The sequence below is a fragment of the Massilia aurea genome (genome assembly GCF_024753205.1).
GTDB classification, from domain to species: Bacteria; Pseudomonadota; Gammaproteobacteria; order Burkholderiales; family Burkholderiaceae_D; genus Telluria; species Telluria aurea.
In genome coordinates, this window is record NZ_JANUGZ010000003.1 from 172,289 (window position 1) to 287,631 (window position 115,343).

At 64.1% G+C, this 115,343-nt stretch carries 100 protein-coding genes, 1 tRNA gene, 1 other RNA gene and 2 riboswitches (2 of these 104 running past the window's edge); of the genes, 37 read left to right on the forward strand and 65 right to left on the reverse strand.

Features of this window, described 5'->3' with window-relative positions; genetic code table 11:
* The 10 genes from NX775_RS11430 to NX775_RS11475 form a co-directional block, all read right to left on the reverse strand.
* Positions 1-1,620, reverse strand: partial view of an ExeM/NucH family extracellular endonuclease gene (locus tag NX775_RS11430; protein ID WP_258836131.1) — the 5' portion only. Its footprint begins 1,359 nt before the window's first position; only the first 1,620 of its 2,979 coding nucleotides appear in the window; it begins with the start codon at positions 1,618-1,620; its stop codon lies beyond the left edge, outside the window.
* A gap of 350 nt (positions 1,621-1,970) precedes the next feature.
* Positions 1,971-3,389, reverse strand: coding sequence for a mannose-1-phosphate guanylyltransferase/mannose-6-phosphate isomerase (locus NX775_RS11435; protein ID WP_258836132.1), 1,419 nt, complete (start codon positions 3,387-3,389; stop codon positions 1,971-1,973).
* Positions 3,386-4,552 (reverse strand): nucleotidyltransferase family protein, encoded by a 1,167-nt coding sequence (locus tag NX775_RS11440; RefSeq protein ID WP_258836133.1) that lies wholly within the window; start codon positions 4,550-4,552, stop codon positions 3,386-3,388. The genes NX775_RS11435 and NX775_RS11440 overlap by 4 nt, the downstream gene beginning before the upstream one ends.
* A 16-nt stretch (positions 4,553-4,568) precedes the next feature.
* The gene (gene galE / locus NX775_RS11445; RefSeq protein ID WP_258836134.1) at positions 4,569-5,567 is read right to left on the reverse strand and encodes a UDP-glucose 4-epimerase GalE; all 999 of its coding nucleotides are present in this window, start codon (positions 5,565-5,567) and stop codon (positions 4,569-4,571) included.
* Positions 5,568-6,127: 560 nt separating this feature from the next.
* Positions 6,128-8,122 (reverse strand): heparinase II/III family protein, encoded by a 1,995-nt coding sequence (locus NX775_RS11450; protein ID WP_258836135.1) that lies wholly within the window; start codon positions 8,120-8,122, stop codon positions 6,128-6,130.
* A 483-nt stretch (positions 8,123-8,605) separates the two neighbouring features.
* Positions 8,606-9,088 (reverse strand): MgtC/SapB family protein, encoded by a 483-nt coding sequence (locus NX775_RS11455; RefSeq protein ID WP_258836136.1) that lies wholly within the window; start codon positions 9,086-9,088, stop codon positions 8,606-8,608.
* 120 nt (positions 9,089-9,208) lie between these two features.
* Complete coding sequence (gene epsE / locus NX775_RS11460; protein WP_258836137.1) at positions 9,209-9,997, reverse strand: polysaccharide export protein EpsE; 789 nt, start codon at positions 9,995-9,997, stop codon at positions 9,209-9,211.
* A 183-nt stretch (positions 9,998-10,180) separates the two neighbouring features.
* The gene (epsL, locus tag NX775_RS11465) at positions 10,181-11,395 is read right to left on the reverse strand and encodes an XrtB/PEP-CTERM-associated polysaccharide biosynthesis outer membrane protein EpsL (protein WP_258836138.1); all 1,215 of its coding nucleotides are present in this window, start codon (positions 11,393-11,395) and stop codon (positions 10,181-10,183) included.
* Between the two features lie 36 nt (positions 11,396-11,431).
* The gene (locus NX775_RS11470; RefSeq protein WP_258836139.1) at positions 11,432-12,181 is read right to left on the reverse strand and encodes a CAAX prenyl protease-related protein; all 750 of its coding nucleotides are present in this window, start codon (positions 12,179-12,181) and stop codon (positions 11,432-11,434) included.
* Between the two features lie 40 nt (positions 12,182-12,221).
* The gene (locus NX775_RS11475) at positions 12,222-14,123 is read right to left on the reverse strand and encodes an ATP-binding cassette domain-containing protein (protein WP_183550195.1); all 1,902 of its coding nucleotides are present in this window, start codon (positions 14,121-14,123) and stop codon (positions 12,222-12,224) included.
* Between the two features lie 228 nt (positions 14,124-14,351).
* Here NX775_RS11475 and NX775_RS11480 point away from each other — a divergent pair.
* A tRNA-Arg gene (locus NX775_RS11480) sits at positions 14,352-14,426 on the forward strand.
* Between the two features lies 1 nt (position 14,427).
* Here the strand turns inward: NX775_RS11480 and NX775_RS11485 are convergent.
* The 4 genes from NX775_RS11485 to NX775_RS11500 all read right to left on the reverse strand — a co-directional run bounded on the left by NX775_RS11485 (position 14,428) and on the right by NX775_RS11500 (position 21,711).
* Entirely contained in the window at positions 14,428-14,952 is a 525-nt protein-coding gene (locus tag NX775_RS11485; protein WP_258836140.1) for a MarR family winged helix-turn-helix transcriptional regulator, read from the reverse strand.
* Positions 14,953-14,959: 7 nt separating this feature from the next.
* Positions 14,960-16,597, reverse strand: coding sequence for an AMP-binding protein (locus NX775_RS11490; RefSeq protein ID WP_258836141.1), 1,638 nt, complete (start codon positions 16,595-16,597; stop codon positions 14,960-14,962).
* 126 nt (positions 16,598-16,723) lie between these two features.
* Positions 16,724-17,386 carry a response regulator gene (locus NX775_RS11495; RefSeq protein ID WP_258836142.1) on the reverse strand — a complete coding sequence of 221 codons (663 nt, stop codon included), beginning with the start codon at positions 17,384-17,386 and terminating at the stop codon, positions 16,724-16,726.
* A gap of 44 nt (positions 17,387-17,430) precedes the next feature.
* Positions 17,431-21,711: a hybrid sensor histidine kinase/response regulator gene (locus tag NX775_RS11500; protein WP_258836143.1), complete on the reverse strand. Its 4,281-nt coding sequence runs from the start codon at positions 21,709-21,711 to the stop codon at positions 17,431-17,433.
* A gap of 463 nt (positions 21,712-22,174) precedes the next feature.
* Here NX775_RS11500 and NX775_RS11505 point away from each other — a divergent pair, with 463 nt between their 5' ends.
* From NX775_RS11505 to NX775_RS11515, 3 genes are all read left to right on the forward strand, one after another.
* On the forward strand, positions 22,175-22,558 hold the full coding sequence (locus NX775_RS11505) for a hypothetical protein (RefSeq protein ID WP_258836144.1): 384 nt from the start codon (positions 22,175-22,177) through the stop codon (positions 22,556-22,558).
* Positions 22,539-23,129: a hypothetical protein gene (locus NX775_RS11510; RefSeq protein WP_258836145.1), complete on the forward strand. Its 591-nt coding sequence runs from the start codon at positions 22,539-22,541 to the stop codon at positions 23,127-23,129. Before NX775_RS11505 ends, NX775_RS11510 begins: the two co-directional genes overlap by 20 nt.
* 90 nt (positions 23,130-23,219) lie before the next feature.
* Positions 23,220-23,810: a hypothetical protein gene (locus NX775_RS11515; RefSeq protein WP_258836146.1), complete on the forward strand. Its 591-nt coding sequence runs from the start codon at positions 23,220-23,222 to the stop codon at positions 23,808-23,810.
* 41 nt (positions 23,811-23,851) lie between these two features.
* On the opposite strand, the gene ggt is transcribed toward NX775_RS11515, so the two are convergent.
* The 9 genes from ggt to NX775_RS11560 form a co-directional block, all read right to left on the reverse strand.
* Complete coding sequence (gene ggt / locus NX775_RS11520) at positions 23,852-25,627, reverse strand: gamma-glutamyltransferase (RefSeq protein WP_258836147.1); 1,776 nt, start codon at positions 25,625-25,627, stop codon at positions 23,852-23,854.
* A gap of 107 nt (positions 25,628-25,734) precedes the next feature.
* Entirely contained in the window at positions 25,735-26,493 is a 759-nt protein-coding gene (locus NX775_RS11525) for a 3-hydroxyacyl-CoA dehydrogenase (RefSeq protein ID WP_258836148.1), read from the reverse strand.
* 108 nt (positions 26,494-26,601) lie between these two features.
* Positions 26,602-27,171 carry a hypothetical protein gene (locus NX775_RS11530; RefSeq protein ID WP_258836149.1) on the reverse strand — a complete coding sequence of 190 codons (570 nt, stop codon included), beginning with the start codon at positions 27,169-27,171 and terminating at the stop codon, positions 26,602-26,604.
* Positions 27,172-27,350: 179 nt separating this feature from the next.
* Entirely contained in the window at positions 27,351-28,007 is a 657-nt protein-coding gene (gene adk, locus NX775_RS11535) for an adenylate kinase (RefSeq protein WP_258836150.1), read from the reverse strand.
* A 186-nt stretch (positions 28,008-28,193) separates the two neighbouring features.
* Positions 28,194-28,946, reverse strand: a complete 753-nt coding sequence (gene kdsB, locus NX775_RS11540; protein ID WP_258836151.1) for a 3-deoxy-manno-octulosonate cytidylyltransferase — start codon at positions 28,944-28,946, stop codon at positions 28,194-28,196.
* A gap of 9 nt (positions 28,947-28,955) precedes the next feature.
* Positions 28,956-29,126, reverse strand: coding sequence for a Trm112 family protein (locus NX775_RS11545; RefSeq protein ID WP_183550164.1), 171 nt, complete (start codon positions 29,124-29,126; stop codon positions 28,956-28,958).
* Positions 29,107-30,141, reverse strand: a complete 1,035-nt coding sequence (gene lpxK / locus NX775_RS11550) for a tetraacyldisaccharide 4'-kinase (protein ID WP_258836152.1) — start codon at positions 30,139-30,141, stop codon at positions 29,107-29,109. The genes NX775_RS11545 and lpxK overlap by 20 nt, the downstream gene beginning before the upstream one ends.
* A 39-nt stretch (positions 30,142-30,180) precedes the next feature.
* A complete protein-coding gene (locus NX775_RS11555) occupies positions 30,181-30,618 on the reverse strand; it encodes an ExbD/TolR family protein (protein WP_183553496.1) in 438 nt (145 codons plus the stop codon).
* Positions 30,618-31,226, reverse strand: a complete 609-nt coding sequence (locus NX775_RS11560) for a MotA/TolQ/ExbB proton channel family protein (protein WP_183550160.1) — start codon at positions 31,224-31,226, stop codon at positions 30,618-30,620. Before NX775_RS11560 ends, NX775_RS11555 begins: the two co-directional genes overlap by 1 nt.
* A 1,064-nt stretch (positions 31,227-32,290) precedes the next feature.
* Between NX775_RS11560 and xseA the strand changes: the two genes are divergently transcribed.
* Positions 32,291-33,652 carry an exodeoxyribonuclease VII large subunit gene (xseA, locus tag NX775_RS11565; RefSeq protein ID WP_258836153.1) on the forward strand — a complete coding sequence of 454 codons (1,362 nt, stop codon included), beginning with the start codon at positions 32,291-32,293 and terminating at the stop codon, positions 33,650-33,652.
* Positions 33,653-33,762: 110 nt separating this feature from the next.
* Positions 33,763-34,338, forward strand: coding sequence for a superoxide dismutase (locus NX775_RS11570; RefSeq protein WP_183550156.1), 576 nt, complete (start codon positions 33,763-33,765; stop codon positions 34,336-34,338).
* Between the two features lie 85 nt (positions 34,339-34,423).
* Here NX775_RS11570 and NX775_RS11575 read toward each other — a convergent pair whose 3' ends face one another.
* A complete protein-coding gene (locus tag NX775_RS11575; protein ID WP_258836154.1) occupies positions 34,424-35,212 on the reverse strand; it encodes a UCP032817 domain-containing protein in 789 nt (262 codons plus the stop codon).
* A 250-nt stretch (positions 35,213-35,462) separates the two neighbouring features.
* On the opposite strand from NX775_RS11575, the gene NX775_RS11580 reads away from it, so the two are divergent.
* Positions 35,463-37,031, forward strand: a complete 1,569-nt coding sequence (locus tag NX775_RS11580) for an alpha-amylase (protein ID WP_258836155.1) — start codon at positions 35,463-35,465, stop codon at positions 37,029-37,031.
* 143 nt (positions 37,032-37,174) lie between these two features.
* On the forward strand, positions 37,175-37,861 hold the full coding sequence (locus NX775_RS11585; RefSeq protein ID WP_258836156.1) for a response regulator: 687 nt from the start codon (positions 37,175-37,177) through the stop codon (positions 37,859-37,861).
* A gap of 220 nt (positions 37,862-38,081) precedes the next feature.
* Here the strand turns inward: NX775_RS11585 and NX775_RS11590 are convergent, their stop codons facing one another.
* A complete protein-coding gene (locus tag NX775_RS11590; protein WP_258836157.1) occupies positions 38,082-38,777 on the reverse strand; it encodes a hypothetical protein in 696 nt (231 codons plus the stop codon).
* Complete coding sequence (locus NX775_RS11595) at positions 38,777-39,616, reverse strand: MipA/OmpV family protein (protein ID WP_258836158.1); 840 nt, start codon at positions 39,614-39,616, stop codon at positions 38,777-38,779. Before NX775_RS11595 ends, NX775_RS11590 begins: the two co-directional genes overlap by 1 nt.
* A 351-nt stretch (positions 39,617-39,967) precedes the next feature.
* Here NX775_RS11595 and NX775_RS11600 point away from each other — a divergent pair, with 351 nt between their 5' ends.
* Genes NX775_RS11600 through NX775_RS11610 form a run of 3 tightly spaced genes read left to right on the forward strand, consistent with a single transcriptional unit; the run spans position 39,968 to position 42,842 of the window.
* A complete protein-coding gene (locus NX775_RS11600) occupies positions 39,968-41,287 on the forward strand; it encodes an ATP-binding protein (RefSeq protein WP_258836159.1) in 1,320 nt (439 codons plus the stop codon).
* A complete protein-coding gene (locus tag NX775_RS11605) occupies positions 41,284-42,495 on the forward strand; it encodes an MFS transporter (protein ID WP_258836160.1) in 1,212 nt (403 codons plus the stop codon). Before NX775_RS11600 ends, NX775_RS11605 begins: the two co-directional genes overlap by 4 nt.
* Positions 42,492-42,842, forward strand: coding sequence for a helix-turn-helix transcriptional regulator (locus tag NX775_RS11610; protein WP_370660576.1), 351 nt, complete (start codon positions 42,492-42,494; stop codon positions 42,840-42,842). The genes NX775_RS11605 and NX775_RS11610 overlap by 4 nt, the downstream gene beginning before the upstream one ends.
* 136 nt (positions 42,843-42,978) lie before the next feature.
* Here the strand turns inward: NX775_RS11610 and NX775_RS11615 are convergent, their stop codons facing one another.
* The 7 genes from NX775_RS11615 to NX775_RS11645 all read right to left on the reverse strand — a co-directional run bounded on the left by NX775_RS11615 (position 42,979) and on the right by NX775_RS11645 (position 50,737).
* Positions 42,979-43,308, reverse strand: a complete 330-nt coding sequence (locus NX775_RS11615; protein WP_258836161.1) for a hypothetical protein — start codon at positions 43,306-43,308, stop codon at positions 42,979-42,981.
* Positions 43,305-43,967, reverse strand: coding sequence for a thiol:disulfide interchange protein DsbA/DsbL (locus NX775_RS11620; protein WP_183550131.1), 663 nt, complete (start codon positions 43,965-43,967; stop codon positions 43,305-43,307). The genes NX775_RS11615 and NX775_RS11620 overlap by 4 nt, the downstream gene beginning before the upstream one ends.
* Before the next feature lie 150 nt (positions 43,968-44,117).
* Entirely contained in the window at positions 44,118-46,076 is a 1,959-nt protein-coding gene (locus tag NX775_RS11625) for a TonB-dependent receptor (RefSeq protein ID WP_258836162.1), read from the reverse strand.
* 68 nt (positions 46,077-46,144) lie between these two features.
* Positions 46,145-46,383: riboswitch (cobalamin riboswitch) on the reverse strand.
* Positions 46,384-46,408: 25 nt separating this feature from the next.
* Complete coding sequence (gene ylqF / locus NX775_RS11630) at positions 46,409-47,356, reverse strand: ribosome biogenesis GTPase YlqF (protein ID WP_258836163.1); 948 nt, start codon at positions 47,354-47,356, stop codon at positions 46,409-46,411.
* Between the two features lie 296 nt (positions 47,357-47,652).
* Entirely contained in the window at positions 47,653-48,873 is a 1,221-nt protein-coding gene (locus NX775_RS11635) for a hypothetical protein (protein WP_258836164.1), read from the reverse strand.
* Positions 48,845-49,735 carry a hypothetical protein gene (locus NX775_RS11640; protein ID WP_258836165.1) on the reverse strand — a complete coding sequence of 297 codons (891 nt, stop codon included), beginning with the start codon at positions 49,733-49,735 and terminating at the stop codon, positions 48,845-48,847. Before NX775_RS11640 ends, NX775_RS11635 begins: the two co-directional genes overlap by 29 nt.
* Before the next feature lie 69 nt (positions 49,736-49,804).
* Positions 49,805-50,737: a histone deacetylase family protein gene (locus tag NX775_RS11645; protein WP_258836166.1), complete on the reverse strand. Its 933-nt coding sequence runs from the start codon at positions 50,735-50,737 to the stop codon at positions 49,805-49,807.
* Positions 50,738-50,953: 216 nt separating this feature from the next.
* Between NX775_RS11645 and NX775_RS11650 the strand changes: the two genes are divergently transcribed.
* From NX775_RS11650 to NX775_RS11670, 5 genes are all read left to right on the forward strand, one after another.
* Positions 50,954-51,874, forward strand: a complete 921-nt coding sequence (locus NX775_RS11650) for an AAA family ATPase (RefSeq protein WP_183550117.1) — start codon at positions 50,954-50,956, stop codon at positions 51,872-51,874.
* Positions 51,874-52,866 carry a DUF58 domain-containing protein gene (locus NX775_RS11655; RefSeq protein ID WP_258836167.1) on the forward strand — a complete coding sequence of 331 codons (993 nt, stop codon included), beginning with the start codon at positions 51,874-51,876 and terminating at the stop codon, positions 52,864-52,866. The genes NX775_RS11650 and NX775_RS11655 overlap by 1 nt, the downstream gene beginning before the upstream one ends.
* Positions 52,863-54,878: a transglutaminase TgpA family protein gene (locus NX775_RS11660; protein WP_258836168.1), complete on the forward strand. Its 2,016-nt coding sequence runs from the start codon at positions 52,863-52,865 to the stop codon at positions 54,876-54,878. Before NX775_RS11655 ends, NX775_RS11660 begins: the two co-directional genes overlap by 4 nt.
* Positions 54,875-56,101, forward strand: a complete 1,227-nt coding sequence (gene mltB, locus NX775_RS11665) for a lytic murein transglycosylase B (protein WP_258836169.1) — start codon at positions 54,875-54,877, stop codon at positions 56,099-56,101. Before NX775_RS11660 ends, mltB begins: the two co-directional genes overlap by 4 nt.
* 467 nt (positions 56,102-56,568) lie before the next feature.
* A complete protein-coding gene (locus NX775_RS11670; protein ID WP_183550106.1) occupies positions 56,569-56,907 on the forward strand; it encodes a hypothetical protein in 339 nt (112 codons plus the stop codon).
* Positions 56,908-57,174: 267 nt separating this feature from the next.
* Here the strand turns inward: NX775_RS11670 and cysM are convergent, their stop codons facing one another.
* The 16 genes from cysM to gyrA form a co-directional block, all read right to left on the reverse strand.
* Positions 57,175-58,077, reverse strand: a complete 903-nt coding sequence (gene cysM / locus NX775_RS11675; RefSeq protein WP_258836170.1) for a cysteine synthase CysM — start codon at positions 58,075-58,077, stop codon at positions 57,175-57,177.
* A gap of 139 nt (positions 58,078-58,216) precedes the next feature.
* Positions 58,217-59,593 (reverse strand): M20/M25/M40 family metallo-hydrolase, encoded by a 1,377-nt coding sequence (locus tag NX775_RS11680; protein ID WP_258836171.1) that lies wholly within the window; start codon positions 59,591-59,593, stop codon positions 58,217-58,219.
* A gap of 128 nt (positions 59,594-59,721) precedes the next feature.
* Positions 59,722-60,069 (reverse strand): ComEA family DNA-binding protein, encoded by a 348-nt coding sequence (locus tag NX775_RS11685; protein ID WP_258836172.1) that lies wholly within the window; start codon positions 60,067-60,069, stop codon positions 59,722-59,724.
* Positions 60,070-60,180: 111 nt separating this feature from the next.
* Complete coding sequence (rfaE1, locus tag NX775_RS11690; protein ID WP_258836173.1) at positions 60,181-61,149, reverse strand: D-glycero-beta-D-manno-heptose-7-phosphate kinase; 969 nt, start codon at positions 61,147-61,149, stop codon at positions 60,181-60,183.
* A gap of 38 nt (positions 61,150-61,187) precedes the next feature.
* Complete coding sequence (gene lapB / locus NX775_RS11695; RefSeq protein WP_258836174.1) at positions 61,188-62,363, reverse strand: lipopolysaccharide assembly protein LapB; 1,176 nt, start codon at positions 62,361-62,363, stop codon at positions 61,188-61,190.
* Between the two features lie 13 nt (positions 62,364-62,376).
* On the reverse strand, positions 62,377-62,700 hold the full coding sequence (locus tag NX775_RS11700; protein ID WP_183550089.1) for a LapA family protein: 324 nt from the start codon (positions 62,698-62,700) through the stop codon (positions 62,377-62,379).
* Positions 62,701-62,853: 153 nt separating this feature from the next.
* Positions 62,854-63,159 carry an integration host factor subunit beta gene (locus tag NX775_RS11705; RefSeq protein ID WP_183550085.1) on the reverse strand — a complete coding sequence of 102 codons (306 nt, stop codon included), beginning with the start codon at positions 63,157-63,159 and terminating at the stop codon, positions 62,854-62,856.
* Positions 63,160-63,185: 26 nt separating this feature from the next.
* On the reverse strand, positions 63,186-64,892 hold the full coding sequence (gene rpsA / locus NX775_RS11710) for a 30S ribosomal protein S1 (RefSeq protein WP_183550082.1): 1,707 nt from the start codon (positions 64,890-64,892) through the stop codon (positions 63,186-63,188).
* A 341-nt stretch (positions 64,893-65,233) separates the two neighbouring features.
* A complete protein-coding gene (cmk, locus tag NX775_RS11715) occupies positions 65,234-65,896 on the reverse strand; it encodes a (d)CMP kinase (RefSeq protein ID WP_258836175.1) in 663 nt (220 codons plus the stop codon).
* An 18-nt stretch (positions 65,897-65,914) separates the two neighbouring features.
* The gene (aroA, locus tag NX775_RS11720; protein ID WP_258836176.1) at positions 65,915-67,246 is read right to left on the reverse strand and encodes a 3-phosphoshikimate 1-carboxyvinyltransferase; all 1,332 of its coding nucleotides are present in this window, start codon (positions 67,244-67,246) and stop codon (positions 65,915-65,917) included.
* On the reverse strand, positions 67,243-68,145 hold the full coding sequence (locus NX775_RS11725; protein WP_258836177.1) for a prephenate dehydrogenase: 903 nt from the start codon (positions 68,143-68,145) through the stop codon (positions 67,243-67,245). Before NX775_RS11725 ends, aroA begins: the two co-directional genes overlap by 4 nt.
* Positions 68,146-69,249 (reverse strand): histidinol-phosphate transaminase, encoded by a 1,104-nt coding sequence (gene hisC, locus NX775_RS11730; protein ID WP_258836178.1) that lies wholly within the window; start codon positions 69,247-69,249, stop codon positions 68,146-68,148.
* A gap of 21 nt (positions 69,250-69,270) precedes the next feature.
* Complete coding sequence (gene pheA, locus NX775_RS11735) at positions 69,271-70,341, reverse strand: prephenate dehydratase (protein WP_258836179.1); 1,071 nt, start codon at positions 70,339-70,341, stop codon at positions 69,271-69,273.
* Between the two features lie 218 nt (positions 70,342-70,559).
* Positions 70,560-71,645, reverse strand: a complete 1,086-nt coding sequence (gene serC, locus NX775_RS11740) for a 3-phosphoserine/phosphohydroxythreonine transaminase (protein ID WP_258836180.1) — start codon at positions 71,643-71,645, stop codon at positions 70,560-70,562.
* 19 nt (positions 71,646-71,664) lie between these two features.
* Complete coding sequence (locus NX775_RS11745) at positions 71,665-72,246, reverse strand: DUF2059 domain-containing protein (RefSeq protein ID WP_258836181.1); 582 nt, start codon at positions 72,244-72,246, stop codon at positions 71,665-71,667.
* Positions 72,247-72,361: 115 nt separating this feature from the next.
* A complete protein-coding gene (gene gyrA / locus NX775_RS11750; protein ID WP_258836182.1) occupies positions 72,362-74,977 on the reverse strand; it encodes a DNA gyrase subunit A in 2,616 nt (871 codons plus the stop codon).
* A gap of 374 nt (positions 74,978-75,351) precedes the next feature.
* On the opposite strand from gyrA, the gene ompA reads away from it, so the two are divergent.
* The 7 genes from ompA (at position 75,352) to NX775_RS11785 (ending at position 81,163) form a co-directional block, all read left to right on the forward strand.
* The gene (gene ompA, locus NX775_RS11755) at positions 75,352-76,056 is read left to right on the forward strand and encodes an outer membrane protein OmpA (RefSeq protein WP_307732196.1); all 705 of its coding nucleotides are present in this window, start codon (positions 75,352-75,354) and stop codon (positions 76,054-76,056) included.
* Positions 76,057-76,202: 146 nt separating this feature from the next.
* On the forward strand, positions 76,203-76,907 hold the full coding sequence (gene ubiG / locus NX775_RS11760; RefSeq protein WP_258836183.1) for a bifunctional 2-polyprenyl-6-hydroxyphenol methylase/3-demethylubiquinol 3-O-methyltransferase UbiG: 705 nt from the start codon (positions 76,203-76,205) through the stop codon (positions 76,905-76,907).
* 4 nt (positions 76,908-76,911) lie between these two features.
* Positions 76,912-77,619 (forward strand): HAD family hydrolase, encoded by a 708-nt coding sequence (locus NX775_RS11765; protein WP_258836184.1) that lies wholly within the window; start codon positions 76,912-76,914, stop codon positions 77,617-77,619.
* Positions 77,620-77,814: 195 nt separating this feature from the next.
* Complete coding sequence (locus NX775_RS24060) at positions 77,815-78,423, forward strand: glycine zipper 2TM domain-containing protein (RefSeq protein ID WP_307732197.1); 609 nt, start codon at positions 77,815-77,817, stop codon at positions 78,421-78,423.
* Positions 78,424-78,538: 115 nt separating this feature from the next.
* Positions 78,539-78,897, forward strand: a transfer-messenger RNA (tmRNA) gene (ssrA, locus tag NX775_RS11775).
* Between the two features lie 357 nt (positions 78,898-79,254).
* Positions 79,255-80,370 carry an acyltransferase family protein gene (locus NX775_RS11780; protein WP_258836185.1) on the forward strand — a complete coding sequence of 372 codons (1,116 nt, stop codon included), beginning with the start codon at positions 79,255-79,257 and terminating at the stop codon, positions 80,368-80,370.
* A 61-nt stretch (positions 80,371-80,431) separates the two neighbouring features.
* Positions 80,432-80,605, forward strand: a riboswitch (yybP-ykoY riboswitch).
* Between the two features lie 3 nt (positions 80,606-80,608).
* Positions 80,609-81,163, forward strand: a complete 555-nt coding sequence (locus NX775_RS11785; RefSeq protein ID WP_258836186.1) for a manganese efflux pump MntP — start codon at positions 80,609-80,611, stop codon at positions 81,161-81,163.
* 28 nt (positions 81,164-81,191) lie between these two features.
* Here NX775_RS11785 and NX775_RS11790 read toward each other — a convergent pair whose 3' ends face one another.
* The 3 genes from NX775_RS11790 to tssF all read right to left on the reverse strand — a co-directional run bounded on the left by NX775_RS11790 (position 81,192) and on the right by tssF (position 84,713).
* Positions 81,192-81,821, reverse strand: a complete 630-nt coding sequence (locus NX775_RS11790; protein WP_258836187.1) for a type 1 glutamine amidotransferase domain-containing protein — start codon at positions 81,819-81,821, stop codon at positions 81,192-81,194.
* Between the two features lie 96 nt (positions 81,822-81,917).
* Positions 81,918-82,877, reverse strand: a complete 960-nt coding sequence (gene tssG / locus NX775_RS11795; protein WP_258836188.1) for a type VI secretion system baseplate subunit TssG — start codon at positions 82,875-82,877, stop codon at positions 81,918-81,920.
* Between the two features lie 3 nt (positions 82,878-82,880).
* Positions 82,881-84,713 (reverse strand): type VI secretion system baseplate subunit TssF, encoded by a 1,833-nt coding sequence (tssF, locus tag NX775_RS11800; RefSeq protein WP_258836189.1) that lies wholly within the window; start codon positions 84,711-84,713, stop codon positions 82,881-82,883.
* A gap of 176 nt (positions 84,714-84,889) precedes the next feature.
* On the opposite strand from tssF, the gene NX775_RS11805 reads away from it, so the two are divergent.
* Both NX775_RS11805 and NX775_RS11810 read left to right on the forward strand, forming a co-directional pair.
* Complete coding sequence (locus NX775_RS11805) at positions 84,890-86,290, forward strand: MATE family efflux transporter (protein WP_258836190.1); 1,401 nt, start codon at positions 84,890-84,892, stop codon at positions 86,288-86,290.
* Positions 86,291-86,377: 87 nt separating this feature from the next.
* Complete coding sequence (locus tag NX775_RS11810; RefSeq protein WP_258836191.1) at positions 86,378-88,597, forward strand: S9 family peptidase; 2,220 nt, start codon at positions 86,378-86,380, stop codon at positions 88,595-88,597.
* 99 nt (positions 88,598-88,696) lie between these two features.
* Here the strand turns inward: NX775_RS11810 and NX775_RS11815 are convergent, their stop codons facing one another.
* Complete coding sequence (locus tag NX775_RS11815; protein ID WP_258836192.1) at positions 88,697-88,909, reverse strand: CsbD family protein; 213 nt, start codon at positions 88,907-88,909, stop codon at positions 88,697-88,699.
* 235 nt (positions 88,910-89,144) lie between these two features.
* Here NX775_RS11815 and NX775_RS11820 point away from each other — a divergent pair, with 235 nt between their 5' ends.
* Positions 89,145-90,248: an AI-2E family transporter gene (locus NX775_RS11820; protein ID WP_258836193.1), complete on the forward strand. Its 1,104-nt coding sequence runs from the start codon at positions 89,145-89,147 to the stop codon at positions 90,246-90,248.
* An 80-nt stretch (positions 90,249-90,328) separates the two neighbouring features.
* Here NX775_RS11820 and NX775_RS11825 read toward each other — a convergent pair whose 3' ends face one another.
* Together NX775_RS11825 and NX775_RS11830 are read right to left on the reverse strand one after the other, a co-directional pair.
* Positions 90,329-90,505 (reverse strand): CsbD family protein, encoded by a 177-nt coding sequence (locus NX775_RS11825; protein WP_258836194.1) that lies wholly within the window; start codon positions 90,503-90,505, stop codon positions 90,329-90,331.
* 72 nt (positions 90,506-90,577) lie between these two features.
* Positions 90,578-91,195: a class I SAM-dependent methyltransferase gene (locus NX775_RS11830; RefSeq protein WP_370660577.1), complete on the reverse strand. Its 618-nt coding sequence runs from the start codon at positions 91,193-91,195 to the stop codon at positions 90,578-90,580.
* Positions 91,196-91,354: 159 nt separating this feature from the next.
* Here NX775_RS11830 and NX775_RS11835 point away from each other — a divergent pair, with 159 nt between their 5' ends.
* Complete coding sequence (locus tag NX775_RS11835; protein ID WP_183550013.1) at positions 91,355-91,636, forward strand: flagellar protein FliT; 282 nt, start codon at positions 91,355-91,357, stop codon at positions 91,634-91,636.
* A 352-nt stretch (positions 91,637-91,988) separates the two neighbouring features.
* Here the strand turns inward: NX775_RS11835 and NX775_RS11840 are convergent, their stop codons facing one another.
* Positions 91,989-93,152, reverse strand: coding sequence for a FimV/HubP-related protein (locus tag NX775_RS11840; protein ID WP_258836196.1), 1,164 nt, complete (start codon positions 93,150-93,152; stop codon positions 91,989-91,991).
* A gap of 89 nt (positions 93,153-93,241) precedes the next feature.
* Between NX775_RS11840 and fumC the strand changes: the two genes are divergently transcribed.
* The 3 genes from fumC to NX775_RS11855 all read left to right on the forward strand — a co-directional run bounded on the left by fumC (position 93,242) and on the right by NX775_RS11855 (position 95,303).
* Positions 93,242-94,639: a class II fumarate hydratase gene (gene fumC, locus NX775_RS11845; RefSeq protein WP_258836197.1), complete on the forward strand. Its 1,398-nt coding sequence runs from the start codon at positions 93,242-93,244 to the stop codon at positions 94,637-94,639.
* 61 nt (positions 94,640-94,700) lie between these two features.
* A complete protein-coding gene (locus NX775_RS11850; protein WP_258836198.1) occupies positions 94,701-94,913 on the forward strand; it encodes an RNA-binding S4 domain-containing protein in 213 nt (70 codons plus the stop codon).
* A gap of 105 nt (positions 94,914-95,018) precedes the next feature.
* Positions 95,019-95,303 (forward strand): DUF883 domain-containing protein, encoded by a 285-nt coding sequence (locus NX775_RS11855; protein ID WP_258836199.1) that lies wholly within the window; start codon positions 95,019-95,021, stop codon positions 95,301-95,303.
* Between the two features lie 48 nt (positions 95,304-95,351).
* Here the strand turns inward: NX775_RS11855 and NX775_RS11860 are convergent, their stop codons facing one another.
* From NX775_RS11860 to NX775_RS11885, 6 genes are all read right to left on the reverse strand, one after another.
* On the reverse strand, positions 95,352-95,543 hold the full coding sequence (locus NX775_RS11860; RefSeq protein ID WP_258836200.1) for a YjfB family protein: 192 nt from the start codon (positions 95,541-95,543) through the stop codon (positions 95,352-95,354).
* 23 nt (positions 95,544-95,566) lie between these two features.
* Positions 95,567-96,154, reverse strand: a complete 588-nt coding sequence (gene mobB, locus NX775_RS11865; protein ID WP_258836201.1) for a molybdopterin-guanine dinucleotide biosynthesis protein B — start codon at positions 96,152-96,154, stop codon at positions 95,567-95,569.
* Positions 96,126-96,869 (reverse strand): general secretion pathway protein GspB, encoded by a 744-nt coding sequence (locus NX775_RS11870; RefSeq protein WP_258836202.1) that lies wholly within the window; start codon positions 96,867-96,869, stop codon positions 96,126-96,128. Before NX775_RS11870 ends, mobB begins: the two co-directional genes overlap by 29 nt.
* Position 96,870: 1 nt before the next feature.
* Positions 96,871-98,517, reverse strand: coding sequence for an AAA family ATPase (locus NX775_RS11875; protein ID WP_258836203.1), 1,647 nt, complete (start codon positions 98,515-98,517; stop codon positions 96,871-96,873).
* Between the two features lie 6 nt (positions 98,518-98,523).
* Complete coding sequence (locus NX775_RS11880) at positions 98,524-99,039, reverse strand: hypothetical protein (RefSeq protein ID WP_258836204.1); 516 nt, start codon at positions 99,037-99,039, stop codon at positions 98,524-98,526.
* A gap of 66 nt (positions 99,040-99,105) precedes the next feature.
* The gene (locus NX775_RS11885) at positions 99,106-102,114 is read right to left on the reverse strand and encodes a hybrid sensor histidine kinase/response regulator (protein ID WP_258836205.1); all 3,009 of its coding nucleotides are present in this window, start codon (positions 102,112-102,114) and stop codon (positions 99,106-99,108) included.
* A 277-nt stretch (positions 102,115-102,391) separates the two neighbouring features.
* Between NX775_RS11885 and NX775_RS11890 the strand changes: the two genes are divergently transcribed.
* The 5 genes from NX775_RS11890 to NX775_RS11910 all read left to right on the forward strand — a co-directional run bounded on the left by NX775_RS11890 (position 102,392) and on the right by NX775_RS11910 (position 108,403).
* A complete protein-coding gene (locus NX775_RS11890) occupies positions 102,392-103,270 on the forward strand; it encodes a glucosamine kinase nucleotide-binding domain-containing protein (protein ID WP_258836206.1) in 879 nt (292 codons plus the stop codon).
* Positions 103,267-104,376: an N-acetylglucosamine-6-phosphate deacetylase gene (nagA, locus tag NX775_RS11895; RefSeq protein WP_258836207.1), complete on the forward strand. Its 1,110-nt coding sequence runs from the start codon at positions 103,267-103,269 to the stop codon at positions 104,374-104,376. Before NX775_RS11890 ends, nagA begins: the two co-directional genes overlap by 4 nt.
* 38 nt (positions 104,377-104,414) lie before the next feature.
* Complete coding sequence (locus NX775_RS11900) at positions 104,415-105,437, forward strand: SIS domain-containing protein (RefSeq protein WP_258836745.1); 1,023 nt, start codon at positions 104,415-104,417, stop codon at positions 105,435-105,437.
* Between the two features lie 17 nt (positions 105,438-105,454).
* Complete coding sequence (locus NX775_RS11905; protein ID WP_258836208.1) at positions 105,455-106,942, forward strand: glycoside hydrolase family 3 protein; 1,488 nt, start codon at positions 105,455-105,457, stop codon at positions 106,940-106,942.
* A gap of 177 nt (positions 106,943-107,119) precedes the next feature.
* Entirely contained in the window at positions 107,120-108,403 is a 1,284-nt protein-coding gene (locus NX775_RS11910; RefSeq protein ID WP_258836209.1) for a tetratricopeptide repeat protein, read from the forward strand.
* 268 nt (positions 108,404-108,671) lie between these two features.
* Here NX775_RS11910 and NX775_RS11915 read toward each other — a convergent pair whose 3' ends face one another.
* Positions 108,672-109,457, reverse strand: coding sequence for an NAD(P)H-dependent oxidoreductase (locus NX775_RS11915; RefSeq protein ID WP_258836210.1), 786 nt, complete (start codon positions 109,455-109,457; stop codon positions 108,672-108,674).
* Positions 109,458-109,552: 95 nt separating this feature from the next.
* Here NX775_RS11915 and NX775_RS11920 point away from each other — a divergent pair, with 95 nt between their 5' ends.
* Both NX775_RS11920 and NX775_RS11925 read left to right on the forward strand, forming a co-directional pair.
* A complete protein-coding gene (locus NX775_RS11920) occupies positions 109,553-110,458 on the forward strand; it encodes a LysR family transcriptional regulator (RefSeq protein ID WP_258836211.1) in 906 nt (301 codons plus the stop codon).
* Between the two features lie 118 nt (positions 110,459-110,576).
* Positions 110,577-111,647, forward strand: coding sequence for a flavodoxin family protein (locus NX775_RS11925; RefSeq protein WP_258836212.1), 1,071 nt, complete (start codon positions 110,577-110,579; stop codon positions 111,645-111,647).
* 25 nt (positions 111,648-111,672) lie between these two features.
* On the opposite strand, the gene NX775_RS11930 is transcribed toward NX775_RS11925, so the two are convergent.
* Together NX775_RS11930 and NX775_RS11935 are read right to left on the reverse strand one after the other, a co-directional pair.
* Positions 111,673-112,464: an SDR family oxidoreductase gene (locus NX775_RS11930; RefSeq protein ID WP_221290054.1), complete on the reverse strand. Its 792-nt coding sequence runs from the start codon at positions 112,462-112,464 to the stop codon at positions 111,673-111,675.
* Between the two features lie 101 nt (positions 112,465-112,565).
* A protein-coding gene (locus NX775_RS11935; protein WP_258836213.1) for a M16 family metallopeptidase crosses the window boundary here: on the reverse strand, positions 112,566-115,343 show its 3' portion. The gene runs 15 nt beyond the window's last position; the window shows 2,778 of its 2,793 coding nt (coding positions 16-2,793); the start codon falls outside the window, past its right edge; the stop codon is at positions 112,566-112,568.

Consider the following 115,343-nt stretch of genomic DNA (forward strand, 5'->3'; position numbering starts at 1 on the left):
CGGCTGCAGCTTGAAGCCAGCGCCGCCACCGCCCAGTGCGCCATAGTCGATGACGCCCGTCAGGTTGGTGACGGTGTCACCAACGCGCACGGTGCCATCGTCGGCCAGGTACGGAATCACGGTCGGCGCGATAAAGATGCCATCGTCCAGCACGATCTGGTTGGCCTGGTGTTCCTGGTACAGCGCCAGGGCTTCAGGCGAGCCGAGTGGGAAGCGGTTGGTTGGATTTTCGCGGCGGCCATTGGCCAGGATCAGTTCGCCACGGTCACCAACGTTGCGGTTGCCATTCACGGTCAATGGCGACGCAAAGCGCACCAGCATGCCTTCGACACTGGCCAGATCCGCGTTCGGCAGCACGATATTGGTCGGTGTGACGGCCGGACCGGCGCCCAGGCGCTGCACGCCGGTGACGTTGGAAAATTCGGTATAGGTGCGGTTGGCGCCGGTTGGGCGGTATTCGACGATCGTGCCGGTCACGCGCACCAGTTCGCCGATCGGCGCATCGGTCGACGCACCAAACACATACAGGCCATCCGACGTCGACGGGTCGCCATCGCCTGCGGCATCCTGAATAAAGAAGCCGCTGCCGATCTTGGCCGTGATCACACCTTGCGTGGACTGGACCGTGCCGACATACGGGCTGGCTGCGCCCGAGCCCTGGATTGCAGGGATGCGCAATTCACCGGCGACATTGACGTTGACGGCGCAGGTTTCGGCGTCGCCGGCGGCGTTGCCGAACTGGATCTGGACCGGATAGCTGCCCGCGGCCAGCGTATCGGCGATGACAAGGCGCGCTTGGGCGCGCCCGCCAACGGCGCCGGCTGCTGCGAAGTCGAGCAGGCTGATGCCGGGACGGGCGCCGGCGATGATGCTGGCGCTGTTGACGATGCTGTCGCCGTCGATGGCCGACAGGACGGTCGACGAACCGCTGCCCTGCGCGACCTGGACCGCCGCCGGGCAGGTCAGCACGATCGGCTGCACCACCGGACCGCCGCAGGCCTGGATGGCCGAGGCCATGCTGCGTGGGCCGGCCACGGGCGCGGCGGCAAAGTCGTCACGGTTGTTGTCGGTATCCTGACAGCCCAGTGCGGCGCGCTGGATCGAATTGACGGTCGACGGGGCCGGTGCTGGCGCGCCCTCGGCGCGGTTGGCGGTGCCAAAGCCCACCAGGTCGATCAGGTTCGTGCCATCGCCGGCCGGCATCTGCGTCGCGCTACCCGACAGCGCCACCTTGCCACCGCCTGCCGCCATGTCGAAGCTGGTGCTGGTAACGTCACCCGTGCCCACTGGCATGGCGTTGGACTGGGTGCCGCTGCGGCCGACCATCAGGAAATACTGACCGGGCTTGAGTTCCACGGCCGGCAGACGGGTGACCGACCCCCACGCAGTGCCGCTTGCCGACTGGTATTGCAAGCTCATGCCATCCAGACTGACTGGCGAGGAGCTGCGATTGAACAGCTCGACAAAGTCGTGGCTCCACTGACCGCCGGCATTGTTCGAATGGGCGTACAGCTGGCTGATCACAACGTCGCCCGGGGCAGCCGAAGCTGTCGCAGCAAAGCCCGCGATCAAGGTCGCCAGCAGCGTGCGCCGTGGCATGAAGGATGCAAAGGTGGTCATGGATTCCCTGTTGGTTGTCGTGCAAGACATGCTTGCGGCATTCATTAACAAAATCATAGTAAATGCGCAAATTGACAACATGATGACGCCGCATTAGTCCGAAGGAACTAATCTTCAGCATGCATACAACACAATTGGGAATTACTGTCTTGGGACGACCTCTAACGGACGAGCGAATTGCCGCCAGCGCACGGCAGGCAGCATTCGTCGGTGTGGAAAAAGCGTGTGGCTGACCGGCGTTGGACCGGTGATACAGGCTTCGGTAACCCAGTAGCGCGTGGCGCTACTGCCGCTGATACCCGATCGGTCAAACCGACCGTCCGGGTATCAGCGTAGTACGGCCTGGTGAATCAGGCGCGCTTGTAGATATCTTCGAAGCGGACGATATCGTCTTCACCCAGATAGCTGCCGGATTGCACTTCGATGATGTGCAGTGGCAGTTTGCCCGGGTTTTCCAGACGGTGGTTCATGCCGATCGGGATGTACGTCGATTCGTTCTCGGACAGCAGGCTGACCGTATCGCCGCACGTCACGCGCGCCGTGCCCGACACCACGACCCAGTGTTCGGCGCGGTGGTGGTGCATCTGCAGCGACAGTTTTTCACCCGGCTTGACCGTGATGCGCTTGACCTGGAAACGGTCGCCCGCATCGATGCCTTCGTAATGGCCCCATGGACGATACACTTTGGTGTGGTGCAAGTGCTCGGTACGCTCTTTCGACTTCAGGTGTTCGACCACCTGCTTGACACGCTGCACCTGGCTCTTGCTCGTGACCAGCACGGCATCCTGGGTTTCCACGACGACGATGTCTTCGAGGCCCACCACGGCGACGATGCGGCTTTCGGCACGCACCAGCGAGTTTTTCACGCCATCCAGATAAACGTCGCCGCGCTGGGCATTGCCGTTGCTGTCCTTCGGCTGGGTTTCCCACAGGGCCGACCACGAACCGACGTCATTCCAGCCGATATCGGCCGGCACGACTGCCGCGTCGTGTGTGTGCTCCATGACGGCATAGTCGATCGAATCGGATGGGCAAGCCGAGAAGGCGGTTTCGTCGAGACGGCAAAAATCGAGGTCGCGATAGGCCGCATCCATGGCCTGATTGGCGGCGGTGGCGATTGCCGGCGCGTGCTCTTCCAGCTCTTGCAGGTAGCGCGCGGCGCCGAACATGAACATGCCGCTGTTCCAGTAATACGTGCCTTCTGCAACGAAGCCTTCGGCAGTGGCCGCATCCGGCTTTTCGACAAAGCGCGCCACGTTGTAGCAATCGCCGCACTCGGCCACCGGCTCGCCACGACGGATATAGCCGTAGCCGGTTTCCGGCGTTTTCGGCACGATGCCGAACGTGGCCAGCTTGCCGGCAGCGACCAGGCGCGTCGCGCGCTCGACCGCTTCACGGAATGCGGGAATGTTCTCGATGACGTGGTCAGCCGGCAGCACCAGCATGACGGCTTCGGGGTCGATCTGTTGCAGATGGTGCGCAGCCGCTGCCACGGCCGGCGCCGTGTTGCGACCCACCGGCTCGAGCAGGATGCCCAACGGCGTGATGCCCACTTCGCGCAACTGCTCAGCCACCATGAAACGGTGGTCATTGCCGCACACTACCAATGGTGCCATCAATTCAGGCCAGTTTGTCACGCGCAAGGCAGTGTCCTGCAACATGGTTTTGTCGGCGACCAGTGGCAATAATTGCTTTGGCAGAACGGCACGCGACAGGGGCCACAGGCGGGTCCCGGCGCCGCCGGAAAGGATGACTGGATAAATCTTCATGCGCTGGCTTTCTCTTTCTTTGACTCGTTGGTGTCCGGGGTGTCCTTGCGACGCGAAGTGCGGCGATCACGTGCATTGAGCCACTCTTCGGAAGAATACTCGGAAGTGTGCTTCATCTCGCCATTTCGGTCGACACTGTATTCCTTGAATACAATCATTTCATTTAATGTTACATCATGCAACACCCGGGTGTATTCAAACAAGACGCTGCGAACAACTTCGGCGCCTTCGCAGATGTGGCTGCCATGGCCAATCCAGGTCGGGCCCACGATGCGCGTGCCGGCTTCGATTTTGCAGCCGGAACCGATGTACACCGGTCCTTCGATCGTCGTACCTTCCCAGTCGATGCTGGTGTTCAGGCCAACCCAGAGACCCGGCTTGATCTGGATGCCCGGCACATGCATGTGGTTCACTTCACCGGTCAGTACCGTCTGCAGCACTTCCCAGTAGTCACTCATGGTGCCGATGTCGAGCCAGTTGAACGGCCGGCCCTGGGCATAGAACGGCAGGCCGCGCTCGGCCAGCAGCGGGAACAGGTCCGAGCCGATGTCGAACGAGACGCCCGACGGGATCAGGTCGATGACTTCCGGCTCGAAGATATAGATGCCCGTCGAAATGAAGTTGGACTTGGCATCGGCTTCGGCTGGCTTTTCCTGGAATTCCTGGATGCGGCCTTCTTCATCAGTCACGACCACGCCGTACGACGAGACTTTGTCCCATGGCACTTCCTTGGTGATGACGGTGGCCATCGCGCCCTTGCGGCGGTGTTCCATCAGGGCAGCCTTCAGGTCGAGATCGATCAGTGCGTCGCCGCACAGCACGACCGTGGTGTCGTCGAAGAAGCCGCCGAATTCCTGGATTTTCTTCATGCCGCCGGCCGAGCCGATCGGCATCGGCACGACTTCGCCGTCATCCTTCGTGTAGCCCTCGAACGAGTAGCCGATCTGGACGCCGAACTGCTCGCCTTCGCCGAAGTACTCTTCGATTTTTTCATGCAGCCAGCTGACGTTGACCATGATCTCGGAAATTCCGTTTTTGCGGAGGTGGTCGACCAGGTAGGCCATCACGGGCCGGCCCAGCAGCGGGATCATCGGTTTTGGCAGATCGTAGGTGAGTGGACGCACGCGCGTCCCTTTGCCTGCGGCGAGAATCATGGCTTTCATTCGATGTTCCTTTGAATTATTTGGCAGTGGTTTGGTAGCGCCATACATCGGCGCACATTTGAGCGACATCGCGTTCGGCGGTCCAGCCGAGTTCGTCGCGTGCCTTGGACGGGTCGGCGTAGCATTTCGCCACGTCACCCGGGCGGCGGTCGACGATCTGGTAGGCGACCGTGCGGCCACTGGCCGCTTCGAACGCACGAATCATTTCCAGGACGCTGTTGCCGCGCCCCGTACCGAGGTTGTACGCGACGATGCCCGGGCCCTTGGCCAGGCGGTCCAGCGTCTTGACGTGGCCGATGGCCAGGTCGACGACGTGGATGTAATCGCGCTGGCCGGTGCCGTCGGGGGTGTTGTAATCGCCGCCGAAGACAGACAGTTTCTCGCGCTGGCCATTGGCAACCTGGGCAATGTACGGCACCAGGTTGTTGGGAATTCCGCTTGGCTCTTCGCCGATCAGGCCGCTCTCATGGGCACCCACCGGATTGAAGTAGCGCAGCAGCGCAATGCGCCAGTCGGGCTGGGCCTTGGCCAGGTCTTGCAGGATCTCTTCGATCATCAGCTTGCTGCGGCCGTACGGGTTCGTGGCCGAGAGCGGGAAGTCTTCGCGGATCGGTACCGAGGCCGGGTCGCCATACACGGTGGCCGACGACGAGAACACGAGCGATTTGCAACCGAATTTGGCCATCGTTTCAAACAACACGACGCTGCCCGAGACATTGTTGTCGTAGTAACGCAGCGGCTCAGCGACCGACTCCCCCACCGCCTTCAGGCCGGCGAAGTGGATGACCGCTTCCGGCTTGTGCTCGGCGAACGCCGCTTCCATCGCCGCGCGATCGCGGATGTCGGCTTCGACAAAGGCGAATGGCTTGCCGCTGATGCGCTGCACGCGGTCGCGTACCGACAATTGGGCATTGGACAGGTTATCGAGCACCACCACGTCGTGCCCTGCGCTTTGCAGTTCGACGACCGTGTGCGAACCGATGTAACCGATGCCGCCAGTAACGAGAATCTTCATGTGTTTGCTCTCTGCCTTCACTTTTTGTGATCGATTGTATGCAATAGCCGTGATGCTTCCAGCTAATGCTTGATGCTATTTACTGCTGCTGTTTGTTGCTGCTTGTTGCTGTTCGCTGCTGGTGCGCGCGTTCTCGGAACGTGGCACCGTTGTGCTTCGAACAACGGGACCGGCGCGATAGCCGGTTGCCGCGGTTGCGGCGCACCATGCCTAGAATACATCTGCTCGACCCGCGCACGATATCTTCGTGTGTACCCAACGAGAATTCGTGCCTGCCCGCCCCTTGCACGTGCAGGGCGCCGCAGTACGGATCGACGCCAGTTCGTGAGGCTGAGCCTTGTATACAGGGTGCCGCAACATGGTTCGGGATGTCCTGCAGCCAAAGCTTATCTATTTTACAATGCATTGATCGATTCCGTGCGCACGCACGCGTGTGCACGGGGCAATACTCATTCCCGCGCTCAAGATTGCACTGCAACATGAGGTTCAGAACGCGCCCTGCTCCCGGGTTTCGCAGCGACACGCCGCGTGCGCGGCGTGCCTTTGCTACGGGCAGTGCACTACTTTTCGTCGATGAACGTGATGGAAAACTTGCATTCAACCGGCACGGCGGACGACACGGTCGAGATCCGCAAGACGTCGCACGGCACCTTGGACTGGTACGTGGCCGAGTACCACCCGAGCGGTGGATTCTCGGCGCCACGCACCAGCTCGAGGTGCAGATCCTCGCCGCTGGCCTGCATCTGCAGCACGAAGCGGCGGCCCCGAACTGCCAGGCCGTTGCTGGTCAGGCGCACGTCCAGTCCGGGCGCGAAGTGCCAGAACAGCTCGACCTTGTGCGGCTTCTTGCCGGACACCTCGTCGCGCACGGTCAGCGTGTTGCTGGCGCTCTCGAAGCGGACACTGCGCACATGTCGGACTGGATCGGGCAGACGCGCATAGCCGTCGTGCGAACCGCGGAAATCGAACTCGTGGGGCGAGGCCGGCATGCGCTCGATGCTGGCCGCAGCCTTGCGCAGCCACATGAAACGCCCGCCCGAGACCGACTGGTTCACGCCGTCGATGCGCACCGTGTTGTGGCTGGACGTGCCGCGGAAGTAATCGCGCCATTTGTCGTCCTGCCCGTATGAATAGGTGCCGGGGTCGACCAGGCACGGCTCACCCGCGATTGACAAGGCCAGTGCCAGCGCATCGGCGTGGCCGTGGGCAGCCACGCCCAGGTAGCCCAGCGGGCCACAGTCGAGCAAGCCCTTGATTTCGTCGGCTTCGCCAAAGCGATTGCCGAACAGCAGGTAGCCGCCATCGGGAAAGGCCCAGCCCGTATCGACTTCGTGCGGATCGCAATCGGGCCGCCCGCCCGGCAGCGTGTGCAGCAACCAGCGCACGCCCGGGTGGCTGTCGGCATGGCCGCCGAAGACAGTATCGCCCAGCGCCAGCAACTGCGCAGCGCGGTCCATGCCCGACGCGTCCAGGCGAAATACGCAACCATCGTCGGCGTCGCCCACGGCAGGCACATTGCCACCGACATCGCGTACCGAGCGCAAGAAGCGCAGCGCGCGCTGCAGGCTGCCCCAGTAAGCGCGCGAAAACGGTCGCAGGCTGTGGCCGCCGGTCTGGGCCAGCAAGCCGGCCACGAACAAAAATTCGCAGACAAACAAATGGTAGCCAAAGGCCTGCTCGCGGTTGACGCCATCGCGCGAGAATTGCGCCTGGGCTTCCACTTCCAGCTCGCTCTGTGCCAGCGTCTGCCAATCGCGCGACTCTTTCCAGCACGGCCAGGTGACGGCGCCCATGTAGAGGCCGGCCAGTTCGCCGATCAGGTGGTTGTTGGCCGACGAATGGCGCGACAGATGGCGCGCGATCGTACGGCAATGGGCGTGGATGCTGCCGAGCCAGTCGGCGCGCAGGCGCTGCCCTGCGTCGCCCTCGAACAGCGCGCTGCGGTCACCACCGATCAATTGCCAGATCAGACTCCAGTTGATGAGCCGGATGCCCAGCTCCCGTGAACTGGTCCAGTTGGGACCGGTCAGTGGCGGACACTGCTCGAGCCAGCTGCGCAGGTTTTGCTCGAGCGCATCCATCCAGCGCGTATCACGCGTGAGTGTCCAGGCCTGTGCCAGCCGCACGAGGTGCAGGTGACGGTTCAGTTCCCAGACATGCTTGATGTCGCCTACCAGCTCGCGGTCGTTGATGGCGAGGTCGCCCCGGTACACGGCCGGCGCGGTCACGCCGGTATCAGGATCGCGGTTCCATGCAGTTGGCACGCCCACGTCGAAGCGGCCATCGGCAAACAGCACGACCTGCCCTGCACAGATGCGTTCGGCGTCCAGCAGCAACGCCTCGACTTCGCCCGGATCGAGCTCGGGCGCACCGCGCACGCCCAGGTTCAGGGTCGGCACGGCTGGCGGGGCCGAGCGCGCCAGTGCCAGCTGCGTGCGGCCCGCCATGCTCCGGCCCAGGCGGATTGCAGTGGCCTGTTGGACCCGGTATCCCATCTCGGCCAACGACATGCAGCGCAAACGGTTGACCAGCCACACCATGTTTGTTCCGTTCATTGCGCTTCCTTCATGCAGAATTCTGCCTCGTCAACCGATTGCCATCCGCCGCCTGGCGTCCGTGGATCGCAGCGTACTTCCGGTGTAGGGGCGATGAACGCCGCACCCTCGCGCTCAAGCACTTGGTAAAGGCACAATTTTTCCGATAATACATTCATCCGTGTCGGGAGCTACGCACGATTCGGGGTGCGCATGCAAGGAAGCCCGGCTCGCCGGGATGGTGAGAAGTCAGACAGTTTTTACCGGGCATGAGAATGCCGCGTCGGTCCCGCCAACATCATCTGGAAGCATGTAAACAAGGTCGTAGCTGCCATTGATGCAGCAAGAAGTTGGCTAACAACAACAAGATAGCCGGTGCAATAGCGGGTCAGCGAACGACGTGATCCGGCAGTTGGCATGGGCACTGAGGCCCTGGAAGTGTCATGGAACCTCAGCGCGCTGGTGAATATCGCCCGGCGACTGGCGTACGTCGACGCCCCACCGTCAGTCGGCGTTGCGCTTGCTGGGCGAGCGAACGAATGCGAGGATGACCAAACCAAACAGTGCGCTCAGCACTGCCGTGCCTTCGCGCCCCATGCCTGCGGAAACGCCGATGGCCGCCGTCATCCAGACACTGGCGGCCGTGGTCAGCCCCTTGATATCGTTCTGATCGCGCTGCTTGAGAATGGCGCCGGCGCCAAGGAAACCAATACCGGCCGTAACCCCCTGCAATACGCGCGACAAGTCCTGGATCGTCATCCCTGCCTGCAATGGAATCAAGACGAACAACGCCGAGCCAACTGAAACCAGCATGTGCGTGCGCAGACCGGCCGAAGCGCCCTTCGTTTCGCGCTCATAGCCAAGCAAACCACCCAGCACCGCCGCCACCAGCAAACGCACGACGATGATCGTCACATCTTCGGCATCTCCCAGATCGGAAAATTCGTGTTGAATCGTCTCCCAGCTTTCTGTCCACCACCCTTGCATGCCTCGATCCTTGATCAATGTCGTTCAAGGAAATGATGCCATCCATGCAAGAAGTGTGTCGCCACGCTGGCTCTGTTGGGCTGGTGGCAACGTAAAAGTAGAGGCTAAGGCAATGGACGTTTAGAACCAGCTTTCGCGCACGACGATCACGTCATCGACCTGGACAATGTCGCTGGCCCGGGCATCCAGCGAAACCGGCTGGCCGCCGGCAGCCCTGCGCGTGATGCGGATGCCATTGCTGCTGCCGCGCGGACTCAAGCCGCCGCCAGCCGACAAGGCTTGCTGGACCGTCATGCCGCGCTCGAGCCGGAACGGTCCCGGGCGACTGACTTCGCCGGTGATATACGCCCGCGGCGCCCGTTCGACAAAGATGATGTCGCCGCCGGCCACTTCCACATCCTTTTCGAGTTCACCCGTGCGCACCATGTCGACGACATCGATGGTCTCGCGCAGGGTCTTGCCATCGCGCATGCGCACCAGGCTGATCATGTCGCCGCCATCGCTGTGGATGCCGCCCGCCAGCGCCAGCATGTCGAGCACGCGACGGCGCCCGTCTACCGGATAGCGCCCGGGCCGGTTCACATGGCCAAGCACCGAAATCTGCTGGCTCGCCAGGGTCGTCACGAGCATATTGACCTGGGCCTGCTTGAGGTAGCCGGCCTTTTCGAGCAGGCTTGCGATGGTTTTCTCGGCCACTGCCACCGGCATGCCGCCCACGGCCACCTGCCCCAGCAACGGAAACGTGAGATGGCCGCTTTCACTGACGCGGGTCTCGATCGACAGGTCGGGGCTGCCATAAACCGACAGCTTGACCACATCCCCCGGACCCAGCAGCACTTCGGCCGCGCCGGCCATGCACATGCCCAGCATTAACGCCAGACCCGCTATCCCTATGACGACACGCTTCATGATTCCTCCAGCATCGGTGATCATTGCAACGGGGCGGTAAGTCACACGCCCAACATGCCATTCGATGCGTCAGCAACCCATCGGTTCCGCCAAAACGCCGCTGGCCTGATTGCGTTAGCGCCAGCGCAATCAATGCGCGTTTTCCCGCAAAAAACCATCAACCTCACGTCAACAGAATCGTCATCAGAACAACACATTGGCGCTGACCTGCACCACGTTTGCATCGAACTTGCCAATGCCGAGCCCGGATGCGGTACGCGCCTGATGGACAACTGCGGCAACGACCTTCACCCCGGGCCGGGCCTGCCACACGGCGCGCACGCTGGCCGAACGGATCGCGTCGCGCAGCGCATCGGCGCCGGCAAAGTCGCCCCGCCCCGTGTAGCTGCGCCGCTCGTAGGTCGCGCCGGCCTCGAGCGCCAGCCTGGCGCTGGCCGCCCAATTGACGCCAATGCTGCCCCCCTTGTTGAGCGTGTAACTGACGAACGGGCTTTCAATGGGCGCAAATTCGCGCCACACGCCCGCCTGATAGCTGATCTGGCCGCGCGGCGTGCAGAACGCATTGATGCGGCCGTTGATGCCGCTCGTGACGCCTTCGCCGTACGACGGCTGCTCGCGCCGCACATAGCCGGCCAGGCCCTGCACCGTGGTCGAGCCGGTGGCGAGCCAGTTCACGCGCAGCTTGAGTTCGTCCTGGGTAAAATCGTCGGTCAGGACAGTACTGATGGCAGGTCGCCGGTACGGATAACTGCCCTTGATGCGGCGTGCGACCAGGCCCAGCGCGCTGCCGCCCCTGGGCTGGTACAGCAGCTCGGTCTCGAATGCTTTTTCGGTGCGGTTGTTGAAGCGCTGGATCGCCAGGTCGTAGCTTGCCTTGTCACGCTCGGCGCCTGCGCGCAGTTTCCAGCTCGGGTGCAGCTGCCAACCGGCATCGAATGCCTGACGACGCTGACGGCGCAGGTTGCGCTGGTCACTGTTGAAATCGGTGTACGGCGCGAGTGTCCGGATATCGAGTGCCTCGACACGGCCGTCGAACTGGGTGCCGAGGTGCCAGAACCACGTCGCTTGCAGGTCGTGGCCCGTGTAGTCGAGCTGCCTGAAACGATCGAAGGCGGTCTTCGACACCTTGGCCGTGGCAGCAATGCGCTGATGGCTGATGTGTTGGTCGAGCGCCACACCCGCTTCGAATGTGCGGTAGCTGTCGCTGCGCCCACCGACGAACGCGGGCGCCCCATCGGCCTGGCGCAGGAGATTGTCGTCGTGGGCCCAGCCGATGCCGGCGAGCAGTTGGAGCCCTTCAGTTGCCGGCGTGGGCGCCGCGCCTGCAGGAACGCACCAGAGGGCGCCGGCGCACAGCGCGACCGGGGAAAGGCGATGCAACGCTGAAGGGGCTGGCATGGTCGTCGTCTTCCACGGGTCGTACTACCGGAGGAATCACCAGAATTGCCAGCCCCCTGTGTAGACGACCCAGACGCCCAGCAACCCATTCGTGACAGCGTGGGCCAGGATGGGCGACCACAGGTTGCGGTGCCTCATATACAACACGCCATAGGCCACGCCGGCCACAATACCGGCCAGCCACAGCGTGTGTTCAAAGCCGAACAGCACGCATGGGATCACGAACGCCTTGAAACCGATACGCGCAGGATCAACGAGTCTGAAGTTGGCGTGTTCGACCCAGCGCATCATGAACGAGCGCCAGAACAATTCTTCCATGACGGGCACGACCAGCGCCGCGCCAGCAATACGCAGCGTCACCATCAGCCAGTCGATCTCGCCATGCGTGCGGGGATCGTAGCCGGGCGAGCTGCCGAGCGTCATCCAGGGCAGCGTCAGATTGACCCATAACACCAGCACGATGATGCCGACGACCATGGCAACGAGCGTGTGCGAGAGCCGCAAGCCAAACCGGTGCAGCTCGTCGTACTGGCGCCAGAACACGGCCAGCAGCGCCACCACGGCGCCGGCCTGCACGGGATACAGCCAGCGCAGGTCGGCGCGGCTCATGCCCATGCGCTCGAGCAAATCGCCAATCACCATGAACAGGATATAGGTGCCGAATGGCAGGATCCGCGCCCAGGCGGCGCGGGTGAGGAAGGGTTCGTCGGCCGCCGGGGCCGCAGTTCCGGCGCCGGGGCCGGGACCGGCTGGCCGGGCGGCGTGCGATTCGTTGTTGTCGATCATGAGAAGTCGCTCCGCCCGGCCATTGCCCGCCCCTGTTGGATTACACGCCGCGCGAGCGCGCTTCGATCGTTTCCCAGCGCTCGAGCGCATCGAGCAGCAAGTCTTCGATTTCGGCAAAGCGCGCATTGATGCGCTTGGCGTCGGCCGGGTTCTGCTTGTAGAAGTCCGGGCCATTGAGCTGGGCCGTGATCGCCGACTGTTCATCTTCCAGCGTCGCGATCAGCTTCGGCAACTCTTCCAGCTCACGCTGCTCCTTGTAGCTCAGCTTGACCTTCTTGGCGGCCGGGGCCGCCGTATCGTCCGCCTTCGGTGCGCTGGTCTTGACCGGCGCCTGGACCACCGGCGTTGCCGCCTTGACGCGTTCCCAGTCGGTATAACCACCGACGAATTCGCGCCACTTGCCGGCGCCTTCGGCCACGATCACTTGCGTGACGACGTTGTCGAGGAAGGTGCGGTCGTGGCTGACCAGGAACACGGTGCCCGTGTATTCCTCGAGCAGTTCTTCGAGCAGCTCGAGCGTGTCGATGTCCAGATCGTTGGTCGGCTCATCGAGCACGAGGCAATTGGCCGGCTTGGCGAACAGGCGCGCCAGCAGCAGGCGGTTGCGCTCGCCACCGGAGAGCGACTTGACCGGCGAACGTGCGCGTTCCGGCGAGAACAGGAAGTCGTTTAGGTAGGTCATCACGTGACGGCGCTGGCCATTGATTTCCACCCAGTCGCTGCCCGGCGCAATGGTGTCGGCCAGGCTGGCTTCTTCATTGAGCTGGGTGCGCATCTGGTCGAAGTACGCGACGTTGAGCTTGGTGCCCAGACGGACCTTGCCGCTGTCGGCCGTTTCTTCGCCCAGGATGATTTTGAGCAGCGTCGTCTTGCCGGCGCCGTTCGGTCCGATCAGGCCGACCTTGTCGCCGCGCATCAGCGTGCCCGTGAAGTTGTCGACGATGACCTTGTCGCCATACATCTTCGAGATGTTCTCGAGATCGGCAACGATCTTGCCCGACCGTTCGCCCGTGGCGACGTCGAGCTTGATCTGGCCCTGCTGGTCGCGGCGCACCGCGCGCTGCGAACGCAGTGCTTCCAGGCGGCGCACGCGGCCTTCGTCGCGGGTGCGGCGTGCCTGCACGCCCTTGCGGATCCACACTTCTTCTTGCGCCAGGAATTTGTCGAACTTGGCGTTTTCGACTTCTTCATTGGCCAGCAGCTCTTGCTTGCGCGCCTGATAAGTCGTGAAGTTGCCCGGGAACGACAGCAGACGGCCGCGGTCGAGTTCAATGATGCGGGTAGCAACGTTGTCCAGGAAACTACGATCGTGGGTAATGAACAGGACCGAGCCACGGAATTCGCGCAGCAGGCTCTCGAGCCACTTGATCGACGTGAAGTCCAGGTGGTTGGTCGGCTCATCGAGCAGCAGGACATCTGGCGCCGAGACCAGTGCCACGGCCAGCGCGACGCGCTTTTGCATACCGCCCGAGAGCGTGCCCATCAGGGCGTCGCCCGACAGGTTCAGGCGGTCGAGCGTGGTCTCGACCTTGTGCGCCAGGTTCCAGCCATCGTTTGCGTCGAGCTTGGTCTGGATCACATGCATGCGCTCCATCAGCGCGTCGTCGTCGCCCTGGCCGAACTTGCCGGTCAGTTCTTCGTATTCGGTCAGCATCGCCTGCTGGTCGCCCATGCCGCCGGCGACGACGGCAAACACCGTCATGCTCAGGTCAAACACCGGTTCCTGCTCGACATAGGCGATGGTGACGCCCTGCTGCATGACCAGCAAGCCATCGTCCAGGCGCGAGCGGCCCGAGATGACTTTCAGGAGCGAGGATTTGCCGGTGCCGTTGCGGCCGATGAGGCCGACACGTTCGCCGGTCTCAAGGGAAAAATCAGCGTGGTCGAGCAGCGGCACGTGGCCGAAAGCAAGTTGAGCGGAACTAATGGAGATGACAGCCATGATCGGTATGCGTTTCGTCGCGCGAAAAATTTTTGGCGCGGGGGGAAAAGGTGCGTTGATTGATTAAGGGGCACATTGTACCGACTGCCGGCCATGAACCTGCATTTCTATTTCGATCCCGGCTATAATTGCAACCGGTTCACGGTACCAGCCCGCCCTGCGGGGCCTGCCCGCCGGACTGCAGGCTTGCCCTGCTTCGCGCCGTCAGCACCTGGCGGCGCGGGCGTCCTCCCCGTAGCACAATGGATAGTGCACATGCCTCCTAAGCGTGGGATACTGGTTCGATTCCAGTCGGGGGGACCAGCTACACCCCGTCATCCACCCGCAAACTGCGCTTCATGGTCGACAACAACGCGATCATCGTCGCCTTGTCCTCCGCCGCCACGTCGGCCAGCATTTCCTCGATCCAGCGCTCATGCACCGCCGCCATCTCATCGAACGCCGCGCGCCCCGCTGATGTCAGCTTGACGGCCGATGCACGGCGATCGTTCACATCCTGCACCCGCACCACGAGCTGCTCGCGCTCGAGCTGATCGGTGATCCCCGTGATATTGCCGCCGGTGACCATCATGCGCTTGGACAGTTCCCCCATGCGCAGGCCGTCCGGATGTCGCTGGAGCTGCGCCATCAGGTCAAAGCGCGGCAGCGTGATGTCGAACGTCGTGCGCAGGCGGCTGCGGATTTCGTTCTCGATGCGCGTCGTGCACGACAGCATGCGCAGCCAAAGGCGCAGCGATTGGTGATGTTCGTCCGTCAGGCGGCTTTCCATGTCCAGCTCGGCTGCCCCGCCCATCGCTGGGTCTTGTTCACGTCCATCCACTTCCTGCATGCTGTCCTCAATCTGCGTTCGTGCGTAATTTAAAGCGTTGTAGTTTACCGGTTTCGGTGCGAGGCAGTTTTTCCTTGAACAAAATGGCCCTGGGGTACTTGTACGGCGCGATCTGCGCCTTCACGAATTCCTGCAATTCGCATGCCAGCTCGTCCGACCCCACCTGCCCTGCGCGCAGCACGACATGGGCCTCGACCACCTGGCCGCGTTCGGGGTCGAGCCGCCCCACGACGGCGCATTCGGCCACCGCCGGATGGTGCAGCAGCGCTTCTTCGACTTCGGCGCCGGCGATGTTGTAGCCGGCCGAGATGATCATGTCGTCGGTCCGCGAGCGGTAGTAGAAATAGCCGTCGGCGTCCATTTCGTAGGCGTCGCCCGTGATGTTCCAGCCACCCTGCACGTAATCGCCCTGGCGCTCGTCGTCCAGATAGCGGCAACCGGTGGGGCCTTTCACGGCCAGGCGCCCGATCACGCCCGGGCCGACAGGTACGCCGTCGGCATCGAGGATGCAGGCCTGGTAGCCCGGCACCGGCTTGCCGGTCGCGCCTGACCGGATGGCTGCGCCCGCGCTGGCGATGAAAATGTGCAGCAGTTCGGTCGCACCGATCCCGTCGATCATCGCCAGCCCGGTGGCTGACTGCCAGGCCTCGCGCGTGGCCAGCGGCAGCGGCTCGCCAGCCGACACGCTGGCGCGCAGGCTGGTCAGGTCGAAACGATCCGCCTGCGCCGCCATCAGGCGATAAAAGGTCGGCGCCGTGAAGCACACGGTGGCGCGGTAGTCGGCGATGGCCGCCAGCAGCGCCTCGGGGCTCAGGCGTTCGAGCAACACACCCGCGCCACCAACGCGCATCGGAAACAGCAGCAGACCGCCCAGCCCGAACGTGAACGCCAGCGGCGGCGTGCCGATGAAGATATCGTCGGCGCATGCCTCCAGCATGTGGCGCGGGAAGCAGTCGCAGATGGCCAGCACGTCGCGGTGAAAATGCATGGTCCCTTTCGGGATGCCGGTGGTGCCGGACGTGAAACTGATCAGGCAGACGTCGTCGCGCGCGGTGTCGGCGGCGATGAACGGGGCGTCGTGGCGGGCCATCCGTGCCTCCAGCCCATCGGGTGCCTCGGGCGCCGGCGCACCGAACACCAGGACCGGCACCTCCAGGCCAAGCGTATCGATTTCGTCCACCAGACCGTCGGCGCACAGCACCGCGTTGATGCGCGCCTTGTCGGCGATGGCGCGCAGCTCGCGCGCGCGCAGCAGCGGCATGGTGGGCAGCACGATGCAGCCGGCCTTGATCACGCCCAGGATGCAGGCCGCCATCATCGGGCAGTTCGCGCCGCGCAGCAGCACGCGGCTGCCGGTGGCCAGCCCGAGATCGTGGCGCAGCACGTGGGCGATGCGGTCGACCTGCGCCAGTAGTTCAGCATAGTTCAAGCGCTCACGCGCGCCGATCAGCGCCGTGCGCGTGCCCCAGCCGCGCGCGATGGCGCCATCGAGCAGCGCGCTCGCACAGTTCAGGCGCTCCGGGTACTGCAGCTCGGGCAGGTCGAACAGGAAGTCGGGCCAGGTGGCGGGCGGTGGCAAGTGTGCACGCGCGAAGCCATCGGTGTGGCCGGAGGGGCACAGCGCTGCACTGGTGACGTCGTTCATGGCGTGATCCCCGGCTAACAACGAAGCAGTCGACCGGCAGCGCCGGTCAGGCAACACCCGCGGGATACTGTAAGTCCAAAGTACACCGGCAGCAAGGAACTTTGGCGGGCAGGCAGGCCATCAGCATCATGCACGGGCCGCGCGCTCGATCTGGCGCATTACCGCCCCCTGCGCCTGCGCCAGGCCGGCCGCCAGCGGCGCGCGCTCGAGCGCTTCGGCGGCGCCGTGCAGACCGAGCATGCTGCAGCCGGCGCGCAGGCGTGCAAGCTGCTGCGCGCCCTCGGCGCCTTCGGCCAGGCCGGCCTGCGCCGCCTGCAACTGGCGCGCCAGGCCATCGAGATACAGGCGCAGACGCTCGACGTCGATGCCGAGCCGGCGCACCACGGCGGCCGGAGCCTCGTCGTTCGCGTCGTTCGCATCGGCCGGCGGAAGCAGGCGCTCGAACTGGACGCGCACGTCGTCGTGGCGGAACGGCTTGACGATGTAGCCGCTGGCGCCGGCCTGCGCTGCCTCGTCCATCGTGGCGCTGTCGGACGCCGCCGACACCAGCACGAACGGCAGCGACGCCAGCAACGGGTGGTGACGCACGCGCTGCAGCAGTTCGAGGCCGGACAGGTGCGGCATGCGCAGGTCGCAGAACACGATGTCGGGCCGCAGGCCCGCTTCGAGCTGGCGCCAGGCATCGGCGCCGTCGTCCGCTTCGACGATCGCATGGCTGCCGCAGCTGTCCACCAGATGCATCAGCATCATGCGCGCCACCACGTCATCGTCGACCACCAGCACGTTCATCACGTCTCCACCAGATTCGTCAGAACCTGCATTATAAGCAGGTGTCAGGACGGGGCGCCCGTTTCGAAGGTATCCAGGAAGCTGGCCAGGACCGGCAGGCCCGCGCGCAGGCGCTGCGCATCGCGCCCGTCGGCGGCGGCTTCCAGTTCGGCGCACAGTGTTTCCAGCGCCGGCTCGGCGAGATAGGTGGCGCTGCCACGCAGCCCGTGCAGGATCCGGCCGGCGGCCTCGAAATCGTCGCCTGCCAGCGCGGCGTCCAGCTCGGCGCGCCGGCGCGGCAGGTCGTTGCAGAATGCAGCGCGCAGGCGCAGCCCCAGATTGTCGGCGCGGGCGACGGGCGGGGTCGGCGCCGCCACGCCGAACAGCGCGTCGAGGACAGCAGGAGAAGGTGCGGCCGGCGCAGGTGCGGCCGGCGCAGGTGCAGCCGGCGTAGGTGCCGCCGGTGCAGGTTCAGGTACAGGCCCGTCCTCGATCAGCGGCAGGACAAACCCGCGCTGCAGCTGGCGTTCGATCGCGCGCGCCAGTTGCAAGTGCAGCGCCGCTTCGTCGATCGGCTTGGTCAAGAACGCGTCCATGCCGCAGGCCAGGTAGCGCGCGCGGTCTTCGCCGCTGGCGTTGGCGGTGAGCGCCACGATCATCACGTGCTGGTCGAGCACCGGCGCGTCGTGCGGGCCGCCGGCGCGGATCAGGCGCGTGGCGCTGGCGCCGTCCATCTCGGGCATGCGGCCGTCCATCAGGATCAGGTCGTAGCGCTTGCGGGCACACGCCGCCACCGCTTCGACGCCGTTGTCGACGATGTCGATCGCATGCCCCATCTCCTCAACCATCAGGCGCGCGATAATCTGGTTGGTCGGGAAATCCTCGGCGCACAGGATCGCCAGTCGGTGGCTGTGCGGCGCGCGCGTCACGTGCGGGATATGGGCCGGCGGGGCGCCGTCGCGCAACGGCAGCAGCACGGAGAACACGCTGCCCTCGCCTTCGACGCTGCTCACGCCGATCGTCCCGCCCATCAGCTCGACCAGCTGACGGCAGATCGCCAGGCCCAGCCCCGTGCCGCCGTAGCGGCGCGTGGTGGTGGTGTCGGCCTGCTCGAATTTCTGGAACAGGCGCGGCAAGGCCGCGGCCGGGATGCCGATGCCGGTATCGCGCACCGTGAAGCGGATCATGTGGGGGTTGCCCGCCTCACGCTGCTCGCCAGGCCGGCATTCGACATGGATCGTCACGCCGCCCGTGTTGGTGAATTTGAACGCATTGCCCAACAAGTTGACCAGCACCTGGCGCACGCGGGTCGGATCGCCCGCCACGTAGCGCGGCACGTTGTCGTCGACCAGCACCGAAAACGCCAGGTCCAGCATGGCCGCCTGCTCGTCGAACAGGCTGGCCACATTGCGTACCTTGGCGTGCAGGTCGAAATCAATCCGTTCCAGGGTCAGCTTGCCTGCCTCGATCTTGGAAAAGTCGAGCAGGTCGTTGATGATCCCCAGCAGGGCCTGGGCATTGGCCTGGCCGCGCAGGATCTGCTCGCGCGTGTTATCGCGCAGCGCCAGATCGCGCAGCGCAAAGCCCAGCATGCCGATCACGCCGGCCAGCGGCGTACGCATCTCGTGGCTCATATTGGCCAGAAAGTCCGACTTCTGGCGCGTCGCATCCTCGGCGCGCTCCTTGGCTTGGCGCAGCACTTCCTCGTTGTCCTGCAAGGCGCGATAGGCGCGCGCCAGCTCGTTGCTCTGGTGGCGGCCGCGCCGCTCCTGCTCACGCAATTCCTCTGTCTGGAGCTCCAGCATGCGGTTCTGTTGCTCGACCTGCTCGGTGCGCGCGCTCACCTGGTGCTCGAGGCGCTCCTTCTGGTGGCGCAGGCTCGCAAAGCGGATGCGCATGCCCAGATAGATCGCACCGCAGGTCAGGATGATCATACCGATCCGGAACCATGCAGTGCCCCACGGCGGCGGCTCGATCGTGATCGCCAGCGCGGCCACGTCTTCGCTCCAGACATCGTCCTTGTTGGCCGCGCGCACCCGGAACACATAGGTGCCCGGATCGAGATTGGTGTAAGTGGCAAAACGCTTGTCGGCGCCGGCATTGACCCAGCCCGCATCGAAACCATCGAGGCGGTAGGCGAAGCGGTTGCGCTCGGGCGCGGCGTAATGCAGCGCCGCGAATTCGACCGTGATCACGGCGGCGTCGGACGGCAGCGTAATGGCGCTCGCATGCTCGATCGGCCCCGGCAACAGGCCCGAAAAGACCTTTTCGACCGGCTGGTTGAACACCTGCAGCCCGGTAATCGTCGGGCGCGGCGGAATACGGTTGTCGTGGATCGCGCGCGGATCGAACGCGGTCAGGCCATTGAAGCCGCCGAAATACAGCGTGCCGTCGGTTGTCCTCACCGCCGCCGTGTCGAAGAACGCGCCTTCGCTGATGCCGTCGGCGGCCGTGTAGCTGCGCCAGCGCCCGCTGGCCGGGTCGAAGCTCGAGATGCCGCTCGACGTGCTGGTCCAGATGCGCCCGTCCGCATCTTCCAGGATGGCCGACACCGAGTCGTCGACCAGGCCGTCGCGCGTCGTGTAGCGCGTGAAGCTCAGGGCGCCATCCGGTCCCGTGACCATGCGGTTCAGGCCCACGCCGGTGCCGATCCAGATGTCGCCGCGACTGTCCTCGAACAGCGACTGCACTTCGTTGTGGCTGAGACTATTCGGGTCGAACGGATCGTGGCGGAAGTGGCGGAACCGCCCGCTGGCGCGATCGAGCAATTCCAGGCCCGACACCGTGCCGACCCAGAAACGCCCGCGGCGGTCTTCCAGCATCGGCCGCACGGTGTCATCCGTCAGGCTGGTCGCCTTGCCCGGATCGTGCCGCAGACTCGTCACCGCGCGTGTGCCGGCCGCCATCCGCTGGATGCCGCCGCGCGTGCCGATCCAGATCACGTCATCACGATCGACCAGCATCGAGCGCACCTGGTTGGCGTCGGCATCGCCCGGCAGCAGGTAGCGCCGGAAGCGCCGCGTGACCGGGTCGAAGCTCGTCACACCCGAGCGGCTGCCGATCCACAAGAGGCCAGCGCGATCGCGCACGATGGCCGCTGCCGGCACGTCGATCAGGCTGTTGGGATTGTCCTTCTGGTGCCGGTACACGTCGGCCTTGCCGGTGGCCGGATCGAACCGGTGCAGCGCGGTGGATGAACCGAGCCACAGATGGTCGCCGTCCTGCAGCAGCGCGCGGATCTTGTTGTCGGCCAGCGAATGGGGCTCGCCGGGCCGCCCGACGATGCGGGCAAAACCGCCGCCACCCAGGTCGACGCGCGACACGCCCCCGTACCAGGTGCCGGCCCAGAACGTACCGACGTCGTCGCGATACAGCGCCGAGACAAAATTGTCGCCCAGGCTGTGGCGATCGGCGACTTCGTGGCGGAACGTGTCGAAGCGGTCGCCCTGCAGACGCCAGCGATACAGGCCATCGTCGTGCGTGCCCACCCACACCGTGCCATCAGCATCCTGGCGCAGGGTCGTGATCCATTCGTTGCCGACGCCGTCGCCCGCCCCGAAGCGGCGTAGCGCGCCCTTGCCCGGTCCACCCTGGCCGTGGCGTTCGAGTCCGCCGTAACGGCCCACCCAGAGCCGCTGCTGGCTGTCGACCAGCAGCGCGTGCACCGGGAGTGCACGCCCGGACAGGTCCGACCCATGGTGCTCGACGCGCTGGCGGTCCGCGCTCAAGCTGTCCAGGCCTGCCGCGCTGCCGATCCAGAGGCGCCCGTCACCGCCCAGCGCCAGCGCCTGGATCCCGTCGTCGCGCAGCGTGCGCGGGTCGTTCGGGACGTGGTGCCAGACGGTGAACTTGCCGGTGTCGATGTCGAAATACTGCAGCCCGTCGGCGGTGCCGATCCACAGGCCGTCCTGGCCATCGCTGATCATCGTCTTGATCTGGCGGTTGCCGGCGCCGCGCCGCGCCGGCTCGTTGGGCGCGTACAGCGTGAAGCTGCGGGTGGCCGGGTCGTAGCGATTCAGGCCGCCGTCGGTGCCCACCCACATGCGTCCTTGGCGATCGAGCAGCATCGCGCGCACCCAGTTGCTGGCCAGGCTGCGCGGGTTGCCGATCTCGGTGCGGTAATTGACGAACCGGTAACCGTCATAGCGCGACAGGCCGGACTGGGTGCCGAACCACATGAAGCCGTCCGCATCCTGCAGGATCGACAGCACCGACTCCTGCGCCAGGCCGTGCTGCACCGACAGGTGCTCGAAGCGCAAGGTCGGTTCGGGCGCCGCAGCGCGCGCCAGGGGTGCGCACAGCGCGGTCAGCGCCAGTAGCATCAGGAGCAGGAACGTGCGCAGCATCGTCACGCCGCGCGCAAGGCCAGCACGTCGCTGCTTTGCCAGGCGTGCAGAATCCCGCCCCGGCAGGCGTCGCGCGCACCATCTTCTGTCACGCCCGGTCTGGTTTTCTGTTTGTTCGTCACGCCAGCAGGTTAGCAAATTCTACTTGTCTTGAGGCAAATATGGGATGGAAATGGCAAGAATTTGTCGCAGATTGTCGCTTGTGTGCCCCAGTCACTCCGAATATTCGACTCTGCCTGCGTGGTCTTGTGACACGCCAAAAACCGCTTTGTCGAACCGCGCCAGACTCCAAGCTCAATTCACTTTCCGGGGGCATTATGGCACGCGATGTGTATTTGCAAATCGACGGCACCAAAGGGAAGGTGCGGTGGCAGTACCGCCAGCAGAAAATAAGTGGCGGCGGGGGCGGCTCGACTGTCGATGAATGGAATCTGGCGCAAAACAGAACTGCGTAGGTATTACTATGCCTCTCGATATTCAACGATACACAGCGCATTTGCGCACCAAAGCAAAAGATACGAGTCAGAAAAGGTGCGCTCAATTTGTTCGTGAAGCACTTGCTGCCGGCGGTGCCTCCACGCACGGCATCCATCCAATCCATGCAAAAGACTGGGGACCCACACTACTGCGGCTTGGCTTTCATCCTTTGAAGGTCGAGAACTCAGACGCTTTTATTCCGTTGAAAGGCGACGTCGTGGTTATTCAGCCATATCCAAAAGGGAATGTCTCCGGACATATCGCTGCGTACGATGGACGAATCTGGATCTGCGACTTCAAACAGCGCGACTTTTGGTCAGGTCCAACTTACAGAAAGCTAAGGCCCCCGCATGTCTTCTATCGCCCTTAAGCAATACATTGCCGCAGCAATGCTCGTTACCGCCTGCGGCGCTCTCTGCGCACAAGATCCACCGAGCATTCTTGAAGACCCGCTTCTCGACTTGCGATATGAGCGCGCCAAGGTTCGGTTCGAGTCGTGGCCTTCCAAATTAGTCAACGACTGTCCGGTCCTGGCCGACGATGAGTATCGTCAAGGTGTATGGTTTGTTTTCGCGAAATCCGGCGATGCCTCTGGCTGGACCTATTATCTTCTCAATGGATATGATGTTCGGAAAAAGTCTGGTTCCACCAATCTGCTTGAATATTCGACTGGTGGCCATGGATTGATCGTGATGGTCCGGGGTCCGGAATGCCTGGTCATTGATAACGATGCCAGAGAAACATTCAGGAGTCCGGTTTTCAATGAGGAATATCCCCAGGATATACACCAGAGGCTGGCAATCGATTTCGCCGCTCGGCTGTCCTCGGCCTTCGGCGGAAAAGAGAAGCTCCGGGCGCAAATTCTGAAGCAGCGCGTGGATCTCGACATGCTGCCCGACGAGCTTCGCCATGCATTCAGGGACTTGCGCCTGCCAAAATAGAGATCGCCAACTCGCTGGCGTTGGCGCCTTTTTCCAAGCCCGTCAGATAGTCGATCAGATCCGGAATCAACGAATAGCGAGACTGCTGCCATGTCGTCCAACACGATCAAGCCACTTGTTTGCGCCATCCTGTTCAGTACTTTGAGCGGATTGCTGTGCGCCCAACCCCTGCCACGCATTCTGGAAGATCCCGTCCTTCGCCTTCGGTATGAACCCGCCACAATCCATTTCGCGCCCTTCCCGTCAACATTACGCAACGATTGCCCGGCGCTGGACGAAGGCGGACATCCACATCGCACCTTCTTTATTTTTGCCAGCACCAGCGACGCCTCCGGCCGGGTCTACTACCTGCTCAATGGCTATGAGGTTCTGCAGCGCGTCGACGATATGCGCTTCCCGCGCTATATCACCGACGAATATGCACCGATCGTCATGCTGCAACATCAAGCGTGCGTCATTATCGATCACGAAGGCCCCTACCGACTGGCCGCTGACGACTTCACCGAGGAATACTCGCGCGACATTCAACAGCGTCTCATGATCGACTATGCAAACCGGCTTATTGCTGCGTATGGCGGCAAGGACAAGCTCCGGATCGAACTCCTGAATCAATACGTCGACATGGACACGCTGCCGGAAGCACTTCGGTACGCATTCCGGAATCTGCATCTCATAAAATAAAAAAGCCGGCCATTCGAGCCGGCTTGCATTCCAGGGATACCTCAATCGCCCCTGGCAACACCTTCGCGCCGCGGATCGGCGCCGCCGAACCACATCGGCACCCCTTTCACCATCACACGTTCGATACCGTGCAGGCCCGATGTTTGCTCGCTGACCCGGATCGCGTGGCCCCGCGCGCGCAGCACGTCGAGTGTGGCGTCGGGAAAGCGGCCCCGTTCCAGCTCAGTAGGACCGTTGCGGCTGCCAAAGTTCGGCAGCGCGATCGCCTGCTGCACGTTCAGGTCCCAGTCGAGCGTGCCCACCAGCACCTTGGCCACATAATTGATGATGGCCGGACCGCCCGGCGAGCCGATGGCGAGCACCAGCTTGCCACTGGCGCGGTCGAACACGATCGTCGGCGACATGGCGCTGCGCGGCCGCTTGTTCGCTTCGACGCGGTTGGCCACCGGGCCATCGGCGTCGCGCGCGCTGAACGAGAAGTCGGTCAACTGGTTATTCAACATGAAGCCATCGACCATCTGGCGCGAACCGAACGCGTCTTCGATCGTCGTCGTCATGGCCAGGCCGGCGCCATTGCCGTCCACAACCGACATGTGCGAGGTCGATGGCGTCTCGATCGCGTTATCGGTGCCCCACGCAACCTCCATCCCCGGCGGCGTACCGGCTTTGGCCTCGCCCATCGAGCGCGCACCTACCAATTTGGCGCGCGCCGTCAGGTAGCCCTTGTCGATCAGGCTCGGGATGCCACGGCCCGGCAGCGGCACGAAGTCGGCGTCGGCGGCGTAGCGGTTGCGGTCGGCGTAAGCCAGGCGCCCTACTTCCGAGAACACGTGCACGGCGTCTGCGCCCGGCACGCCGTCTTTCGGCGCGAGCGCCTTCATGTCGAAGGTCTCGAACATGCCCAGCATCTGCGCCACGGCGATCCCGCCCGACGACGGCGGCGGCATGCCGCACACGGTGTAGGCGCGGTAGTCGCTGCAGACCGGCGTGCGGACCTTGGGGCGGTAATCGGCGATGTCCCTGGCCGTCAGCAGCCCCGGATTGGTCGGGTGCGCGGCCACTTTGGCTGCGATGTCGCGCGCGAAGCGGCCCGTGTAGAACACGTCGGCGCCGCCGGCGGCGATCTCGCGCAGCGTGGCGGCCAGCGCCGGGTTCTTCAGCACGTGGCCAACCGGCCATGGCTTGCCGGCCGCGTCATAAAAGTAGGCGGCGGCAACCGGGTCCTTGATCAGGAAGGTCTCGCCAGCGAGCATCTTGTGCATGCGCGGGCTGACCTTGAAGCCTTCTTCGGACAGGCGGATCGCCGGGGCGAACAGCGCCTTCCACGGCAGCTTGCCGTGCTGGCGGTGCGCCAGTTCGAGCATGCGCAGCACGCCCGGCGCGCCGACCGAACGGCCGCCGACCACGCCTTCGGTGCGCGACAGCGGCGTCCCGTCGGGCCGTTCGAACAGGTGCTCGTCGGCCTTGCTCGGCGCGGTTTCACGGCCATCGAACGCCTGCGTCTGCTTACCGTCGTAATGGACCATGAACGCGCCACCGCCGATGCCCGACGATTGCGGCTCGACCAGCGTCAGCACCAGCTGCGTGGCAATGGCCGCGTCGATCGCGGCCCCGCCCTGGCGCAGGATCTGATAACCGGCCTCGACCGCCAGCGGGTTGGCGGCGGTGACCATGTACTTCTTGGCCTGCCAGCCATTTTTCTCGGTGTAGCCAGTCGCCGCTTCGGGCGCGGCCTGCAGTGAATCCTGGGCCCACAGGGGCGTGGTCGTCGCGCCGGCCAATGCCAGGGCGAGCGCAAGCTTGCTGAGTGTGTTCAAACGGTTCTCCAAAATAGCAAACGGGCGCGTGACCTTAGGCCAGGCGCCCGACATCGAAGACATGCTACAGCATCTTCGAAATGCTTTCAGGACACGTCCCCGAAGAGCTACTTTGGTTGCATGCGGATTGCACCATCCAGACGGATCGTCTCGCCGTTGAGCATCACGTTTTCGATAATGGCGCGGGCCAGGTGGGCGAACTCCGTCGGCAGGCCCAGGCGCGGTGGGAACGGCACCATCTTGCCCAGCGAATCGCGGACCTCTTGCGGCATGTTCATCAGCATCGGCGTCTCGAAAATACCTGGCGCGATCGTCATCACGCGGATGCCGTTGCGCGACAGGTCGCGCGCCATCGGCAGCGTCAGACCGGCCACGGCCGCCTTGGACGATGCGTAAGCCGCCTGCCCCATCTGGCCGTCGAAAGCCGCGACCGATGCGGTATTGATAATGATGCCGCGCTCGCCGTGCTCGGCCGGCTCGGTCTTGCCCATGGCCTCGGCGGCCAGGCGCGCCATATTGAAGGTGCCGACCAGATTGATGTTCACGGCGCGCTGGAACACGTCAAGCGGATGCGCGCCATCCTTGCCGACGGTCTTGACGGCCGGCGCGACGCCGGCGCAGTTAACCAGGCCGCGCAGCGTGCCCAGCCCAACTGCCGCATCAACGACGGCTTGTGCGTCGGCTTCCTGGGTGACGTCACAGCGAACAAATTGACCCTTCAACTCTTCGGCCAGAGCCTGGCCTGCTTCGGCCTGGACGTCAGCGATGACGACGGTCGCGCCATTCGCGGCGAGCATGCGCGCGGTGGCCGCGCCAAGACCTGACGCGCCGCCGGTGACAATGAAAACGTTATCCTGGATGTGCATGGTTGTCCCTTGTGAAAATTCTTGTACCGCTATTTTGCCCGGCTTTAACGTTTACGTAAACGTAAAGTAGGCGCATCAAGAATGTTCGGGATGACGCGCGCGATCAGTTCAGAAGCACTGCACCGTGGTGCCGCTGCGATTGCACAGGCGACCGGCGCTGTTGACGCTCGAACTGCCGACAGCGCCGGCCGTGGTGGCGCCGGTGGTGTCGGTGCAGGTTGCGCCGATGCACGGGGCAACCTGGCTGGTCGTTGGCACGACTGGCGTCGGCGCGCTCGTGGCTGGAGGGACAACCGTTGGGGCATTCGGCGACGCCAGGCGCCCTGCACTATCGATCTGCTGCTGGACCGAACGACGGGCGACTGGTTGCACGCCCTGCTCCTGCTGGGTCTTCGGTGCTGGCGTTGGCTGTGGACGCACGTTCTGCGGCGCCGGATGCGTGGCCGGGTCGATGTCCTTCAGGCGCGATGGCTCCTGGCGGCCCGTGGCTTTTTCTTCCTGCGTTTTCGGCTGCATGTCGATCGGCGCGGCCGGCGTCGAGGTTTGCTGGCCGTCGAGGGATGGACGGTATGTCTCGCCCGTGGCGGGCTGACCCTGGGTAGCACCTGTCGTCTGGGCGCCGGCACTGGCAGCGGCGAGTGCCAGCAGCATGGCGAGGATGGTGTTGTTCTTGTTCATGGGAGACCTCTCAGGGTTGTAGACAGATAACTTATTATCGTCTTGCCAACCCGCACACGGCGCACGGGAAACAATTGCTCACAATTGTACGGCGTAATGAGGATCACAGGCCCGGAATGCAGCGATCCCGCGCAGGCAGGGCCGGCGCGGGATCGCTGAGGTAGTACTGGACGGAAAACTTACTCGGCCAGCGCTGCAAACGCGTTGTCACGCACCTGCTCGACCGGGCCGACGCCCGAGATGCGGCGGTATTTCGGCGCGCCTGGCAGGCCCGACTCGGCCCACTTGCCGTAGTAACCGAGCAGCACCTTGGTCTGGTTGTGATACACCTCGAGGCGTTTCGAGACAGTTTCTGCCTTGTCGTCGTCGCGCTGGATTAGCGGCTCGCCCGTGATGTCATCGGTATCGTCGACTTTTGGCGGGTTGAACTTGACGTGGTACACGCGGCCCGACGCAGCGTGCGAGCGGCGGCCGGTCATGCGCTCAAGGATCATGTCGTCAGGGACATCGATCTCGAGCACGTAATCGATGTTCACGCCGCTGTCCTTCATCGCTTCGGCCTGCGCGATGGTGCGCGGGAAGCCGTCGAACAGATAGCCGTTCTGGCAGTCTGCGTCCTTCAGGCGCTCTTTGACCAAGCCGATGATGATATCGTCCGACACGAGTTGGCCGGCATCCATCACTTTTTTGGCGGCGAGGCCCAGTTCAGTCCCTGCCTTGATCGCCGCGCGCAGCATGTCGCCGGTCGAGATTTGGGGGATGCCGAACTTTTCCTTGATGAAGTTGGCCTGGGTGCCCTTGCCGGCACCGGGTGCTCCTAACAGAATGAGACGCATGAGTTTCCTGAGATTCTAGAAAATAGAGAAAAGTAAAATGGCGGATACGGTGATCTTTTTGATATTGCGCAGACTTCATTGAGACGGAAGTTACCACAAAAGTTGGCGTAAAAGCCAGCCGCAAGCCGTTGCAGCGAGGATATTTGATCCTGCGCAGACGGCCCGGCTATACCCTTGTGGCGTGCGTCAAGACGTGTAGTGCAGGCGTACCCGCGCCAGATCGTCGGGCGTGTCGACGCCCGCTGGCGGTGCGCTGTCGGTGATGTGCACGGCGATCGGCACACCGTGCCACAGCACGCGCAACTGCTCCAGGGCCTCGATCGACTCGAGCGGCGACACGGCCATGGCCGGATACGCCTGCAGGAACGCATTGCTGTAGGCATACAGACCAATGTGACGCAGCGGCGCATAGCCCGCAGGCAGCGACTCGAGCGTCTGGGCAAATGCGTCGCGGTGCCAGGGAATGGTGGCGCGCGAGAAATACAGTGCGCGCCCGTGCTTGTCGAGCACGACCTTGACGACGTTCGGATTGAACACGTCGGCCGCATCGAGGATCGGATGCGCGCACGTGGCCATCGGCACGTCGGCGCTGATCCGGGCGGCGCAGGCCGCCAGCAGGCGCGGGTCGATCAATGGTTCGTCGCCCTGCAGGTTGACGACGACGTCATCGGGCGCCAGGCCCAGCACGTGCGCCACTTCGGCGATGCGGTCGGTGCCCGACGGGTGATCGGCGCGCGTGAGCACGGCGCTGACGCCATGCTCGGCGCAGGCAGCGGCAATGTCGGCGTGGTCGGTGGCGACGATGATCCGGGTCGCACCCGATTCACGCGCCCGCTCGGCCACCCGCACCACCATCGGCTTGCCGCCCAGGTCGGCCAGCGGCTTGTTCGGCAGGCGCGTCGACGCCAGGCGCGCCGGGATGATGACGGTAAAGTTCATGCAGGCCGATCAGACAGGCTCGATCTTGCGCGCCTGGTCGGCCCACATGATCGGGATGCCGTCGCGGATCGGATAGGCGAGGCGGTCGGCGCGACAGGTCAGCTCCTGCGCCTTCTTGTCGAGTTCGAGCGGACCCTTGCACAACGGGCAGACCAGGATATCAAGCAGGCGAGCGTCCACGACATTTCTCCACGATTTGTTCAGCCAGCGCAGGGTCGAGCTGCGCCGTCACAGGCACGACCCACAAGCGCGGATCGTCCTTCAGATGTTCAATTTGCCGACATTTTACTGCATCCTTCTCGGTGATCAGAATGATCTCGGCGTCCAGAGCGGCGAACGGGTCGTCCAGGAAGTCGTGATGGTCGGGCAAGGCCAGTTCGCCAGGGGCCAGGCCAGCCGCGCGCAGCATCGCGAAGAAGCGCCCCGGATTGCCGATGCCGGCTGCGGCAACGATGCGTTTGGCGCGCAGATCGGCCAGCGGCACGCGCTCCCCGCCATGCAGCGGTTCGGCGTACTGGCCCGACAGCAGCATGCGGTACGGCGCGCCGCCCACCGCCCGGGCCAGCGCTGGCGTAATCTCGGGGACATTGACCACCGTGAAATCACGGCGGCGCGACGGCGGCTCGCGCAGCGGCCCAGCCGGCAGCAGCCAGCCATTGCCCACGCCGCGCCCGTCGAACAGGATGATCTCGATGTCGCGCGCCAGCGCATAGTGCTGCAGGCCATCGTCGGTGATGAGCACGTCGACGTCCGGGTGCGCCGCCAGCAGCGCCCTGCCCGCCTCGGCGCGCTCTCGGCCAATGACAACCGGGCAGCCGGTGCGCTGGGCAATCAGGAGCGGCTCGTCGCCCACGACGCGCGGATCGGACGCGGGCGTGACGGCGCGCGGCGCGCCATCCTTGCCAGCATCGCCACCATGGCCGCGCGAGATGATGCCCGGCTGCATGCCGGCCGCGCGCAGGGCCTCGGCCAGCCAGATCGTCAGCGGGGTCTTGCCGGTGCCGCCAATAAAGATGTTGCCGACAACGATGACGGGAACAGGCAACCGCGCCGACTTTTTGACGCCGGACTGGAACAGCCGGCGGCGCACGGCGGCCAGCGCCCCGAACAGCAGCGCTACTGGCAGCAGCGCGACGGCAAGCGGGCCGCGCCGCAGCCACGCGCGGGTCAGGGTCGATTCGAGGGAAGAAGCCATACGGGAGGATGCCGGCCCGCTTGACGCGGGCCGGTGAGGTTACTTGCCGGTGCCGGTCTGGGCCGCGAAGGTGAGCTTGTCGTAGCCGGCCACACGCGCTGCTTCCAGCACATTGATCACCATCTGGTGCATCGCGAACTGGTCGGCATTGACGATGACGACCGGGCTGGCCACCACCTGGCCGTCCGGCGTGCGCGCCGCCGTTTTCATGTCCTGCGCCAGGCCTGCCACGCTGGTGAATGCCACGGGCGTGTTATTGACCGTGTAGTTGCCCTTGGCGTCGACCGTGACATTGATCTCGAACGGCTTTTGCGCCTGCTTTTCGGCCTCGGCCGTCGGCAAGGTGATCTGCAGTTCGGTGAACTTGCTGTAGGTGGTCGAGACCATCAAGAAGATCAGGACCACGAGCAGCACGTCGATGAAGGGGATCAGATTGATCTCCGGATCCTCGCGCTTGCGGCCACGGCGAAAATCCATCATTTGCGGGCACCGTGAACGACGTCGACAAATTTCACAGCCTGCAGTTCCATGTCGACGATGTAGGTATCGACCAGATTGCGGAAGTGACGGTAGGCGACCAGTGCCGGCATGGCGATGGCCAGGCCGAAACCGGTGTTGTACAGCGCCACCGAGATACCGTGCGCCAGTTGCGCCGGGTTATTGCCGCCGGTCGGGGCCGAGGCACCGAAGATCTCGATCATGCCGACCACCGTGCCGAACAGGCCCATCAGCGGCGCGAGCGAGGCGATGGTGCCGAGCGTGGTCAGGAAACGTTCGAGGTTCTGGGCCACACCGCGGCCAGCTTCCTCGATCGACTCCTTCATCACGTCGCGTGGCGCGTCGACGTTACGCAGTGCAGCCGCCAACACGGTGCCCAGAGGCGAATTCTGTTCCAGCTTATTGATGACGTCCGGCGTGGCCTTGCCCGTGTGGTGCACACGGATGACTTCATCGAGCAGGTTGCGTGGGAGGATTTTCTCGCGGCGCAGCGTGATCAGGCGTTCGACGATGAGGGCGACGGCAACGATCGACGCGAACAGCAGGAACCAGATAGGCCAGCCTGCGGCTTGAAAAATGGCGAGCAAGAGATACTCCTGAGAGGATAAAAGTCAATCCGGCAATGTAGCAAGTTGGCAGCGAAGCGGCAAGTAGAGTTCTGCACACCTTCTGTGGATAAAATTGTGCGCAAGGCGCGCGACACGACCCAAGCACGTTGATTTCAAAGGGCTTTCTGCGCCTGCGCAAGAAAATGGCAGTCTCATGACTCGGTGCCATCATGCAATGACACCATGGTTTTTTCGACAACGCTCCTGCTGGCGCGTGTAGTTGCAAACACATTCTGTGGACAAAATTGTGCGCAAGGCCCCTGAACAACACCTAAGCTATTGATTTCAAAGGATTTCGATTGCGCGCCTGTTTTGGAGGCAGTGTCGCACCGGTTTGCCGAGCGCGTATGGCTGTGTAGTTCCACACACTTATTGTGGACAAAAGTGTGCGCAAGACGTCGCTTGTGACACTAAGCTATTGATTTTAATCAGCAAACTTGCAACGCTTAAAATTTGAGCATATGGCCTGAATCACCCCTGAAACACGCCGTATTCCCTACTACTGCCATGTTTATTCGGCCTCTGCGCCGGTTGTTCACAGAATATTCGCCCTGTGCACACTTTATGTGGATAAGAGTGTGAGGAAGCTTCAAGTTAGGGGTCTAAGTCATTGATTTCATTAACAACCAATCCTACTGCTTTAAAATTGAGCAGGTCGTCGGTATCAACCTGGTGCAGTCGCATCGACACTTTCCCGCTGAAAAATCCGTCGCGCTGCGAAAAAAGGTGTGCACAGATTCTGTGGACAACTTTGTGATCAAGCTTGCTGCAACGGCCCTAAGTCATTGTTTTGTAATAAATCTACCTCCCCTGCCCAATCCGCGCGCAGCGTCATGTCTTGTGAATGAGTTCCCCACAGTTTGTGTGGATAAACCGCCCTCAAACGACATCATCAACCCTGCAACCTATTGATTTCATAAGCATTTCAATAGATTGCATTGAAAAGCAGCAATAATCAACGTTCACTGAGCTGATTGCCATCGAGCCTGAACGCGGCGCGGGGGCAGCTATAATCGCTCCTCTCCGATTTTTCGCGACCGACCATGTTCCCGACCAGCGACGCCGACTCCGCCTACACGCCCCCTGCCGTTCTGAGCGTCACCGCGCTGAACCAGCAAGTGGCGCGCCTGCTCGAGCGTACTTTCCCACTGACCTGGATCGGCGGCGAAATTTCCAATTTCACGCGCGCGGCGTCGGGTCACTGGTATTTCACGCTCAAGGACGACGCAGCCCAAGTGCGCGCCGTGATGTTCCGTGGCCGCGCGCAGTCGGCCGGCTTCATCCCGCGCGAAGGCGACAAGGTCGAAGTGCGCGCCCTCGTGACGCTGTACGGCGCGCGCGGCGACTACCAGATCAATGTCGAGGCGATCCGCCGTGCTGGCGTCGGCCAGTTGTACGAGGCATTCCTGCGCCTGAAGGAAAAGCTGGCCGCGCAGGGAATGTTCGACGCCGATCGCAAACGCCCGCTGCCCCTGTTCCCGCGCAGCATCGGCATTGTCACGAGCCCCGGCGCCGCAGCGCTGCGCGACGTGCTCACGGCCCTGCGCCGGCGCGCGCCCCATGTGCGCGTGGTGCTCTACCCCACTCCGGTCCAGGGCCAGTTCGCTGCCGACAAGATTGCCGAGGCGATCATGACGGCATCGCGCCGGGGCGAAGTCGATGTGCTGCTGGTGTGCCGCGGTGGCGGCTCGATCGAAGACCTGTGGAGTTTTAACGAAGAATGCGTGGCGCGTGCGATCGATGCCTGCGCCATTCCCGTCGTATCGGGCGTGGGCCACGAAACCGACGTGACCATCGCCGACTTCGCCGCCGACGTGCGCGCCGCGACGCCGACCGCCGCCGCCGAGCTGGCCGCCACGCCCCGCGCCGACTGGCTCGCATCGCTCCACGGCGACGCGCTCGACCTGCAGCGCGCGATGGACCGCCGCCTGTCGGACGCCAGCCAGGGCCTGGATAACCTGAGCCGTCGCCTGCTGAGCCCGTCAGCGCAGATCGGCCACCAGCGCCTGAAACTGCTGGCACTGGCCACGGCCATGACGCATGCCGTCAAGCTGCCCATCAACCGCCAGGGACTGGTGCTGGCGCAACTGCAGCAACGGTGGAGCCGGCACCGGCCTGACATGCGCGCATTGCGGGCGCATTTGGCGTCGGATGGCCGCCACCTGCACACCAGCCTGCGCAACAACCTCAAGGGCCGCCGCGATGCGTTGATGGGTCTGGCGGCACAGCTTGAACTGCTCAACCCCCAACGCACGCTTGAGCGCGGCTACGCCATCGTGCGCGACGGCAAGGGCCAGATCGTGCGCGACCCGGCGCAGATCCACGCGCGCGACACCTTGCGCATCCGCCTGGCCGATGGCAGCGCTGAGGTCGGCGTGGCACAGGTGCAGAGCGTGCTCGAGTAACGAATCCTGTCTGGTAGGAAAGAGAATGCAGTCATGCAATATTGCTGCAGCCGGTTTAGAATAGCGCCGCTATCAGAACTGCAACCTTTCCAACCCAACAAGGATTTATCATGGAACACACCCTGCCAGCACTGCCGTATGCCAAGGACGCCCTGCAACCGCACATCTCGGCCGAGACCCTGGAATACCACCACGGCAAGCATCACCAGACCTACGTGACCAACTTGAATAACCTGATCAAGGGCACCGAGTTCGAAGAGATGCCACTGGAAGAGATCGTCAAGAAGTCATCGGGCGGCGTGTTCAACAATTCGGCGCAGGTCTGGAACCACACCTTCTTCTGGCACTGCATGACCCCGAACGGCGCCGCACCGAGTGGCAAGGCGCTGGACGCAATCAATGCCAAATGGGGCTCGGTCGAGAAGTTCAAGGAAGAGTTCAATAAATCGGCACTGGGCAACTTCGGTTCGGGCTGGACCTGGCTGGTGCAAAAGGCCGACGGCAGCGTCGACATCGTCAACACGTCGAACGCCGCCACGCCACTGACCACGACCGACAAGCCGCTGCTGACGGCTGACGTCTGGGAACACGCTTACTACATCGACTACCGCAACGCCCGCGCAAAGTTCCTGGAAGCGTTCTGGAACGTGGCCAACTGGGACTTCGTCAACCAGAACATGGCCTGAAGTAAATGAGTCACTGAAGGTCACGCGCTGTCCGGCGTGACGATGTGCAACGGCCCGCGCGAGCGGGCCGTTTGCATGCTGGCGCTCAGTCTCCCCCACCGCCACCGCCGCCGCAACTGCCGCCGCCGCCGCCATCGCCACCATCGCTTCCGCCGCCGTGGCAGGTGAGGTCGGCATCACAGTCGCGCATCGCGTTGTCGCTGCCGCCATCACCGACGTAATAGGTGCCTGCCCCGGTGTCCGGCCCCCGTTTTTCTCGCAGGGCCGCGGCATAGTCTGCCTGGCTGATCAGGTTTGCCAGCAGCAGCGCCCGCAGTGTCAGCCCGGGATGCGGCCGTGCACCTCCGGCCATCCTGCCGTTGGCATTCAGACGGGTATACACGATGTCCTCGTCTTGCAGCGCGTAGCCATGACCATATGGCATACGCAACGTGGCATCGAGACGGAACAACGCGGGCAAGCCCCGTACCCGCGAGCGCGCGTCTTCGTGCTCACGGCAGCCAACGAGCACGCGCGGCAGTGCCAGCGCATCGAGCATGGCGTGGGGAAGATGGTCGATCGGCTTGCCAAAGTGGCGGCGGCAGAAGTGCTCCAGATTCACGGCGTCCCATGCCATCCATGCATGCCAGACCGAGTCGGCGGCCAGCGAAGGCAACGCGCACGGCTCGCGCCGGTCTGCCGCGACCTCGAAAAAGCGCATCAGTCCGGTCGCTGCATGCATGAAAAAGAGCGCGTTGTCCGGCATGCCGGGAAATTCTTTCCCTGCAGTGCGCTGCCAGAACGGGAACAGATCAGGCGAGAGATCCTCCAGCTGCGGACGATAGCCGGACTGCCGGATGTGCCGCAGCACGCGTACTTTGACGACCAGGTTCATGGCGTTTTCCAAGGGTGTCAGGACGTGGTTGATGACCGGAATCTTCGACGACAGATCCCTGTTCGTCAAGCCGGAAACCCCCATGTCCAGGCTACCTGGCTCTGAAGCAAGTCTGAATCTACGCCCTGACGTTCCGTGATAATTTCCGTCGTAGCAACATTGGACACGCAGTGCGTCCACCGTGCGGTCATTATCGTCAACGCATCACAACCCGGGAATCAACGTGGAATTCAACCGAACCAGGAAATTGGTGCACCGTCTGCCCCGCGCAGCGCGTCTCTCCAGCATCGCCTGCATCGCCATGGCGTTCAGCACGCCAGCGGCCGCAGCCGACTTCAACCCTGCCGATACCTCGGTACAAATGTTCCGCTGGAAGTGGAACGACATCGCCAGGGAGTGCACGAACTGGCTCGGGCCACAGGGCTACGGCGCGGTGCAGATCTCGCCACCGCATGCATCGCGCAAGCTGGACTTCTGGTACGACGTCTATCAGGCGGTCAATTACACCAGGCTCGACAGCCGGATGGGCACCGAAGCCGAGCTGCAGGCCATGATCAATACCTGCCATGCGGCCAAGGTGCGCATCTACGCCGACGTGGTCGTCAACCAGATGGCCGACGGCGCCGGTGCCGGCACGGCCACCGATGGCAGCAGCTGGAATGCCGCCACGCAAAGCTACCCCCATTTCAGCGCCCCCGACTTCCATGCCGCCTGCGTCATCCAGGGCGGCGACTACAGCCTGGCCGACCGCACCAGGGTGACGAGCTGCCGCCTCAACAACCTGCCCGACCTGAATACCGGCGCCAGTTATGTGCAGGGCCAGATCCGCAACTACCTGAACAAGCTCGTGGCCATGGGCGTGGACGGTGTGCGGCTTGACGCAGCCAAGCACATGGCGCCGGGCGACATTGCCGGCTTCCTCAATGGCGTATCCCGCACGACCAAAGCCGGTGAGCCGCTGTGGTTCACGCAAGAGGTGATCCCGGACAGTGGCGTCAAGGCGAATGCCTATCTGGCCACCGGCTCGGTCAACGAGTTCCATTACGTCTATGCGATGAAGGAAATGTTCCAGAATATGAATGGCGCCGCCGTCGCGGACTTGCCCAGGTTGATGGGGTCGCCAAGCGCCGGATGGGGCGGAACCTGGGGCTTCATCCCCAGCGACAAGGCGACCGTGTTCATTAACAACTGGGATTCCGAACGCGGCGAACACGCCCCGAGCTCGCTCGTGGCCAGCAACTTCACCGGCGTTCCCAACGATACGCAGGGCACCAAGCGCTACCAGCTGGCCAATGTCCTGATGCTGGCCTGGCCCTACGGCGCAGCGCAAGTGCATTCAGGCTTTCGCTTTACCCGGAGCGAGCAGCCGCCGCCAGCCGCCAGCCCGTTCGACGCAAATGGCAAGCCGCTCATCAACCAGGCCTGGGACTTCATCCACCGCTGGCCCGAAATCTCGAACATGGTCGGATTTCGCGCTGCCACATCGGGCCAGGGCGTTGATAATTTTGTCACCGGCACGCGCAACCAGATCGCCTTTTCGCGCGGTAACAAGGGCTTTGTCGCGATCAATAACGACTCAGCGGCCTGGACCACGACGCAGGCGACCGGCCTGCCGCCTGGCACCTATTGCAACGTCATCAATGGCCAGCTCAATGCCGCCAAAACTGGTTGCAGCGGCGACGCCGTGGTGGTCCCGGCCAATGGCGTCATCAAGTTCACGCTGGGCAGCGTGAATGGCGCGACAGTGCCGGCGCTGGCACTGCACGCCAACCAGAAGGTTGGCGCCAGCGCGTCACGCAGCACGAATGGTGCCAACTGAGGATCGTGTGCGCGCCTTGATCAACAACCGGGCGCATCTGATGCGCCCGGTTGTCGTCAAACTGTAATGACTTGTCTCGCTTCTCGCAGGATCTGCCATTCCGGCACGCTGCCCGCTACAATGGCCGACCGAGGAGAAATTGAATGCACCGTGTAATGTTGGTGGAAGACGATGCGCGCCTGGCCGAGCTCGTCTCCGAATACCTGTCCAGTTACGAGTTCGCGGTTGACCTCGTCACCCGCGGCGACACCGCGCTCGAGCGTTTCAAGGAACTCTCTCCCGACGTCGTGATCCTCGACCTGATGTTGCCGGGCCTGGACGGTATGGTCGTGTGCCGCCAGATCCGCGAGCACTCGGACGTCCCGATCCTGATCCTGACCGCACGCGAAGATTCGTACGATGAAGTCTCGGGCCTGGAACAAGGCGCCGACGATTTCGTCAACAAGCCGGTCCAGCCGCGCGTGCTGCTGGCGCGCCTGCGCGCGCTGATGCGGCGCGCCCAGGCCAAGTCGGGCGTCGATGCCCGTATCCTGCAATTTGGCGCGCTGCGCATCGTCACCAGCGACCGCAGCGTCGTCTGGCGCGGCCAGCCGTGCATCCTGTCGAATACCGAATACAAATTGCTGCTGGTGCTGGCCGAGGCAGCCGGCCGCGTACTCTCGCGCGACGCCCTGCTCAAGAAGATGCGCGGGATCGAGTTCGACGGGCTCGACCGCAGTATCGACAACTGCATCTCGAAGCTGCGCCGCAAGTTTGACGATGCCGATTCAGAAAAGATCAAGACGGTGTGGGGCGAAGGCTACCTGTTTTCGCCATCGGCCTGGAATTGACGGCACTCCCATAAAAAAACCTGCCGCGGCAGGTTTTTTTACGTCTGGCGATTCACAGCCGGGGTCAGGTCTGACATTCAGACACGGCCTCAGCCTTAGCCACTTCCAATGGTGTCTTGACCAGTATTAGCATGACCCGGTGCCAGCTAGTTCTGATTACCCGATTGTCGAGCTCGTGTCCGAATGTCAGACCTGACCCTCGCTTTTCCTCGCTTTTCGCTTACTCGAACACCGGCACGATCGCCAGCGGCGCGTGGTACGTCACGATCTGGGCCGCGTCCGCTGGCGCGAAGCGGTAGGTGACGACCGGGAAATCGTCATCGACGTCGCCGGCGAACGCCGGTGCGCGCGTGACCGGCAGGATGGTCTCGGCGCCGCCGGCCCGCACCCGGGCACCGGCATCGACACTCGTTTTTGGAAACACGAGCTGCACGCCCACGCATGCCTGGCTGCGCACCGAAGCGTCGGCGTGGCGGGCAAAGCCCAGCGCCTGCTCGCAGGCGGCGCGCAGCTCGGTTGCGTCGTACGAGCCGTCGGCGCGCAGCGCCAGCGAGATGCGCGGGCGCACCGTGAAGCCGCCCAGCGACCGGTTGGGCGCCAGCACGGCGTTCTCGTCGTAGGCGGCTTTCAGCAGCGGCAGCGTCGTGCGCCCTAGCGGATCAAGCACCAGGCTGGTCTGCAGCGTACGGCCTTTGATCAGCAGGCTCGCGCCATCGCCCAGCATCCCCCTGGCACGCGGGCGCACCTGCAGCTGATGCTGCAGAAGATTCTTGGGCCCGCCATATTTGTCGAATACCACCATCGTCCGGTAGGCATCGCGATAGCTCACCCATTCGTCGCCACGCGCCTGCGCGACGGCAACGCCTGCCGTCAGCAGCAGGGTCACGCAGGCGGAGAGGTGTACGCGTTGCATCATCAGAAGCGGTAAGCGAAGGCGGTCGAAACCGTCACATTGGTGGGCCGCTCGACGAGCGGGCTATGGCGAATGTTGCCGACCAGGCGCGTCGCTTGCACATTGGTGGTGAGCATCCACGACGGACCGAGCGCCCAGTTCCAGCGCGCGCCAGCGTGCACGTCTTTCAGGCCGCCACCGGGACGAAATACGGGATTGCCGCTGCTCCAGGCCTCGTTGTCATTGACGCCGAAGTAGCTCTGGTTATAGTCGCGGTTGACCAGCGTGAGCCCGGCATTGAACGAAACAGTGTGCTGTGGCGCCATGGCCACGGCAAGGCGCTGCACGCCCAGCGCCATGCGCGCACCGTCACGCTCGTTACCGGAGCCGATCAGCACACTGCTGGTAACACGCCACACCGGGTTCAGGTAGTAGTTCAGGAAAACGCCGCCTTCGACCCTTGTTGCCACATGCGGCATGCCTGCCAGGGGCGTATCGCTACGGATGCGTGCCACAAGCGGCAGCATGGCCGCGACACCGATGCCATCGACAATGCCTCCCGTGCCGGACTCGTCACGGCGAGGATGGAGCGATACCAAGGGGCCGAATTCGAGCGTCGGATCGATTGACAAATGCATCCCGGCGCTCATGCCGGAAATGAATATTCCATTGCTCCACTGCACCTGCAGCACCGGCAGGACCGATGTCTTCGAGTTTGCTGCGCCCTCATAGCGCGCCCGCGACACAGCGCCCAGTCCCGCATACATATCGTGGCTGCCGTCAGGCATGGGGTTGGTGGCCGGCGTCTGCGCGCTCGCAACACCACTTGCTGCAGCGAGGGCCAGGGCGAAGAACTGTTTCATCGTGATGGCGTTCCGGGAGTTCGTGTGCTGATATTTTACGTCGAGCAAGCTTCGCTCTCCCAATCGCATGGTGGCAACGCAGACGCTTTCGCTCTGGCACAAATAAAAAAACCCACTGACACTTGCGCATCAGTGGGCAAACGGAAACCCTGATGATGCAACTGATGGTAAGCGTTATGCCGCCGTGAATCACCCTCCAGGTGTCCACCAATTGTCGTCAATTTGTAAGGCGGCGCCCGTGCGCGGGCATGGGTGCTGACTGTTGCACCCTTGCCGCTGTACAATCTCGGGCTCAGGAGAAACCATGCTTTTGGCCGCGCTTCATCACCGACAGTCACCCGGGATGCACCCGTGAACCGGCTATTTTTCCGCTTCTTCGTGTTCGTCATGCTGTCGATCACGGCCGCGACGTTCCTCATCTACTTTGTCTTTGCACGCCTGTTCGGCGATCCGCTGGAAGACATTGCACGGCGCCAGGCGGCGGGCCAGATTTTCCTGATCGAGCATTACGTGGACGAAGCGCCCGGCGACGAGTGGCTCACGCGCCTGAACAATGTGCGCGAAGTCTCGCCGGTGCGCTACGACCTGCTGCCACTGGCCACCGCGCGCGCCCGGTTCGATGGCGCCCGGCGCGCGGCGCTCGATCGCGGCGCGATTGTCCTGGACGTCAGCGAGCGCGCCCTGTACCGGCGTGTCGACCTGGCGGGCGAGCGCTATATCGGCAGCAACGACGAGGTGCTGCATGCGCAGAACCTGCCGATCGATATCGGCAAGGAGCTCAAGAAAGAGCTGCTGCGCTTCGTCATCGTCGCCCTCGCCCTGCTGCTGCCAATTGCCCTGTGGTCGCGTTCGCACTGGCGTGCACTCCAATCGCTGTCACGGATGGCCGACGAATTTGGCGCCGGCAAGCTGTCGGCACGCGCCCGGCTCGCCCCCTCCGAAATCGTCCATCCGCTGGCCGAACGCATCAACGACATGGCCGGGCGCATCGAAGCGCTGATGGGCGCGCAGCGCAGCCTGCTGCATTCGGTCTCGCACGAATTGCGTACGCCAATTGCGCGCCTCGAATTCGGTCTCGAGTTGCTGGACGCGCGCGCCAACGACCCCGACCTGCGCCGCCGCATCGCCGCGATGGAGGGCGACGTGCGCGAGCTGAACGATCTGGTCAGGGAGCTGCTCGATATGAGCAAACTCGACAGCGCCGGCACGCTGCAGGGCGCCACGGTCGATCTGGCCGCGCTGCTGCGCGACTGCTGCGCCACGCTGCCGCCGTCGCCCCAGGACGTCAGTTGCCAGCTCGCGGACGGGCTCGGTACGATCGACGGCGACGCCCGCCTGCTGGCGCGCGCCGTCGGCAACCTGCTGCGCAACGCCCAGAAATATGCCAGCAGCCGGGTCGTGCTGTCGGCCGCACGGGGTCCAACGGACATCGAGATTGCCGTCGACGACGACGGCCCCGGCATCCCGGAAGCCGAGCGCGACAAGGTGTTCGAGCCGTTCTACCGGCTCGACCGCAGCCGCGACCGCGCCACCGGCGGCTTCGGACTCGGCTTGTCGATCGCGCGCAAGGCGGTGGTCCTACATGGCGGGACGCTGGACGTGGCGACATCCGGTCTTTGCGGCGCGCGCTTCGTCGTGCGGCTACCGCTTTCCCTCGGAGTTCCCGCATGAACGAACGCTTCCTGATCACGACCCTGTGCGCGCTGGCCTTGCTGTCGACCGTCGGCGCCTCCCTGCCCTACCCAATGCTGGCGCCGCTGTTTGCCGACGGCAGCATCCATGGCTTGAACAGCTTCCTCGGTCTGCCGCCCAAGCTGTTGCTGGGCATTGCGCTGATGATCAATCCGCTGGGCCTGCTGATCGGCAGCGCGGTGCTGGGGCCGCTGTCAGACGGCTTCGGCCGGCGCCGCGCGCTGCTGCTGACGACCGTGGGCGCGGCGCTCGGTCACCTGCTCACGGCCGCCGCGATGGTCATGGAATCGTATCTGCTGTTCCTCGCGGCGCGCTTCTTTACCGGTCTGCTCGAAGGCAATGGCGCCGTCATGCGCGCGCTCGTGATCGAACGCGTCAAAGGGCCGCTGCGCAATCACGCGCTGTCCTGGCTCAATGGTGCATTCAATCTGGGCTGGCTCGTCGGGCCGCTGCTGGGCGGTTTCACGATGGCCTATGGCGCAGAAGTGCCGTTTGCGATCGCCGCGGTCGCGCTGCTGCTCGGTACGCTCGGAGTGTTCCTGACGATCCCGGCGACGCCACCGGCCACGCACGGCCTGCGCTGGTGGACCGTCGCGCGTGAACGTCATGCGCTGACGCTGCTGCGCCATGGACCGCTGCGCACGCTGTTCATCATCCATCTGGGCTATTGCTGCGGCGTCGCGTCGCTGTACGAATACTTCCCGTTGTGGCTGGTCGACGTGGGCGGCTACGATGCGCGCCAGATTTCTCTGGTGAACATGGGCATGTGCGCGTTGATGACGACAGCAGCGCTGTTCGCCGGCCACGCCAGCCCCGTCGAAGGCCGCCTGCGCGCGGGCTGGTATGCGGCGGTGGGCGCCACGGCGATCCTGTGCGTGGGCTTAGGCAATCTGTGGATCGGCATTGCGGGCATCGTCCTGTTCGGCGTGCCGCATGCGTTCTACAACACGGCGCTGCAAACCTGGTCGGCCGATACGTTCGCGGATTACGGCCAGGGTTCGGTCATGGCGCTGCTGTCGACCATTTTTTGCCTGGCCAATATCCTGATGGCACTGTTGGGGGCCGTGCTGACGCTGATCGACACGCGACTGGTGCTGGTTGTCGGGGGTGTGCTGGCGGCGTGCGCCTCGGTGGCGCTGCGGCGCTGGAGCATGCGCAGTACGCATCGACAACTGGAGACCCCATGAACACCTCGGAACGCATCCTGATGCAACTGAAAATGCGCGGCCCTCAGACCGCCCAGGCACTGGCCGCGCAACTCGACCTGACTTCGATGGGCGTACGCCGCCATCTGGAGAGTGCGCTCGAAAAGGGACTGGTCGGGTATGAGGACAGCGGGGGCAAGGTCGAGCGCCCGGTGCGACGCTGGGGCTTGAGCCAGGCCGGGCAAGCACGCTATCCGGATCGTCATGCCGAGCTCACGGTCGACTTGATTGGGCAGGTGCAGATGCTGTTTGCGCTGCGGCACGCATGTGCCAGGACTTTTGCCGTTCGGAGCTCGACGTGTTTGCGCGCGTGCTGGACCCGACAGTAAAAGTGGTCCGCATCGAGCATCAGTTGCATGGCGCCAGGCGCTGCGCCTACGCTGCATCGAAGGCAGAATGACAGAACGGCGCCCATAGGCGCCGTTCCGGTATTTCCTGCCTTACTTGCCTAGCTCATTTGCCGACTCATTTGCCGACATTATGTGGAGCAGGCCGCACATTCATCACGCCGAACCAGAGGTGTTCCCACCAGTGATCGCGCGAGCTCACCGTGACAAGACATGCCTTGTCAAATCCCGCCTTGAACACCAGGTCAGGACATTGATTCGTTGCCAGCGCATGGCGCTGATTCTCGGCATTGACCAGCGCGATGCTCAGCCAGATAGTCGCCATGGCGAAGATCGCCGCCAGCGACCACGCGACATGGTTCACGCGGCTGGTCTCAAACAGCTCTTCCTCTTTGGGCCGTGACCCTTCGTAGATCTTGAGGATGTCGCGTTCGACGTCGTTGGTCATTTGGTCTGGGCTGCCTTCGTGACCAGTGCATCGAGGACCTGGCCAGTGGCCGTCATCAGCTGGCCCATGTCCTGGATCTTGTTCGATTGTGCCACAGTAGCCGGCGACACGACGTATTTACCATCGATGACAACGGTCGGCGTGCTGCTGGCCTTGTACGCTTCGGCAACTGCCGGCAGACGCTTGAGCTTGGTCTGGACGCCGAACGAGTTCCACGCTTCCATGAACTTGGCCTTGTCCAGCCCGTTCGAGGTCGCCCAGGCGATGATGTCCTCGTCCTTCATCAGGCGCTTGCGCTCGACGTGCACGGCGCGGAACACGCGGTCATGGTACTGCTCCAGCTTGCCCATGGCGTCGAGCGTCAGGAACAGGCGGGCTTCCGGATCGCTCGGGCCCTGGAACGGCAGCGGGATGCGGCGCATCACGATGTTGTCGCCCTGCTTCTTGATCCATGCATTGAGCGTCGGCTCGAACGCATTGCAGGCGCCGCAGTGGTAGGCGAAGAATTCAACGACTTCGACCTTCTTGCCGACAGTCTGGGTCGGCTGCGGCGCGGCCAGCACGGTGTATTCGGAGCCGACGCGTGGATCAGTCGGCGAAGCATTGGCGAAACCGGCAACCAGGGCGGCAGCAACGAGGGCAAAACGCAGAGTGCGCATAACATCCTTCCACAAATATGATTGAGCGAACGATCGCGAGATTACCACTTTTTGCCCCTGCCCTGTCTGCAGGGCGCGATTTATTGCATTTGCTTACTGCTGAAACATGTATGCAAATACATCAGCCGTCCGCGCCCGGCAGAACATGGATCAGAAGTCGTAGCGCAGCGACACCTTCAGCTGGCGGCCATCGCTCGGGTAAATTCCGGCGCGGCAGCTGAACGCATAGCTGTAGTGCTGGCGATCAAGCAGGTTCAGGCCCGACACCGACGCTTCCCATGGGCCGAAGCGGTGCGCATAGCGGGCGTCGACCGTCGTGTACGACGGCACGCGCGCGCTGCAGCTGTTGGCAAAGTCGTCACCGAAACGCTGGCTGGCCACCCACTGCGCGCCGACATCGGCGGTCTGGCCAGTGCCTGGCGTCCAGGCCAGGCGCGTCGTCACGACGTGCTTGGGCACCAGCACCATTTCGCGGCCGGCGTTCGGACCATCACGGAACTCGGATTGCACGTATTGCCAGGCACCGGTCAGGCGCAGGTTGTTCGCCAGCAGCGCGTTGCCTTCAACTTCCACACCCTGGCGACGGGTCGGGTCGAGATTGGTGTTGCTGCCAAAGCCGCCGGCCAGCGTCGGATCGAAGAAGATTTCGTTCGTCAGGCGGTGACGGAACACGCGGGCCGTGGCCTTGCGCGCATCGTTGCCGAAGGCGACGCCCAGTTCCAGGTCGCGCGAGGTTTGCGGCGCCAGCACGTCCGTTGTGGCGCGGTACGAGTTTTCGTCGATATTGGCGATGCGGTAGCTGCGGCCGGCCTTGGCGAACACGGTTACCTCGCGCGCGACGTCGAAGCTGCCTTCGACCGTGAACGCGTTGACCGACTGCGCGGTGTCTTCCGGGTCGACAAACGCGAGCGGATCGGCGTACTCCTTGTCGAAGCGTTCATGGCGCGCGCCGACGGCCAGGCGCGCATTGTGCGGCGCGTTCCAGGTCAGTTCGTCACGCACGTAGATCGCCTTGGACTCCTGTTTGGCGTCGCCGGCCGAGAAGCTCGACGTCACCTGGCGATCCCAGCGGGTCAGGTCGATCCCGGTGACGAATTCGTTGCGCTTGTCGCCGAGCGTGGCGGTGTGGCGCAGGCGCGGCGAGAACTGGGTCTGATCGGACTGGTAGCGCGAGGCCGATGGGAAGCCCGAGAACACATACGTCGAACCGACATCGCGCTCGCGGTGCGACAGCTCGGCTGCCAGTTCGATGGCGCCGATGCGGTGTTCGACGAACGCGCTGACACGGTCGGTGTCGAGCGAGCCGAAGTCATCCGGTGTGTTGCTCTGGGTCGGGATCGACTGGAACTGCGCTTCGGTCAGCGAACCCGGCAGGCGCGAGTCCGAGCGCGAGCTCTCGAAGCGCAGGCCAGCGCGGCCATTTGCGCCGTACGCATACTGCACGCCGCCGCTGAAGCTCGTCTGCTCGTACTTGTTGTTGTCGCGGTAGTTGTCGGTGCGGCGGTCGGCCACGGCGGCGTCGAACGACCACGGGCCGGCGCCATGCGCGATCGAGGCGCGCAGATCGAGCGCATCGAAGCGCCCGCCTTCCACGAACAGGGTGCCGCGCGTGCCGCCGCCTTGCGGACGGCGGGTGAAGATCTGGATCACGCCGCCGGTGGCGCCGTCGCCGTACAGCACACTGCTGCCGCCGCGCGTGATTTCGATGCGCTCGACCGTGTCGACCGGGATGCTCGAGAGCACCGTGCTGGCCAGCTCGTTTTCATTCAGGCGTACGCCGTCGACCATCACCACCACGTTCTGCGCGCTGTTGGTGCCGAAGCCGCGCAGGTCCAGGCTGAAGTCGGGCGAGCCGTCCAGGCTCTGGCGGCCGAAGACACCGCCGATCTTGCGGATGGCGGCATTGACGTCGGCCACGCCGGCGCTGCGGATCTGCTCTGCCGTGATCACGGTGGCGCCGATCGGCGTGGCGGTGGCCGGAAAACGGGCGGCGGTGACGACGACCGGCACCAGCGTTTCTTGCGCGGTAGCGAGGGTGGCGAAGGTGGACACGGCGAAGGCGCACGCCACAACGAGGGGCGCGCGGCGCGCGGGAGCTGCAAAAGTCATGATGAATGTGTTCTCGGTAAAGGGCGCCCCGCTGCGTCCCCGCAGCCTGGCGTCGAAGGAAGCGCGTCGCGCTTCCACCTGTCCTGGCCGGTATCCGGGCTGGCAAGCGGACGCCCTCACCTTCCTGTCGTGCGGACAGTGGTTATCGAGATTGTCTGCCGCGGCGCAGGATGTGCGGACGCGGCGCTTGTTGACCGTTGCGGGGGCAGCACACTTCCAGGACGGCGCGCGGCGCAGCCCTGTCGTGTTTCCCGTTTAACTTCGCGCGCTGGAATGCGCGCGAGAGCACCAAAACGGCGCGATTATACCGTGTCGGCACGCGCCCTGGCAGGTCAGCTGCCGCGCTTGCCGCGCGACTGCTCTTCGAGCTTGGCAGCGAGCTTCTCGGCGGCCAGGCGGGCTTTCTCGGCCACTTCGGCCGCGTGCAGGGCCAGGCTGGCTGCGCGCGAATCCGGCGTTTCCAGGCTGATGCGGCCCAGGGCGCCCTGACGGTAATCCTGCAGCAGCGAGTGCGCTGCTTTTTCGTAGTCGTACTCGCCGCCGCGCACACGGAAGCCCCGGCGCATCGCCACGCCCTCGATCACGCCGACACCATCCATGCCCTCGGTTTTCAGGCCATAGCGCGCGGTGAGCAGGTGCGGGTAGCGCTGCAGCAGCAGCTCGCCCAGGTATTCCGCCACTTCTTCTTCGACCAGCGCATTGGTGCCAATGGCGTGGCTGGCTGCCAGCATCAGGCCGTCGGTGGCCATGGCGATCTTTGGCCACAGCATGCCGGGCGTGTCGACCAGCACCACGTTCTTGTTCAGGTACAGGCGCTGCTGGACCTTGGTCACGGCCGGCTCGTCGCCCACCTTGGCCACGCGTTTTTTCAGTAGCGCGTTCATCAGCGTCGATTTGCCGACGTTGGGGATGCCCATGATCATGATGCGCAGCGGTTTCGTTGGCACGCCGCGGTGCGGCGCCAGCGACAGGGCCAGATCGGGGATGCGGGCGACGTCGGCCGGCTTCTTGGTCGTCATGGGGTAGGCCGTGACGCCATCCTGGGCATCGTAATAGGCTTTCCAGGCGGCGGTGGCGACCGGATCGGCCAGATCGATCTTGTTCAGGATCTTGAGGCTGGGACGCTGGCGGAACTTGCGCAGCTGGTCCACCAGTGGGTTGCAGCTCGCCTCGGGCAGGCGTGCATCGAGGACTTCGATCACCAGATCGATGTTCTCCATCTGCTCGGCCGCTTCCTTCTTGGCCGCGTTCATGTGGCCCGGGAACCATTGTATCGACATGCTGTTGCTTTCTTTATCTTTCGTTCAAGGTGCTATTTTACGCTGGTGGCGCACGCGAGCGTGGTGAACCCGCCACAGCTGGTCTTTCTCTTGCGCATGACGTTGAGCCGTTGCAACACTGTTGACATATTCGGCGTGCACACTTGCCCTTGGCCACGCACGGTGGCGGGCCGCCAGCGGAGACGAACTATGCGCGCACGGGACAGACTGAAACGATCGATGGTGCGCTGGTATGGCGTCGGCTTGCTGTGCTGCGCCATCGCGGTGTCCGCGCTGGTCGAGTTGCCGCTGGTGCCCTACTGAACCAGACCCGGTTCGCTGCACGCAAGAGGTGGCAACGTGGCCGCCGGATCGAACGCCGCCAAGCGCTCGCGCGCTGCCGCGCGGTCTTTCGCATACTCGGCCAGGTAGCGGCTGCGTTCCTCACTCTGCCATTCGTGATCGGGCACGCTGGCCAGCGACAGCGTGCGGCTGACCAGCACGGCCCCCTCGCGGCGCGCCAGCAGCAGCCGGTCCGGGTCCGCGTTCTCACGCAGCAGATAACCTTCGACATCGCGCAGCACCAGCGGCAATGGCGGCCCAGGGTCGGCGTCGTGCAGCAGCTTGCCGTGCACGCGCAACGCGACCGACTGCGTGCCCTGCCCCAATGGTTCGTTGAAGGTCGCCAGCGCGAACGGGCGGCCCAGCGCATCGTCGATGCGGCCACTGACCACGTAGCGCCCCGGCAGGCGCACGTCGAGCGGCAGCGTGAACTCGAGGGCGTCCGGGCTGATCGCTTCACGCGGTGTGCCGGTCCACATGGCCGGCAACTCGGGCGAATAGATCACGTCGAACAACACGACACCCGCGCGGCCATTGACGCTGAAGCGCACTTCACTACGAATGGTGCCGTGAAAGCCCGCCAGTGCACTCGCTTGCGGCGCGAACGTGGCGCGCCAGTGTTCGCCATCATCCTGCGAAAACGCCAGCGTCACGCGGGGCGCGGGACGAGCTCCCTGCGCAGCCATCCCCTGGGCCAGCGCGCGCGTGATCACCAGCGGCAGTGCGGCGCCGTGCGCGTCAACAGCCCGCAGCGACAACTCGACCGTCTCACCCGCCGCCAGGTAGACGCGCGACTGCGCGGTCTGCACCAGCACGTCCGGATCGCTGTCGCCGCCATCGACACGCATCGGGTTCGATTCGCGCACCGGCTGGTTCGGATACAGCTGGTCCGGATGCTGCGCGGCCGGACGCGATGTGTGCGGGTAGCGGGTGTGCTGGAAGTAGCTGCAATAGGTGTGCTGCGTCAATCGAACCTGCCCGGCAAGCTGGCGCCGGCGCACTGTACGGTCGTCGCCGGCAGGATTCATGACCGGCACGGGACCGAGAAAATGCAGGCCGGCCGGCGGCGCCGGTGCAGCACGTGGCCGCGCCGAATCGTTTTGGTGCCAGAACAGCCCGAGCATGAGCGCAGCGGCGACGACCAGCGCCAGCCAGACGGCGCGCCGCCTAGTTGGCTGTATCGACCATCGCGTCACGCATGACTCCGATGATGCCGGCCCAGTTGCCGTCGCCATAGTGGTTGAAGCGTTCACCGTCGTCGCGGAACACGACCGAGTGCCAGCTCCACTTGACGCTGCCGCCCTGGTTTGGCGCGGTGCCCAGGCGCAGGTCGTCGCACAGCCAGTCGCCAGGATTACACAGCGAACGGCCCGCATTGCCGGCCACGCCGCCGCTGCTGTGGTAGGCCACGACTTCGTCGTCCTGGCCCGGCAACAGGAACGAGTACGCGGTGCCGCGCGCGCCGGCGTAGCGATAGAACCAGACGTTGCGGGTGTCGTTGTGGTTGTACATGGCGCGCGCGGTGCTGGTCTTGAGGTCTTGCACGAGCGGCTCGGAGGTGGTCCAGGCGCCGGCGTTGGCGAGCTCGGAGCCGCCCGCCGCGCCGGCCGCGACGCGCACCCATTTGAGGTTCCAGCCGGTCTGCACGCCACCGCTGGCGGCGCACACGCCGTTGGCGTTCGCGCTGGCGTTCGTCACGGTGCGCGCCGAGCCGCCGTAATTGGCCAGTGTGTAGCCAAGCAGCAGATCGCCCGCGCTGTAGGCGGCGATATAGCACCAGTTCTGGCCCGTGCAGAAGCAGTCGAGCGCATCGCGCACGCGCCCGCTTTGCGAGGCAATGCTGCTGCGGCCATCCCAGTTGACTGCCTGCTTGTTGATGCCGGCCGGGGTAGCGGCCGGGCCCCAGTAGCGAAAGTCGCTGTAGTTGCCGGGCGCGCCGCCGCTGCTGCGGCCGTTGATCCAGAGCGTGTAGTTGGTGGCGCCCGCCACGGTGCTGGCCAGCAGCAGGCACAGGGTGCAAACAACGTAGAAGGCGTACGGGATGCGGCGGTGCTTCATGCTGGTCTCCTCGCTGCCCGGCGTGTGCCGGTGCTACGTTAGAGAGCAGAATCCCGCCGCGGTTCCCGACTATTCGAGATCGGCCAGCACCTTCAGGTGGGCCACCACGCTGCGCGCCAGCGACGACAGCTCATAGCCGCCTTCAAGACAGCTGACGATCCGCCCGCCGGCGTGCTCGTTGGCCACCGCCAGCACCTGCCGCGTGATCCACGCATAGTCCGCCTCGACCAGCCCGATGCCGCCCATATCGTCGTCGCGATGGCCGTCGAAGCCGGCCGAGACAAAAATCATCTGCGGCTTGAAGGCATGCAGCGCCGGCAGCCACTGTTCCTGCACCAACTGGCGCACGGTGTCGCCCTCGCAGCGCGCCGGCACCGGCACGTTCACGCAGGTGGCGGTAATCGGTTCGGGCTCGGTGTACGGAAAGAACGGATGCTGGAAGAAGCTCGCCATCAGCACGCGCGGATCGTCGCGAAACGCGTCGGCCGTGCCATTGCCGTGGTGGACATCGAAGTCGATGATTGCGACGCGTTGTAGACCATGCGCCTCGAGCGCGTGGCGCGCGGCGATGGCCACGTTGTTGAAGAGGCAAAAGCCCATCGGCTCGGTCGGCGTGGCGTGGTGGCCTGGCGGGCGCACCGAGCAGAAGGCATTGGTGACCGTGCCGGCGATGACGTCGTTGGTTGCCGCCACTGCGGCGCCGGCTGCGCGCAGCGCCGCCTGGTAGCTGTGCTGATTGAGCGACGTGTCGCCATCGAGCGGGTAGTAATCGCCAGGCGTCGTGGGCACATGGTCGCGCACCAGCGCCAGCGCGCCCGCCGTGTGGTTGCGCAGGATCTGCGTCGTGTCGGCCAGCGGCGCACTGCGCTGCTCGATCAAGCCATCCAGGCGCGCCAGGATCAATTGGTCGTCGATGGCCCGCAGGCGCGCCGGGGACTCGGGATGCCAATCGCCCATTTCGTGCCGCAGGCAGTCGGGGTGGCTGTAAATCGCTGTACTCATGATGCTCGGTCTCCGCCTGTGCTCATCCATTCACACCTTGCCGCGCCGTTCTCGCATAGAATCCCTTGGGACGGCTTGTTGCTGTCGACGTATGAAGATTGCCAATGACGCTAATCTACCACGGCAGGCCGCAGCGCTGCTGTGCCGCCTTGTCAATCATGCATGCGCGCCAGGTCCGCCGACCTGTTTCATGTACCGAATAACGTAAAGCCAACCATGTTCAACAAATTGCACGCCGTCGCACGCCAGGTCAACGAGGTGGTGGTCGGCAAGGACCAGCAGGTGCGCCTGGCCTTGACCTGCCTGCTGGCCGGCGGCCACCTGCTGCTCGACGACCTGCCGGGTGTCGGCAAGACCACGCTGGCGCACGCGCTGGCCATCTCGCTGGGCCTGCGCTTCAACCGCGTCCAGTTCACCAGCGATTTGCTGCCGGCCGACGTGGCCGGCATCTCGATCTACGAGCGCGAAAAGAACGAGTTCGTGTTCCATCCGGGTCCGATCTTCACGCAGGTGCTGCTGGCCGACGAGATCAACCGCGCCACGCCCAAGACCCAGTCGGGCCTGCTCGAAGCCATGGAAGAACACCAGGTCTCGGCCGACGGCGTCACGCGCGCCCTGCCCGAGCCTTTCTTTGTCATCGCCACGCAGAACCCGGCCAACCAGGTCGGCGTGTTCCCGCTGCCCGAGTCGCAACTTGACCGCTTTTTGATGTGCCTGACGCTGGGCTACCCGGACGCCGCCGCCGAACGCGCGCTGCTGATGGGCGAAGACCGGCGCGCGATGCTCAAGACGCTGCAGCCGGCGATGCAGGCCACCGAACTGGCCGCGGCCCGGCACCAGCTGCGCACCATCCACGCATCCGACGCGCTGATCACGTATGTGCAGGCGCTGGCGCAGGCGTCGCGCCAGAACGGCATGTTCGCCGAGGGCCTGTCGCCACGCGCCGCAATCGCGCTGCTGCAGGCCGGGCGCGCGTGGGCTGCGCTCGAAGGGCGCGACCATGTGATCCCCGAGGATATCCAGGCCGTGCTGGTGCCGGTCTGTGCGCACCGCCTGCGGCCACTGCGCGCCGCGCACGGCACCGCGCTGGCCAGCCGCGACCTGGTGCTGCAACTGCAAAAGGCGGTCCCGGTCTGATGGCGCTGGCGCTCCGGGGCTGGTTGCGCCGCACGACCGGCACATGGCTGCCGCGCGGCGGCGCGCTCGATGCGGGCGAAGTGGTCATCAGCCAGCGCCGCGTGTTCATCGTGCCATCGCGCGCGGGCCTCGGGTTCGTGCTGCTGCTGGCCGTGCTGCTGATCGGCTCGGTCAATTATGGGCTCGGCCTTGGCTTCGGCCTGACCTTTCTGGCACTGTCATGCGCACTGGTCGACATGGTCGCCACCTACCGCAATCTGGCGCAGCTACGCCTGCAACAGGGCCGCACGGCGCCCGTGTTTGCGGGCGAAGTGGCGCAATTTGAGCTGCATGTGATCAACCGCACGCGCCTGGCGCGCTACGCCGTGCGGGCCGACTTTGCCGACTGGCTAGATGCGCGCCACGTCGCCGACATCGCCGCCGGCACGCAGGCCACCGTCACGCTCACACTGCCGACCACCGCGCGCGGCTGGGCGGCGCCGGCGCGTGTGAAGCTGTCGACGCGCTTTCCCCTTGGCCTGTTCGTCGCCTGGAGCTACTGGCGGCCGGCCGCGCAAGTGCTGGTCTACCCGCGTCCCGAAGACGGCGCGCCCGGCCTGCCGCTGCAGGGCGGCGGCGGCAACAGCGTGCGCACGGCCGGCCATGACGATTTTGCCGGCGTGCGCAATTACCAGGCGGGCGACTCGCCGCGCCAGATGGCGTGGCGCCAGATCGCGCGGCTCGATCCGAGCATCGGCGGCCAGTTGGTGACCAAGCACTTTGAAGGCGGTGGCGGCGACGAACTGGTGCTCGACTTCGACCGCCTGCCACGCACGCTCGACGTCGAACTGCGCCTGGCACGCCTGACGCGCTGGGTGCTGGACGCCGAAAGCCGCGCCCTGCCCTACGCCTTCCACCTGGGCGCCGTGCGCATCGACGCCGGCAGCGGCGCGGCGCACCAGGCGGCGTGCCTGCGCGCGCTGGCCTTGTATGGTATCGAGGGGCCCGCATGAACTTCCTGCGTACCCCACTGCCACGCGACAAGGCCGACACGCTGCTATTACTGGCCAGCGCGGTGCTGGTGCTGGCGCCGCACGCGCTGCACCTGCCGTGGTGGGTCTCGCTGCTGTGCGCGGCCACGCTGGCCTGGCGCGCCGCCATCACGCTGCGCGGCAAGCGCATGCCCAAGGCCATCGTCCTGCTGCCGATTGCGATTGCCGCCATGGTCGGCGTGCAGTTCAGCTACGACACGCTGCTCGGCAAGGATGCCGGCGTGGCGATGCTGGTACTGCTGGTGGCCTTCAAGATGCTCGAGATGCACGCGCGGCGCGACCTGTTCGTCGTGGTGTTCCTGTGCTTCTTCCTCGTGCTGACCAACTTCTTTTACGCGCAGGGGATCGGCACGGCGGTCATGATGATCGCGTCGGTGCTGCTGCTGCTGGCCACGCAGCTGTCGTTCCAGTTCACCGGCGCGGTACCGCCGCTGCGCACGCGCCTGGCGATGGCCGCGCGCATGCTGGTCTTTGCCGCGCCGATCGCGATCGCGCTGTTTTTCGTGTTCCCGCGCATCCAGGGCCCGCTGTGGAGCATGCCGGGCGGCCCGGGCGCTGGTACCTCGGGCTTGTCGGACCAGATGGCACCGGGCCAGATGTCGAACCTGGCGCTGTCCGAAGAGCCGGCGTTTCGCGTGCGCTTCTTTGGCCGCCCACCACTGCCGCCTCAGTTGTACTGGCGCGGCCCGGTGCTCGACGCCTTCGATGGCCTGACCTGGCGTCGCGGCGACAACACCGCGTCGGGCCGCAATCTGCGCCTGTCGGTCGGCGGGCCGGGACTGGAATACGAAGTCACGCTCGAACCGTCGCAATCACGCTGGGTGTTCGCGCTCGAGATGCCGGGCGAATTGCCGGTCGTGCCGGGCCACGAGTTGCGCATCTCGCCCCAGTTCGAACTAACGGCCGACACGCCGCTGGCGAGCCGCGTGCGCTACCGCGCCAGCTCGCATGTCGAGTATGCGCTGCAGAGTGGTCCTGTGCTCGCTGACACCAATCGCTGGCTGCTGCTGCCGTATGGCTTCAACCCGCGCGCACTGGCTGCCGGCATGGCCTTGCGCGCGCTGGCCGATCCGGCCGCGCGGGTGGACGCCGTGCTGCGCCAGTTCCGCGAGCAGCCATTTGAATACACGCTGGCCCCGCCGCTGCTCGGGCGCCATACGGTCGACGAATTCCTGTACGGGACACGCTCGGGCTTTTGCGAACATTACTCGGGTGCGTTCGTGTTCCTGATGCGCGCGGCCGGCGTGCCGGCGCGCGTGGTGACCGGCTACCAAGGGGGCGAACTCAATCCCATCGACGGCTTCATGACGGTGCGCCAGTCGGATGCCCACGCCTGGGCCGAAGTCTGGATCGCCGGCCGTGGCTGGCTGCGCGTGGATCCGACGGCGGCGGTAGCGCCGGAGCGCGTGCAGTCGGGGACGAACCGCGCCACGGAGCGGCCCGCGCCCTTCGGCATCGACGCACTGCGCGGCGTGAATCCGTTCGGACCGGAAGCCGGCGCCTGGCTGGCCGATGTGCGCAACGCGATGGGCGCGCTCAACAATGGCTGGAACCAGTGGGTGCTGAACTACACACCGGAACGCCAGCGCAGCGTCGTGCAAGGCTTGCAGGACAAGTTGCTCGGCTGGCCGTTCGGCGTCGCACTGGTGCTGACCGGATTGGCCTGGTGGGGCATGAAGATTTTGCGGCGCCGTCGCGAAATCGACCCGATCGATGCTCTATACTCGGTCTTGTGCAAGCGTCTGGGCCAGGCCGGCCTGCCGCGCGCGCAAGACGAAGGGCCCAGTGCCTACGCGGCGCGCATCCTCGCCACCGATGCTGCTACCGCCGCCGGCGCACAGGCCCTGGGCCCGCCCGCCCGCGAGGCCGCCATCGCCTTCCTGCGTCGTTACAGCGCCTGGCGCTACGCCGCGCCCGCAGCCGATCCCCGGCTCCATGCCACCTTGAAACGTCTATTGTCGCAAGTCAGATGAAATTAATTGTTACCCTGTTCGCCGCGCTCGCCCTTGTCGCCAGCGCGCATGGCGATGCGCTCGCCGCCCCTTCTTCCGACAGCCCGGCGCGCAGCGCGCAAGCCAAGACCAAGGCCGCGAAAGCAAAGGCCGCAGCGAAAGCCAAATCAACGAAAGCCAAATCAACGAAAGCCAAATCGTCCAAGGCGCGCAGCACGGCCGCCAAGGCCGCGCCAGTTGTTGCAGCCGGCGCCGCTGCCGCCAGCGTCGTTGACACCGACAACGAGCACGTCAACTTTCTGGAATGGCAACCTGTACGCGACTTCATCGACGGAATGGTGACGCAGCATGGCTTCGAGCGCGCGGCGCTCGAGACGCTGTTTGGCCAGGTGCGCTACATCGATACGGCCGTGCAGCTGGTCAAGCCGGCGCCGCCGGGCAAGCCGAAGAACTGGCAAGCCTACAGTGCCCGCTTCATCGAGCCGATCCGGATCCGGGCCGGCGTGCGCTTCTGGGAAGAGAACGCCGAGGCGCTCAAACGCGCCGAAGCGGCGTATGGCGTGCCGGCTGAAATCATCGTCGGCATCATCGGCATCGAGACCATCTATGGCCGCGACACCGGGCGCTTCCGCGTGCTCGACTCGCTCACTACACTGGCGTTCGCCTATCCGGATTCACCGAACCAGGCCGCGCGCCAGGCGTTCTTCCGCGATGAGCTCGCCAACACGCTGGTGCTGGCGCGCGAGCGCGGCTACGACCCGTTCTCGCTGCTCGGCTCGTTCGCCGGTGCGGTCGGTCTGCCGCAATTCATGCCGAGCAATATCCTCAAATATGGTGTGGACTTCGACAACGATGGCCGCGTCGATCTGCGCGGCTCCAGCGTCGATGCGATCGGCAGCGTGGCCAACTTCCTGATCCAGCATGGCTGGAATCCCGAGCACCGCGGGCCGACTGCGTATGCGGCCGACGTCTCGCCAACGCGTGCCTGGGAGTCGCTGCTCGGACTCGGTCTGGAAGCGACGCTGAAACCGGAAACGCTGCGTGCTGCTGGCGTGGTCACCAGCACGCCGCTACCGGCGGAGAACCTGTACGGTTTGATCGACCTGCAAAATGGTGCCGAGCCAACCGAGTACTGGGTTGCCAACGATAACTTCTATGCCATTACCAAATACAATCGCAGTTATTTCTATGCAATGTCGGTGGTGGACCTGGGACGTGCGGTGCGGGCTGCCCGACCAGAGTGAGGCACATCACACTTCCTTTCCGAGCGGGAAATTTTGTAATCCTTTGTAACAAGTTTCCTGTCAACTTTCAATATTGCTGACCAGCACTCGCTCGCATACCCCCCAGGGGTATGCTCAGACATCTTGCAATTATTCGTACTAAATATATTACGAATGTAGTCATACTCCCCATTTTCTTTTCATTTAGTCAGCAATTTCCATACTGTGCGGCATCAAAGGCTGGATGCCCGTACACTATTGATTAATCAAAAAACAATAGTTGTTTCGCGTGACTATATGAGAGAATTGCATTGCGGCTATTGTTGCAAGTAGACAACGGTAACCAAATCGAAAGAAACGATTCCGGCTTGCTCATGAGTATCGGTATCGAAATAGTTGTACAATTGAATAGAAATTTACGAAAGTAAAACCGGACTCGACGTTGTAAATGTTGATGACTCCGCACTAACCCCTAAGGAATATGAATCATGACTAACCAAGTCGGCATTGATATGAACAGCGATTCGGAAGGCGACGAGCTGCTTCAGTACAACCCGAACCGCCTTCTCGATACGCTGATCGAGAACCTGCGCCTGAAAAATGACGCTGCGCTGTCGCGCGCGCTGGAAGTGGCGCCGCCAGTGATTTCGAAAATCCGTCACCACCGCCTGCCAGTCGGCGCTTCGCTGCTGATCCGCATGCACGAAGTGAGCGACCTGTCGATCCGTGACCTGCGCTACCTGATGGGCGATCGCCGTGCAAAATTCCGCATCAGCGACAAGCAGTTCAAGCCAAAAGAAGGCGCGGTCCCGGCAATGAAGGACTGAGCAACGTCGGGCGCTTCAGGGCGTCTGCGTTGTTCGTCTGGCCAGGATTGAACGGGCCGTCGCCATCTGGCACGGCCGGCACCAGTAGTGCATACGCCCGCGCGGGCGTATGAGCCGCCGCATTGGCGGACGACCGAAGGAAATTGGCTTGGAGCCGATGGAAAGGTCTAGGCAGTCCAAGGACTGATTTGACGAGGCCGCCTGTGCACCAGGCGGCCTTTTTTATGGCGCAGTCAGTCTTGTAGCAGCATTGACCGCGCCGCTGCTTCAGGCAGGAAAGACCCCCGTGGACAGGTAGCGATCACCCCGGTCGCAGACGATGAACACGATGGTCGCGTTCTCGACGGTCTGCGCGATGCGCAGCGCCACTTCACAGGCGCCAGCGGCCGAAATGCCGCAGAAGATACCCTCTTCGGCCGCCATGCGGCGTGCCATCTGCTCAGCGGCTGCCTGGCTCACGCTCTCGACCTGGTCGACGCGCGCCTTGTCATAGATCTTCGGCAGGTAGGCTTCGGGCCACTTGCGGATGCCCGGGATCGACGAGCCTTCTTCGGGCTGCGCGCCGATGATGCGCACCGCCTCGTTCTGCTCCTTCAGATAGCGCGACACGCCCATGATGGTACCGGTGGTGCCCATGGCGCTGACGAAGTGGGTGACGCGCCCGTCGGTGTCGCGCCAGATTTCCGGTCCCGTGCTCTCATAGTGGGCGCGGGGATTGTCGTCGTTGGCGAACTGGTCGAGGATGATGCCCTGGCCGTCTTTCTGCATCTGCTCGGCCATGTCGCGCGCGTATTCCATGCCGCCGGTCTTTGGCGTGAGGATGATCTGCGCACCGTAGGCAGCCATGCTCTGGCGCCGCTCGATCGACAGGTTGTCGGGCATCAGGAGGATCATCTTGTAGCCGAGGATTGCCGCAGCCATCGCCAGCGCGATACCGGTATTGCCGCTGGTCGCTTCGATCAGCGTGTCGCCCGGCTTGATCTGGCCACGCAGTTCGGCGCCGCGCAGCATCGACATCGCAGCCCGGTCCTTCACGGAGCCGGCCGGGTTGTTGCCCTCGAGCTTGCCCAGGATGATGTTGTTGCGGGCCGCGCACTCCGCACCCGGCAGGCGCTGCAGCTGCACGAGCGGCGTGTTGCCGATCGTGGATTCGATGGTCTTGTATGCCATTGCGTTCTCTATTCCTTGCGATACCAAAACACCATTTTAATCCGAGACGAACGTCGACGTTGGAGGACGGGTTCGACAATGCAAAGGGCCGCGATGCAAACGTTCCATCGCGGCCCTTCTGTCTGCGTCAGACGCTGGCTTAACGCAGCGGCATCGGATACGTTGCGACGCTGACGTTACCGTCCTTGTCCACCGCCTGCACCCCGAAGAAGACATTGTCCTTCGACAGGTCGAGCGTGGCTTCCGTCACGTTGCCAACCCACTTTGAACCTTCCCAGTTGGCGCTGGTCGTGTCGCGCCAGACGATGCGGTAGCCGGCCAGATCGGGCTCGCCATTCGCTTTCCAGACCAAGGTGGAATCGTTGGTCAGGGCTGCGGTGCGCAGCTTGACCTCTTGCGGTGCGGCCGGCGCCATTGCGAGCGACGCCATCGCGGCGCCATTCACGCGCGTTACCTTGGCGATGTAGTCGAAGTCGACGTGGTCGATCGTGTCGCCGTACACCTTGCCGTTTTCGGTGCGCAGATCCTGGTGCTGGTGCGCGAAGTCTTCGGCTGGCTCGGTAAAGCGCAGCGCGGCGTAACCCTGCTCCAGGAACGGCATGTGGTCGCCCCCGCGCAGATAGCGGTCATGCCGCTGGATCACGCTGACCTTGAAGCCTTTCACGTAGCGCTCGCCCTGCTCTTTCGTGTGGCGCGCGAGCTGGCGCGAAAGCGAATCGTTCTCGCCGCCCGTGGCTACCAGCTGGCGCACGGCCTCGCTCATTTCCTTGGTCGCCGGGATACTCTGGGCAAACAGGCGCACCTGCTTGTTGTCGACCTTGCCATCGTCGCCCTTCGAGCTGCCGATGATGTCGTTGGTGAACATGCCGGCCACGTTCCAGTTCTTTTCACGCGCACCGACGGCCCAGTGGCGGGCGCCGATCAGGCCCTGCTCTTCGGCGGCCACGGCCATGAACACGAGCGTCGCGTCGAACTTGTACTTGGCCATCACGCACGCCAGTTCCATGATAGCGGCGGTGCCCGATGCATCGTCGTTCGCGCCTGGCGCGTCCGAGGTAGCGTCCATCACGTCCGAGGCGCGCGAGTCGTAGTGGCCGCTGACCACATACATGCGCTCTTTGGAAGCGGCCTGCGTGCCGGGTAGCGTCGCGACGACGTTGACGATCTCGGTGGGCTTGGTGATGCGCGCCGAGACAGGCGCCACGTGGCTGTCATACGTGACCTGCAATGGCGTGCCGGCACCGCAGCGCTCGAGCTCGGCCTTGATCCAGCGGCGGGCAGCGCCGATGCCGCGCGTTGGCGATTCGGTCTCGGACATCGTGTGGCGCGTGCCGAAGCTGACCAGCTTGCGGATATGGCCTTCGATGCGCTGTTGCGACACTTCACCGAGGATCTTCGTGATCTGGGCTTGCTGCGCAGTGATGTCGGGTTGTTTCGGTGTGGCGGGCGAAGCGGACGTAGTTGCTGGCGCAGCAGCTGAAGCGGCGCCTGCAGCGGCCAGCAGGGCTGCCAACAAGGCGGTTGAGACACGAGATGAGACACGGGCGTGAGGCATGACGACCTTTCTGATGTTGATGTTCAAGCATGATCTTGAAGAGCTGGAACATCTTGCCACGCGCCCGTGACGCTGTCAGTCAATACATGTCATGTTGCGGTCTTGGCGTCGGCCGGTTTGGCCGCCGACTTGTCGCCCTTGGCTGCAGCAGGCTTGGCGGCGGCGCCTTCCTTGGCCTTGCCGTTGACCACCAGCCCGGACTGACTCAGCTTGGCGGCCTTTTTATTGCCCATGCCCTTGACGCGCGTTTGCAGATCGGGCCAGTCCTTGAACTCACCCTTGGCGCGCTCGTCGAGGATGGCCTTGGACATGCTCGGCCCCACGCCCTTGACGCCATCGAGCGCGGCGACATCGGCTTTGTTCACATCGACCTGGGCAAACGCCATGCTCCCCGAGACAGCCAGCGCGGCAAAGGCAAGCATCAGTTTCTTGATCATCGAATTTCTCCATTGGTTGAAGACGCTGGACGGCGACGCCGCCCATCGCTCTTCTAACGGATCGCCCGGTGCGTCGTTGACGGGCCGGGCTTGAGGCAGATCAGGGGCGACTCAACCCGGAAACAGCTCGTCGCGCGTCACGGTGGCCGTGCCCAGCTTGCCGACGACGATGCCGCCGGCGCGGTTGGCCGTCACCAGGGCTTCGCCCAGCGGCGCGCCCGTGCCCAGCATCGTGGCCAGCGTCGCAATCACCGTGTCACCGGCGCCCGATACGTCGAACACTTCGCGCGCATCGGCATTCACATGCAGCACTTCGTCGGCCGTGAACAGGCTCATGCCTTCTTCGGAGCGCGTCAGCAGCAGTGCATCCAGGCCAAGCTCCACGCGCAGCGCCTGCGCTTTTTCGAGCAACTGCGCTTCGCTCTTCCAGCCGCCGACGACGCGCTGCAGTTCGGCGCGGTTGGGCGTGAGGATGCTGGCGCCTTTGTACGGCGTGAAATCGTCGCCTTTCGGATCGACCAGCACGATCTTGCCGGCGGCGCGCGCCAAGGCAATCATCTCGGCGACATTGACCAGCGCGCCCTTGTTGTAGTCGGACAGGATGATGACGTCGTAATCGGGCAGCAGCGCCTTGAACTGGCTGAGCTTATCGCGCAGCACGGTTTCGGTCGGCGCATCCTCGAAATCGATGCGCACCATCTGTTGCTGGCGGCCGATGACGCGCAGCTTGATGATGGTCGAGATCGCCTCGTCGCGCTTGAGGTAGCTGTGGATGCCCGCGCCCTGCAGCAGGCGCTCGACTTCATCGCCCGCTTCGTCGGCCCCCACCACGCCCAGGAGGCCCGTGTGGGCGCCAAGCGCGGCGGCATTGCGCGCCACGTTGGCGGCGCCGCCCAGGCGCTCCTCACGTCGCTCGATGCGCACCACGGGCACCGGCGCCTCGGGCGAGATGCGCGAGACGTCGCCGAACCAGTAGCGGTCGAGCATCACGTCGCCCACCACCAGCAGACGCACGGCGGATAGTTCAGGGGCCGCCTGCTGGCGGTAGTCATCGGCCGCCAGCAGGCGGCTCGGGGTCATTGGGATTTCGCTTGTCATTGAGATCGTTCGATGAACCGTCAGTTCATCACATTGAGTTCTTCGGTGCGGCGTGGCGGATACGAATCCCAGCGGTTGCAGCCCGGGCATTGCCAGTAGAACTGGCGCGCCTTGAAACCGCAATGGCTGCACTGGTAGCGCGCCAGCTTCTGCGTGTAGCGCTGCACCAGGTTCTTGACCATCGACAGCTCTTCCCAGACATGAGCCGGTGCATCCATCAGGCGCGCTTCGAGCAATTTGTCCAGGCCAAGCAGCGTGGGATTGCGGCGCAGCTCTTCCACCACCAGACCTTTGGCCGCTTCGACGCCATCGAGCTCGATGACGGCCTTGAACACCACTTCGATCAGGTCGATCGACGAGGCCTCGGCCAGGTATGAGCGCAGCAGGTTCACGCCTTCTTGCGGGCGGCCCACCTTGCGGTAGCCATCCATCAGACGCGCAGCCACCAGGGCCACGTGCGGCACGCTTTGCTGCTCCACGCGGCGCCAGGTCTTGAGGGCTTCTTCCACGTCGCCCTGGGCCAGCAGCGCGTCGCCGCGCAGGATCGTGGCGCGCACGCTGTGGCGATTCGCTTCGAGCGCCTTGTCCAGCAAGCGCATCGCGTCGCTCGGCGCCATGTGCACGAGCGCGTCGGCCGCCAGTTCGCAATAGAACTGGGCAATCTCGATCTGGCGCGCGCCGGCGCCGGATGCCTGCAAGTCTTCGGCCGCCTCGATGGCGCGCTTCCATTCTTTTTCGCGCTGGTAGATTTCCAGCAGCGAGCGGCGCGCCTGCACCGCGTACGGTGTGCCGGCCAGGCCATTGAACGATTCCTCGGCGCGGTCCAGGAGGCCCGCCTTCAGGTAATCGATGCCCAGTTCGTACTGCGCGTGCGCTTTCTCGTCGCTCGGCAAGTCCGGGCGCGCCAGCAGGTTCTGGTGCACGCGGATGGCGCGCTCGGTCTCGCCGCGGCGGCGAAACAGATTGCCCAGCGCGAAGTGCATATCGCTCGATTCAGGATCGAGCTTGACGATCTCGATGAACGAATCGATGGCCTTGTCGGGCTGGTCGTTGAGCAGGTGGTTCAGGCCCTTGAAGTAGCCGCGCGGCAGCGTGCGCGACTCGGAGACCACCTCGTTGATGTCAACCCGGGCAGCGAGCCAGCCCAGGCCAAAGAAGAAGGGGATGCCAAGCAGCATCCAGAGTTCGAAATCCATGGTGTTCTTGTTGTTAGTGGCGGGGTGCAACCGGTGGAACGGCATCCGGCGGCGGTGGCGTGGTGGCGACCACACCGGTACCGGCGGCGCTTTGGAGGGCCTGGATCGTGTACTTGTGCTGCCATTTTTCGCGGCGCTGACGGAACACGGTCGGCGCCAGGGCCAGGATGCCGAAGGCAGCGCCGGCAACAAAAAACGCCAGCAGCATCAGCACGAGCGGGCCGCGCAATTCATAGTCGAGGAAAAAATGCAGGTCGACCTCTTTCGTGTTCTTCAGCGCGAAGCCGAAGAACAGGATGAACAGGACAAATCCGACAATGGTCGAGACGAATTTCATCAACAGGTTCCGCTAGACAATGGTGTAAGGGCGAAGTGTCGCATATCCGCCATCATATTTCAAAACAGCGTGCGGCGTTGGGCCGTTGGCTGACCCGACAGGCCAAAAAAAACGGCACCCTCGCGGATGCCGTTTCTTGGTGCCAGCACTGACTCAATCGTTGATGATCGGTTGCCCGACCATCGCGTCCACCTGCTCGCGCAACTGCTTGCCCGGCTTGAAGTGCGGCACCCGTTTTTCGGGCACCATCACCTTGTCGCCGGACTTCGGATTGCGACCGATGCGCGGTGGGCGGCTGTTCAGCGAGAAACTGCCGAAACCACGGATCTCGATGCGTTGACCGGTTGCCAGGGCGTTGGTCATCGCATCGAGGATGGTCTTGACAGCAAATTCCGCATCCTTTGCCACCAGCTGAGAATAACGCTCAGCCAGTCGGTTGATCAGCTCGGACTTGGTCATCTGCAAGCTCCTCAGGGCTTACCTGATTAGTTCTTGTTATCGAACTTGGCCTTGAGCAGTGCGCCCAGGCTGGTCGTGCCCGAAGCAGCGCTGTTGTCGTTCGACAGCTTGCTCATGGCTTCTTGCGTATCGACATTGTCTTTCGCCTTGATCGACAGCTGGATGCTGCGAGCCTTGCGATCGATGTTGATCACCAGAGCTTCGACAGTGTCGCCGACTTTCAGGTGGGTGCCAGCATCTTCAACGCGGTCACGCGAGATTTCCGAAGCGCGCAGGTAACCTTCGACTTCTTCGCTCAGCGAGATCACGGCGCCTTTTGGCTCAACCGATTTCACGGTGCCGGTGACCAGCGAACCCTTGTCGTTCATCGACGAGTAGGTGTTGAACGGGTCGCCTTCGAGTTGCTTCACGCCCAGCGAAACACGCTCGCGCTCGACGTCGATGGCCAGAACCACGGCTTCCAGTTCGTCGCCTTTCTTGAAGCGGCGCACAGCTTCTTCGCCGGCTTCGGTCCACGACAGGTCCGACAGGTGCACCAGACCATCGATGTTGCCTGGCAGGCCGATGAACACGCCGAAGTCGGTGATCGACTTGATCGAACCCTTGACCTTGTCGCCCTTCTTGTGGGTCATGCCGAAGTCGTCCCATGGATTTGCTTTGCACTGCTTCATGCCCAGCGAAATACGGCGGCGCTCTTCGTCGATCTCCAGAACCATGACTTCCACTTCGTCGCCCAGCTGGACAACTTTGTTTGGTGCCACGTTCTTGTTGGTCCAGTCCATTTCGGACACGTGGACCAGACCTTCGATACCCTGCTCGACTTCGACGAACGCGCCGTAGTCGGTGAGGTTCGTGACTTTACCGAACAGGCGGGTGCTCTGTGGGTAACGACGCGACAGACCGGTCCATGGATCGTCGCCCAGCTGCTTGACGCCCAGCGAGACGCGGTTTTTCTCTTGATCGTACTTGAGGACCTTGGCGGTGATCTCTTGGCCAACCGACAGGACTTCGGATGGGTGACGCACACGACGCCATGCCAGATCGGTGATGTGCAGCAGACCATCGATGCCGCCCAGGTCGACGAATGCGCCATAGTCGGTGATGTTCTTGACGATACCGGTAACCACGGTACCTTCTTTCAGCGTTTCCATCAGCTTCTGACGCTCTTCGCCCATCGATGCTTCGATGACAGCGCGGCGCGACAGCACGACGTTGTTACGCTTGCGGTCCAGCTTGATGACCTTGAATTCGAGGGTCTTGCCTTCGAATGGGGTCGTGTCCTTGACTGGACGGGTGTCAACCAGCGAACCCGGGAGGAACGCGCGGATGCCGTTGGTCAGAACGGTCAGGCCGCCCTTGACTTTGCCATTGACGGTACCGGTGACGATTTCGCCCGATTCCATTGCTTTTTCCAGCGCCAGCCACGAAGCCAGACGCTTGGCCTTGTCGCGCGACAGGATGGTGTCGCCAAAGCCGTTTTCCAGCGACTCGATGGCCACGGAAACGAAGTCGCCTACTGCGACTTCCAGTTCGCCCTGGTCATTCTTGAATTCTTCGATTGGAATGAACGCTTCCGACTTCAGGCCTGCGTTGACGATCACGAAGTTGTGATCCAGACGCACGACTTCAGCCGAAATGACTTCGCCCGAACGCATGTCTTGACGCGACAGCGATTCCTCGAAGAGGGCGGCAAAGCTTTCCATACCAGTATCTTGGGTAGTTGCAGTAGACATAAAAAAGTTGGTTATTTCATGTGAGCCAGCAGACCGACGATAGTGCGGACTGAACTGGGTTAGGTTAAAACACGCTTGCGATGGCCAATATGCTGTCGCAAGCACCAAAGGACAAGGTCTTCAAGTGCCACCCTCAACAACGAAGATGCCAACCGGAAGACCATCGTCCCCACCCAGGTGGGGATCCAGATTTACTTGCAAACCACCATGGCGATGACTCAAGCCAATGGTGACGCATCGAACCGGGATTCCCGCCTGCGCGGGAATGACGTTCAGGCGCTGATGTCTAACGGTTTGCACTGCAACCGGTTGACACCACCGCCACCACGTCATTCAAAGTCTTATTTCTGCGCATACCAGGTCAGGACTTGCTCGACCGCCTGGTCGACCCCCATCGCAGAGGTGTCCAGGATATGCGCATCAGCCGCTGCGACCAGGGGAGCGACTGCGCGATGGGTGTCGCGTTCGTCTCTAGCCCGTAAATCTGCCAGCAGGTCGTTCATATTAGCAGAAAAGCCTTTGTCAATCAATTGCTTATACCGGCGTTGCGCGCGCGCCTCAGCACTTGCGGTGAGGAACACTTTGAGCTTGGCGGTAGGAAAGATCACCGTGCCCATATCGCGGCCATCGGCCACCAGTCCCGGCGCCTCGCGAAAGCCCAGCTGCAGATCAAACAGCGCCTGGCGCACGCTCGGCAAGGCGGCAATCTTCGACGCCATATTGCCCACCTCTTCCGCGCGGATCGCGTGGCTTACATCCTCGTGCGCCAGGTAGATCACGTCATCCCGGAAGCGCGCCGGCAGCTGCTGGGCCAGCTTGGCGATGCCCGCTTCGTCCGACAGCGGCAGCGCGCTGCGCAGTGCCTGCAGCGCCGTCAGGCGATACAGCGCGCCTGAGTCGAGCAGGTGAAAGCCCAGGCGGTCGGCGATGCGGCTGGCCACGGTCCCCTTGCCGGAAGCGGTCGGGCCGTCGATGGTGATGACTGGTACGTTTGAATTGGGCATGGGCTCGGGGCGGGTCAGTTAAAACAGCTCGTTGCGCGCAATGCCCGCAAACGCTTCGAAGTAGTCAGGGAAGGTCTTGGCGACGCACTTCGGATCGTTGATCCGCATGGCGTTGCCGCGCCGCGCCTTGCCGTCCAGGGACGCGAGCGAAAAGCACATCGCCATCCGGTGGTCGTCGTATGTGTCGATCGTGGCGGGCTTGAGTTCGTCCGGTGGCGTGATGCGGATATAGTCCGGCCCCTCCTCCACCTCGGCGCCGACCTTGCGCAGTTCGGTCGCCATCGCGCTCAAGCGATCGGTTTCCTTCACGCGCCAGCTGGCGATATTGCGCAGCGTGCTCGGGCCGTCAGCGTACAGCGCCGCGACCGCAATCGTCATCGCCGCATCCGGGATGTGGTTGAAGTCGGCGTCGATGGCTTTGAGCACGCCATTCGATTGCACCTCGATCCAGTTTTCGCCCCGCGTGACAATGGCGCCCATGCGTTCGAGCGCATCGGCAAAACGCACGTCGCCCTGGATGCTGTGCTCACCGACGCCTTCGACGCGCACCGGCCCGCCCGCGATCGCGCCGGCGGCCAGGAAGTACGACGCCGACGACGCATCGCCTTCGACGTGGATCGTGCCCGGACTTTGATACCGCTGGCCCGGTTGCACGGTGAACGAGGCCCAGCCATTCTGCTCGACCTCGACGCCGAAACGGCGCATCAGGTTCAGCGTGATCTCGATATAGGGCTTGGAAATCAGCTCGCCGACGACATCGACCGACACCGGATGCGTCGTGGCCATCAGCGGCGCGGCCATCAAGAGCGCGGTCAGGAACTGGCTCGATACATTGCCGCGCACCGCCATGCGGTTGGCCGTGATGTGGCCGCGGCGGATGCGCAGCGGCGGAAAGCCCTGCTCGCCCGTGTATTCGATCTGCGCGCCGACGGCGTTCAGTGCGTCGACCAGGTCGCCGATCGGGCGCTCGTGCATGCGCGAGACACCGTGGAGCGTGTAGTCGCCGCCGATCACGGCCAGCGCCGCCGTCAGCGGACGGATCGCGGTGCCCGCATTGCCCATGAACAGATCGGCTGCAGACTCGGGCAGCACGCCGCCGTTGCCATGCACGATGACCGTGCGCTCGTCGACTTCATCCCAGCGGATGCCCAGCGAGCGCAGTGCGCCCAGCATGACCATCGTGTCGTCGGACGCGAGCATGTCGTGGATCGTGGTTGTGCCCTCGGCCAGCGCGGCCAGCAGCAGCGTGCGGTTCGAGATGCTCTTGGAGCCCGGCAGCCGCACCACGCCCTGCGCGTGCAGCACGGGTTCGAGGTCGATATGCTGCGGATAGTGTTTTTGCTGCGTCATGTGTTTTCCTGAATTGGCGCGCGAGTCGAGCCGGCTTCGATGGCGATCTGCCACTCGTGGCGGGCGCGCTGCGCGTTCGCATAAATATCGTGCAATCCGGCCCCGTCACCGGCGGCGAGCATGGCCCGCATCGTCGTCAATTGTGCCAGATAGGCATCCAGCTCGGTCAACAGCGCAGCCTGGTTGGCCAGACTGATGTCGCGCCACATTTCGGGCGACGAACCGGCAATGCGCGTAAAGTCGCGAAAGCCACTGGCCGCGTACTGGAACAGCATGTCGGCGTGCGGCTTGCCAGCGAGGTCGTCCACCAGCGCGTAGGCCAGCAAGTGCGGCAGATGGCTCACAGCCGCGAACACGCGGTCATGGTCTTCGGGCGTCAGTTGATGGATCACGGCGCCACAGGCGCGCCAGGCGGCGGCGACACGTTCGACATCGCTTGCTGCGTTCTCGGGCAGCGGCGTGAGCACGGCCTTTTTGCCCTGGTACAGGCCGGCCAGCGCGGCATCGGGACCATTCGCTTCGCTGCCGGCGATCGGGTGGCCGGGCACGAACTGTGCTACCCGCTCGCCGAGCACCGCGCGGGCTGCTGCGACCACGTCGCACTTGGTGCTGCCAGCATCGGTGACGACCGTGCCGGGCGCCAGGTGCGGCAGCAGCGCGGCGAGGATCGGCCCCGTCTGCGCCACCGGCGCGGCCAGCAGGACCAGATCAGCATTGTCCATCGCATCGGCGTAGTCATCACAGACCCGGTCGATGATGCCAAGGGCCAGTGCCCGGGCCAGTGCCTCGGGATGCCGGCCGATGCCGACCACTTCCCGCACCTGCCCGGCGCGTTTGAGCGCCAGCGCGAACGACCCGCCAATCAGGCCGACGCCGACGATAACGATCTTGTCCAGCATTCAGCGGAGCGCCTTCTTCAACGCCTCGATGAAGGCCGCGTTCTCCTGCGGCAGGCCGATCGAGATGCGCAGCCACTGCGGCAGGCCATAGTTGCCGACCGGGCGCACGATCACGCCCTGCTTGAGCAGCGCCACGTTCACGCGCGCACCGGCGCCGTCGTCGTCGCCGACCCGCACCAGCACGAAGTTGCCGAACGACGGCACGTACTCGAGCCCCAGCTCCTCAAAGGCGGCGATCATCTGGCGATAGCCGTCCGCGTTGTTGCGCGCGCCCTGGTCCAGGAACGGTGTGTCGTTCAGCGCCGCGACCGCAGCGGCTTGCGCCAGCGAGTTGACGTTGAATGGCTGGCGGATGCGGTTCATCAGGTCAGTGACCGCTGGCTGCGCGATGGCAAAGCCCACGCGCAGGCCAGCCAGGCCATACGCCTTCGAGAACGTGCGCGACACGATCAGGTTCGGGTAGGTGCGCACCCAGGTGCTCGACTCGAACTGGTGTTCGGGCGCCAGGTACTCGTTGTACGCTTCGTCCAGCACGACGATCACGTGCGCCGGGACTTTTTGCAGAAACGCTTCGATCTGCGCGGCCGGGATGAACGTGCCGGTCGGGTTGTTCGGGTTGGCGACATACACCAGGCGCGTATCGGCATCGATGGCGGCCGCCATCGCATCGAGGTCGTGACCGTAGTCGACGGCTGGCACGACGATCGCGCGGCCACCGACGCCTTGCGTGGCCAGCGCATACACGGCAAACGAATACTGCGAATACACGACCGCTTCGCCTTTTTGCACGAAGGCGTGCGCCGCGATTTCAAGGATGTCGTTGCTGCCGTTGCCGAGCGTGAGCCACTCGAGCGGCACGTCGTAGCGCTTGGCCAACGCGGTCTTCAAATCAAACCCGTTGGCGTCCGGGTAGCGGCCCAGGTCGGCTGCCGCTGCTAGCATCGCGGCGCGGCTGGACTCTGGAATGCCGAACGGGTTTTCGTTCGACGCCAGCTTGACGATGTTCGCTTCGTCGAGACCATATTCGCGGGCCACTTCGGCGATCGGTTTGCCGGCCTGGTACGGGGCAATGGCACGGATGTATTCGGGACCAAATGTCGACATGAAAATCTCTCTCGTAATCGTTTAAAGGCTTTGCGGGTAGGACCCCAGCACCTTGAAGAAGGCGGCGTTGTCCTTGAGTTCCTCGAGCGCGCGCGCAACGGCGGCGTCGTGCACGTGGCCCTCGATGTCGACATAGAAGTAGTACTCCCAAGTGCCGATGCGGGCTGGGCGCGATTCAAAACGCGTCATCGACACGCCGTGCTTTTCCAGCGGTGCGAGCAGGTTGTAGACGGCGCCGGCCTTGTTTGGCACGGCCAGCACGATGCCGGTGCGGTCCTTGCCCGAGCGGCCGGTCTGCAACTGGCCGATCACGACAAAGCGCGTGCGGTTGTGTGGATCGTCCTGAATGTGGGCCTGCACGACGCCCAGGCGATACTGCTCGCCCGCCATCTCGCTGGCGATCGCGGCGACCGTCGGATCCTGGCTGGCCAGCACGGCCGCCTCGGCGTTCGACGCCACCGCGCGGCGCTCGATGTTCGGGTAATGCTGGTTCAGCCACACCTGGCATTGTGCCAGCGCCTGCGAATGGGCGCAGACGACGGTCACGCCGTCCATCGTGCCCGTCCTGGTCATCAGGCTGTGGTGGACCGCGATCGAGACTTCGCCGCTGATGATGGTGGTCGTTGCCAGCAACAGGTCGAGCGTGCGGTTGATGGCGCCCTCGGACGAATTCTCGACCGGGACCACGCCAAAGTCGGCGGTGCCGGCTTCGGTCGCGCGAAACACTTCATCGATCGACACGCACGGCAGCGCATCGATGGCCGTGCCGAACTGCTGGAACACGGCCTGCTCGCTGAAGGTGCCCGTGGGGCCGAGAAACGCCACCGTCACGCGCTTTTCAAGGGCGCGGCAGGACGACATGATCTCGCGGAAGATGGTCTGGACGTCGCTGTTCTTGAGCGGACCGGGATTGCGCTCGGCCACGCCGCGCAGCACCTGGGCTTCGCGCTCGGGGCGAAACACGGGCGCGTTGGTTTCGGCCTTCACGTGGCCGACGGCCTGTGCGACCTGGCCGCGCTCGCTCAACAGCTGGAGGATTTGTGCGTCGATCGCATCGATGCGTTCGCGCAAGGGGGTGAGTTTGTCTGTCATCGTTATGCTGGTTGGTCGATGTTGTTTGCGTTCGGGCCCATCAGCCGTGCATTGGACGCGTGGACGGGATACCCGTCCACCCTACGGTGCATTGAATGCGCGGGCCGGATACCCGCCCGCCCCACACATTGGGCGCGGGGACGGCACACCTGTCCACCATGCACATTGGCGTAGGGTGGACGGCTCCGCCGTCCACGCGTCCAGCCGGCCGATACGATCTACCGTCCCGCAAACGTGTTCAAATAATCGACGAGGGCCTGTACGCCCTCGATTGGCATCGCGTTGTAGATGGATGCCCGCATGCCGCCGACGGACTTGTGGCCCTTCAGTTGCAACAGCCCGCGCTCTTTTGCGCCGGCCAGGAATTGCTCGTTCAGTGATTCGTCACGCAGGTAGAACGGGATGTTCATGCGCGAACGGTAAGCCGGATCCACGCGGTTGGCGTAGAAATCGTCGGCGTCAAGCGCGGCGTACAGCAGGCGCGCTTTTTCAATATTGACCGCTTCCATCGCCGCCACGCCACCGCGCTCTTTCAGCCACGCGAACACGAGCCCTGCGATATAGATCGCATAGGTGGGCGGCGTGTTGTACAGCGAATCGTGCTCGGCGCAGGTCTTCCAGTGGAAGGCCGACGGGCACTGTGGCGAGGCAAAGTCGAGCAAATCATCGCGCACGATCACGAGCGTCAGGCCCGCCGGACCGATGTTCTTTTGCGCGCCGGCGAAGATCACGCCGTACTTGGAGATATCGATCTGGCGCGACAGGATGTGCGACGACATGTCGGCCACGATCGGCAGATCGGCCGGCACGTCGGGCGCGTCAGGGTATTCGACGCCGTCGATGGTCTCGTTGGTGCAGATGTGCAGATACGAGGCGTCGTCGCTCAGGCGCCAGGTGTCGCGGGCCGGCACGCGGGTGAAGTGCTCTAGCTCGCCCGATGCCGCGATGTTCACGCGCGCAAAGCGCGCTGCTTCCTTGGCCGACTTGCCCGACCAGGTGCCGGTGTGGACGAAGTCGATCACCGGGTCGGGCCGGCGCCCGGCCAGGTTGAGCGGCACGATGGCATTCTGCCCAAGCCCCCCGCCCTGCTGGAACAGGATCTTGTAATTGGCCGGCACGTTCAGCAGCTCGCGCAGATCAATCATCGCCTGGCGGTGGATGCTGGAAAATTCGGGACCACGGTGGCTCATCTCCATCACCGACATGCCGCTGCCATGCCAGTCGAGCATGTCGTGCGCGGCCTGTTGGAGCACCTCTTTCGGCAGTACGGCGGGGCCGGCCGAGAAATTGAAGATCTGGGTCATGCGGTCCTTTCGTGGAGGGTTATTTGCCTTGCGCGCTCTGCATGACTTCCTGCATCAGGCCATTCAGGCGCGGCGCGACGATGCGCTGGCCGATCGCCATGCTTTCGGCGGACAGGCGCGGGCTCAGGGCCAGCATCTTGCGGCCCAGCGGCGTGCGGTAGAACGCGGTCAGTTCCTTCAGTTCGGCAACCGTGTAGTTCTTGACGTACAGCGGTGCGATCTCCACCAGCATCTCGTCGATCAATGCCGGATCCTTGAACAACCGGTTGATGGCTTGCGACGCCACCGGCAAGACCTGCTCGACCTTGGCCAGCGCAGCTTTCTTTTTCTCCGCATCGGCGCCCGGATCGGCGTTGATCACGGACGTCAGCTGCGCGCGCATCATCTGCGGCAGCGCCTTTTCCATCTCGGCGAACGACGCGATCATCATCTTGCGCACGTCCATTGCGTCGAGCAGTTCCTTGACGGCGGCGTTGGCTTGCGGGCTGACGGCAGCGGCGGCGGTCGTGGCCACCGGGGCCGGCGCGGTCTGCGCCACGGCAAACGAGGGCGCAGCAGCGACAGCGGCAACAACGGCCAGGGAACGAAGAAAGTGTTTCATCAGGAGTCCATGCGGGTGGCAGAGCCCGGCGACTTGGGACAATGGCCGGCCTGCCGGGCCGGCCATTCGAAATGGCAGCAACAGGAGCGACAGCACGCCCCTGCTCAGTACGATGTTACTCCGGCGCCGGCTCGAACTCGACTTCTTCGAGGTCGGTTTCGACGATGCGCTGCAGGCCCGACAGCTTGGTGCCGTCTTCCACGGCGATGAGGGTCACGCCCTGCGTCGCGCGGCCCATCTCGCGGATCTCGGACACGCGGGTGCGAATCAGCACGCCGCCCGTCGTGATCAGCATGATCTCGTCGCTTGGCTCGACCAGCGTCGCCGCCACCACCTTGCCGTTACGCTCGGAGGTCTGGATCGCGATCATGCCCTTCGTGCCGCGGCCATGGCGCGTGTACTCCGTGATCGGGGTACGCTTGCCGAAGCCGTTCTCGGTGGCGGTGAGAACGGTTTGCTGTTCGTTCTCGGCCACCAGCAGCGCGATGACTTCCTGGCCTTCTTCGAGGTTCATGCCGCGCACGCCGCGGGCGGTACGGCCCATCGGGCGCACGTCGTTCTCATCGAAGCGCACGGCCTTGCCGGCGTCGGAGAACAGCATCACGTCGTGCTTGCCGTCGGTGAGCGCCGCGCCAACCAGCACGTCGCCCTCGTCCAGGTCGACCGCGATGATGCCGGCCTTGCGTGGGTTGGAGAAATCGCGCAGCGGCGTCTTCTTGACAGTGCCCAGCGAGGTGGACATGAAGACGTAATGGTCTTCAGGGAAGGTGCGGTTCTCGCCCTGCAGCGGCAGCACGACGGTGATCTTTTCGTTGTCCTGCAGCGGGAACATGTTGACGATTGGTTTGCCGCGCGAGTTGCGCGAGCCTTGCGGCACTTCCCAGACCTTGAGCCAGTACATGCGGCCACGATTGCTGAAGCACAGGATGTAGTCGTGCGTGTTGGCGATGAAGAGCTGGTCGATCCAGTCGTCTTCTTTCGTTGCCATCGCCTGCTTGCCACGGCCGCCGCGCTTTTGCGCGCGGTATTCGGACACCGGCTGCGACTTCATGTAGCCCGAGTGCGACAGCGTCACGACCATGTCCTGCGGCGTGATCAGGTCTTCGGTTTCGAGGTCGCTGGCATTGTGCTCGATGGCCGAACGGCGCGTATCCTTGCCATTGTCGGCGTACTCGGATTTGATCGCCGTCATTTCGTCGACGATGATCGTGGTGACGCGCTCCGGCTTGGACAGGATGTCGAGCAGGTCGGCGATGTGGGTCATCACTTCCTTGTACTCGTTGACGATCTTGTCCTGCTCCAGGCCCGTCAGGCGTTGCAGACGCATCTGCAGAATCTCTTGCGCCTGTTCGTCCGACAGCTTGTACAGGCCGTCTGGCTGCATGCCGTAGTGCTTTGGCAGGTGCTCGGGACGGAAGGCTTCGATGCCGCCGGCCGCGCCGGTTTCGGTACGGTTGAGCATTTCGCGCACCAGGGACGAATCCCAGGCTTGCTGCATCAGCTCGACCTTGGCAACCGGTGGCGATGGCGCCGCCTTGATGATCGCGATGAAATCGTCGATATTGGCCAGCGCGACGGCCAGGCCTTCGAGCATGTGGCCGCGGTCGCGCGCCTTGCGCAGTTCGAACACGGTACGGCGCGTGACGACTTCGCGGCGGTGCGACAGGAAGCACTCGAGCATCTGCTTGAGGTTCAGCAGCTTCGGCTGGCCATTGACCAGCGCCACCATGTTCATGCCGAACGTGTCTTGCAGCTGCGTTTGCTTGTACAGGTTGTTCAGCACGACTTCAGGGACTTCGCCGCGCTTGAGCTCGATCACGACGCGCATGCCCGACTTGTCGGACTCGTCGCGGATGTCGGAAATGCCTTCGAGCTTCTTGTCGCGCACGTTTTCGGCGATGCGCTCGAGCAGCGACTTCTTGTTCACCTGGTACGGCAGCTCATCGATGATGATCGCCGTACGGGCGCCGTCGCGGCCGATTTCTTCGAAGTGGGTCTTGGCGCGCATCACGACGCGGCCACGACCGGTGCGGTAGCCGTCGCGCACACCCGAGACGCCATAGATGATGCCGGCGGTCGGGAAGTCCGGCGCCGGAATCAGCTCGATCAGCTCGTCAATGGTGCAGTCCGGGTTGTGCAGCACGTGCATCGCGCCGGCAATCACTTCGGACAGATTGTGCGGCGGAATATTGGTGGCCATACCGACCGCGATGCCTGACGAACCGTTGATCAACAGGTTCGGGATGCGGGTTGGCAGGACGGTCGGCTCTTTCTCCTTGCCGTCGTAGTTCGGCTGGAAGTCGACCGTGTCCTTGTCGATGTCGGCCAGGATTTCGCCGGCAATCTTGTCCAGGCGGCACTCGGTGTATCGCATCGCTGCAGCGCTGTCGCCGTCGATGGAGCCGAAGTTGCCCTGGCCATCGACCAGCGTGTAGCGCAGCGAGAAGTCCTGCGCCATGCGCACGAGCGTGTCGTAGATCGACGAGTCGCCGTGCGGGTGGAACTTGCCCATCGTGTCGCCCACGACGCGCGCGCACTTCAGGTAAGGCCGGTTCCACACGTTGTTCATTTCGTGCATCGCGTACAGGACGCGGCGGTGCACTGGCTTTAAGCCGTCGCGGACATCCGGCAGTGCGCGGCCCACGATCACGCTCATCGCGTAATCGAGATAGCTCTTGCGCATCTCTTCTTCGAGGGAAATCGGGACTGTTTCTTTTGCGAATTGATCCATTGGCGGGTCGACTGCTTTCAGGCGAAAGTTATAAATTACAGCGGACGATTCTACCACGCGCAACATATCAGTTGCTCAATTCCGGGCGATGCCTTTTTAGCACGGGAAATCCAGCCCGGACCCGCCAAAAGTTCCAGTATTGTCGTCACCAGCGACGCCTTCTTGCCGAAATGTTGCGCCTAAACAACGTCAAGCAACAAATGCTCGGTGTTTGATTTAGGTGCAGTCGTGCGATTTTGGTGCGTGTGGCAGAATGGCCAGGAAGTCAATTGCTTGTTTCACAATACGAAACGGACAGAGCAGCCAACATGTTATTGTTATGACCACATGGAGACTGTCTGAATCGACACGGAATTTACCGAAAGGAAAAGAATATGAAAAAAATGATCACTGTTCTGTTCGCTGCAACGGCCGCCATCGCGGGCGTCGCTTCTGCACAAAGCGCCCCACCTTATGCGCCGCTGACCACTGACCTGCAAGCGCGTACTCCATACAGCGCGTATGTGCAGGACGGCCGCGGCGTGATCGCACGCAATCCTTTCGGTCTGTGCTGGCGTACCGGCTACTGGACCCCGGCTGATGCGGTCCCAGGTTGCGACGCCCCACTGTGCGTCGAGCCAGAGAAACTTGAAAACGGCAAGTGCGTCGCGCCACCAGAGCCAGTCGCGCCACCACCTGCGCCTGCCCCGGTGCCAGAAGCAGCACCAGTGCCAACCTCGGAAAAAGTCAGCTACTCGGCCGACGCCTTCTTCGATTTCGACAAGGCGATCCTGAAGCCAGCCGGCAAGGCATCGCTGGATGAGCTGAGCGGCAAGCTGGGCGGCATGAACCTGGAAGTCATCATCGCCGTCGGTCACACTGACTCGGTCGGTACCGATGCGTACAACCAGAAACTGTCGATCCGCCGTGCAGAAGCTGTCAAGGCTTACCTGAAGGGCAAGGGCATCGAAGAAACCCGCATCTACACCGAAGGCAAGGGCGAGAGCCAGCCTAAAGCGGACAACGCTACTGCCGAAGGCCGCGCACAGAATCGTCGCGTGGAAATCGAAGTGGTCGGCACCCGCGGCGCCGCCAAGTAATCTCGCTGTACCGGGCCCTCAGCGGCCCCTCAAAAACCCCGCCACGGCGGGGTTTTTTCATGCGCGTAGCGATAAATTCGCCCCCCGTCTGCACGGGGGCGACCTTGCCCGCCGGGCAATGTCGATTTCCGTTATTATTCCGAGCTATGACGACGACAAATTCAGACCCATCAGAAATTCAGAAGTTCAGCGAACTGGCCCACCGCTGGTGGGATCCAACCTCGGAATTCCGGCCGCTGCACGAGATCAATCCCCTGCGCCTTGAGTGGATCAATGCGCGCGTGCCGCTGGCCGGCAAGAACGTGATCGACATCGGTTGCGGCGGCGGCGTACTGTCCGAGTCGATGGCGAAAAAAGGCGCCAAAGTCACCGGCATCGATCTGTCAGAAAAAGCGCTGAAGGTCGCTGACCTGCACAGCCTGGAATCGGGGGTTGAGGTGCGCTACAAGCACATCGCTGCCGAAGACATGGCCTTGGCAGAACCGGGCCAGTTCGACGTGGTGACCTGCATGGAAATGCTGGAACACGTGCCCGACCCGGCCTCGATCGTGCGCGCCGCGGCAGCGATGGTCAAGCCGGGTGGCCACCTGTTCTTCTCGACGCTCAACCGCAATCCAAAGTCGTACCTGTTCGCCGTGATCGGCGCCGAGTACATCCTGCGCATGCTGCCGCGCGGCACGCACGACTATGGCAAGTTCCTCACGCCGGCCGAGCTGTCGCAGTTCGTGCGCCAGGCCGGCCTGCAGGTCGATGGCCTCAAGGGCCTGACCTACAACCCGCTGACCAAGATCTATTCACTCAACAGCGACACCAGTGTGAACTACATGGTGGCGTGCACCAAACCCCTGTGATCCGATGACCTTCCCTGCTTCGATTCCGGCGCCGCGCGCCGTTCTGTTCGACCTCGATGGCACGCTGGCCGACACCGCGCCCGACCTGGCTGCGGCCGTCAACTGGCTGCGCACCGAGCGCGGCCTGGCCGAGACGCCGTACGAAGTGCTGCGTCCTACGGCCTCGGCCGGTGCGCGCGGCATGATCGGCGCTGCCTTTGGCCTGGCGCCGGGCGACGATGGTTACGAAGAACTGCGCCTGGCCTGGTTCGACCGCTATCAAACGGCGATGTCGGCCCATACGACGCTGTTTGACGGCATCAACGAACTGCTCGACGGCATCGAACAAGCGGGCATGGCGTGGGGCATCGTCACCAATAAACCGTCGCGCTTTACCGACCCGCTGGTGCCGCAGATCGCGCTGGCGCACGCCGGCTGCATCGTCTCGGGCGACACCACGGCATTCGCCAAGCCGCACCCGGCGCCCGTGCTCGAAGGGGCCCGCCGCCTCGGCGTTGCACCAGAACAGTGCTGGTACGTCGGTGACGACCTGCGCGATATCGAGGCCGGCAAGGCGGCCGGTATGATTACGGTGGCCTGCGCCTGGGGTTATTGCGGCGCGATTGCACCGTCGACCTGGGGCGCTGATTACCTGTTCGACACGCCGGATCAATTGCTGGCTGCACTGCGCGATGCTGCAGATCGCACATCGCGCGCGGATAGGGCGGCCTGACTGCGCATCCAGGCCCGTTTCGCGCTCGCTGCCTTCCACGATGGCGCCCCTTTCCGGGCGCCATTTTCGTTTGTGCCAGCCAAGGGTGACGGCTTACATCTCTTTACGATTGATACAGGGATGCGTCTAGCTTGAAAGCGGCCTCGCCAGTAATCTACGTCCATACAAACAAGCAATAGCTTACTGGAGCAGATCATGGAAAACACTACCAACCGCATTCACCCAATGATGGCAGCCGCAGCAGCGTCGGTCATCATCGTCAGCCTGACCGGTGCCGCAGCGATCACTGGTCTGCTGCCATCGTCCAAGAGCGCGCCAGAGCCAATGCCTCTGGCGGCCACCTCGCCCTACAATCTGCAACAGCCGGGCATGCAGCAGCCTGGCCTGCAAGTGCCCAATGGTTATATGGTCCAGAACGGCCAGCTGGTGCCGGTCGCGGCCAACCAGCAGCAACTGGTTCCTGCGATGGTGCCAGCGATGGTCCCAGCCAACCAGTTGGCGTATGCCCAGCCAGTGGCCCAGCAGCAGCAGCCGACCGTGATCATCAAGGAAAAGCCAGTGGTGCGCGTGGTCGAGAAAACCCGCGTCGTGCACGCAGCGCCGAAGCCAGTGCACTATGAACAGCGGCGTTACGCAGAACCAGCGCCAGCACAGCCAAACTATGTCGGCATCGGCACCGGCGCCGTCATCGGCGGCCTGATCGGTAACCAGATCGGCGGCGGCAACGGCAAGAAACTGGCTACCGTGGCCGGCGTGATCGGCGGCGGCATGCTGGGCAATGAAATCGCCAACCGCAACCGTTAAGCCAGCATCGACACGATTGCCGCAAGCTCTGCAGCTTGCGGCAACTTTAAGGCACGACTAACGAAAACGGCTGTACATCGTTAGCTCATGGAGTACAATAAAGCTTCTCGACACTGGGGGCGACCTGGTTTCGACGTGGGTTGCAAAGCAGCGCAGGGCATACCGAGGACTGGTTACCTCGTAAATACATCCAGAAATCAATAACTGCAAACGATAACTCGTACGCACAAGCAGCTTAATTGCTGCTAGCTCTACAACACCTCGCCTCTGGGGTGAGTCGCAAGACTAGTAGAGTCATTTACAGAGGCTAGGACTCAGCCGGGTTACTTGGTTGTTTCCGAAATTTAAGGTAACTCGCCTGTCCAAAGCGTGCACATCCGCGCTGTACGGGCTAAATTAAATGATAGTGCTAAGTATGTAGAACTGTCTGTAGAGTGCTTGCGGACGCGGGTTCGATTCCCGCCGCCTCCACCAGTATTCCTAAAAAACCGTCCAGTGGACGGTTTTTTTTCGCCTAAGCTACAGGCGGCGGGAATCGAACCCGCGGGACGCGGGGGATTTCCGGGAATTCGGGGAGCACTGCTCCCCGCCGGAAATCCGCCTTGCGCTTGCAAGCGCAAGGCTCTCCGATTCGCCTGACCAGAGGGAAATCGCCAAGGCGATTTCTTGCCCTTCCGCCTCTGCTATAACGCCGCAGGTCTCAATCAGAGAGCAATCACGGCAAGCCACCCCAAAACAAACCGCCCCCACACACCGCCCCACCATGTCTTTCTAGCAAGATCAGCTATGATAGCGCCCCACCAAGCGCGTCAGCAGCATCCCAGAAAGCACATGAAGTCCTCCCCCACCCCGCTAACCCCGCCGCAACACCCAACAGAATTCGCCACGATCAACCTGTTAAAAGCCATCTCCGCCCAGCTGATCGTCCTGCACCACCTGGCCTTCTACGGCCCCATGGCCGACTACACCCGCGAGGCACTCCCCAACCTGATCGACTGGCTCGCCCAGGACGCCCGCATCGCCGTCCAGGTCTTCCTGGTCATCGGCGGCTTCCTTGCCGCAAAGTCATTGTCACCCCAAGCATTATCCGGCCCGGCACATCCGTGGAAAACCATGCTGCGCCGCTACACCAAGCTAGCGCCACCCTTCTTCGTGGCGATCCTGCTGGCCGTTGCCGCCTCGTGGCTGGCAGGCCTCTGGATGACACACGATGCCATCTCCGCACCGCCCAGCGGCGGGCAATTGCTCGCACACGCGCTCCTGCTGCACGACGTACTTGCCTACGACGCGCTTTCGGCCGGCGCCTGGTACGTCGCCATCGATCTGCAACTGTATGCCTTATTCAGCATCCTGCTGTGGGCTTGCAGCCGCGTATCCGCATCATCCACGCCGGCCTATTTGATCCCGACCATGACGGCCATTGCCACCGGCGCCTCGCTGCTGTACTTCAACCTTGATGCCGACTGGGACGTTTGGGCGCCCTACTTTCTCGGAAGTTATGGCCTGGGCGCGCTGGCCTGGTGGGCGAGCGATCCCGCCCGTCGGCCGCGCTCGGTCGCCATTCTGTTGCTACTGATGACCGTGCCGGCACTGCTCGCGCTGACGGTCGACTTTCGCAGCCGCATAGCACTTGCGCTGCTCGTCGCGTGTGTGCTGGTCGCGTTCGGCCGCATGCAGGCCGCGTCGACTGCACCCGGGCTATGGCGCGTCGTCAGCGTCGCCGGGAACATCTCGTTCTCCGTGTTCCTGGTGCATTTCCCTGTGTGCCTCGTCATCAATGCGGCATTCACCCGCTTCGCGCCACAAGACGTGCTCGTGCAGACTGCCGGCGTGATCCTCGCCTGGATTGCCAGCATGATCGCCGGCGCACTGTTCCATCACGGCGTCGAATTGCCGCTCGGACGTGCGCTCACACTGGCGCCAAGGCGCCGCGCCGCCCTTGCCTGATGCCCGGATGTGCCGATGGCGTGCCTGCCACGCGCCTTGCCGATTAGCTACCGCTGAGTTACCATAGCGCCGCCCTTGGGGAGTAGCCTGCTTCCTCTTTCGGAAGTTTGTCGCATCAACATACTTGACGCTCAACGTCATGGTGCGCAAGCCTTCTGGTTGGCAAGACCATTGGCATGTTTGCGTGACGTTCGGGCCACGCGACATGCCTTTTGTCGTGCCCGATCGGAAAGCTGTCATGTCTCTCGTTGCCATCCTCATCCTCGCCTTCGCCATGTCTACCGACGCCTTTGCCGTCGCGATTGCCATGGGCGCACGCCGCCATCATGTACGGTTCAAGGATGCGTTGAAGGTGGGCGTGCTGTTCGGCGTGATCGAGGGCACGACGCCGCTGGTCGGCTGGGCGCTGGGCAGCATTGCCGCTTCCTACGTCGAGAGCTGGGATCACTGGGTGGCGTTCGTCCTTCTCTGCGGACTGGGCGTGCGCATGATCCACGAAGGCTTTTCCGCGCCGGAAGACGCCGAAGACTCGAACCGACCGCTGTGGCTGCTGGCATTGACAGGTTTCGCCACGAGCATCGACGCCATGGTCGTGGGCGTCAGCCTGGCATTTACCGACGCCGGCATCCTGATGCCGGCGCTGGCCATTGGCCTGGCGACGCTGACGATGGTGACGCTGGGAATGCTGGTGGGTCGCCGCATCGGCGCTCTGGCGGGCAAGCGCGCCGAGATCTTCGGCGGCCTGGTATTGATCGCGGTCGGTTGCGTCACGCTGTGGGAACACTTGCAGTGACGCGGACCGGCCGCTGACGACTAGTACATTACGAGGTTGGCCCTGGATCGGTACCAGCCTCTTGCAGCACCATCAATTGCTTCATGATGGCTTCGTTGAACGCCGGAATATCGTCCGGCTTGCGGCTCGTGATCAGTTTGCCGTCGACGACCACTTCGTCATCGGTCCATTCGGCGCCGGCGTTGACCAGGTCGATCTGCAGCGTTGGCCAGCTGGTCATGTGCTTTGACTCGGCAATGCCGGCGTCGATCAGCGGCCATGGGCCATGGCAGATCGCGGCAATCGGCTTGTCGCCATCGCCAAAGGCCTTGATGAAGGCGATCGACTCAGGGCTCGAGCGCAGATTGTCGGGATTGGCCACGCCGCCCGGCAGCAGGAGCAGATCGTAGTCATCTGCGTTGGCGTCTTCGACGTTCAGTTCGACCGCATACTTGTCGCCTGGTTCGAGGTGATTGAAGCCCTGGATCTGTTCGCCCACTTTCTTTGGCGAGATCAGCACGACCGTCACGCCCTGCGCTTCGAGGAACTGGCGCGGCTTGGTGTATTCGACCTGCTCGACGCCGTCGGTCATCAGGACCGCGACACGGCGGCCGTCAAGTGATTGGGTTGCTGCTGGTTCGAGATGATCTGCCGGCTGCATGTTTTCTGCTTGTTGCATGGTGCCTCCTGGTCGATGGTTTGTTAATTCGTTGACATCGATTGTAGGCTGCCCGTCACATGTGTGGCGCGCGTATGCCGTCAGGAATTGAACGTGTCACTCCAGCAGGTAACACATGTCGTCGCGGTCGCGCAGTGCACTCCGCGTACACAGGAAGCCATCCAGCCCCAGCCGCGCCGAACTGCCGAGCTTGACGCCATGGACCGCTTCGCGCCGCAGCACGACTTGCAGAGCGCGATACGGCACGTCAATGGCAAAGCGCCGGAGCAAGGCAGCCAATGCGCGGCTGCCCTCCTGCCCCGGGAGGAACCGTTCAAACTCAGCGGCGCTCACCGGGCCCAGGCGGATGCGGATGCCAAGCTCGGGCCGCAGCAGACGCGCCCCTGCAGTCGCGCCCGCTCCCAGCACGCAATTGCCCTGGGCTAGTAGCGTGCGCTGGTCCGGTGCGAGCACATCCCAGCGGCCGGTAAACTGCTCGACATGCACTGCCACACCAAAGCAGGCGCCGAGTACGCCAGCGATCAGGTCGGCACTGACCACGCGGCTGCGCAGCGGCGCGGCAAACCGGGCCATAGCATCGGCCTCAGCCATGTCTTGCTGCCCCGACGCCACGCCAGCCAGCGCCAGCAGCAGCGGCCGAAAACGGTCGACGCCGGCCGCCAGCGGTTGCCGCACGCGGTACTTGCACCAGGCGCGGTAGAACAGCGCCACCTGGCGGCTGGAAAACAGATCGAGGAAGGCGCGCGGCCCGTCGTCGCGGTTGCGCAGCTCCCAGGCGGCGAACCGTTCGGTGTAGTGCAGCGGCAAGGCGCCCATCGTGCCAAGCAAACCCATCATTGCGGGTGTGATCGTGATTGCCGGCATGTCCCCGGTGCCGGGCTCGATGGCCTCGATCTCGCTCGGTGGAAAGCCCAGCCCGACGCTGTTGCGAAAGCGAATGACGCCGCCAAGCGCCTGCTCCGGGCCGATCCCCTGCCGACCGAGCCAGCGCAGCAGCAGGCGCACCGCCTGGAAAAATTCGTAGCGCTGCGGATGCGCCAGCAGGTCGGCAATCACCCGCTACACCAGCGTCAGGCTGCCACTGCGTGGCTCGCAGCGCAGCAGTTCCTTGCCGCTCTGGCCAGAAATCAACACGAGCCGCGTGAAACTGTTCAGGTGAACATACAGCCCCAGAAAGCGGCTGACCACCTGCGCGAAGACGAACATACTGCAGCCGGCAAACGCTTCTTCATCCAGCGTCAACCGCACCTCGGTGCCGTGCACGAGCGTGGCGCCGTGCCGGTTGCGCAGCCACGCCGTGGCCGGCAGCGCGGCCAGCGCGGTGAGGCCGGCGATCTGGCGCTGCGAACTGCCCGAGCGCGCCATGTCGTACAGCGCCAGCGTGTCGCGGAAGGCGTCGAGCTGGGCCAGCGAACGGTGATTCAATGCCAGCTGGGCCACGAGGCGCCAGCCAGTGCCATCGCGGTTGCCGAATTGGAGTGGCGCGGATGGCTTGCGCAACAGCCGGATGGGCACGCCGCCCGTCGCCGTTTCGCTGGCCAGGTCGCCGCCCGGCGCGCCGATGGCCACCGCGCAGGCCGCCGGGCTGTTGCTGCAGGTCAGGTCGATCGATGCGATCGCTGGCTCGGGTCCGGCCAGCGCCGTGTCGTCGTCGCTGAAGGCGATCTGCATGCGGTGCCGGCGCTCGCCCCCGTCAATACGGCGGTCGTACCAGTAGCGCTGGCCTTCGCCGCCTTCGCCATGGCGCAGGCCATAACAGGGGCGATAGGCCACGCCAGTCGTTTTGCCGCCACGCGTCGTCAGCACCTGGACTGCGTCGATGCTATATACCTCGACATCGTCTTCATGCCGGCCCGGCACCACGTCGTACAGGGCCGAACGGTGCGTGATGCGCACCGGCGCCGCCGCTTGCCGGAATAAATTGACCACCGGCGCGCAGCCCGCCAACAAGTGCTGGTGCGACAGCGCGCGCAGGACACGCGCCGAGCCGGCGTCTGCGTGCAGGCCGGTGAGCAGCACATGCAGCGTGAAGCGACGCGCGCCGGCGGGAAACATCGGCGCCAGTGCCGCCAGATCGACGTCCAAAAAGTGAAACTTGTCAGGGAACGCAAAGTATTCGGTCAGCAAGCGGTAGGCGGGATGGGCATGCGCCGGTTCGGGCACCAGGGCTTCGTCAGGTTCGAGGCCGCCGAGCGACAAGACCGGGCGGTCCAGGCGACGCCAGCGGTCCTGCCCGTCCGTCTCGACCCACGTTTCCAGCGTGTGCAGGTACAGGCTGTCGATCAGCGCGGCAGTCAGCAGTGCGTCGCCATCGACGTGCAGCCGCAGGCGCGCCAGGCCAAGTCCCGACAAGAGCCGGCATGGTATGGCGCTGTCGATACTGATGCTGATGCGCGCGCTGGCGCGGGCCGGCAGCCGGAGCGGCGGCGGCATCTGCGCCACTGGCGAGAACCAGGCGCGCGTCACCGTCACGGGCGCCAACGTCAGGTCGGCCGTTGTGCGGAAGCGGCACGGTGCGCCGCCTGCGGCCAGCGACGTCATCTCGGTGCCGCGCGGCACCACGTGCACATGGCCAAGCGTGGCCGAGCTGGCCTGGCGGTCGCTGTCGTCGACGCGCACGATCGAGCAGCTCGGGATGCCGTGCAGGAAATGCGGATACAGGCTGCCGAGCAGCGCCTCGGTGAATTCCGGGTAATCGTCGTCGAGCTTTTTCGCGGTGCGCGCATTGAGCAGCGCGCACGCCTGGATCAGGCGCCGGATGTGCGGATCCTCGCTGCCTTCCGGGCCCAGGCCCAGTTCGGCGGCCAGCTTCGGATACTGGTGGGCAAGCTCGCGGCCGACCGTGTTCAGGTAGACCAGCTCGCGCTCGTAATACGGCAACAGCGCTTTCATTGCATTCTCCCTCAGGCTGACACGCTACGGTCGGTCAGATCGCACGCATGGCCGTTGTGAAAGCGCAATGGATGCGCGCGGATAAACGACACGTTGCAGCGCGTGGACAGTGCGGCTTCCACCGGCCTTGACAATAAGTCAGTAAAATCACGGGTTCCCTAAGCCGAGCCTGCATCATGACCACCTCCGCCACACCGATCCGTACCGAAATTCTCACCCTGTGGCGCCTGTCGTGGCCCGTGCTGGTCGGCCAGCTGGCCACGGTCGGGATGGGCGTGGTCGATGTCGCCATGACCGGGCACGTCAGCGCCGAAGAACTGGCGGCGGTGTCGCTTGGCACGGCCGTGTGGTCGATCGTGCTGGTCACCGTGATGGGCACGATGATGGCGATCAATACCGTCGTCGCGCACGAAATGGGCGCCGCGCGGCACGACCAGGTGCCCCACTCGGTGCGCCAGGCAATGTGGAAAGGCCTGTTGGTCGGCACCATTGCGATGCTGTTTGCCAACCTGTGCACGCTGCTGTTCGACCACGTCGGGCTGGATGTCCATGTGGCCGCGCGGGCGTCGCTGGTCGTGCACGTGATCAGCGTCGGCTTGCCGGCCTTTGGTGTCTACCGCGCGCTGTACGGGTACACGACGAGCATCAACCAGACCAAGCCGATCATGTGGATCGCCATTTTCGGTCTGCTGTACAACACCCTGGTGAGCTGGTTGCTCGTGTTTGGCGAGCTGGGCTTCCCGCGCCTGGGTGCAGTCGGCTGCGCGATTGCCACGGCCAGCGGCATGTGGCTGATGCTGGGCGTGATGCTGTGGTGGGTGCGGCGCTCGCCGGCCTACCGCATGACCTACCCGTTCAACCGCTTCGAAGGCCCGGATGCAAAGGCCATCGGCAGCATGCTGCGCCTGGGACTGCCGATCGGCGTGACGTATTTTGCCGAGGTCAGCGCCTTTGGCCTGATCAGCCTGCTGGTCGCGCGCTATGGCGTCGTGCAAGTCTCGGCGCACCAGATCGCGCTCAATTTTGCGTCGCTCGTGTTCATGCTGCCACTCAGTTTCGCCATTGGCATGCTCACCCGCGTCGGCCAGGCAATGGGCGAAGGCGACCCGGTGCGGGCGCGCTTCGTCGGCTGGGTCGGCGTGGGCGTGTCGCTGACGTTCGGGGCGCTCGCAGCATTGTTCATCGCCATCTTCCGCTGGGAAATCGCAGCCGCCTACACATCCGATCCGGCCGTGCAGCAGGTGACGGCCCACCTACTGCTGTTCGCGGCGCTGTTCCAGTTGTCGGATGCGACCCAGGTGGCCACCGCCTCGGCCATTCGCGGCTACCAGGTGACGCGCCCGCCGATGGTGATCCAACTGGTCTCGTTCTGGGGCTTGTCGCTGCCACTCGGTTGCGTGCTGGGGCTGGCGCCGCAATGGTTTCCGTGGACGCCCGCCGCGCCGATGGAGGCCACTGGGTTCTGGATCGGCCTCGTGTTCGCGTTGACCGTCGCGGCGGTGCTGCTGACCTGGCAATTCGAGAAGCTGGCGCGCCAGCGTATCCGTGAGGGTGTGGCGAAAACGTTGGCGGTTTAATTTATGTGACATGTCATTACAGCGCTGGCAGTCTGACTCTGGTATCGTCTCGCGGTTGCTGTCAATTAAACATCCATCAGAGAAACTATGCGCCCTCTCCTCGTCCTTCTGGCCGCTCTCACGGCCGTTCCTGCCATGGCTGAACGTCTGACCCTCGACCGTATTTATGGCGACGCTTCGCTGGCCGGCGCCAGTGTGCGCAATCTGCGCGTGTCGCCCGACGGTGAGCGCGTGACCTTCCTGCGCCCGCGCGCCGACGACCAGTACCGTCTCGACCTGTGGGAATACAATACCAAGAGCAAGGCCACGCAGCGCCTGGTGGATTCCAAGCAACTGGTGCCGAACGAGGCCTTGTCGATCGAGGAAAAAGCACGCCGCGAGCGCGCCCGCACTGCCGGCCTGTCGGGCATCCTGAATTATTTCTGGTCGCCGGACGGCAAGCAATTGCTGGTGCCGATCGGTGGTGACCTGTACCTCGTCGATGCCGCCAAGCCAGAGAACGCGCGCAAGGTTGCCTCGGGCAGCGTGACCGATCCGAAAATCTCGCCGCGCGGCCGCTATGTTTCGTTCGTGCGTGACCAGAACCTGGTCGTGATCGACCTGAAAAGCGGCGCCGAGCGCCAGTTGACCACCGATGGCAAGGGCACCGTGCACAACGGCGCGGCCGAGTTCATCGCGCAGGAAGAAATGAGCCAGACCACCGGCTACTACTGGGCGCCGGACGATTCGGCCATTGCCTATCGCCGCTACGATGAAGCGCCGGTACCGGTCGTGCGCCGCTTCGAGATCTTCGCCGATCGCACCGAGGTGATCGATCAGCATTACCCGGCCGCGGGCGATCCGAACGTGCTGATCGACCTGATGCTGGTCGACCCAGCCACCGGCGTGCAACGCAAGGTCGACCTGGGCGCGGACAAGGACATCTATCTGGTGCGCGCCGATTTCAGCGCCGATGCCAAGACGCTCGTGTACCAGCGCCAGACGCGCGACCAGAAGCGCCTCGATCTGGTGGCTGTCGACGTCGGCTCGCTGGCGCAGCGCCCATTGTTTTCGGAAAACTCCAAGACCTGGGTCAGCATCCACAACGATCTGCGCTTCCTGAAGAACCGCAAGGCCTTCATCTGGGCCTCGGAGCGCAGCGGCTACAACCACCTGTACCTGTACGACCTGGACGGCAAGCTGCTGCATCCGATCTCGCGCGGTACGTGGGGCGTGGACGATGTGCTGGCGGTCGATGAAGGCGCCGGCAAGGTGTACGTGTCGTCGAACCGCGACGCCGTGATCGACAAGCAGACCTATGCGCTGGCCCTGGACGGCAGCAGCGCCGACAAGCCGGCCCGCATCACGCAGGGCGACGGCTGGCACGACGCAGCGTTTGCCGGCAATGGCAAATTGTTTGTCGACACCTATTCGAATCCGCGCACGCCGCCGCAAGTATCGATCCGCCGCGCCGATGGCGCGATGGTCGAGTGGATCGAAAAGAACGAGCTCAATGCCAACCACCCGTACACGCGCCACATGGCCGACCACCTGGCCACCGAATACGGCACGATGAAGGCCAACGATGGCCAGACGCTGCACTATTCGATCATCAAGCCGGCCAATTTCGATGCAAGCAAGCGCTATCCGGTGTTCCTGTTCACCTATGGCGGCCCGCACTCGCAGCGCGTGACCCGCGCCTGGGGCAATTATTTTGACCAGTACATGGCGCAGCAGGGTTTCGTGGTGTTCCGCCTCGATAACCGTGGCTCGGGCCGCCGCGAGCGTGCCTTCACCGACGTGCTGTACAACAATCTGGGCAAGCACGAAGTCGAAGACCAGGTGACCGGCATCGACTGGCTGGCCAAGCAGAGCTTTGTCGATCCAAAGCGCATCGGCGTGTTCGGCTGGAGCTACGGCGGTTTCATGACGCTGCGTCTGCTCTCGGCCGCATCGGACAAGATCGCAATGGGCGTGTCGGTGGCGCCGGTGACCGACTGGTCGCTGTACGACACCCATTACACCGAACAGTTCGTCGGCGCGACGCCGAAGGGCGACCCGGAAGCGTACAAGCGCAGCGGCGTGTTTGCCCACCTGGATGGCATGAAGTCGCCACTGTTGCTGGTGCACGGCATGGCCGACGACAACGTGCTGTTCTCGAACACCACGCTCCTGATCGATGAGCTCGTCAAGCGCAATGTGCAGTTCGACCTGATGACGTATCCAGGCGCCAAGCACGGCATCTCGGGACGTACCAACCAGCGCCACGTGTATGGCTTGATCGAATCGTACTTCAAGCGCCACCTGGCCGAGACACCGGCAAAATAAGGCTGTTGCGCCCGACGTAAAAAAGCCGCATCGGAAACGATGCGGCTTTTTCTTCGTCCACTCACCTAGCGCTAATTGCGGCTGGTGAGGGAATCCGTATTATGGACGTGGACGGTTTGCGCGGTCAGCTGCGTCGTCAGCTGCATCTTCTGCTGCTTCGCGCACGTCGCCAGCTGCGTTCTGGACTTTGCCTTCAACCTGGTTCGCCAGACCTTTGGCCTGCTGTTCCTTGCTGTCCACCAGCTTGCCGGCGCCTTCTTGGATTTTGCCGCCAACTTCTTTCAGTTTGCCTTCGACTTGGTCTTTGTTCATGGTGATCTCCTGTGATTTGGCATGGCCGGTTGGCGATGCGATGAGTACAGATTAACGCAATGCTTTCAGCTCTTCTGTTAGCGCACGCACTTAGTGCAACGATCGAACGCTGCGCCATCTTGCCGTTAAGAATGCTATCGTTTTACTAACACCGGCTGTAACTACACCAGTTGTCGTAAAGCGGTTTTAACTACACCAGTTCCAATAACATTCTAATGCGCGATCGAACACCATCATGAATCCCCACACACCGCCATCTTCCGACGCAACGGCCCCCGAGACTCCCCTCACCCAGCGCAAGCTCGCGCGCCGCGTCACACTCGTCAACGGTATCGGCGTCCTATTCATCCTGGGACTGGCAGCGGTCGTGCTCGCTGCTGACGCCTTGCTGCTGATCTTTGCCTGCATCCTGTTTTCGATCCTGCTCTACAAACTAAGCGCGCTGCTGCATCAACGCACGGGCATCAAGCGCAATATCGCCCTGGTCATCGTCGTGCTGCTGCTGACCGCCATCTTTGGCCTGGGCGGCTGGGCGATGGCGCCGCAGATTTCCGAGCAGTCGGGTCAGCTGGCCAAGGAGATCCCCGCCGCCGTCGAGCGCCTGCAAGCTGAAGTCGCGCAACATCCTCTGCTCAAGCGCCTCGTGGCGGAGCTGCCGCCACCCGAAGACATCGTCAAGCAGATGAGTTCGCTCGTGCCAAATGCCGGCCTGTTCTTCAGTGGCGTCATCGGTGCGCTGGGCAATATTGTCATCATCATTTTCGTGGGCATTTATTTTGCCGCGTCGCCGGGTGTCTACACTGGAGGGTTTATCCGTCTCGTGCCGCAACAGAAGCGTGGCCGCGCACGTGAGGTCATGCAGGAGATGGGCGACAACCTGTCCAGCTGGCTGCTAGGCAAGGCCGTGTCGATGCTGATCGTGGGCGTCACCACAGCGATTGGCCTCAGCATGCTCGGCGTGCCTCTTGCACTGATCCTGGGCGTGATCGCGGGCCTGCTCGACTTCATCCCCTACCTCGGTCCGATCATGGCGGGCATCCCGGCCGTCTTGCTGGCGCTGTCAATCAGCCCTGACCTGGCGCTGTATGCACTGCTGCTGTTTGCAGCGATCAACATGCTCGAAGGTTATGTGCTGCAGCCAATGATCGAGGCAAAAGCCATCGACCTGCCGCCCGCACTCGTAATCGTGATGCAACTGATCTTCGGCACACTGTTCGGCTTCGCGGGCGTCGCGCTGGCCACGCCACTGGCGGCTGTACTGTCCGTGCTGGTGAAGATGCTGTATATCGAAGACATACTGGGTGACAGACCCGCAGATAGACCCGCGAAAGCGTCCTGATAAAAGCAAAGCCGCGCACAGCGCGGCTTTGTTGTTGATGCTGCAGTACGAATCAGCAGCGATACATCAGCGGAGATGCATCAGCGATTGCCTTTCGCAATATCCTTGACGTCGCCAACTTTCTTCTGGGCCTTACCTTCCGCCTGGTTCGACAAGCCTTCGCTCTGCTGCTGGCGGCTGCCAACGGCTTCGCCGACTTTCTGCTGCACCTTGCCGGCGACTTCCTTGGTCTTGCCCTTGACTTGATCCTTGTTCATTGCAATCTCCTTGCCCGTGACGTGGATGAGACTTCACACTAGGAGTAACTTTCGGTTAGTTCTGTGCGGCGCTTAACACATGGGTTTGCGCCAGACACTTGCCAGCCACGGTTGTTGTTCGCGCGGCAAACCGGGCGGCCGGTAATAGTGATGCAGTGCCACGAAGCCGGCCGCAAGCAGGAAGCGCTCCCAGCTGTCGTAGTCATGGTAGGTGCCGTAGCGCTCGCCGTTCCAGCCTTCCTGATTGTCGCCCCGCGGGTTCGACGTGAACAGCACCCCGCCCGGTTTGAGCGTGCCGAACAACTGATCGAGCGTGTGCGGCAACGCCGCGCTGGGAACGTGGAACAGCACCGCATTGGCAAAAATGCCATCGAACAGCGCCGGCGGCAAATCCAGGTGCAGGAAATCCTGCTGCCATACCTCGCAACCACTGTATTCGCGGGCCATGGCGACAAACCGTTCGCTGCCGTCCACGCCAATGGCGCGATGGCCGAGGCCGCTGAAGGTCTTGAGGTCGCGCCCGGGCCCGCAACCCAGGTCGAGGATCGTGTGCGGCGCTGGCGTTGTGATCGTACCCAGCAAAGCAGCAATGTTTTGACTTACGTCATGGTCAATCGTACCGGCAAAAAAATCCTCGGCATGCTCGTTGTAGTGTTGGAGAGTACTGCGGGAGATGTCGTCATGGTTCATGCGCATAGTATGCCAGTGGGGGAACTGCTTGCGGAATGCCCATCCATGCAAAAAACATTAAAAATATTTCCTTGATTACCCTAAAGTTTCCACAAGTCCATCCGTAAATGATTCAGACAACCGGTAATCCGGCCTGAGAAATTATGCTTTGGTAACCTTATGAACGCAGATGATGTCCTTGCGATGTACGAAAACCTGGCTGGCCTGACAGGCCAGATGACGCATGCCGCCAAGGCCGGCGACTGGCACGAGTTCGCACAATTGAATATGGAAGCCCGGGCTCAGGCAGCCCCGGCAGTCGCTGGCATGCCGGAACTGACAGGCGCCAAGCGCCTCAGCAAGGTCGACCTGTTGAAACAATTGATGGCCAACGACCGCGCCATTCGCGACGTGACCGATCCATGGGACGATCAAGTCGGTCGCGCCCTGCACGCACACTGATCCGCCATTGGCTCATCGATCAAGGCACCTTCGGGTGCTTTTTTTATGGGCAGGCAAAAGAAAGGTGGCTAATGGACACGGGCAACAAAAAAGCGCCCGGTGGGCGCTTTGGTGGCCACGGGCTAGAAGCCGGGTGGCGAATTCGGTGAGAGGACGAACCCCAGCTATCTGCTGGCGTCGCCTCGTGCCGGTTGCTGCCGGCGTCCGTTGCCACCGTAGGCAAGCGAACTGCTTCCAGACACAGGCGTTTCCTCAACGGTCGTCTGCTGATCGCGCCACCTATCGTTGGTGACTGCGCCAGACCCTGTGCTGTCTGTGACCTTGTCGATCACGAAGCAATTATAGTGCAAAATCAAAGTTGTGTAGACATTTCATTGTGTGACTCGTCCAGCTGTGGTTCGACCGGCGCCGGCGCCTTTGTTTTGCGCGCGAAGCGCTGACGCAGACGGGCCATCAGCGAAGCGCGCGGCATGGGCTGAATCATCGGCGCTGCCCGCTTGCGGCGGCGCAGGAGGAACAGCGTGCCACCTACCAGCCCCATGACGGCGACCACTGCGCCGGCGATCCAGCCCCACGGCGTGGATGCTTCCGGTTCCGGCGCAGGCCGCTTGCGGGATGGCCGTGGCGCGGCCCGGGGCGCGACCTTGTCCTGCACGACGGCGGACGGGCTGGCGCCCAGCGCCACCTGCAGTACCCGTACCTTGTCTTCCAGCGTGCCGATCTGCTCGCGCAACTGGGCATTCTTGACATCGAGTGCGGCGCACACGGTTGCATTGTCGACCGAGGATGCTGGCGCGCAAGTTGCGGCAGATGCAGGTGCAGGCAAGGCAACAGGCAGCGGCTTGGGCACTGGCGTCGACGTTGGTGTAACTGCAGCAGGCTCAGGCGCGGGCGCCACTTTCTCGGCGACGACCGGCGTCGCCGGCGTGGCCGGATGTGGCGGCTTCAGCACCTTCGGCGGTTTCGGTGGCTTTGGCTTGACCGTTATCGGCTTGGCCGCCGCAGCGGGTGCAGAAACGGGCGCAGCAGAAAGATCCACCACGACCGGCGCCGGCGCTTTCGCGGGCATGGGCAGGGGCACCGGTACCGGCGCCGGCGCCGGCGTCGGTAATGGAACAACTGGTGCCGGCGGATTCGGATTCGGCGCAATGAAGAGCGTCACGAGACGCACATCGCGCATCCCACCATCGGCCAGATCAAGGTATAGATGCAGGCGGCCTGATTCAACGGGCGCCGACGACGTCACGCGCAGGAACTGACGGCCATCGCGCTGGCTCACACGCATGCCCAGCGTCGACAGCACGGCCGGCATGCCGATGTTCGCGCCCCGGTACACGTCCGGGTGCGCCAGGCGTGCCTGGACCGGGGTCGCGGGCGAGGCCAGCGCGGTCAGCTCGAGTTCCAGCACCAGCGGCTGGCCGATATACGAACTGATGCGCGGTTCGCCGAGCTCGGCTGCGCCGACGCCGCAGGAGAGCAAAGCACACGTGATGAATACAGGGAGGCGGCTGGCCATAGCAACTAACAAAAGTGAAGCCCAAGCGTCATTAACGGACATTGGGATAAACTCTTTAATCCCAGCCTCTTGCATATCAGGACATGTCCATGGAAAACAGGATTGAGAAAGACAGCTTTGGTCCCATCGAAGTGCCACAGAACAATTTGTGGGGTGCGCAGACCCAGCGCTCGCTTCACCACTTCCACATCTCGACCGAGCGCATGGCGCCCGAACTGGTCGCCGCCCTCGCCCAGGTCAAGCGCGCCGCGGCCGCCGTCAACCGCTCGCTGGGCAAGCTGCCAGCCGACAAGGCCGACGCCATCATCCGCGCGGCCGACGAAGTGCTCGACGGGCGCCATCCGGGCGAATTCCCGCTGGCCGTGTGGCAGACCGGTTCAGGCACGCAAAGCAATATGAACATGAACGAGGTGCTGGCCAATCGCGGCTCCGAGCTGCTCGGCGGCGAGCGCGGCGAAGCACGCCTGCTGCACCCGAACGACCACGTCAATATGGGCCAGTCATCCAACGATATCTTCCCCACCGCAATGCACGTGGCTGCGGCCTGGGCACTGGCCAAGGAAGTCCTGCCTGCCCTGGCGCAATTGCGCGGCACGCTGCTGCGCAAGTCGCGCGACTTCGAGCCGATCGTCAAGATCGGCCGCACCCACCTGCAGGATGCGACGCCACTGACGCTCGGCCAGGAATTCTCTGGCTACGTGGCCCAGCTCGAATTTGCCGAAAGCGCGCTCAAGTCCACCTTGTCGGGCCTGCTGCAACTGGCGGCCGGCGGCACCGCCGTAGGCACGGGCCTGAATGCCCATCCCGATTTCGCACCGCGCATCGCGGCCGAACTCGGTTCGCGCACCGGCCTGTCGTTCAAGTCGGCGCCGAACAAGTTCATGGCGCTCGCCGGGCATGATGCCATGGTCTCGGCCCATGGCGCCTTCAAGCTGCTGGCCACGGCGCTGATGAAAATCGCCAACGACATCCGCTGGATGGCGTCCGGCCCGCGCTCGGGCCTGGGCGAAATTACCATCCCCGAAAATGAACCGGGCAGCTCGATCATGCCGGGCAAGGTCAATCCGACCCAGTGCGAAGCATTGACGATGCTCTGCTGCCAGGTGTTCGGCAACGATGTCGCGATCACCGTCGGCGGCTCGCAGGGCAACTTCGAGCTCAATGTGTTCAAGCCGATGATCGCGCATAACTTCCTGCAAAGTGCGCGCCTGCTGGCCGACGGCATGCGCTCGTTCGACACGCACTGCGCCCAGGGGATCGAGCCGAACCTGGTCCGGATCGGCGAGCTGATGGAAAAATCGCTGATGCTGGTGACGGCACTGGCCCCGCACATCGGGTATGATCGCGCCGCGCAGATTGCCAAGACCGCATCGAAGGAAGGCCTGACCCTGCGCCAGGCAGCCTTGCAGAGCGGTTTCGTCGACGATCAGCAGTTTGACCAGTGGATCGTGCCGATCGATATGACGCGGCCCGATCCGGTCGAATAAATACCCAGTACCCGGGCGGCCTTGTAACCATCAGGCCGCCCTTTTCACACCCGAGGAAAACATGCAAAAAATCGAATTCGAGTTGACATCGGAATTTGTCGAAGTCAACCAGTTGCTCAAGCTAGCCGGTCTGGTCGACAGCGGCGGCGCCGGCAAGAACCTGGTCGCCAGTGGCGTGGTGAAGGTCGACGGCAAGCAGGAACTGCGCAAGACGGCCAAGATCCGCACCGGCCAGGTCGTCACGCTGGGCGACGTCGAAATCACGGTTCGCTAAAAAATAGACAGAAAGACAGCTTCTTATGTTTGCGGCCTAACAAACAGAACAGGGCTTCATTGTTTATATTTTAAGACGTTAATCAACGGCTTATAGGTGAAATCGATGCAAACCCCGGAAACCCGCGTACAGTCTCAAGAGCAACTCATCGGTGACCTGCGTCTCGTGATCGAAAACGCGGAAGAACTGCTCAAGAACACGGATCAATACTCGAGCGAGCTGTACCAGAGCGCCCGGACCAAACTGTCTCTGGCGCTGGAAGCGGCGAATGAAGAACTGTCGCGCTTCGAAGACGCACAGCTCGAACGCATGATGGCCGCCACGCGCCTGGCCAACGAGCAGTTCGCGGACCGCTCGGGCGAATCGCGCATCCTGCGCGCGTTTCACTAAGCTACACACTACGCTATAACGAAAAAACCCGGCATCGCGCCGGGTTGCTCACGCCTTCGTGTTGATCGAGTTGCCCAGGTGTGCCGGCAGGTTCTGCGCCTGCGGAATCGACGCGATCATCTGCGCTGCCGAAGAGGCTTCGATGTCCATGGCGCGCTTGAGCATCGTCATGCCCACTTCCTGACGGATACCCGTTTCTGCCATGCTGGTCGACAGCTTGGCAATATTCGTGACGTCCATATCTTCCTCCAGAATAAGACTCGTCAGTCTTTAACGACACCGCCAGCCAGAACTTGAGGGTTGGCGCCGGCCCATTTGCCTACCCAGGCCAGCACCGCGCCGATGTCGTTCAGGTCGAGCCAGGCCACGCCGGCGCGCAGCGTCGCGGGACGGGCCACATCCGACACCACCGCCACGATCGTCGCATCGTCGACGTACAAGGCCGGCTTGTCCAGCGCCGGGCGATGCACTTCCAGCTTCGGCAGCGACTCCCACTTGTAACCCTCCACCAGCGTCAGGTCGGCGGGCGACAGACGCGCCAGCAGCTCGGCCAGCGGCGGCTCGGGGGCGGCGCGCAGCTCACGCATGATGGCGATCCGGTACGGCGAGGCGACCATCACCTCGGCCGCTCCGGCCAGGCGCAGGCGCGCACTGTCCTTGCGCGGCGGCTCGAGCTCGATATCGTGGTGGCTGTGCTTGACGATATTGACGCGCAGGCCGGCACCGGACAGGCCAGCGACGAGATGCTCGAGCAGCGTCGTCTTGCCGCTGCCCGACCAGCCGACCACTGCCAGCACGGGGCCGGATACGCGCGGTTCCGATTCAGTAGGCAGCACGGTAGCGGGTTCCACGGTAATTCATCACGGCGGCCTTCGGCGTGAGCCGCTCGAGCACGAGACCCGGCGCCACCTCCTCGCCTTCGCGGCGCAGCATCTTGTCGACCAGCAGCAGGCTCTCGCCAGGCGTCGGCGAATAGATGTAGCCGCCAAAGACCACCTTCGGGATTTCACGCTGCAGGGCATCCGGCAGTTGCTGCAGCGTGCGCAGCTGGTCGTCGCCGACTGGTTGCTGGGCCACGGTGGCAGGCGCTGTTGCCGCCTCGCGCTGCTGCGGTGACGGCTGTGGTGATGATGATGCCGCCGGCACGACCGGCGCCGGTGCGGGCTTCACACGTACCGGCCGGGTTTCGACCACCGGTGCAGGTGCGGGTGCACGCTGAACAACCGGGGCGGGTGCGGGGATGACAGCAGCGGGCGGTGCCGGCGTCGCTACCGGAGAGGTAGCCGGCACAGTCGCGGGCACAGTCGCCGGCGCAGTCGCCAGCACCGCTGCAGGCGGCGTCACGACTGCCAGCCGCACCGGCGCCTCGCCCGCAAAGCGCGGCCACAGCAGCGCCACGGCTGCGGCGACCACGACGACGCCCACGCCAAGCGCCAGGTAGCGCCCACGCGCGCCCTGCCCTGCGCGCGGCGCGGCGTACGACGGCGCCGGTGCGTGGATGGTCGGGGCGTTGCCCAGCTGGCGTTCGGCTTGCGCCTTCTTGAGTGCTTCGAGGATGTACGACATATCAGCTTCCCGTCCCGCCAGCGGCCAGCAAACGGGGCTCGGCCACGTTCGACAACTGGTTCAGACGCATATAAGTGCGCGGCCCGGCCACGCCATCCGCCTTCAGGTCTTGTGCGGCCTGGAAGGCGCGCAGCCACTCTTTGGTGCGCGCGTCGAGCGGCGCATCGAGCGCCGGCGCCGTGGCGCTGTGCAGGCCTGCAAGTCGTTGGGCGATCCAGTCGACGTCCGGCCCGCGGTCGCCCTGGGCGACGACATCGCGAAACGCCGCCGGCATCCGCCAGAAGGTGGTGAACTCGCCACCGAAGCGCGCGACGAAGGCCGCGATGTCGATTCGTTCGCGCCGGTCGCCCTGCGCCAGCGTGACGCTGCGCTCGTCCAGCCCGACCAGCACTGCATAGCCGGTGCGCGGGCCGTCGTGCAGCGTGACCACCGCCGGCCGGTCGAGCAGGCGCAGCTCATACAGGCCGCCCCGCCCCGCATGGCAGCGCAGATTGGCGTGCAGCGCAGCCTCGCAGATCGCCTTCGGATCGGCGCCGGCCAGGTTGGCAAATGACGGCCCCCACAGCGCCGCCAGTGCGCCCAGCGCCGCGGTCTCGTTCTCGAGCGTCGGCAGCGGCGCGCCCGGTGCGGCGACGGGCGCCGCGACCGGGATCGCGGCAGGCTTCGGCGTGGCCAACGCCACCGGCGCCGGCTTGACCGCAGCAACGGCGGCGACCGTAGGTACCGCCGCATGCTGCGGCAGCATCTGCCACGCCGCCGCGCCCAGCGCCACGCAGGCCAGCGCGCCGCCGGCCAGCAGCGGCCAGCGGCGCGGTGCACGGCGCGCGGCCGGATCGTCGGCAAAGACTTCGGCGGCTGCCCGGCGCAGGATGGCGCGCGTGACCTGCGGACTGTTTTCCACATAGGCGCCCAGCAGCGCGCGGTCGCACAGCAGGTTGATCCGGCGCGGCACGCCATGCGCCAGGCGGTGCACCAGCGGCGTCAGGGCGGGCGGGAATGGCACGCCGACCGCGCCGGCCACGGCCAGCCGGTGCGCGATATACGCGCCCGTTTCGGCTTCGCCCAGTGGTCCCAGGTGGTAGCGTGCGATCACGCGCTGGGCCAGTTGTTCGAGTTCGGGGCGTGCGAGCATCGTGCGCAGTTCGGGCTGGCCGATCAGGATGATCTGCAGCAGCTTGCGCTCGCTGGTTTCGAGATTGGTCAGCAGGCGCAGTTGTTCGAGCACGTCGCTCGACAGGTTCTGCGCCTCGTCGATCACCAGCACGTTGTTCAGGCCCTGCGCGTGCGACGCCAGCAGGTAGCGGTTGATCGCATCCACATACCCCTTCACGCCCGCGCCAGCGGCGGCCGGCGCCACCTCGATATGCAGCTCGTCGCACACGGTCTGCAGCAGCTCCTGCGCCGTCAGGCGCGGATTGAAGATGTAGGCCAGGCGGCAGTTCGCGGGCACCTGCTCGATGAAGCAGCGGCAGACCGTGGTCTTGCCGGCGCCGATCTCGCCGGTGAGCAGCACGAAGCCGCCGCCGCTGCCGATCCCGTACAACAGGTGCGCCAGCGCTTCGCGATGCCGCTCGCTCATGAACAGGTAGCGCGGATCGGGGGCGATCGAAAATGGCGAGTGCGTGAGCTGGAAATAGTGGTTGTACATGAATGACTAACGGATGCTCGGCGGGATGCTCTGCGGGCCGCTCAGCGGCTTGAACTTGGCGCAGTATATTTTGCTTTTGTCGTTCGCGTAAGCGATCGTGCTGCCGGGGATCGACTTGCGCAACGGGTAGCGTGAGCCATCGGCCGCGCGAAACGGCGTACCTGCAGCGGCGCGCACCGACTTTTCCAGTTCGTCGGGCTTGGCCTCGAGGATCGCGGCCACGAACACCACGGCGCTCGTGTCGTCGCTGACCATCACTTGTTCCACCTTTGAACCCCACAGCGACGCCTCGGTGCGGAACCAGTAGGCCCCGCCCTCGCGCTTGTAGGCCGGGCCGAAAAACTCGGTGAGATAGGCGTGGAAGTAGGCGTTATCGAGCTGGCTGCGGCACAGGAGCGCGCTGCCGATCACCGGCCCGAACGTCGATGGCGCCGCGCCTGCTCCCGTTGCGGCGCAGGCCAGCACGAGGCCGGCGAGCAGCAGCAGCTTATTGGTACGGCAGGCAAGAACCGGGCGGATCATGGCGATACTCTCCTTCAGCGGCGCCCATTATGACACTGCGTGGCGCCCGGGCAGCCAAGTGCCGGATCACGCCGGCGCACGCGCTGTTGCCGCCGTTGCCGCCGTTGCTGCAGTTGCTGCGGCCAGCACCGCCTCGACGTCGTCCGGCAAGGCCGGCTTGAGCAGATGGCGATCAAAACCCGCCGCGCGCGAGCGGGCGCGGTCTTCCTCGGTGCCCCAGCCAGTCAGCGCCACCAGCATGACGCCATCGAGCGCGGGCAGCTGGCGCAGGCGGCGCGCCGCTTCGTAGCCGTCCATGAACGGCATGCCGATATCGAGGAACACGAGGTCAGGCTGGAAGCGCGCGGCCTCTTCCACCGCCGCCGCGCCGTCATGCACGACGCGCACCGTGTGGCCGGCAATCTCGAGCAGCGCCGCCAGCGTGGCGGCGGCATCGACATTGTCGTCCGCGACCAGCACCTGCAATGCGACGCCTTGCCCGCCATGCTGCGCGCCGGCCGGCGCAGGCTCCGGCGAAGCGACGAGCGCCGCCGTCATCAACGGCAGGCGCACGGCAAAGCTGCTGCCCAGGCCCACGCCGGCGCTCTGCGCGCTGACCGCGCCGCCATGCAGTTCCACCAGGCGCTGCACGAGCGAAAGCCCGATCCCCAGTCCGCCGTTGGCGCGCTCGATGCTGCGCGCCACCTGGGTGAACATCTCGAACACGGCCGCCAGCATGTCGGCCGCGATGCCCACGCCGTTATCGCGCACCGTCACCACCGCTTCGTCACCCTCGACGCGCGCCGTGAGCACGATACGCCCGCCCTGCGGCGTGTACTTGGCCGCATTCGACAGCAGGTTGCTCACCACCTGGCTGATGCGCACCGGGTCGACGTCGACCGGCACCGGCAACAGCGGCAGATCGACCGCCAACTCATGACCGGCAGCGTCGATCAGCGGCTTGCTGATTTCGATGGCCGTTGCGATCACATCACGCAGGTCGACCGGCTGCATCTGCAGCACCAGCTTGCCGCTCGAGACGCGCGCGATGTCGAGCAGGTCGTTGATCAAGTGGACCATGTGGCCGACCTGGCGCTCCATCATCGCCCGCACGCCACCCAGCCGCAAGGCGCTGCCCGGCTTGTCCGCGCCCATGCGCATGATTTCGAGGCCGTTGCGGATCGGCGCCAGCGGGTTGCGCAGCTCGTGCGCCAGCGTGGCGAGAAACTCCGACTTGCGGCGGTCGGCGTCGTGCAGCGCTTCACTGGCGCGCACCCGCTCGATGTGCGCCCAGCAGCGCTCCACTACCGCCTCGACCAGCGCCACCTCGCCCGCCGTCCAGACACGCGGTGTGCGCTGGTGCACTGCCATCATCGCTGCCAGCCTGCCGCCCTTGACCAGCGGGCAGCAGATGATGGCCCGCACATCGATCTGGGTGAACATCGCGGCGCCGTCTTCGTCCGTCAGTTCGCGCTCGACGTCGTGGATCAGCAGCGTGCGGCCTTCGCGCATGTCGGCGCGGGCGCGCGAGCCGAACAGATCGAGCGAATACACGCCCACGGTGCTGACCGCGCCCGGCGTCACCCAGTCGTGGCGGATCGTGAAGCGGTCGTTGTCGGCCTCGACGTCCGCATAGGCCACGCGCGTGACGTCCAGGTATTGGCCCAGCAGGCGTGTGGCCTCGTCCATGATCGTCTTCGGATCGTGCGCGACGCGCGTGGCTTCGCCGATCGCGTCGAGCATGCGCAGGCGCTCTTCGACCTGGCGCCGCTCGGTGATGTCGCTGCCGGTGGCGGCCACGAACAGCAAGGCGCCGTCGTCACCCATGACCGGCGCGATGACGAGATCGATGAAGCGCTCGCCGCCGCCCGCCACGAAGTACGGCAGCTCGCAGCGCACACGCTCGCCGCCCGCAGCCAGCGCGACGCAGGCCGCAATCTCCGCCGCCACCTTGGACGAACCGCTCCACCAGCCGCAGGCCTGGAACGGGCGCCCCAGCACGTCGCCGCGCGCGTAGCCGCCGGCGTCAAGGGCCACGTGATTGGCTTCGATCAGCGTGCCGCCCGGTGTCATCAGGATCCCGAAGTGCGTGCCCTGCTCGAAGAACGTGCGGAACTTGGCGTTCGCTTCGGCCGCGGCCATGGCTTCGTTGGCGGTGGCGCGCGCGCTTGCTTCGAACAGCTTGCGGCTGGTGATATCGAGCGTGGTGCCGACCAGGCGCTCCGGGGCGCCTTCAGCATCGCGCAGCAGGCGCCCGCTGGCCGCGATCCAGCGTTCGCGGCCATCGATAGGGCTCACCGTGCGGTATTCGTCGCGGTAGTGGCCATCTCCGGGCGCAGCCAGCAGCGCCGCTACCCTGGCCACGACGCGCTCGCGGTCGTCCGGATGGAACGCGGCATCGATCAGGGTGTGGGTCACCGGCCCGTCGGGCGGCACGCCGAAATGCGTACGCGCGTGCGTGTTCCAGACGATGTCGCACTGGATCAGCGAATGGTCGAACAGACCGAATTCGCCGGCATCGGCCGCAATGCGCAGCTTTTCATTGGTCGTTTCCAGCTCGTGCAGCGCGTGGTCGCGCTGTTGCGCGGCCAGCACCTGGGCCGTGGTTTCGGCGCACATGCAGCACACGCCGGCCACCTGCCCCGCTTCGTCGCGCAGCGCGATGGTCGAGAAGGTGGCGTAGATCTGCTCCGGGTAGCCGTTGCGGTGCACGATGAAGCCATGGTCTTCTTCGTGCACCGGATTGCCCTGCAGCGTGGCAGACAGCATCGGGCGGACCTCGTCCCAGACATCGGCCCAGACCTCGGCAAACGGCTGGCCCAACGTCTGTTCGGGATGCGCGCCGCGCGCGCCCAGAACGACGCGATAGGCATCGTTGTAGAGCAGGTGCAGCGCCGGCCCCCAGGCCACATACATGGGCTGGCGCGCACCGAGCATCAGGCTCACTGCGGTGCGCAGTGGTTGCGACCAGGTCGCCAGCGGGCCAAGCGGATGATGCGCCCAGTCGAGCGCGCGCAGCAGCGCGCCCATGTCCCCGCCACCGGTGGCAAACGCCAGGTTCGACGGCGGGAGGTGCGGGGGCAAGAGGTCAGGCATCGGGTCATTCGCTTGGGATAGTCCACAAACGATACCACTTTGCTGACCCGGCAAGTTGCCTCTTTTCCCATAGGCAAATGTGCAGTAAGCCAATTGAGCCAGAGGCCATACCAATTGCGATACCAATTCGTTGACCGGATTGGAAATTCACTCTTTAGCTGAAGCGCGAGGCTGAGCTGGCCTCTCATCATAATCAATACCAGTTAAATACCTGTTGACATGCCAAAGTGCGCTGCCTATAGTGCGATGACCCTTTTACCGGCACTCATTGCACACCATGATCGACTATCTCATTGGCGTTGACGGCGGCGGCACCAACACCCGCGTGCGCCTGGCCGGCCGCGACGGCGCCGTGCTCGCCACCGGCAGCAGCGGCGCATCCGGTCTGCGCCACGGCATCGACAAGGCCTGGAGCGCGGTGCTTGCCGCCACCAGCCAGGCCTTCGCCGCAATCGGCATCGACACCGTCCCCATGCCCGCCTGCGCAATCGGCCTGGGCATGGCCGGTGTCCACAACAAGGAATGGGCGGCCGCCTTTCGCGCCGCCGATCCGGGCTTTGGCGCCCTGGTCCTCGACACCGACGGCTTCACGACGCTGATGGGCGCCCATGGCGGGCAGCCCGGCGCGATTGTCGCCATCGGCACCGGCAGCGTCGGCGAAGCCCTGCGGCCAGATGGCACGCGGGTCGAAGTGGGCGGCTGGGGCTTCCCGGCCGGCGACGAAGCGGGCGGCGCCTGGATGGGCCTGCGCGCGATCGGCCACATCCAGCAGGTGCTCGACGGCCGAGCCGAAGGCGGCGCCTTTGCCGACGCCGTGATTGGCGCCTGCGGCGGCGCGCGTGATCCGATCCAGGTCTGGCTCGGCCACGCCACGCAGACCGACTACGCAGGCCTGGCGCGCTTTGTCGTGGCGCACGGCGCCACCGATCCCGTGGCCGCCGGGATCCTGACACAGGCGGGCGCAGAAGCGGCCCGCATCGCACGCGCACTCGACCCGTCGGGCAGCTTGCCGCTGGCGCTGTGCGGCGGCCTGGGTGAAACGCTGCGCGCTTACCTGCCGGCCGAAACGCTGGCGCGCTGCAGTGCCCCGCATGGCGACTCCGCCGCCGGCGCGCTGCGCATGATCGAACTGCATCTGAAGGACGCCAACACATGACCAACGACACTCGCCGCCCCATCAAGGGCAACATCCTCACACCGGCCGGCTGGGTGCACGGCGCACTGCGCTTCGGCGCGCGCGTTGACGGCATCGACGGCCGCCGGGTCGACCCGGCCAACAACGACGATGTCTACATCGTGCCAGGCTTTATCGACGTGCACGTGCACGGCGGCGCGGGCCGCGACATGATGGAAGGCGGCGACGCCCCGCACGTGATCGCCGCGCTGCACGCGAAGCACGGCACCACCAGCCTGCTCGCCACGACCATGACCGCGCCCGTCGAAGACATCGACCGGGCTTTGACCGCCATCGGCGCGGCCTGCGCGGCGCGTGGCAAGGGCGAGGCGCGCATCCTTGGCGTGCACCTGGAAGGCCCGTACATCAACTCTGGCAAACTCGGTGCCCAGCCACCGTTCGCGCGCGAAGCGCATCTCGATGAAGTCATGCGCTTTCACGCACTGGCGCCGATGAAACTCATCACCGTGGCGCCCGAGATCGACGGCCACATGGCCCTCGTGCGGCAGTTGACGAAGGCCGGCATCCGGGTCCAGATCGGCCACACGAACGGCGATTACGACGTCGGCGTGGCAGCGCTTGCACACGGCGCGGCCGGCTTCACGCACCTGTTCAACGCCATGCCCGGCCTGCACCACCGCGACCCCGGCATGGTCGGCGCCGCGCTCGCGCACGCCGAATACGCCGAGATCATCCCCGACCTGATGCACGTGCACCCGGGCGCGATCCGCACTGCCCTGCGCTGCATCCCCAAATTGTTCTGCGTGACCGATTCGACGGCGGCGGCCGGCATGCCCGATGGCGAGTACATGCTGGGCCGCCAGGTGGTCCACAAATGCATGGGCGGCGTGCGCCTGGCCGACGGCACGCTGGCCGGCAGCACGCTGACGATGGACCAGGCGCTGCGCAACCTGGTGGGCATGGGGCTGTCGATCGAAGACGCCAGCAAGCGCGTCTCGACCAACGCCGCCGACTACCTCGGCGAAACCCGGCGCGGCCGCCTGGCGCCTGGCTGTCACGCCGACTTCGTGGTCCTGGACCGCGCACTGAACATCAAAGCTGTTTATATCGAAGGAGAATGCCTGTGAATGCCACGCCCGCCACCGCTGACGGTCACCAATCGCTGATGCTGCAAGAGGCCCTGTCATCGGGCGACTGCATCGCCCACGCCCTGACGCAGGACGCCGACCGCTACGCCGCGCTGGGCGAACAGCTCCGTGCGACCCAGTTGCACAGCGCAGTCACGGTGGCGCGCGGCAGCTCGGATCACGCGTCGGGCTACCTGGCCTACCTGATCATGTCGCGCATGGGCCGCCTGGTGACGTCGCTGCCGATGTCGCTCATCACGCTGTACAAGTCGCCGATCATCGCGCGCGACACGCTGGCCATCGCCATTTCGCAATCGGGCCAGAGTCCCGACGTGGTCGAACCGATGCAGTACTTCCGCGCCGGCGGGGCCGTGACGGTGGCGCTGGTGAACGACGCCGCTTCGCCGCTGGCCGACGCCGCCGAGTGGACGATGCCGCTCTATGCCGGCAAGGAGCAGAGCGTGGCTGCGACCAAGAGCTTCATCGCCAGCCTGGTAGCCGGCGCGCGTCTGGTCGCCGATTGGCAGAACGACCCCGAACTGAAGGACGGCATCGCCGCCCTGCCCGACGCGCTGCGCGCCGCGCGCAGTTTCGGCCAGGACGGCGACTGGTCGGCCGCCATCGACGTGCTGGCGCCGGCGCGCAACATCATGGTGGTGGGTCGCGGCATCAGCTTCCCATTGGCGCTCGAGGCGGCGCTCAAATTCAAGGAAACCTCGGCGCTGCAGGCCGAAGCGTTTTCGGGCGCCGAGATCAAGCATGGCCCGATGGCGCTGATCGAGGACGGCTATCCGCTGCTGATCTTCGCAACGCGCGGCCCGACCCAGGCCAGCCTGGTGGCGCTGGCCGACGACATGCGTGCACGGGGCGCGCGCGTGCTGCTCGCCGCGCCGGCCGATATCGCCAGCCGCGACCTGACGCTGCCCACCGCCGCCATTCCCGACCTCGATCCGATCGTCGCGGCGCAGGCGTTTTATACAATGGCGGCCACACTGTCGGCGGCGCGCGGCATGAATGCCGACCAGCCGCGCCACCTGAGCAAAGTCACCAAGACGAACTAACCGCCTGAATCTCGACCATGAACGACTACCTCGACCTGGCCGGCCAACTGGTGATGGTGCGCCTGTTCGGCACCGAACTCGATGCCGAGACCGACGCCTTCCTGCGTACCTACCGCATTCGCGGCGCCTGTCTGTTCCGCCAGAACATGCGCGACGCGCCGCAACTGACCGGCTTCACGGGCGCGCTGCGTGACGCGATCGGCCCGCAAGCGCTGATCGCCCTCGACCAGGAAGGCGGCGCCGTCGTGCGTTCGACCTGGGTGCCGGCCCCGCCCAGCGCGATGGCGCTCGGCGCAGCCAATGATCCGGACCTGGCGCGCGACGTTGGCGCGGCCGTGGCGCGCGCGGTGCGTGCGCTGGGCTTCAACTGGAACTTCGCGCCGGTGCTCGACCTGAACAACAACCCGCGCAACCCGGTAATTGCCGAGCGCTCGTTCGGCGCTGATCCCGACCAGGCGACACGCATTGCGCTGGCCTGGATGGAAGGCAGCGAGCGCGAAGGCGTGGCCTGCTGCGTCAAGCACTTCCCCGGCCACGGCGACACGCACGTCGATTCGCACCGCGACCTGCCCTACGTCGACAAATCGCGCGCCGACCTCGAACAGTTCGAATTCGCGCCGTTCCGGATTGCGGCGCCCCACGCACCGGCCATGATGACGGCCCACATCGTCTATCCGGCGTTGGACCCTGTCAATCCGGCCACCATGTCGCATGCGATCCTCACCGGCGTGCTGCGCGAGCAATTCGGCTACGACGGCGTGATCATCACCGACGGCATGGACATGCACGCGATCGCGCACCGCTATGGCGTCGGCCAGGCGGCCGTCAATGCGCTGGTGGCCGGCGCCGACATGGTCATGGCCATCGGCACGCGCGCTACGCAAATCGAGACCGTGCACGCGATCGCCGCCGCGATCCGCGACAACGTGCTGCCACTGGCCGCCGTGCAGGCACGCCTGGCGCGCCTTGGCAAGCTAGCCGATGCGCATCCGGCCGGTGCGGTTGCCTACGCGGCCGAACCGGATGATCGCGCACTGATGGCGCGCGCCTGGCGCGCAGGCCTAACGGCGCTGCGCTCGCCACAGCGCCCACCGCGCAGCGCGCGCGTACGCCTGGTTGCACGTGCCGACGTGGTCAGCGACGGCGTGTCGGAAGCCGGCGTGCCGGCTGCCAGTATCGCGGCAGCGCTGTCGCAGCTGTACGACGTCGACCTGGTGACCTTCGCTGACAGCGAGACTTTCGACTGGAACGCGCTGCCGGCCGACGGCCGCTTCACGATCCTGGCCTCGACGGCGCGCCGCCGCTATGGGCCTCAGGCCTGCGCGACCTGGCGACCCGATTTGCATCTGGCCTTGTGGAATCCATACCAGGCGCTCGATTTTCCCGGTCCTGCGCTGCTCACCTATGGCTTCGCGTCGCCGGCGCTGGCTGCGGCCGTGGCCTGGCTGGCTGGCGAGATCGACGCGCCAGGGGTCTGCCCGGTACCGGGTTTTGACGGGCCGTGACAGCGGCAAAGTAACGCGATGTAACGACACGGGCACGGCGGGCCGTGCTGCGGCACAATTGCCAATCCAGAAAAAGCTGGATATATGGGACAATACTTTTTTGTCCGAGCTTGGCATTTTTGCTATATTGCAAAACGCACATTTCGTATATTTTTTGTCTAGATAGAAGGATAACCAATGTCCCAATTCCGTCTCGCCCGCCTCTGCCTGATGCTGGCCGCCGTCGGCCTGAGCTCCGCTGCCGTGATTCCTGCCGTCCACGCACAGGACAAGCCTGCCGCTGCCGCCGCTGCTGCGCCGAAGGACACCGTCCGCCCAGAGCTGTTCAAGCTGCTCGACCCGGCGCAGATCAAGCCGCTGATGGATGCAAAGAATTACGCCGAAATCCAGAGCCGCGTGACGCAGGCCGAAGCGTTCCCGAACCGCACGCCGTACGAAGACTACGTCGTCAACCGCATGAAGCTGTCGCTGGGTTCGGCAACGAACGACAACGCCATCTCGATCCCGGCCCTCGAAGCCGTCATCGCATCGGGCCGCCTGTCGGCAAACGAGCAGGCCGACTTCATCCAGGCCCTGGCGAACATGCACTACAACGCCAAGGATTACCCGAAGGCGATCGAGTGGTTCAAGCGCTACCAGAAAGAAAGCCCGACGCCTGAAAAAGTCGCCGCGCCACTGACCCGCGCCTACTACCTGGGCGGCGATTACGCCAGCGCCAAGGCAGCACTGCTGCCAGCGATCGAAGCCACCGAAAAAGCCGGCCAGAAGCCAAGCGAAGAAGACCTGCGCCTCCTGGCCTCGTCGGCCAACAAGGTCAAGGACGATGCCGGTTACCTGGTCGCACTGGAAAAGCTGGTTGCCCACTACCCGAGCGACGACTTCTGGACCGACCTGCTCAACCGCGGCGTGGCACGCAAGTCGGGCTTCGATGCGCAGACCAACATGATCAACGTGTATCGCCTGGAAGCTGCTGCCGTCAAGCAGATGGCAGCCGAGGAATATGTCGACCTGGCCGAGCTGTCGCTGCGTGACGGTTTCCCGACCGAAGCAAAGAAAACCATGGATGCCGGTTACGCTGCCGGCGTGCTGGGCAAAGGCGCCAATGCCAAGACCCACAGCGCACTGCGCGACAAGGCCAACAAGGGCGCAGCAGACGATGCCAAGAATATCGCTGCCGGCGAAGCAGGCGCATCCAAGGCCAAGACCGGCGCCGGCCTCGTCAACCTGGGTTGGGCGTACGCGACCATGGACCAGGGCGACAAGGGCGTCGGCTTCATCCAGCAAGGTATCGCCAAGGGCGGCCTGAAGAACGCGGAAGAAGCCAAGCTGCGCCTCGGCATGGCGCAAGTTCGCGCCGGCAAGAAAGCCGAAGCGATCTCGACCTTCCAGACCGTCAAGGGCGGCGGCGGCGCCGGCGACCTGGCCAAGTACTGGCTGGTGCTGCTGCAGCAGCAAAAGTAAGACTGCTGCTGTCGATGGACCCGTGAAAGCGGGCCGGGCCCTGGGCCTGGCCCGCTTTTTTCATGAACCGCCTCTTTGCACACTGTCAAAAGCCGGGGTCAGGTCTGACATTCGGACACGGCCTCTTCCGTCATCCCTTCTCCAAGGCTTTTATAAATAGACGTTTTGTTGAGATCGTGTCTGAATGTCAGACCTGACCCTGGCTATAGTCTCGGCTTTGTTGAGCTCGTGTCTGAATGTCAGACCTGACCCTGGCTGTAGTCTCGGCTCACGCCTTGATATGTGCGTCCAGCCCAAATAAGCCAGGCACCACATCTTCAGCCAGCACGTGGCGGTCCGGGTAATCCCCGCCGTTCTGCGTCCGGAATGCAATCGGCGCCGAATCAAACAAATCCTGAAGTCGCGTTTGCCAAGAGGACTCGATCAGGGCCATGCGCCCGGCGTCGATGCGAACCGCGTCGTAGACCGCAAACGTTGGCAACACCTGCATGCCGGGAAAGAACAGGCTGCCGTGGGTGATGGGGAAAAGCAGCTGTTCAAGCGGGCCATTGATGCCGCGGGGTTCGTAATCGATTGCCGGTCCGCCGACGGTGACGGCCAGCATCGCGCGCTTGCCGGCGAGGCCGCCCTCGCCGTAGCGATAGGTGTTGCCTGCGTCCTGATAACCGTAGGCCAGGCCGAATGCCCAGACTCTGTCGATCCAGCCCTTCATGATTGCGGGCATGCCGAACCACCAGAGCGGAAACAGCAGGATGACGGCATCGGCAGCGAGGAGCTTCGCTTGCTCTCGTTCGACGTCCGGGGTCTGGCTGCCGGTTGCGTAGGCATGACCTGATTCGTCAATGAACGCCAGGCGCTCCGGGTTGGCACGGGTTAAAAAATCGTCCTGGTCAAACACCGCTTTCCACCCCATCCCGTACAGGTCGGACTGCGTGACGGTGTGCCCCTGCGCTTCCAGGGTGTGAATGGCGACCTGGACAAGGTGACGAGTGGCCGAGGTCGGTTCCGGGTGTGCATGAACGAGCAGCACGTTCTTGCTGGTGGTCGAGGGCATATGGGCGCTTCCTATGAGAATGTGGGGAGCTCGCCAGTGTGATCGGTCGCCAGGTATCCGTGAAATCACATCATTTTTGGCCTATCATCCACCGGATGAATACCAAGACCACGCCCGATCTGAATCTCTTGCTCACGCTCGAAGCGCTGCTGATCGAGCAGAACGTCACGCGGGCGGCCCAGCGTTTGCACCTGAGCCAACCGGCGGTCAGTGCGCAATTGCGCCGCCTGCGCACTCTGTTCGACGATCCGCTGTTGATTCCACTGCAGCGCGGCATGGCGCCCACCAGCAAGGCGCTGGAATTGCTCGAGCCGCTGCGCCGCTCGCTGGATCAGCTTCGCGCGACGGTGGCCGAACACCATCGATTCGATCCGGAAGCGACCGCGCTCGACGTCAACATCGCGTGCACGGATTATGTGCAGGCAGCGCTCGCGCAGCCGTTCGTGTTGATGCTGCGTCAGCGCTTTCCGGGCGTGCGGGTCGCCCTGCACCACCTCGATCCGAACGGGCTGGAAGCCAGGATGGCCAAGGGCGACATCGATCTTGCCTTGATGACGCCGGGCGAGGAGCAAGGCCGTCTGCGCAGCCGGCACCTGTTCGACGAGCATTACGTACTGATCGGCAGGCGCGGCCATCCGGCGTTGTGTCCCGGGATCTCCGCTGCGCAATTCTGCGCGCTCGAGCATGTCATTGTGTCGCTGGATGGCGGAGCGTTCTCGACGCCACTGGATATCGGGCTGGCCGCGCTTGGCCATCAGCGCAAGGTGGTGTTGTCGGCGTCGTCGTTCCTGTTCGTGCCTGGCATCGTCGCGCAATCGGACCTTGTGGCCCTGGTACCGGCACGCCTGGTGCGCGATGGCGCAGCGCTGCTTGAAGTGGTCGATTGCGCTTTTCCCGTCCCCGGCTTTTCAGTCAGCATGTTGTGGCACGAGCGCCATCATGGTCATCATGCCCAACGTTGGCTGCGTGCCATGATCGCGGAATTTGCCGGGCGACTATGAACGGGCAAATCGTGCGGTTTGGACGCAAACCTGATTCGTGCAACGGTTCTGTGTGCGCGTCCGAACACAGCCTTTGACCCGTCGCCACGATAATGACGCCATTCACATTGGAGAACTTATGACGACGGTACGCAAGGGCCAGGCGCCCGCCAAACTGGGGCGCAACGAATTTCACCTGCAATTTCGTCGCACCTTCCAGGACCCCGGCTACGACGCACTTGAAAACGAGCTGGCCGCCATCGAGGCGGTGGCCTGGGATGCCTACCAGGACGGCCGCAAGGCGCCTCGCACGGTCAAGGCCGGCCCTGGCTTTGCCGATCCCGACTACGACCTGTCGATCGACTGGAAAGCCGCGCGCGACCGCCTGCTCGAGGCTGAAAAGCACCAGAAGAACCCGGACACCAAAAGCCGCATCCTGATCATCAATGCCTCGGCCCGCAACGACGGCACCTGCCCCGGCGAAATCTCGAAAAGCTGGCGCATGTCCGAGATGGCGCGCGAGATCATCGAAGCCGATGGCATCGAGGCCGACATCCTCGACCTCAGCCTGATCAACTCGGACTACGACCGCCACATCCACCCGTGCAAGGGTTGCGTGTCGACCGCCATGCCGCTATGCCACTGGCCATGCAGCTGCTACCCGAACCACGCCGAGCGCCAGGTCAATGACTGGATGAACGAGATCTACGAGCGCTGGGTGCTGGCGCATGGCGTCATCATCATCACGCCGGTCTACTGGTACCAGACGCCGGGCGTGCTCAAGCAGATGATCGACCGCCTGGTCTGCGCGGATGGCGGCAATCCCGATCCTTCCTCGACCCAGGGCAAGAAGGCCGAGATCGCCAAGCAGATCGAACGCGACGGCTGGGAATATCCAAAGCACCTGGCCGGGCGCGCATTCGGCCTCATCGTGCATGGCGACGTGGCCGGCATCGAGGGCGTGCGCCGCTCGCTGTCAGACTGGCTGGAATGGATGGGCTTGATCAGTTCGGGCAGCTTCGGCCAGCTCAACCGCTTCATCGGCTACTACGAATCGTATGCCGACAGCCACGAGACGTTCGACGCCGACCACGCGGTGCAGGAAGAAGCGCGCAACGTCGCGCGCGCCGTGGCGATTGCCGTGGGTGAAGTGCGCGCCGGCCGCGTCGCCGTGGCCAGCCAGGACCTCAAGCAGCCCCGACCCAAGTAACCAAGTAAGACCGGGGCTGGCGAACCTAGATGGCGGTATAACCGCCGTCGATGACCATCTCGTGGCCATTGACGTACGAGGCCATGTCCGAGCACAGCCACAGGGCGGCTTGCGCGATTTCACCGGCTTCGGCAAAGCGGCCCATTGGATGGGCTGCCTTGAGCTTTTTCTCGATACCCGGATCACGCTCGATCGCGCGCGCCAGCATCGGCGTCTTCACCGCTGCCGGGCACAGCACGTTGATGCGCACGCCCTCGCGTGCGTACTCGGCGGCAGCGCTCTTGGTCAGGCCCACCACGGCATGCTTGCTGGCGCCATAGACCGCATGGTTCGGGCTGCCTACCAGGCCGGCCACGCCCGCCATGTTGACGATCGCCCCGCCCCCCTGCGCCAGCATCCGGCGCAGCTGGTATTTCATGCACAGCCAGACACCCTTGACGTTGACGTTCATGATGCGGTCGAACTGCTCGTCGTCGGTGTCGGCCAGCGGATGGTGCTCTTCGTCCACTGCGGCATTATTGACGGCAATGTCCAGGCGACCGTAGTAATTGATCGTCTTTTCCACGAGCGCCTCGACCTCTAGCGCGCGCGTGACGTTGCATTGCACGAACAACGCCTTGCCGCCATTTTCCACGATCATGCCCGCCGTCGCGTGGCCGCCCTCGATCGAGATGTCGGCCACGACCACACAGGCGCCGGCGCGGCCAAAGGCCAGGGCAATGGCGCGACCGATGCCGCTGGCCGCGCCAGTGACCAGGACAACCTTGCCGGTGAACGACATGCCGCCTGCTGCCGGCAATTTGCTGATGCCTTTCATGATACTCCCTGGGTGATACGATGATTCCGAAGGGAAACATTTTAGCGCATGCTTCCCCCGGCGTCACAATTCAGGGCATTTAAGTCGGGCAACTGTTGCAGTTAGGGCATAGCGACGATCGGTTTGACCGGCTCCCCGACTTTGGACTGATCGCCAGCCATCACGACGGACAGTTTTGCCGGATCGATCGCCTTGCGGAACGCTGCGTTCAGCTCGGGCAAGGTGACGGCATTTAGCTTGCGCTCCAGTTCCAGCGACCACAGGAACGTCTTGTCGCGGTACAGGTACGACGTCCAGCCGCTGGCCAGCGCGGCATCGTTCGTGCGCGTCTGCAGGCGTTGCTGCATCAGCCCGGAACGGGCGCCGGCCAGCTCTTCCGCCGTGAAGCCCTCCTTCACCGCGCGCGCCAGTTCGGCCCGTACTGCCGCATCCAGCTTGGCCAGGTTCTGCGGCGCCGCGATCGCGCCGATCGAGAACACACCGAAGCGGTCGAGCGTGCCCGCCATCAGGTTCGAGCCGCCGCCATACGACAGGCCGTCCTTCTGGCGAATCCGGTCCATCAGGCGCGACTTCAGGCCCCCTTCGCCGAAGATATAGTTAGCCAGCATCAGCGCCGGATAGTCCGGGTCCTCGACGTTCAGGTCGACGTTCAGGCGCGCCGTGTACGACCCGTTCTCCTTGTCCGGCGTGTTGAGCGTACGCGCGAGCGGCGCCACGTCAGCGTGGCCGGTCAGCACCGGTGCGAACGGCTGCGGGGCGCGCCAGGCACCGAACAGCGTATTCACCAGCGGCGTGATCTGGGCCGCGTCGAAGTCACCCACGATCGCCATCTCGGCCGGCTGGGCGCCGTGGAAGTCGGCATGGAACGCCTTCAGATCGGCCAGGCGCGCCGCTTTGACCTCGGCCACGTCTTCCTCGAGCGAGTTGGCATGGCGCACGTCGCCCTTCGGATAGCGGTTGAAGTGCAGCGCCATGGCGCGCGCGGCGGCGCTGTCGGGCTCATTGCGACTCGCTTCCAGCCCGACCAGGATCTGCTGGCGCAGCTGCTCGAATTCCGATTCCGGGAACGCCGGCTCACGCAGCACGTGCGCCACCAGTTTCAATGCCTCGGGCAAATGTTCGCGCGTGGTCTGGAAGTGCGTCGGACCACCCGTCATCTTGAGCTTGTCGAACGCATCCGCCAGTTCGGCGCGCGTGTAGCGCGTGGTACCGCGCATCAGCATCGCCGACGTGAGGCCCTGGACCGTGCCCTTGCCGAACAGGCTTTGCTCGGTGCCGAAGTGCTGGCGCAGGTCCACCGTGACGGTTTCGCCCCGGTTCTTTTTCGGCAGCAGCGCCAGCTTCACGCCGCCCGCCGTGGTCACCGTGGTGCGCTGCATGATGTTCTGCTGGCTCGGGTCGAAGTTTTCCGCGACCAGATTCGACACGGCCGGCTTGAAGTCCTTCAGCACGTCCGTCACGGCAGGCGCCGCTGGCAGCACCGCGCGTTTCGATGATTCTTCAGGAATGAAGGTGCCGGTCACACGGTTGGTGCGCAGGTAGTAGCGGCCAGCGCTGGCGGCGATCTGTTCGGCCGTCATCTTCTGCACGCGCTCGCGGCTGACGAAAAACATGCGCCAGTCGCCAAGCGACGCCGGCTCGGACAGCGCCACGCCCACCGCCTGCGGATCGTTCAGGCTGCGCTCGATCGTGTTGAGCCACGAACGGCGCACGCGCTCGAGTTCTTCCGCCGTGGGCGGCTTGCTGGCAAATTCTTCGACGGCCTGGACCAATGCCTCGCGCACCGGCTCGATCGGCTCGCCCAGTTTGACCACGGCGCCAAAGTATTGCAGGCCCGGCGCGTAGCCGGTCTGGCCAAAGCTGAACACCTGGCTGGCCTTGCCCGTTTCCACCAGCAGCTTGTGCAGGCGGCCGTTGGGCGCGTCGCCCATGATCTGCGACGCAAAGCCCAGCGCTTCGGCGTCCGCGTGCAGGTCGGACGGGATCTTGTAGCCGACGGCGACGAACTGCATGTCGCCCTGGCGCCGCACGGTGAAGCTGCGCTCGCCGTCCTGGGTCGGCTCTTCGGTCCAGAACACGGGCAAGGTACGCTTCGGTTTCGGAATGGCCCCGAACAGGCGCTGGATCTTCGCCAGCGTGGCAGCCGGCTCGAACTGGCCGGCCACCAGCAGCACGGCGTTGTCCGGCTGGTAGTAGGTGCGATAAAAGTCCTGCAGGTTCTTGATCCGCACGTTTTCGATGTCGCTGCGATTGCCGATCGTCGAGCGGCCGTAGCTGTGCCAATCGTAGGCGATGCTCTGCATGCGCTTGAACAGCACATTGCCCGGCTGGTTTTCGCCGCTTTCGAACTCGTTGCGCACGACCGTCATCTCGGACGCCAGGTCCTTGGCGGAGACGAACGAATTGACCATGCGGTCCGCTTCCATCTGCAGCGCCCAGTCCAGGTTGTCTTTCGACGCCTGGAACACTTCATAGTAATTGGTGCGGTCGAGCGACGTGGTGCCATTGAACTGCATGCCCCGCTCCGAGAACTGCTTGGTGATGTCGCGGTTCTTTGTCGAGCCCTTGAACAGCAGGTGTTCGAGCAGGTGGGCCATGCCCGTTTCGCCGTAGTTTTCGTGGCGCGAGCCGACCAGATAGGTCATGTTGACCGTCACGGTCGGGCGCGAAGCGTCCGGGAACAGCAGCACTTTGAGGCCGTTGGCCAGGCGGTATTCGGTGATGCCTTCGACTGCGGGCCCGAGGGTCACGCCCTTGGGCAGCACTGCTTTGGCGGCACTGGCCGCAGGTGCGTTGACAGCAGGCTGTGCACCGGCAGGCGCAATGGTGATCAGCGCCAGGCACAGCGCCGCGACATGCGCGGACATACCGCGCAGCTT

Excerpts from the sequence above, each read along its gene's own strand:
- NX775_RS11435 (WP_258836132.1), bottom strand. The coding sequence starts at position 3,389 with ATGAAGATTTATCCAGTCATCCTTTCCGGCGGCGCCGGGACCCGCCTG.
- NX775_RS11440 (WP_258836133.1), bottom strand. The coding sequence starts at position 4,552 with ATGAAAGCCATGATTCTCGCCGCAGGCAAAGGGACGCGCGTGCGTCCA.
- galE (WP_258836134.1), bottom strand. The coding sequence starts at position 5,567 with ATGAAGATTCTCGTTACTGGCGGCATCGGTTACATCGGTTCGCACACG.
- NX775_RS11450 (WP_258836135.1), bottom strand. The coding sequence starts at position 8,122 with ATGAACGGAACAAACATGGTGTGGCTGGTCAACCGTTTGCGCTGCATG.
- NX775_RS11455 (WP_258836136.1), bottom strand. The coding sequence starts at position 9,088 with ATGCAAGGGTGGTGGACAGAAAGCTGGGAGACGATTCAACACGAATTT.
- epsE (WP_258836137.1), bottom strand. The coding sequence starts at position 9,997 with ATGAAGCGTGTCGTCATAGGGATAGCGGGTCTGGCGTTAATGCTGGGC.
- epsL (WP_258836138.1), bottom strand. The coding sequence starts at position 11,395 with ATGCCAGCCCCTTCAGCGTTGCATCGCCTTTCCCCGGTCGCGCTGTGC.
- NX775_RS11470 (WP_258836139.1), bottom strand. The coding sequence starts at position 12,181 with ATGATCGACAACAACGAATCGCACGCCGCCCGGCCAGCCGGTCCCGGC.
- NX775_RS11475 (WP_183550195.1), bottom strand. The coding sequence starts at position 14,123 with ATGGCTGTCATCTCCATTAGTTCCGCTCAACTTGCTTTCGGCCACGTG.
- NX775_RS11485 (WP_258836140.1), bottom strand. The coding sequence starts at position 14,952 with ATGCAGGAAGTGGATGGACGTGAACAAGACCCAGCGATGGGCGGGGCA.
- NX775_RS11490 (WP_258836141.1), bottom strand. The coding sequence starts at position 16,597 with ATGAACGACGTCACCAGTGCAGCGCTGTGCCCCTCCGGCCACACCGAT.
- NX775_RS11495 (WP_258836142.1), bottom strand. The coding sequence starts at position 17,386 with ATGAACGTGCTGGTGGTCGACGATGACGTGGTGGCGCGCATGATGCTG.
- NX775_RS11500 (WP_258836143.1), bottom strand. The coding sequence starts at position 21,711 with ATGCTGCGCACGTTCCTGCTCCTGATGCTACTGGCGCTGACCGCGCTG.
- NX775_RS11505 (WP_258836144.1), top strand. The coding sequence starts at position 22,175 with ATGCCTCTCGATATTCAACGATACACAGCGCATTTGCGCACCAAAGCA.
- NX775_RS11510 (WP_258836145.1), top strand. The coding sequence starts at position 22,539 with ATGTCTTCTATCGCCCTTAAGCAATACATTGCCGCAGCAATGCTCGTT.
- NX775_RS11515 (WP_258836146.1), top strand. The coding sequence starts at position 23,220 with ATGTCGTCCAACACGATCAAGCCACTTGTTTGCGCCATCCTGTTCAGT.
- NX775_RS11525 (WP_258836148.1), bottom strand. The coding sequence starts at position 26,493 with ATGCACATCCAGGATAACGTTTTCATTGTCACCGGCGGCGCGTCAGGT.
- NX775_RS11530 (WP_258836149.1), bottom strand. The coding sequence starts at position 27,171 with ATGAACAAGAACAACACCATCCTCGCCATGCTGCTGGCACTCGCCGCT.
- adk (WP_258836150.1), bottom strand. The coding sequence starts at position 28,007 with ATGCGTCTCATTCTGTTAGGAGCACCCGGTGCCGGCAAGGGCACCCAG.
- kdsB (WP_258836151.1), bottom strand. The coding sequence starts at position 28,946 with ATGAACTTTACCGTCATCATCCCGGCGCGCCTGGCGTCGACGCGCCTG.
- lpxK (WP_258836152.1), bottom strand. The coding sequence starts at position 30,141 with ATGGCTTCTTCCCTCGAATCGACCCTGACCCGCGCGTGGCTGCGGCGC.
- NX775_RS11555 (WP_183553496.1), bottom strand. The coding sequence starts at position 30,618 with ATGGATTTTCGCCGTGGCCGCAAGCGCGAGGATCCGGAGATCAATCTG.
- xseA (WP_258836153.1), top strand. The coding sequence starts at position 32,291 with ATGTTCCCGACCAGCGACGCCGACTCCGCCTACACGCCCCCTGCCGTT.
- NX775_RS11570 (WP_183550156.1), top strand. The coding sequence starts at position 33,763 with ATGGAACACACCCTGCCAGCACTGCCGTATGCCAAGGACGCCCTGCAA.
- NX775_RS11575 (WP_258836154.1), bottom strand. The coding sequence starts at position 35,212 with ATGAACCTGGTCGTCAAAGTACGCGTGCTGCGGCACATCCGGCAGTCC.
- NX775_RS11585 (WP_258836156.1), top strand. The coding sequence starts at position 37,175 with ATGCACCGTGTAATGTTGGTGGAAGACGATGCGCGCCTGGCCGAGCTC.
- NX775_RS11590 (WP_258836157.1), bottom strand. The coding sequence starts at position 38,777 with ATGATGCAACGCGTACACCTCTCCGCCTGCGTGACCCTGCTGCTGACG.
- NX775_RS11595 (WP_258836158.1), bottom strand. The coding sequence starts at position 39,616 with ATGAAACAGTTCTTCGCCCTGGCCCTCGCTGCAGCAAGTGGTGTTGCG.
- NX775_RS11605 (WP_258836160.1), top strand. The coding sequence starts at position 41,284 with ATGAACGAACGCTTCCTGATCACGACCCTGTGCGCGCTGGCCTTGCTG.
- NX775_RS11610 (WP_370660576.1), top strand. The coding sequence starts at position 42,492 with ATGAACACCTCGGAACGCATCCTGATGCAACTGAAAATGCGCGGCCCT.
- NX775_RS11615 (WP_258836161.1), bottom strand. The coding sequence starts at position 43,308 with ATGACCAACGACGTCGAACGCGACATCCTCAAGATCTACGAAGGGTCA.
- NX775_RS11620 (WP_183550131.1), bottom strand. The coding sequence starts at position 43,967 with ATGCGCACTCTGCGTTTTGCCCTCGTTGCTGCCGCCCTGGTTGCCGGT.
- NX775_RS11625 (WP_258836162.1), bottom strand. The coding sequence starts at position 46,076 with ATGACTTTTGCAGCTCCCGCGCGCCGCGCGCCCCTCGTTGTGGCGTGC.
- ylqF (WP_258836163.1), bottom strand. The coding sequence starts at position 47,356 with ATGTCGATACAATGGTTCCCGGGCCACATGAACGCGGCCAAGAAGGAA.
- NX775_RS11640 (WP_258836165.1), bottom strand. The coding sequence starts at position 49,735 with ATGAAGCACCGCCGCATCCCGTACGCCTTCTACGTTGTTTGCACCCTG.
- NX775_RS11645 (WP_258836166.1), bottom strand. The coding sequence starts at position 50,737 with ATGAGTACAGCGATTTACAGCCACCCCGACTGCCTGCGGCACGAAATG.
- NX775_RS11650 (WP_183550117.1), top strand. The coding sequence starts at position 50,954 with ATGTTCAACAAATTGCACGCCGTCGCACGCCAGGTCAACGAGGTGGTG.
- NX775_RS11655 (WP_258836167.1), top strand. The coding sequence starts at position 51,874 with ATGGCGCTGGCGCTCCGGGGCTGGTTGCGCCGCACGACCGGCACATGG.
- NX775_RS11660 (WP_258836168.1), top strand. The coding sequence starts at position 52,863 with ATGAACTTCCTGCGTACCCCACTGCCACGCGACAAGGCCGACACGCTG.
- mltB (WP_258836169.1), top strand. The coding sequence starts at position 54,875 with ATGAAATTAATTGTTACCCTGTTCGCCGCGCTCGCCCTTGTCGCCAGC.
- NX775_RS11670 (WP_183550106.1), top strand. The coding sequence starts at position 56,569 with ATGACTAACCAAGTCGGCATTGATATGAACAGCGATTCGGAAGGCGAC.
- cysM (WP_258836170.1), bottom strand. The coding sequence starts at position 58,077 with ATGGCATACAAGACCATCGAATCCACGATCGGCAACACGCCGCTCGTG.
- NX775_RS11685 (WP_258836172.1), bottom strand. The coding sequence starts at position 60,069 with ATGATCAAGAAACTGATGCTTGCCTTTGCCGCGCTGGCTGTCTCGGGG.
- rfaE1 (WP_258836173.1), bottom strand. The coding sequence starts at position 61,149 with ATGACCCCGAGCCGCCTGCTGGCGGCCGATGACTACCGCCAGCAGGCG.
- lapB (WP_258836174.1), bottom strand. The coding sequence starts at position 62,363 with ATGGATTTCGAACTCTGGATGCTGCTTGGCATCCCCTTCTTCTTTGGC.
- NX775_RS11700 (WP_183550089.1), bottom strand. The coding sequence starts at position 62,700 with ATGAAATTCGTCTCGACCATTGTCGGATTTGTCCTGTTCATCCTGTTC.
- NX775_RS11705 (WP_183550085.1), bottom strand. The coding sequence starts at position 63,159 with ATGACCAAGTCCGAGCTGATCAACCGACTGGCTGAGCGTTATTCTCAG.
- rpsA (WP_183550082.1), bottom strand. The coding sequence starts at position 64,892 with ATGTCTACTGCAACTACCCAAGATACTGGTATGGAAAGCTTTGCCGCC.
- cmk (WP_258836175.1), bottom strand. The coding sequence starts at position 65,896 with ATGCCCAATTCAAACGTACCAGTCATCACCATCGACGGCCCGACCGCT.
- aroA (WP_258836176.1), bottom strand. The coding sequence starts at position 67,246 with ATGACGCAGCAAAAACACTATCCGCAGCATATCGACCTCGAACCCGTG.
- NX775_RS11725 (WP_258836177.1), bottom strand. The coding sequence starts at position 68,145 with ATGCTGGACAAGATCGTTATCGTCGGCGTCGGCCTGATTGGCGGGTCG.
- hisC (WP_258836178.1), bottom strand. The coding sequence starts at position 69,249 with ATGTCGACATTTGGTCCCGAATACATCCGTGCCATTGCCCCGTACCAG.
- pheA (WP_258836179.1), bottom strand. The coding sequence starts at position 70,341 with ATGACAGACAAACTCACCCCCTTGCGCGAACGCATCGATGCGATCGAC.
- serC (WP_258836180.1), bottom strand. The coding sequence starts at position 71,645 with ATGACCCAGATCTTCAATTTCTCGGCCGGCCCCGCCGTACTGCCGAAA.
- NX775_RS11745 (WP_258836181.1), bottom strand. The coding sequence starts at position 72,246 with ATGAAACACTTTCTTCGTTCCCTGGCCGTTGTTGCCGCTGTCGCTGCT.
- gyrA (WP_258836182.1), bottom strand. The coding sequence starts at position 74,977 with ATGGATCAATTCGCAAAAGAAACAGTCCCGATTTCCCTCGAAGAAGAG.
- ompA (WP_307732196.1), top strand. The coding sequence starts at position 75,352 with ATGAAAAAAATGATCACTGTTCTGTTCGCTGCAACGGCCGCCATCGCG.
- ubiG (WP_258836183.1), top strand. The coding sequence starts at position 76,203 with ATGACGACGACAAATTCAGACCCATCAGAAATTCAGAAGTTCAGCGAA.
- NX775_RS11765 (WP_258836184.1), top strand. The coding sequence starts at position 76,912 with ATGACCTTCCCTGCTTCGATTCCGGCGCCGCGCGCCGTTCTGTTCGAC.
- NX775_RS24060 (WP_307732197.1), top strand. The coding sequence starts at position 77,815 with ATGGAAAACACTACCAACCGCATTCACCCAATGATGGCAGCCGCAGCA.
- NX775_RS11780 (WP_258836185.1), top strand. The coding sequence starts at position 79,255 with ATGAAGTCCTCCCCCACCCCGCTAACCCCGCCGCAACACCCAACAGAA.
- NX775_RS11785 (WP_258836186.1), top strand. The coding sequence starts at position 80,609 with ATGTCTCTCGTTGCCATCCTCATCCTCGCCTTCGCCATGTCTACCGAC.
- NX775_RS11790 (WP_258836187.1), bottom strand. The coding sequence starts at position 81,821 with ATGCAACAAGCAGAAAACATGCAGCCGGCAGATCATCTCGAACCAGCA.
- tssF (WP_258836189.1), bottom strand. The coding sequence starts at position 84,713 with ATGAAAGCGCTGTTGCCGTATTACGAGCGCGAGCTGGTCTACCTGAAC.
- NX775_RS11805 (WP_258836190.1), top strand. The coding sequence starts at position 84,890 with ATGACCACCTCCGCCACACCGATCCGTACCGAAATTCTCACCCTGTGG.
- NX775_RS11810 (WP_258836191.1), top strand. The coding sequence starts at position 86,378 with ATGCGCCCTCTCCTCGTCCTTCTGGCCGCTCTCACGGCCGTTCCTGCC.
- NX775_RS11815 (WP_258836192.1), bottom strand. The coding sequence starts at position 88,909 with ATGAACAAAGACCAAGTCGAAGGCAAACTGAAAGAAGTTGGCGGCAAA.
- NX775_RS11820 (WP_258836193.1), top strand. The coding sequence starts at position 89,145 with ATGAATCCCCACACACCGCCATCTTCCGACGCAACGGCCCCCGAGACT.
- NX775_RS11825 (WP_258836194.1), bottom strand. The coding sequence starts at position 90,505 with ATGAACAAGGATCAAGTCAAGGGCAAGACCAAGGAAGTCGCCGGCAAG.
- NX775_RS11830 (WP_370660577.1), bottom strand. The coding sequence starts at position 91,195 with ATGAACCATGACGACATCTCCCGCAGTACTCTCCAACACTACAACGAG.
- NX775_RS11835 (WP_183550013.1), top strand. The coding sequence starts at position 91,355 with ATGAACGCAGATGATGTCCTTGCGATGTACGAAAACCTGGCTGGCCTG.
- NX775_RS11840 (WP_258836196.1), bottom strand. The coding sequence starts at position 93,152 with ATGGCCAGCCGCCTCCCTGTATTCATCACGTGTGCTTTGCTCTCCTGC.
- fumC (WP_258836197.1), top strand. The coding sequence starts at position 93,242 with ATGGAAAACAGGATTGAGAAAGACAGCTTTGGTCCCATCGAAGTGCCA.
- NX775_RS11850 (WP_258836198.1), top strand. The coding sequence starts at position 94,701 with ATGCAAAAAATCGAATTCGAGTTGACATCGGAATTTGTCGAAGTCAAC.
- NX775_RS11855 (WP_258836199.1), top strand. The coding sequence starts at position 95,019 with ATGCAAACCCCGGAAACCCGCGTACAGTCTCAAGAGCAACTCATCGGT.
- NX775_RS11860 (WP_258836200.1), bottom strand. The coding sequence starts at position 95,543 with ATGGACGTCACGAATATTGCCAAGCTGTCGACCAGCATGGCAGAAACG.
- NX775_RS11870 (WP_258836202.1), bottom strand. The coding sequence starts at position 96,869 with ATGTCGTACATCCTCGAAGCACTCAAGAAGGCGCAAGCCGAACGCCAG.
- NX775_RS11875 (WP_258836203.1), bottom strand. The coding sequence starts at position 98,517 with ATGTACAACCACTATTTCCAGCTCACGCACTCGCCATTTTCGATCGCC.
- NX775_RS11880 (WP_258836204.1), bottom strand. The coding sequence starts at position 99,039 with ATGATCCGCCCGGTTCTTGCCTGCCGTACCAATAAGCTGCTGCTGCTC.
- NX775_RS11885 (WP_258836205.1), bottom strand. The coding sequence starts at position 102,114 with ATGCCTGACCTCTTGCCCCCGCACCTCCCGCCGTCGAACCTGGCGTTT.
- NX775_RS11890 (WP_258836206.1), top strand. The coding sequence starts at position 102,392 with ATGATCGACTATCTCATTGGCGTTGACGGCGGCGGCACCAACACCCGC.
- nagA (WP_258836207.1), top strand. The coding sequence starts at position 103,267 with ATGACCAACGACACTCGCCGCCCCATCAAGGGCAACATCCTCACACCG.
- NX775_RS11900 (WP_258836745.1), top strand. The coding sequence starts at position 104,415 with ATGCTGCAAGAGGCCCTGTCATCGGGCGACTGCATCGCCCACGCCCTG.
- NX775_RS11905 (WP_258836208.1), top strand. The coding sequence starts at position 105,455 with ATGAACGACTACCTCGACCTGGCCGGCCAACTGGTGATGGTGCGCCTG.
- NX775_RS11910 (WP_258836209.1), top strand. The coding sequence starts at position 107,120 with ATGTCCCAATTCCGTCTCGCCCGCCTCTGCCTGATGCTGGCCGCCGTC.
- NX775_RS11915 (WP_258836210.1), bottom strand. The coding sequence starts at position 109,457 with ATGCCCTCGACCACCAGCAAGAACGTGCTGCTCGTTCATGCACACCCG.
- NX775_RS11920 (WP_258836211.1), top strand. The coding sequence starts at position 109,553 with ATGAATACCAAGACCACGCCCGATCTGAATCTCTTGCTCACGCTCGAA.
- NX775_RS11925 (WP_258836212.1), top strand. The coding sequence starts at position 110,577 with ATGACGACGGTACGCAAGGGCCAGGCGCCCGCCAAACTGGGGCGCAAC.
- NX775_RS11930 (WP_221290054.1), bottom strand. The coding sequence starts at position 112,464 with ATGAAAGGCATCAGCAAATTGCCGGCAGCAGGCGGCATGTCGTTCACC.